This is a genomic window from Fictibacillus gelatini DSM 15865, assembly GCF_000430745.1.
Lineage (GTDB): Bacteria > Bacillota > Bacilli > Bacillales > Fictibacillaceae > Fictibacillus_A > Fictibacillus_A gelatini.
The window spans coordinates 57,194-169,799 of sequence record NZ_AUMP01000005.1 but is presented as its reverse complement, the minus strand read 5'-3'; the positions used below and the strand labels follow the sequence as shown (position 1 = coordinate 169,799).

The window sequence follows — 112,606 nt, the reverse complement described above, 5'->3', positions numbered from 1 at the left end:
GTGCCAATGACTTCTTCTTTATTGGCCGGGTTGATGGAAACGATCTTTTCGTCGGTCGTGATGCGCTCTGAACCGATCACGAGCGGAAAGTCCTGTCCTAATTGCGAGTTAACAAGCTTTAACGCTTCTTCAAAGGCTGATTTATTTTCCGAAATACTAAAATCCGTAAATGGTTCGTGCGTATATGGAACTGTCATAAGTGTATACCTCCAAATTGTTTTTTCACCAATAAAACTAATGCAAGTTTAATGCCAAAATCAAAAATAACCCGGTAGAAATAGATTTAAGGAATTGCATGCAAAATAAATTTGCACTCAATCTCTTATTTTTGCATAGCACAGGCAAAATAAATTGGCAGTTATCCTCCTAAAACGAAGGTTCGGTTACGAAAAATTATTTCAATGAAAGAAGGTTTTTTCATACATCTTCTATTGTAGGAGAAACTAAAATGGTGTATAAATGATTTATTCAAATTTAATCATGATCCAGGAGTTTGATTATGTATAGTAAAATAAAACGGCTTTTAATCGGTAAACCATTAAAGTCCAATGAATTGCACGATCAAAAACTGAATAAATTAAAGGCGCTCGCCATTCTTTCTTCGGATGCCTTATCTTCAGTGGCCTACGGTCCTGAACAAATTTTGATTGTTCTGGCTACCGTCAGTGCTATCGCATTTTGGTATTCGTTACCGATTGCCATTGGTGTTCTTATTTTATTAGCCGCGCTCATTTTATCGTATCGCCAAATTATTTACTCTTACCCTCATGGCGGCGGCGCGTATATGGTCGCTAAAGAAAATTTAGGGATGAACTTTGGCCTCATCGCCGGAGGATCACTATTAGTCGATTATATATTAACGGTTGCAGTTAGCGTTTCAGCCGGTACGGATGCGATTACGTCGGCTTTTCCAACACTTCATCCATACAGTGTGATTATTGCGGTTTGCATCGTCATTATCATTACCCTTCTTAATTTAAGAGGATTGACCGAATCAGCAACCGTCCTGGCTTATCCCGTTTACTTGTTTGTGATTGCACTTGCAATTTTAATTATTGCCGGCATTTATCAAGTAGCAACCGGACATGCCCCGGCTCATGCGCACACTGCGGTAGGAACGCCGGTTGCGGGTGTCGGTTTATTCCTTTTATTAAAGGCTTTTAGTTCAGGCTGTTCGGCATTAACCGGGGTAGAGGCGGTTTCGAACGCCATTCCAAACTTTAAAGACCCCGCTCCGAAAAATGCGGCGGCAACGCTAGTCATGATGGGTTGCATTTTAGCGTTTCTATTTTCCGGAATTGTCTTTTTAGCCTATTGGTATGGCATTGCGCCTTCCGCAAAAGAAACAGTCATGTCTCAGCTTGGCGCCTCGATCTTTGGACGAAATATTTTCTATTATTTCATCCAGGCAACGACTGCCCTGATTTTAGTGCTGGCCGCTAACACCGGCTTTTCAGCATTTCCATTGCTTTCGTTTAATCTCGCGAAAGATAAATTTATGCCAAGGCCGTTTACGGTAAGAGGCGATCGCTTAGGTTATTCGAACGGAATTATTACATTAGGTGTAGCATCCATAATTCTTATTCTCATTTTTAAAGGAAACACCGAAAATCTTATTCCTTTATATGCCGTTGGGGTGTTTATTCCGTTCTCGTTGTCTCAAACCGGGATGATTCTGAAATGGATCCGTGAAAAACCGTCTGGCTGGATGGTCAAATTAGCGGCGAATCTTTCCGGAGCCTTAATTTGTTATTTAATATTAATCATCTTTTTTGTTACAAAGTTTAGCAAAGTGTGGATCGCCCTTATTTTTATTCCGCTTGTCGTTTTCATCTTCCACAAAATTCACGAACATTATATAGCGGTTGGCGATCAATTAAGGGTCGATTTATCGAAAAAGCTAAAAGATACACCGATTAATGAAAATGTAGTGATCGTACCAGTCGCTGGCATTACAAAAGTCGTCGCACAATCATTAAACTATGCGAAATCATTATCGGATAATGTCATTGCCGTTTATGTCGGGCAAAGTCCTGAAGCGATCGAAAAAATGGAGAAAGAATGGGAACAATGGGATACAGGAGTGCGGCTTGTAACCTTGCATTCCCTTTACCGAAGCATCCTTACTCCTTTAAGCAAGTTTATTGATACGGTCCAATATAAAACCGAACAAACAGGAGTAAAAACCGCGATTACCGTTGTCATGCCGCAATTTTATACCAAACGGTGGTGGCAAAGCTTCCTCCACAATCAATCAGGACTGTTAATCCGTGCCTATTTGGTCCGCACGAAAGACATCGTCATCGCAACCGTTCCTTATCGGTTTAAAAAGTAAAAAAGCGCCGTTGTGGCGCTTTTTTATTTTTCTTTCATACATAAGATCCCTCTGGAATTATAGAAGAACAAAATGCTTCATATCTTTGTTCGAAGTTAAGTTTTCTTTAATTTTTCGCATTACTTTCGGAAACATATTAGGGCTTCAGACAATAAAGCAAAGATTTCCGACAATAAGTGAGTTCAAACGGACAATAAATTGCTTTTATCGGACAAATAAAATTAGTATTATTTGCATTTATTGTCCGAAACGTAAGGGTTATTATCCAAAAAGGAGTACTTATTATCCGAATATCATAAGTTACTGTCCAAATTAGAGCACTTACTATTTTCCAAGGACAAAATAATGTAATACATTTGGATAAATCATGGTTTGTCAGTATCGCGAATTGCTGAATCCCGTTATTCAGTGTAAAAAAACTGACAAAAGCGTTTAACTTTTGTCAGCTTTTTCGTTTCATTATAGTTTTGTCCGTAAATCCCATAGTTCAGGGAAGAAGCGGTGGTCGAGGACCTTTTTCAAATATTTCACACCGGATGATCCTCCGGTTCCCATTTTAAATCCGATAATTCGTTCGACCGTTTTCATATGACGGAAACGCCATTGCTGCAGCCAGTCTTCCAGATCGACAAGCTTCTCTGCTAATTGATACAAATCCCAGTACGTATCAACATCGCGGTAAACAGCAAGCCATGCCGCTTCAACTGAAGGGTCTCCTTCATAAGGTTCCGTCACGTCCCGGTTTAAGACATCCGGGTTAATTGGAAAACCTGCTTTCGCCAATGCCTGGATGGACACATCATAAAGGCTAGGAGCTTGAAGCGCCTCCGTTAGACGTTCATGCAACACCGGATCCTTTTTGTAAATTTCAAGGACGTGGCGCGTCTTATAGCCAAGCGCGAACTCAATCATCCGGTATTGATACGATTGGAATCCTGAAGCCTGGCCTAACTTTTCGCGGAACTCCATATATTCAGAAGGGGTCATCGTTGCCAGAACATCCCATGCTTCAATAATTTGCGACTGAATTTTCGATACGCGCGCAAGCATTTTAAACGCCGGCTGAAGTTCATCTTTTTGAATGGAAGCGATCGCCGCCCCGACCTCATGCAAGATTAATTTCATCCACAATTCGCTCACTTGATGGATGATGATGAATAACATTTCATCATGGTGCCCGGACAGTCTTTTTTGGCTGTCAAGCAGGCTGTCTAACTGCAAGTACTCCCCATATGTCATTCGATTAATAAAATCGGTATGGATTCCTTTCTCCGCAACTAAATTTTCCTTATGGTGCACGTTTTTTTCCGTCATCGATGCACTTCCTTTCTATTCATCAAACGTTTGTTTAATGTGCTTGTTCCCACCTGTAACTTGCGGCAGGCGCCTATTTTAAGGATCGTTAAGCGACTACCCCTCTTTTATTTTCAAACTTTTTATATTGCTCTTCCATCATAATTTTCTTCAATATTTGTACGGTATGCCATACATCCGCATACGTATTGTAAAGGGCGACAGGCGCAAGGCGAATGCCATTTGGCGCGCGGAAATCAGGAATTACCCCATTTTCTTTTAACGCTTTACAAATTCGCGCAGCCTCGGCATGTTCTAAATAAATATGCCCGCCCCGCCGTTCGTCGTCAAGCGGATTCCCGATCGTAAAGCCCATGCCATCGAGTTCACTCAAGATTAAATCGATCATGTAGCGTGTAATTTGGAGCGATTTTTTTCTTAAGCGCTCGATTCCTGCTTCTTGAAATATTTCAAGCGAACCGATTAGCGGCGCTACGCTTAAAATATGCGGTGTGCCCATCTGGTAAGCCCCCGCATCTTCGGCAGAAGTCAGTACGTGCTCCATGTCGAATTGTTTATCTTTCCGGGAGCTGAACCAGCCGGCAAGCCCCGGCGTGCGGTTAAAATGCTTCCGGTTTACATAAAGGCCGGCTACGCTGCCCGGGCCGGCGCTTAAATATTTGTAATTGCACCAGAACGCAAAGTCAACGTCCCATTCCTTAAAGTCGTGCGGGATCGCGCCGATTGAATGGCATAAATCAAATCCAATAAGAATGCCGCGCTTATGGGCTTCTTCCGTCAGGCGCTTCATATTTAAAATTTGTCCGCTCCGGTATAAGACACTCGGCAGGACGATAAGGGCAATATCATCCGTCATTGCATTGATTACGTCATCCTCGTCAATCGTCCGTCCATCGCGGCTTTTCACCTGAACTAACTGCTCATCCGGGTTCAGGCCTTTTAGTTGAATCTGGCTCTGTAAGGCATAAATATCGGTTGGAAACGTCAATTCATCTGCTAAAATTTTCGTCCGCTTCCCGACTGGCTCATAAAACGTCGCCACCAATTGATGGAGGTTGACTGTCGTGGAACCGGTTACAATCACTTCTTCAGGCAGAGCACCGATGAGTGGAGCCATTAAACTCCCTAATTGTTCCGACAAGTAGAACCATGGATGTTCTCCTTCCGTCCATCCATCAATGCCGAACTGCTTCCAAGAATCAAGTAGCTTAAGCAGAGAAGCTTCCGCCCGTTTTGACATTAAACCGAGTGAATTCCCATCAAGATAAATCGTTCCTTCTTTTACATAAAACTCATTTCGGAATGAAGCTAACTCGTCCTGTAGGTCTAATTGAAGCGCATGTTCATAAGACGAATCAAACGTTTTCACATCCATTGCAGTCCCTCCGTTCGAATTTTCAGTAAGGTCTAAATTCACTATACTACGGAAACTGACATCATGTCAATGACATCATATCATTGACTATGGATCATCATTTTTTTACAATAAATAAAAATAAGGGCGGAGGAATTTCAATGGAGAAAGAGCTTTCAACACGCAAGTTGCGTTCGATGCAAACGAGAGAGAATTTGTTAGAAGCCGGCCGCGACATATTTCTGGCGGAAGGATTTCAAAAAACAACGATTTCCCAGATCATTAAAAAAGCCAATACCGGTTATGGCACGGCATATGTTCATTTTAAAAATAAAGACGATATTTTCATTGAATTAATGGAAGATGTCATGAACAAGTTTTATGGAATTGCCGAACTGTCTTTCGAGCCTCAAACAGGCGAGGAAGCCTATCAATTGATCGAACATCAAGTAGGGCGTTTTTTAGAAATGGCAAATGAAGAACGGCGGATGATGCAGGTCATTGAAGAAGCGATTAGAGCATCGGATGATGTCAGACTGAGGTGGCAAACCATTCGCGAACGGTTTATCGAGCGCATTGCGCAGGACATTACCTATTCTCAAAAAATCGGGTTGGCCCGTACTGATGTTGACAGCCATTTAGCGGCCCGTGGTTGGTTTTATGCCAATGAAATGTACTTATGGGATATCGTTCGAAATGAGCACGGATATTCCGTCAAAGACATTGCCCATCACCTAACAGCGATGTACACTGGCGGGCTTTATAAGAGGTGAGGGATTCGAATAAATTAGTAAAACCCGGCAAACACCGGGTTTTTATTTTATGCCGTTGTCTTCTCTTTTTCTTTGTTCTTTTCTTTTTTGCCGCTGAACTTTCCGATAACGACAACAAGGATCGCTAAGGCAATCGGTATGACATAATGCCCGATTGGAAATACCGTTTCAATATAGTGCCCGACCGCTTTGTCGCCTAATGCCATTTCACCGGCCGTGTAACCGAGCAAAGCGGCTCCTAAAATAACAATAATCGGAAAACGGTGCATCAAGTTCATCAACAGTTGGCTCGCCCAAATAATTAACGGAATGCTAACGGCTAGCCCAATTCCGATAAGCCAGAGGTTGCCTTCTGCCGCGCCGGCGATTGCGACCACATTATCTAAACTCATAACCAGGTCGGCAATGATAATCGTTTTAACGGCAGCAGCAATCGTTGAGCCGCCTTTTAAATCTTCATCCCCTTCATCCCCTTTAAGCAGGTGAATCGCAATCCAGACGAGCAATACCCCGCCAATTAACTGAAGGAACGGTATGTTGAGCAACCATACAACGACAAATGTGAGAATGACGCGTAAAAGAATGGCGCCGAAGCTTCCCAGAAATACGGCTTTTTTCCGCTGGTTGATAGGAAGGTTTCGGCATGCGAGCGCAATGACAACTGCATTGTCGCCGCTCAATACAATATTAATTAAAATGATTTTAAGAAGGCCAACAAAAAAATCCCCATCCATAATGCAACACCCCTGAAAAAAATAGTAGAGAAAAAAATAAAAGACTTTTGCTTTTTTACACAGGAAAGATACGTCTCCTCTGTAAAAAAGCAAAAGTCTCGCATAGTAAAGTCATATGATGACGGTACTTACAAAGCCGGGAACCAGATGGTTTCCGAATTGACGACTTTGTATCAAGAACCAGACGATTCTTGCCGCTACTCCCCTTTGCATATTTAATTTGTCTTTACAAATTAGAAATTATACCATAAGAATACTCCTAAATGCCAATTTTGTCTATAATTAATTTTTAAAACACGCCTGGATGCTTATTCCTGCTTTCATAAGGGCTTGATGGATGTTTCGTGCAAATTCGAGTGCATGAACACCGTCTCCATGAATGCAAATCGTGTCCGCCTGAATTTCGACGTCAGTCCCTTGCAATGAGCGGACGCGGCCTTCTTTAATCATTCGAATTACCTGGCTCACAGCCTGTTCTTCATCGATAATAAGCGCATCTTTTTGCCTCCTCGGTGTAAGCGTTCCGTCCATTTGATATGTACGATCAGCAAACACTTCATTGGCCGTGCGAAGCCCGACCTTTTCTCCAGCGCGAACAAGCTCGCTTCCGGATAGCCCGAATAAAACCAGCTCCGGATTGACGTTGTAGACGGCCCTGGCGATTGCTTCTGCAAGTTCCGGGCTTTTCGCGGCCATATTGTATAATGCCCCGTGCGGTTTTACATGGCGCATCTTTCCGCCTTCTGCCTGAACAAAAGCATGTAAAGCCCCAATCTGGTAGACAACAAGACAATACGCTTCATCTGGGGAAATATCCATATTTCTGCGCCCAAAACCGGTCAAATCCGGAAGCCCGGGGTGTGCCCCGATCGCCACACCTTTTTCAAGCGCCATTTTCACGGTTTTTTTCATCGTGGCCGGATCTCCCGCATGAAAACCACAGGCAATATTCGCAGACGTTACAAAGTCTAATAGGTCGTGATCGTTCCCTTTTTGATAAGGACCGAAACTTTCACCCATATCGCAATTCAAATCCACTTTAAACACGCTTAAAGCCTCCCGTCTTCATTAATTTAATGCTGCATTTCAGCTGATTGATCGCTCTTTCTCTTAAGAGAAGCGCGTGCTGGGCTTCCTTTACTGTTATGTTTTGAAAACGGAGCGTATCACCCGGCTTTTTCTGGGCGAGAATCGGAAGGTCAATTGTCGCCACATAGCCGATTTTCGGATAGCCACCCGTTGTTTGCCTGTCCGCTAAAAGAATGATGGGGCTTCCTCCGGGCGGAACCTGGATCGTTCCCGCTGATACAGCTTCTGAAATTTGCTCTTTCGGCTTTTTTAATTGCAAATCCGGACCGGAAAGCCTGTATCCCATTCGGTCGGACTGGGGGGCAATTTGAAACTCATCTTCATAAAAACGTGTTTGGCTTTCTTCCGTAAAGTCTTTAAATTCCGGACCACCAATCGTTCTGACGGATCGGTTTTCATACGAAGGAATGGCATTTTCGCCAATCGACCAGCTGACTGTCGAGAAAGGGGCGTCTCCTTTTTTATCGAGGCTGAAACAATCTGCATTCGTTTTTCCTATTGGAATCCGGTCACCGGCCTTTAATGCTCGCCCTTCCAATCCTCCCAGCTTTGCCCGGACATACGTGCTCCGGCTTCCCATAACAATAGGCACATCGATTCCACCGGCAATCGCAACATATGCGCGGCACCCTTTTTGGGCATGACCGAACGCTAGCACACTTCCTGCCTTCACCCATACGGGACGCCACGATGGCACCGGCTTGCCGCTTATTTTCGGGGATAAATCACCGCCGCTGATGGCGATAAGGTGGTCTTCATGAAATAGAAGCTTCGGCCCGATAAGTGTTGCCTCAATTACTGCCGCCCCTTCTTCATTGCCGACAAGCAAATTGCCCATTCTTAAAGCAAAAGGATCCATCGCACCGCCGACAACAACGCCATGCTTTTGGTAGCCGTTTCTTCCTGAGTCTTGAATCGTTGTCGATAAGCCGGGCTGGAGTATTTCAATGCTCATCTAGTCGCCCACCTCCAAGCGTTCAAATTCTTCACGTGAAATCGGCTGAAACCGGACGACATCACCCGCACGCAATAGACTTGGCTGATCTTCTTCCGGGCGGAATAATTTTATAGGTGTTTTCCCAATGAGCTGCCAACCGCCAGGACTTTCAATCGGATAGACGCCTGTTTGTTTTCCGCCAATTCCAACACTGCCAACAGGAATAGAAACTCTCGGAGACGGACGCCTCGGGACAGCGAGACGTTCATCCATCCCCCCTAAATAAGGGAACCCGGGTGCAAATCCAATCATATAGACCATGTATTCCGTTCCGGAGTGGATTCTGACCACCTCTTCTGGCGTTAACCCGGCATGGTTTGCAACTTCTTTTAAATCCGGGCCGAACTTCCCGCCATAGCAAACCGGAATGTCAACCACTCGTGATTCGCTTTGCTTTCTGGTTGAAAGTTTAGATAGAATTTGTTTCAACGTTTTCACAACAGCTTCATAAGGAAATTCATTTATTGACTGATTGTAAATCTTGATCGGGTCATAAAAAACGGCCACCGTCGTAAAACCCGGCACATATTCGGTCATTCCGTCAAAAGGGTGTTCTTCTAGATAGGCGGATAAGGCCGTTACTTTCTCAAGCGTCTTACGGTCAATTTCTTCTCCCATATTGACGATCATGCCGGAATCCCCGAGCGGAGAAAATTCGTAGTGCTCCATTTTTTGACCCTCCTTTTTTGTTCTATATGCTTTCATCATCGCTTTGGAAAATAAAAAACGATGGTTGGAAAATAAATCAGCATGATCGGAAAGTAAATTTCAATGTTTGGAAAATAAATCATGATTTTCGGACAATAAACGGCTTCCCAGACTAAAACTTATGCTTCATTCAGGCGATTCAGAGCCAAAAATGTGTCAGCTTTTAAATTTTAACTTTATTTTCGAACAATTTCAGTGAGTTTGCCCTCCGATTTCAACAATATCACGCTCATATGTTACAGCAGCTCGAATCGCGGCCTTTAGCCCTTTTACGATCGTCTCCAGCGCCATGCTTGGCTGCCCCGGATGGTGCACTGCCTGCTCGGGCAATAGCGGGATATGGATAAAACCGCCGCGAATCGGATGTTTTGCCTTTGCGACATAATCCATTAACCCATAAAAAAGATGGTTGCAGACAAATGTGCCCGCCGTTTGAGAGACAGAAGCCGGGACGCCCTGCTTCTTCATTTCTTTGACCATTGCTTTAATTGGCAATGTGGACCAATATCCGACAGGCCCGCCTTCTACAACTGGCGTATCGATCGGCTGATTGCCTTCATTATCTGGAATCCGGGCGTCATTTACATTGATGGCCACACGTTCGACTGTAAGGTCAGGGCGGCCACCTGCCTGTCCAACACAAATGACAATATCCGGATTTGTTTCTTCAATGGATTTATACAAAACATCAAGCGATTTTACGAAAACAGTCGGTATTTCCCGCACCTCGATTTTATACTCTTCTGCGAAAGACCCTTCTAATTGTTTTACCGCTTCTAAAGCCGGATTAACCGGTTCTCCGCCAAACGGATCGAATCCTGTCACTAAAACTGTCTTCATCGTGAATGCCCCTTTCAATCCGAATCCAAATAGGTTTTCCGCCATCCGAGCCGTACAGAAACTTCTTCCGCCGCTCTTTTTACCTGGCGAACCAATTCAGGAATCCGTTCGTCGTTCAATCGGGATTCGGGGCCGGCAATGCTGAGCCCTGCAGCGAGGCGGCCCGTATGGTCAAATACGGGAGCAGCAATCGCGACGGTATCATTCTCTAATTCTGAATAGCTGATCGTATACCCTTCTTCTCTAGCATCCTGTAATACTTGCTGCAATCTTTTTTTATCCGTAATCGTCCCGGCACCGACCGGCTTTAGCTCCGTCTCGTTTAAATAGGTTTCACGCTCTTTTCTTTCAGAAAAAGCGAGGATGATTCTCGAGCACGCTCCAGCATATAAAGGCGACCTTCTTCCGATTTTCGTATAAAGGCGAACAGGGTGCGGAGTGTCTACCTTTTCAATGTACATCGCCTCGGTTCCGTCTTTGACGATTAAGTTGACCGCTTCCTGCACCTCATCACGCAATTTTTTCATGACGGGCAAGGCGATTTGCCGGATATCCAAACGATCGGCAACTAATTGGCCAAACTGTAAAAACAATAATCCAAGTGAATAGTTTCCATCTTCATCTTTTTGCAATAATCCCATGCTCTCTAGCGAACCCGCCATTCGATGAACGGACGTTTTCGGCATGCCGGACAATTCAACCATTTCATTGAGATTCAATGTTGCGTGGCGAACGAAAAGATTGAGCAGGTCCATCGATTTAACGACCGTTTTGTTTTTATTTTGCATCTTGCATTCTCCCAATAGCCTGAAATTTTATAGTGAAAATAAATACATTAAGACAATATTGACTCCTAAAATAATGAGCGCAGTCGGAGTTTGAACTTTTATCACCCGGTTTTTATCCTTTAAATCAAGCAATGCCGCCGGAACGATGTTAAAATTTGCGGCCATCGGCGTCATCAATGTCCCACAATAACCGGCAAACATCCCGATTGCGGCTACATGGTTGGCGTTAACCCCGAATTGATGGATCAAAAGAGGAATCGCAATTCCCGCTGTCATGACTGGAAAAGCCGCAAAGGCGTTGCCCATGATCATCGTAAATAGCGCCATTCCAATACAATACGCAAACACGACCCAGAAAAGGGAGTGAGTCGGAATAACGTGGCCTACTAGCTTTGAAACAACTGTGCCGACCCCGGCGCTGGCAAATATCGTTCCCAATGTCGCGAGCATTTGCGGAAGGACAGCGGCCCAACCGATTGACTCTAATAGACGTCTCGATTCTTTAATCGCAACAGCCGGCTTGCTCTTTGTCATCAGCAGACCGACGATCAGCGCCACAACCGTTGCCGCACCTAACGAAACTAATGTCAAATTCTTCTGGTCAAATAAAAAGGTTCCGTATACTTTCACCCCTTTTAATCCTGTCGTTCCCGCAACGGTTAAAATCGGAATCAACAATGCAGGGACAAACAGCCATTTCCCCAGACGTTTTTGATTTTGCTTTCTTTCCTCAAGGCTCGCTTCACCGTAACTTCCCTTGCCTAATCCTCCAAATCCGACAAGCACTACTAGAACGATGGCGAGAAGCCCCATATAAAACGATGGAATGACCTTTCCAAGTAAAAGCGATATCCCGTATAGCAAATAGAATAGCCCGGATGTGAGGCGACGCGGATTGTTCCGGTCAAAGAACGTGTAAATGCTGCCCGCTATGGCAATGATCCCTAAAAATATATAAACAAGTTCAATTGAAATAAACAACGGTTACGCCTCCTTCTTTTTCGAAACTTCAGCGTTATCAATGTTGCGAAGTTTCCGGTCTAATGAACGGTCAAGCAGGAACAAGCGTATGAAATGCACAATAAGGGCGCAAATCGCGGTAGGAATGGCCCATAATGCCATTTTCAACGGATCAGACGTAATGTGGTTTTGCGCAAAGAATCCTTGCATTAACAAAATCGCGCCAACTGCGACAAAGACATCCTCTCCGAAAAATACGCCGATATTGTCCGCAGCAGCGGCATGCGCGCGAATGGTTTCCTTCACATCTTCAGGCACTTTTTTATACTTTGCTTCCGCGGCTCCCTCTGCCATCGGAGCGATGAGCGGGCAAACCATCTGGGCATGGCCGCCGATGGAAGTAAGGCCGAATGCAGCCGCTACTTCACGAATGAAAAAATAGAGCATAAGAATGCGTCCGGCCGTTGCCGCCTTGATTTTGGAAACGACTGATTCCGCCTGTTCACGCAATCCGAATCGTTCAAGCAGCCCGATCACCGGCAGCGTGGCAATAAAGACGGCCATATAGCGGTTGACCGTAAATGCTTCACCAAACTGCGAAATGATTTCGTATAACGATTGATGAGCGACAAGCCCTGTCACAAGCCCAGCCACTGTTACAACCAATAGCGGGTTTAAGCGAATAATGAAGCCAATAATGACAATTGCAACCCCGATAAGTACCATGGTATCTTCAACTCCTCTGAAAGTTTTACCCGACGGCTTAAGAAGATGCCGTCCATTTTACAAAGGGCGAATCCGCTCAAGACCAATCCGCACCGCTTTGTTTTTTAATTGATCACACCGGACTTGAATCCGTACGTCCCTTTCCTTTACCCAATCAATAATCGCCTGATGGACGACATGGTGAGCATGCCTGCATGCATTCAATTCCTTGCCATAAACAGTTTCATCGTTCACTTCCGTCATTAAATCGGCCGTCACCCATTCGCCAAAGCGTTCAATCAAATCATGAGAATGTTTATTGACCGGGCTTCTTCGTGTATAGGCAATGCTGCCGTTTGATAATTCAACGGGAAAATGTTGTTCATCAAAATGATTTCCCCATCGTCTATACGTGCTTAACCACTGTGCATTGCCTTTAGCGACCTCATCATCTTCATCCAGCCTTTTTGTAAGGAAGGAGCGAAGAGAATGATAAGCATCGTGATGTCGGGCCGAGGCGCCCTCGAGCTCGCGCCATATCGTGTACATGCGAGCGCTTGGAATCCAATAGGAAACCGGAAACCTCGGCGGGCTATTGTATCCACTGAAAGGCTGGATCCATTCGTGCGATGGAACGCCGTGATCGTCGAGCACCACGTCGGGTCTTGCGCGCTCCCACACTTTCTCATAGACCCTCGCTTCACCAAACGGGCTATCGACCTGGAAGCGGTACTTCGCAAACTCTAAGCCGCACGCATTGTACCTTGCCGCATGAAGTTTCCAACAAGGGTGTTCGTTCGCCATTTCCGCATGTAAGGCGGCTCCATCGACATTTTCAAGCGGAACGATCACGAGGTTGAGCCGATTTAAAATGCCGTCGTTGCCAGCCACTTGATCAATTAATTGAATAGCCGCGTTCGTGCTTGAAACTTCATTGGCGTGATGCCTTTCGTTAATAAAAAATGTCGGTTTATACAGGCTATGTTTCATAAAAGAAGAGATGGCATTTCTATTTCTTCCTTGCGAATAGAGCTCAACAAGCCAAATCCATCGGCCGTTAAAAGAAAAATCAATCGGCGCCACCTGTCCGGGAATAGCCTCTTTTCGTGCTGCAAGCCACCGCTCAACGTCTTCATTGACAAAAACATCGTCGAGGGCTGATTTTTCCTCTCCTCTATCGCAAGTAATCGCTCCTCCCTCCGTTGAAACAGCCGCATCTTTTAACCACTCCGCACATTGTTCTTCGTATGGTTCCATAAAGCCATCAAATTCGAATTCAATGCGGCCGCGTTTTTTCGTCAATCCGATGATTCTTGCTTTTTGAATCGAAGGCGAAAGGGGGCGCAACCATTTTTCTTTACCGTTTTCATCTATAACCGCTACGTGATGGTCGGCTGGCATGGCATACAACGCCACGCTTGCGTTCGGTGTTCCTCCCGGTTCTTCATGCATAAATGGCAAAATGCCGCCGGGGGCGTCCCACGCAGAATCCCCTACACGTTTCCCATGTTCATGAAAAGCGTGAAGCGTGTAAAAATAAATGTCTTCATGGAGCGCTTCCAATACTGAACTGACTTCCTCCAAATGCGGCAGTTTTTCATCGGCCGCATCCATTCCGACATGGCATTCAAGCCGTGAAAACTTCGGAACCCCTTCATTTGCCCCTAGACGGGCAATAACTTCCGGCAAGACATCATGCTGATACCAGAACCAAAATCGATAAGGGTTTGTTTTGAATGATTTGCTGGCGATCTCATTATTTTCGCCCTTTTTATATATGCGGCAGCCCGCAAACGGGATCATTACATTCCCTCGCTCTGGTTGATTCGGCATATACGGAAGGCTTCGCACCCATCCTTCCCAGCTCCAGGAACCTAATTCTTTCCCTTCCTCATCTTTTATGGCAATGGAAAACATCGGAGCGGATTCGTCATCTAGTTGAAGGCAGATTCGGTCAATTGGCAATTGAAGTTCGGAAGCCAATATCGCATCAATCGGATACAGCTCTTGCAAAAACCGATGGACAAGATCAAGATGCTTTTGTGCCGGTTTAAAGGCACGCGCTTTAACATTTACAGTGCCAATCCCTTCTTTCTGCTTTAGCTCCGGCAGCACTTCATGCATTGCCCAATCGAGGCCGGACTTGTTCGCATCTCTCCGGATGAATGTTGCCTGAATTCCATATTGATCGAGAATGGCAGCTTTGAACGGTTCAGCCCACTTTTCAAACGTGGAAGGGCTTATCGTTGTCGTCACTTCAATCGTTGTCTCCATCTCTTGTTCCGCATCCATTTCAAGATTGCCCAGCGCCTCATCGATAAACGTCTCGATCTCCGCTAATTCCCCTTTATCTTCCCACTGTGCGGTCCAGATCGGTTTTTCTTCAATCATCGAATAACCGAATCGTCCTTTCGGCAGCCAGCGATTCCATAACTCAGAAGGATTGGCAAGATGCTCAGGGATGACAACTCGCTGAATTTTGCGCTGTGTTATTTCGGCAAATGCCTGCATCCCTAGCTCGGCTCTCGCACGAACATCGGGACTTGGGCTTTGCAGAGCAGAAAATCGATGCCGCCACGTGTCTTCCAATATGATATCAAGAGGAGAAAACCATTCTCTAATCAACTCTCTAACCGTTTCAATCAGATGATTTGAACCGGAACGGATGACAAGTGATGGCGATGGATCGCAAATTAGTTCATATTTCGTTTCATCATGATCCGAATGGATATCGAATGAAATTAAAAATCGGTCAGATCCGTTCGTTTCTTTCGGGCATATTGTCATCGGAAAACAAACATAGCCTGCCGATAAAGCAAGCCGTGCGGCAAGTTCAACAGCAGCAGTGGTTGTCTGTAAATTGGAATCGTTTACATGAAGAGCGGCATTTAAGGTCGGGTAAAGTTCTTTGTCGTTTGTTTCATAAAGCCCCTCCGTTGTAAAAAGATGATGCAATGAATAACCGCGGGCACTGTTGCTCGGTTCATTCTTCATTGGAGGCGGACACTCCGCTTCCTCCGGGAAAAAAATAAAGGAACGTTCCATTTTGCAGTCGAGAAAACTGTCCGTAACAAGTGCCCGTGCCGCTTTTAATGTCATCTCGCCGGAGGTTCCTGTTACAACGACGATCGTGTCATCCTCTGACTTGCTTACATAAAGAATTCCTTGCTCTTGATCTATTTCATCCAGTTGGCGAAGAAGCGGGTGCGACCTCTCTTGTAAAACTTGAGCAAGCCACTCTTGATCATGGCCGACAACGATATACACGTTAGGGTTTGCCCCTTTTTTCTCCAAAGGCTTCTGATCTAATCGATCAAAAATGAAAAGATGGTCGAATATCGGAAGAGTAAGTTCCGCCAAATGAAGGCCGATTCTTCCGGCAATCTCTACCATCGCCGCCGTCTCAAAGCATGTTCGCCTGGAAGGAACAGTGATGCGGGACTGAAGCCCGTTTGGCGCGGCTTGTCCTTCAATTGCAAAAAATAGTCCATTTGTGCTCCATAGCTGTCGAAAATCCATCTAGATCTTCCTTCCTTTATTAGTGTTCCGAAATTCGGAACACTAATTCCGAATTGTTAATTCAATGATAATATTCGAAAAACTAAAAATCAATTACATTCTTTCGGAATTTGCAGAAAAATGTTGGAAAATGAAAAAAGGCAGATTAGCTAATCCACCTTTTCAAAAAAATTTCTTTTTATAATGAACAAGCGCAAGCAACGGCCAGATGTAGTCGTAGCTATGGTAGTGAATGTAAAATGCACCCGCCATTCCCTTTCCTTTCGGATACTGCCTGATCCATTTTTCTTGTCCTTCTCCACCGGCTAAAAAATGGATTCCGCGTTCGATTTCAGGCGTCGTATCCCCTGAGGCGGCAATTAACGCATCAAGTGCCCACGCCGTATGGGTCCTCGTGCTAACTCCTAGTGGAATATATCTTTTTTCAATATCGCTCCTGCAAGATTCCCCCCATCCACCATCCGGATTTTGAGTTTTCTTTAACCATGTAACCGCTTTTTGAATCGATGGGTGATCATGTGGCACACCGACTGCCCGCATTCCCGTGACAGCCGCCCACGTACCGTACAAATAACAAATCCCCCAGCGGCCGAACCATGAACCGTCTTCCCTTTGAGAATCGAGTAGCCACTTTATTCCGCGCTTAATCATTGGATAGTGCCGATTTAAATACGTGCAATCTCCTAAAAAGCCCAGCGTCCTTCCCGTTAAATCGGGTGTTGATGGATCAATCAATATATCCTGTCCTTCTTCAATTGGCAGCAATGTAAGAAACTCTTTATCTACATTTCTCTCAAAAGCCGGCCAGCCGCCGTCACTGTTTTGCATCGAGAGCACCCAGTCCATTCCCCTCTCCCATGCCCGCCGATAAATGGCATTCTCCGGCGCTAATCGGCGAATCGCTCTTAATGCGGCGGTCGAGTCATCGACATCAGGATTGATCGTATTCATGTCGGAAAATCCCCAGCCCCCCGGCTTCGCATGAGGATTGTGTACGGCCCAGTCCCCATATTTATTCTGCTGCCGGGAAAGAATATATTGATTTGCCTTTTGAATGACCTTTGTTGAAGGAGAAAGGCCCGCTTCTTGAAGCGCATAGCTAATTAACGTTGTATTCCATACGTTTGCCGTCGTGTATTGCGCATGAAGGTTGCCACCAATTTGGCAAATCATCGATTTTAAGCCTTGAACAGCACGGCGGATAATCGGGTCTGTTTTCGCATATCCCCGGGCAAGTAAAGCAAAAATCATTAAAAACGTTGCACTAAAAAAGCATTCGAACGTTCCATCGGGCTCAATTCGTTTAAGCATGTACTCTTCGGTCCGTTTTAAAGCGGCTTCATGCGATTGATCGGGATCAACGATGCTTTGAATCCCATGTTTGATTAAATTCAAAACGGAGTGCCATTCCAAATTTTGATCGTCATTTAATCCGAAGTCCCCAAAAAAGGCCCGATTTTGCCCTATAAACAAATCAGACAAATCCGGCGATTGTTCAGACTTAATGCTGTACTTATAGTCGGCAAGAATAAGAATGGGGGCAAAGTTCGCTCTCCCAAAGACGGACAAATCATAGAAATTGACCGGAAATGAAAGTGGCAGAAGCATCACTTCAACGGGAATTGAAAAATAAGCCGGCCATTCATATTGCCCTGTGATCGCCAGCATGATTTTCGTAAATGTATGCGCCTCTTGAATGCCACCTTTTGAAAGAATAAACTGTTTCGCCCGCAGCATTTCAGGTTCATGTCTCTTTCGGTAACCGGAGAACAGAAGGGCATAATATGCTTCCACCGTCGTTGATACGTTCCCATCTCCTTCATCATAAAAAAGCTTCCACGCGCCATTAGATTCCTGTTTTTTTACTATTCGGTTGACTAATGAACGGATTAATTCTTCATCATTGATTTCCAACATCCGAAGCAAAATGATCAAATAACAATCCGAAGAAATTCCTGTCTCAAACGGATAGCCCCATGAACCATCTGGCAATTGATCTTCGTAAAACCGATTCGCAATCCGGTTGATTTCAGCCTCCACTTCTTGCCACAACAGCCAATCACACCTTCCTCAAAAAATGTTCATCTTCATACATATTCCTCTAAAACTATGATCATTCTTGCGATACATATAAACTTTTTTCGGGTGAACCTATAAGCATAATGCTAGTGCCCTTTCAGCTAAGAAAGTTCTTATTTTCAAGAATCCATTTTCGCCTGTAAAAAAATAAAAAAATAGAAGCAAACTTCTCTAGTGTGGTAGTGTGGTGCTATTTTCATGGCATTTGGACAATAAACAGTGGATTTCCGACAATAAATCGTTTCCATCGGACAATCAATGGCCTGTGTCGGACAATAAAATGAGTAGTTTTTTCGCTTATTGTCCAAAAGTAAGATGTTATTGTCTAAACCGGATGACTTATTGTCTAAATAGGAGCACTTATTGTCCGAGAACGAAATCATGTATCGATTCGTGATCGTTTTTCCTCATTTCACAGATCTAACGAGGTGTTCTTTCGATTACTGAGATCCAAACTATTTTTCTAGAAGGGGCACCAGGAACGTATCGTTTTCTACAGCAAAACTAGCCAAAACTCATTGGAAGTTTTGGCTAGTTTTCGTTTGCGTAGTTTTGCAGTTTGGCCAGGTCCTTCGGGGTATCCACATCTTCTCCCCAATACCCGTTTTCAAAATTAACCGTAATCAGCTTTTTGTGCTTTCGCGCCACAATGGAACGGCCGCCTTCATCCCCATCAATTTGGTCAAATTCAGCAAACAACTGGGAATCAAACAAAACAGGATGGCCTGCCTTCCCGTTATAACTGGGCCTTACGATCTGAATCCCCCTGCTTCGCGCTCCCTTATAGTGAGCGATTAATTGTTCGATTACTTCTACTTGAACGAGCGGCTGATCAGCCAAAACAATCACTGCCCCGTCCACCTTTCCAGCCACTTCGGCAATTCCTCGTTTTAAGGAAGACGCCATCCCGCTTGAATAGTTACGGTTGGCAATTACCTGTACCATAGGCAAATCTTTTGTAAGCCTCTTCAGCTTACCAACATTTTCTCCACCAATAAGGACAATCGGCGATAATTTTGATTGAACAACGGTTTCGACTGCATAACGAAAAAGAGGTTTGCCGCATAGATTAGCGAATAGTTTTTGCGATCCCATACGCGTAGACATACCGGCCGCCAGAATAATTGCACCTACTTTAACCATGGATTTTTACCTTGCCATGGAGTGGCGCTCCCGTGCGATTGTTTTTGAACGCCATCAATTCGGAAACGATGCTGATTGCCACCTCATCCATCGTCTCCGCGCCCAGATCAAGTCCAACGGGTGAATGGATAGGGCCACTTGTGAGATGAAAGCCAATTCTACCTAGCATCTCCTCCGTTCTTGTCATAGGACCGAGTACTCCAATGTAGCGTGGATCGCTTTGCAACGCAAGCCTGAGTGCAGATTGGTCCCGTTCCTGATGATGGTTCATGATGACCCACCAGGAACCGGCTACATATTCAGGTAGAAGATTGCCCGGCTCCTTAACGATGTGGTTAGCTCCTGGAAATCGTCTTTCATTGTTCCAATACTCCCGCGGGTCCACAATGGTGACAGAAAATCCAGTTTTCGCCGCCAACTCAGCAACCGGTTGGGCGTCTGGACCGGCACCCGCAATGATTAAACGCTCGTTTGGACGAAGCACATCAAGGACAAATCGTTGTTTTTCTGCTTCCACTACCTTCGCCCTCGTCTGTTCCCTCATCTCAAGCATTGCTCGCTTGTATACCGCTTCGGGTAAATGTTCCGTCTCTCCATAGCACTCTCCATCTTTTCCGATCAACACCCGTGTGCCCTTTGAAACCTCCATAACAAGGCAAGCGACCTGTCCCGATTGCAAGACTTGCCGGGCTGTACGCCAAAAGACATCGCCCTTTACTAGTGGAAGTATGAATATTTCCAGCGATCCTTTACATCCAATGCCCAGGCTCCAGATTTCATTCGCACTCAAATCGTATCCATGTACCATCGGCGTTTTCTCACAAATCACTTTTTGTGCCCAACCGAAAAGGTCACTTTCCAAACAACCACCACTGATCGTTCCGAACATGGATCCATCCATCGCCATCATCATTTTTGTCCCTGGCTGTCGATAAGCCGATCCGCGAACACTTGTAACCATGAGCATAGCTGTTTCCTGCCCCCGGCCCCATGCCAGCTCCATTTGATCCAAGATGTCAATAAACTCCTGCGCTCGTGACAAGTGGCTTCTCCCCTTTTTCTAAGTTGATTGATTTCCCATTCATTATTCTCTAATTCCTAATCTATGAGACTCATTCCGTTCTTTATTCACCCGCGTTTGGAGGTTCTTTATAAGCAGCCGCCCTCCTAACAAAAAAAGAGGGTATCCTAAAAAGCACGCTTTCAGGACACCCTCTTCAAACGAATGAACATTTAAACTTCCAGCTCTCCTATTATTTCTTCGACCCTTTCAATAATTTCTCCGTGCAATACTTGAGAATAAATATTTTCTATATCCGGATAGAAAAAACGATCCTCCTCTACAACAGGCACTTTGCTGCGGATCAAGTCATAAACCGCCTTCGTTACCTGGCCTGGATGCAGTGGTTTTAAAAAATCGAGCGCCTGAGTTGCACACATCAACTCTATGGCTAAAATATAATGCAATTTTTTCGTTATAAGATAAGCTTTTTTGGCAGCAAAGTAAGCAAAACTCACTGCATCTTCTTGATTGGCACATGTTGGCACATTATCAATGGATGCGGGATGCGATAATGTTTTCATCTCTCCATAAAGACCAGCGGCTGTATACTGGGGTATCATATAGCCATTGTTCAATCCAGGATTAGCAACTAAAAAGCTAGGAAGCTCACTATGATGGTGGTTTACCAATCGATCGATTCTTCGCTCTGATACTTTGGCCAAAGTTGTTATGGCAATGCACATACTATCCGCTTGAATGCCGACATACGTCCCATCAAAATTTCCCGTCATTAAGGCTACCCCATCACCATTTTTGGGATACACAATTGGATTGTCCCCACAAGATTGCATTTCGTTTACTATGTCCTCTAACGCGTTCTTTATTGCCTTTTTGGCGGCGCCATGCATTTGCGGGAGTGCCCTTAGACTAATGGCATCTTGCAATCGGTAGTCTTTATGCTTCTCAGCGATTTCACTTTCTTCAAGAATCCTTACGATATTCCGAGCAGTTCCTGCCTGTTCTTTATGTTTTTTCGCCTTATGAATCCTTGGATCAAAAGCTTTTATCGTACCCTTTAATGCCTCTAGAGACATAGCTCCAGCTATATCAGCAACCTTTACAGATGTCATTGCATCATAAACCGCCAGCACTGAAAAAGCAGTAACAGTGGACGTTCCGTTAAGCAGGGACAATCCCTCCTTGCACCCCAAAGTAATCGGATGTAAACCGGCTCTTTCAAGCGCTTCTTTCCCTGACAAAAGTTCATTTTTATGCCATGCCCTTCCTTCACCGATTAAAACAAGAGCCATATGCGCCTCGGGGGCCAAATAAGCGACCGACCCCTCTCCAGGAACATAAGGAGTTACATGATGATTTAAAAGTCCGCGAATAAGTTCTAAAATTTGCAAGCTCACTCCGGAATAACCTTGTCCAAAACTTTGCAGCATCATCAATTGAGAAGCTCTAACGACTTCTTTTTTTAGCGGCTCTCCAACAGAAACTGCATGGGAACGAACAATATTTCGTTGCAATGTTTCGGATTGTTCAGGTGAGATAATTTTTGATACATTTTCTCCAAATCCTGTTGTTACCCCGTATATCTTTCTGTTTTCAGTTAAAAATTTTTCGATTAAATTTCTTGATTGGATTACTCTATTACAATAATTCTGTGAAAACGTTACTCTTGCCCCATATCTAGCAACAGCAACAAACTCATTAATTGAGATAAATTTATCGCCAAGAATAACCTCTTTAATTTTTTTAGGGTGGCACGGAATTTCTCCATTCATTTTTTAACACCTTCCTCTTTTAAAGGAGATCCTTCCACATACAAAGGGTGGCTAGCATCATTTAAAGGGTCACTTGCTTCAGTTAACGAAAGGGACTTTGTCTCCGGTGCCCAGGCTACAGATATGATCGTGCCGATTAACAAAACAACGGTCATTCCAATCATTGATGAACCTAACCCGAAAGAGTCCATGCTGATGGGCAAGAGAAAGGTTCCTATAGCAGATCCGATTCGGCTAATCGCTGTAACCGCTCCCACTCCCGTCCCGCGAATTTCAGTTGGAAAGAGTTCAGCCGGATAAACTAATGTAAGATTTGAAGCCGCAGCCATTACAAATGTAAAGACGATAAAGGCAATCATTGCCAACATTTGCGATGAGTGATGAGTGACGCTTAATACAAGTAAAGAAATCGTGAGTATAGCAAAAGTATTGATCGTAAAACCTCTTCGTGTGAATTTCTCCATAAACCAGAGTCCAGCAGCTGTGCCAATTAACAAAAATAGGTTTAAGAATAGGTCCGCGAGAAAGTTTTCTGTAAAACCCATATCATTTAAGATAATAGGCAAAAATGTATAAATTGCGTAGTAGGGAAGAACCTGACAGGCATAGAAAAGCCCTCCAAAAGCAGTTCGTCTCCACATTTTTTTGGTGAAAAGGGCCTTAAAACCTACTGATGTTTCGGCCGAAATGGCCGGTATATTGATTTCGGCATTTGCTCCGATATATTTTTTCACAATTTGTCTCGCTTCTTCCAATCGCCCTTTGCTAATCAGCCACCCCGGCGATTCAGGTGTTCCGATGCGGAGCAGTAGAACAATAAAAGCAGGAATAGCCGAACTGACAAGCATCCACCGCCAAGATTCGGGACCTGTCTTTTCTAAGTAATATCCAACCAATGTTGAAGCAACGTAACCGACTGTCCACACCACGTTTAAAAATGCCAGCAAAAATCCTCTATATTTTCGTGGAGCAAATTCTGCTAACAACGTTGATCCTACTGCAAAGTCACCACCAAGTGCAAAACCGATCAAGAGGCGCAACATAAACAATATGGCGGGATCATTGATAAAGAATTGCAAAACCGAAGCAATGGTGATGACCAGGAAATTAGCAAGAAAGATTTTCTGTCTGCCGATCCGGTCCGATAATCCTCCAAGCACTAAACTACCAACAAAGAGTCCGATCAGTGCAGAACTCCCTATCAATCCTTCCCATAATGGACTCAGGTGCATTTGAGGGCTTAGAAGAGTAAGAGCGATTCCAATGATCCCAAGGGCATAGCCATCGGAGAAATTTGCTCCAAAGGTAAGTGCAGTAATTTTTAAATGAAATTTATTAAGCGGCGCATCGTCCATCTTAAATGTTTGTGCTTGTCCGTTCATTAAATGGTTCCCCCATTCTCCTATAATTTCATGCCTTGTCCCCTCTTTAATTGAAGCGATTTGCTTTTACAAATGGTATTGACTCAACCCACCTTGCATATGCCCGCTCCGCGTAAGCGAGAACATAGAAAGATCGTGTTTTGCCTTTCCTTTCGTTATCATTTCACTCAATGCCTCTCCTACTGCACTTGAAAATTTAAAGCCATGCCCTGAAAAACCAGATGCAACAATCACGTGAGAATATTGTGGATGCCGATCAATAATAAAATGCTCATCCGGAGTCAATGTATAAAGGCATACTTTTCCTTGTTTGAGTCGGCCGCTTGCATTAGGCAGGAATCTTTCCAAGAAACTCCTTACATCTCCCTCATCTTCAGGATAAATGCCAAACTCGCGATTTGCATGATCAGGATCAACCTTTTGTCCTCCATCATGACGTCCAACCTTCACCCCGCATCCGTTAAAGCTTGGAAATCCGTAATAATGTTCATTGCCTAAATGGAAGGTAAAAGCGGGAAAACAATTAAAATCATATAATTTCTCATCACATTCAAACCAGGCAACGGTTTTACGTATGGGCTGCAAAGGGAGTTCTATACCGGTTCTTTTAAAAAGATCCCCAGTCCAAGCTCCCGCGCTGACAATAACGGAATCAGCTTGATAGCTTTCGTTACTTGTATGGATAGTAACCCCATCCGAATGCATATCGATCTTCTGGACAGGTGTATTAGTAAGTAGGTTCATACCGTAATCCAAACCTAGTTGGCGATAAGAGCGAATACATTCTTCACTAAAAAGGACACCAGAATCCGTCTCAAGACAACCAACAAATCCTTCTGGAAGTTTTAGACCTGGCCACCGTTCATTTATTTCATCACTTGTTAATACTTCAAGCGACAAGTTAAATTGTCTGGCGCTTTCTATCACTTCTTCGGTAAACGGCGACCCGGGTGCCCCAACACAGAGGACCCCTGTTTGAGAAAATAGCTTCCTGCCTGACTCCTTTTCTAGCTCACTCCATAACTCTTGTGCCCTTAGCGCGAATGGTACATATTTCCTCCCCTCTCCATAGGCGTGCCGAATGATTCGAGTGTCTCCATGATGGCTGCCAAAACGATGGGGCGGGTCATATGCATCTATGACCAATGGTTTTTTGCCCGATTTTGCTAAAAAATATCCAGCAGCCATACCCATCGAACCTGCCCCGACGATCACCGTTTCATAATGTCTATTCATCTAGTGCCCCTCACCTTCAGCTTTCATTAATCATTTCTTGACGACTTCATTACATTTAATTTAAGCTACCAAACTTCTCTATTAATGCTTTATCAAACTAAAGTAACACAATAAAAAATATATAGGATTACCCCCACATGAAAATTCATCCCCAACTTTTTTAATTTTCTTTCTACTAAAGTGTAAAACGTTGAAAAGAAGAAATATAGATAACAAACTTTCGAATTTTTCTAAATTTTAAAGATAATTTTGAGGTATTTTAAAATTTTCTCTTTCTAATCTATATTTTTTAAAGGTTTCTGCATTTTCTTTTGATATTGACATAAAGTTACAACACAGGCAGCATAATATAGCTGTCGCCTGTGCTGTTAGTGGATAAAAACATGTTTACGTATAAACGCTCAGGCCAAGCTCTTTGTATTATAATTTTCCTGAGTTGCCGAGCGGCTGCCCGGTTTGACAAAGCTCATGGCGACCATTCCGATGACGACCGCTATTCCTGCTGCAGTAAACATCGCGTTGTAATTGTACTTTGCGACTAGTGTACCTGTTAATGTTGGCGCGATGATCGTAGCCAGGTTGGCAATAAAATGGGTCACCCCGCCAAACGTACCTGCCTGATTAGGCGCCGTGTCCAAAATGACCGTCCAATAAATCGAATTCGGCAAATAGTTAAAGGCGTTTCCGACACACATTAAAGTCAGCACTGCAGTTGGTGTTGAAACAAAAGGAATGGCCATAAAGCAAATGGCAGTAAAAAATAGCGAAACGACGGTAAACCATGACCGGGCAACTCGCAGACTTCCCGTTTTTGCACGAAGGTAATCTGAAAATCTCCCGCCAATCAATGCTGTACAAACTGCCCCAATCCAGGGAATCATGCCGATATATCCTAATGAGGCAAGATCAAAATGGAATTCGTCCTGCAAATACTTCGGCGTCCATGTGAGGAGCAAGAAGTTGACATAAAGGAATGCAAAATATCCGACTGCATTTAAGACAAGGCTTGGATTTTTGAAGAAATGGTGCCATTTTACCGGCCTATCATTCTCACTTTCCAATCCTCTTTCTCCATCAAGCAAATGTTCAGTGCTGCGGATTTCTTGCAGTTCGATTTCAGATACTTTCGGATGGTCTTCCGGACGATTTTTAAATACTTTTGACCAAATTATGGCCCATATAATTCCAAACACCCCTAGTAAAATAAAAGTCGTTCTCCAGCCGGAGACAGTAAGCAATCCAACGACGATCGGCGCTGTAATGAGAGCTCCGACCGGCGTCCCTAATAACCCGAGCGCGACCTTGAATCCTTTTTCTTTCGGGGATACCCAGTTCGCCAGCGTTTTGTTCATCGTAGATAATGTCGGCCCTTCTGACAGGCCAAATAAAATGCGGAAAATTGCGAATCCTAAAAGCGCAGAACCACCAAATAAAACGGCCCCTATATTTCCTGCAAAAGCCATGCCGATTTCAAAGACAGACCAGGCGATGCTCGCAAGGAGCCAGACAAACTTCGGCCCTTTCTTATCAGCGAGCGTCCCTCCAAAAAGTGCTCCAAAAATGTAACCGTATCCAAAATAACCTAAAATGGCACCCCAGCTAATTGGATCGAGTCCAAATTCTTTAATGATGTCCGCCTGGGCAAATGAGATCGCGCCACGGTCAACATAGTTAATGATGTTAATGACAATCATCATAAAAATGATAAAATACCGGTACTTGTGCTGCAGCATTTTTGTCTCACCTTCCATTTCCCCACTGGAATGAATATTTTTTTAAAAAGCGCGCAAGATTGCGCGCTTCCATTTCTTGTTTAATTGTGAACAGGTGCGTTGCGATAGACTACTCTTCCCTGTTCTACGACAACTTCTCCGTTTTTGATGACGCTATGCACATGGTTGACGCCAAATTTGTATTGAAGAACCATATAGTTCGGCACGTCGAAAATCGTGATGTCTGCTTTTTTGCCTTCTTCGATGCTGCCGATTTCTTTTCCTCTATTGATGGCGTGTGCAGCGTTGATTGTGGCTGCTGCCAATACTTCCGCAGGCGTCATGCCCATTTTCAAACAGCCTAAATTCATGACAAGCGGCATTGAAACGGTTGGTGATGAACCCGGGTTGCAGTCTGTTGAAAGAGCGACTGGCACGCCGGAGTCGATCATTTTCCGGCCGTTTGCCGACTCCGCCATTAAGAAGAACGCTGTGCCTGGAAGCAATACAGCGATGACCCCGTTGTCGGCGAGCGCCTGGATTCCTTTATCTGATGCTTTAAGCAAATGTTCGGCAGAAATGGCGCCAATTTCACCTGCAAGTTCCGCTCCTTCATACGGCTCGATTTCATCCGCATGGATTTTCGGGATAAGGCCATATTTTTTCCCGGCTTCTAGAATTCGTTTCGATTGCTCCGGCGTAAAGACCCCGCGTTCGCAAAAGACGTCGTTGAATTCGGCCAGGTTGCGTTTCGCCACTTCCGGTAACATTTCGTTGATGACGATATCGACAAATTGATCCGGGTTTTCTTTGTATTCTGCAGGGACGGCGTGTGCCCCCATAAATGTGCTTACGATATCAACCGGGTGAGCTTCATGAAGCTCTTTTGCCACTTCAAGTTGCTTCAATTCTACCTCGAGCGAAAGTCCGTAGCCGCTTTTTGCTTCTACGGTCGTAACGCCGTGCAATAAAAATTGATCTAGCCGTTTTTTGCTTTCTTCAAAAAGCGTTTCTTTGCTTGCTGCCCTGGTCGCCGAAGTCGTCGCATGAATGCCCCCGCCGTTATTCATAATTTCCATGTACGTTGCGCCTTGGAGCCTCATATTGAATTCATTTTCCCTTGTGCCGGCATGAACAAGGTGCGTATGAGGATCAACAAGACCCGGTGTGACGAGCTTGCCGGTCGCGTCAATAATATCTGCCTCATGCATGCGGTCTTTATAGCGCTCAGCCAGTTCTTCATCCCGTCCGACAGACTGGATGATGCCATCTTCCAACCAGACACTGCCGTTTTCAATGATTTGAAGCTTCTCCATTCCCTCTTTCGTAAGCGGGGCAACGGACGCTCCTTTAAGTGTCACCAATTGGCTTGCATTTCTGATCATTAATGGTTTTTTACCCATAATTTCTCCTTTCTCGTAAGCAAATGAACCACTTACTTTCCATATCTCTGCTGTTATTCATGATGTGAAGGGAAAACCGGAGGGTCTTATCTCCGCTCCGGTTATTTTTTAATGACTATTTCAACATCGGGATATGAACACCTTTTTCTTTCGCAGTCTTAATGGCAATCTCATAGCCGGCATCAGCGTGACGGACAACACCCATTCCCGGGTCAGTCGTGAGGACGCGCTCTAAGCGCTTCTCAGCTTCTTTCGTTCCATCTGCAACGATAACCATACCTGCATGGAGCGAGTAACCCATTCCAACACCGCCGCCATGATGAACAGATACCCAGCTTGCTCCGCCGACACTATTGATCAATGCGTTTAAGATCGGCCAGTCTGCCACAGCATCACTGCCGTCTTTCATGCTTTCCGTTTCACGGTTTGGCGATGCAACAGAACCGGAGTCTAAGTGGTCACGTCCGATGACGATCGGAGCTTTTAATTCGCCGCTTGCTACCATGTCGTTAATGATTTTTCCGAAACGCGCGCGCTCGCCATAGCCTAACCAGCAAATACGGGCAGGAAGTCCCTGGAATTGAATGCGTTCTTGCGCCATCTTAATCCAGTTGCACAAATGCTTATTGTAGCTGAATTCGCGCAAGATCACTTCGTCTGTTTTGTAAATATCTTCAGGGTCACCGGATAACGCTACCCAGCGGAATGGCCCTTTGCCTTCACAGAATTGTGGACGAATATAAGCTGGTACGAATCCAGGGAAGTTAAAGGCATTTTCTACCCCTTCATTTTTCGCTACCTGGCGGATGTTGTTGCCGTAGTCGAATGTAATTGCACCTTGTTCTTGCATTTTGAGCATTGCCCGGACGTGTTCAGCCATGCTTGCTTTTGATTTTGCTTCATACGTTTTTGGATCGCGAGCGCGAAGTTCTGCCGCTTCTTCCAGGCTCATCCCTATTGGAATGTAACCGTTGATCGGGTCGTGGGCAGATGTCTGGTCCGTTAATACATCAGGGATAAATCCTCGGTCAAGCATTTCGTTTAATACTTCTGCCGCATTGCCTAAAAGTCCGATTGAAATTCCTTTTTTATCTCGCTTTGCTTCCATCGCAAGCTTTAATGCTTCATCTAAGCTTTCTGTTTTAATATCTAAATATCTTGTGTCAAGTCGTTTTTGGATGCTTTCAGGATCAACTTCGATGTTAATGCTGACGCCTCCGTTTAAGGAAACAGCTAGAGGTTGAGCTCCGCCCATGCCGCCAAGGCCCGCCGTTACCGTAATCGTTCCTTCTAGCGTGCCGCCAAAGTGCTGGCGCGCGATTTCTGCAAACGTTTCATATGTTCCTTGCACGATCCCCTGGCTGCCGATATAAATCCAGCTTCCTGCTGTCATTTGCCCATACATCATCAAGCCTTTTTTATCAAGCTCATGGAAGTGATCCCAGTTCGCCCATGCCGGTACAAGGTTGGAGTTTGCAATTAACACTCTCGGCGCATCTGTATGCGTTTTGAAAACAGCAACCGGTTTCCCTGACTGCACTAACATCGTTTCATCATTTTCGAGATTTTTTAATGTTTCAACGATGGCATCAAAACATTCCCAGTTACGCGCTGCTTTTCCGATTCCGCCGTAAACGACGAGCTTTTCAGGGTGTTCTGCTACTTCTTTATTTAAGTTGTTGAACAACATGCGAAGGGCCGCTTCCTGGATCCAGCCTTTCGTATGAAGTTCAGTGCCTGTATAGTTTTCAATGACCCTCTTTTGTCTAGTTGTCATCTATCCTCACCTGCTTTTTGAAATTTTCTTTACATTCTTATTGTAAATAGTGAGGAAAGCAAAAAACAGATAGCAGGCTTTCGAATTTTTCTAAATTCTTTTGATTCAATTTCCGTTTTGAAAACGATTCCATCATAATTCTATAATTATTTTAGTTTTCTATACTTTTTTTCGATTTCGAAAAGATCGAGGAGTAAGTCCTGTATTTTCCTTGAAAATCTTGCTAAAATAGTTTCCGTTTGCAAATCCCGTTTTTTCCGCTACCTGTTGTATGGATAGCTTCGTGTCGAGCAAGAGACGTTTTGCCTCTTTGATGCGAATGCCCGTTAATATCTGGCGGAAGGAACTCCCTTGCGTTTTTGTCACAAGCGAACTAAAGTAAGCAGGACTCCGATCCACATAATGGGCGACTTCCTCTAATTTTAAATTCGGATCATGAAAATTTTCTTCCAAATAACGGAGCGCCTGTTCAATGACATCCGTTTTGGAGTTTTCCATTTGATTCTGCGCCTGATCGAGGACTTCGTATAGAAAAAGCAAAAACTCCTGGACAATGCGGTATAATATCGGGTTATATAAAATCGTTTCAAACACTTGATGATACTTTTTCTCTAATTCTCCCTCGTCTAAATAAAACGATTTCATATAGCGGCGGACTTGCGCCAATATGCTCGTCAGGCGGGTGCGCAAAAGGCCCGGTTCGGGGTACGGCTCTTCTTTGTTTAAAAATTCTTTGTACATCCATTTTTTCAATTGTTCTTTGTCGGCATATTCAAGCATCTCAATCCATTCTCGTTGTTCAGACGGCGTTAAAAACGGATCAATCATCACCCAGTCGATTTTCTGTTCAATAACCGACAATTGCCGGTATCCTTTGAAGAAGCGAATTTCAAGCGCCTGTTTGGCATGTAAATATTTTTCATGAAGCGAAAGCGTCCTGCCGCGGCTGTCATAAATGACAAGCGAAAGCGCTTCGGAAAACTTTTCTTCCCATTCGCGAAGAAGACGATGCCCCGTCCCGGTAAGCGAGTGCTGTTGTTCTTGTTCAAAAATACAGACGATCACATCACTGAGCGGCAAGATAACAGGCTCTTTATAAAATGGAAAATCACCTAAGAAAGAAAGAAGCATGGGCTGCCTTGAAGGATCTTCAAGCTGAAGCAGCATCAATTGATAATCCCCGACCGATGAAGCTTGTTGAACAAATAAAGATCGGTACGAAATGGAACTTTTGTTAGACTCGGCGGAAGAATCATTTGCTTCTGCCAGATGAAGCCGCTCTTTTGTGCACTCCAATAAAATGCGCCGAATATGGTCCGGGGAATGAGGCTTCACCCACAGGTCGTAGGCGTGAAGCTCAATTCCTTCGAGCGCCCGCTCAAACGTCGCTTCCGCGGTCATCACGATCACTGTTTCGCCATAACGCTTCGTTAATTGTTTAAAAGACTCCCACGAATCTTTCGGAATCATATCCAATTCTATGCAGACGACATCGGGAATCTCTGCTTCGATGAGTTGAAACACTTCTTGAATGGTCCCGGCAAGCCATACATGATCAAACGGGATGGCGTATGATTTGACAAGCCAGCTAATGCCTGTTCTTTCATTATGATCCCTGTCGGCGATTAATAACTTCATGAGATATACTCCTTAACTTATGATGTGCTTCAATTTTACATCACAAATTGCGTTAAAGGAAAAACACCGCTTCCAGCGTTGTGGAAGCGGTGTTCCTTAATGGTTTTCAGTATTTTTCACGGAATGTTTTCTTAGCAATTCATTAATTCTTTCGGCGTCGCCGATGCTCTCGTTCCTCCAGGCGCTTTTTACACCCCAGAAGTAGAAGATCAGTGAGGAGATGGCAATAATGACCATATCCCATCCGTACTTAATGATATCAAGTCCGCCAAATTTCTCGCTGCCTAAATAAGAAACTAGTGTCATAAACGCGAGATAGACGACCATCCAAATACCGGCTTTAAAATTGCGCAGAAAACCTTTCCACTGATTTTTCGCCTGGTAATAGAAGTAAATCGGAAACCCAATCAACATGATAATCATTACTTCACCCGTCAGTGGCCAGCGTGCCCAATATAATATCATCGATGAAAAGATAAAGGCTAATGGCGCAATAATGTTCATCGTTTTTAAATGGAGCGGCCGGTAAAGATCACTGGCAATCCTTCTGAGCGACATGGCCGAAATAGGGCCTGTCACATAAGAAATAACGGTAGCAACTGAAATAATTTCCGCTAACGAACCCCAGCCACGAAACATGAATAAGAAGATAAAACTGACAACTAAGTTGAAAAACATGGCCGGACGCGGAACGCCATAAATGGGATGGATTTTCCCAAACACTTTCGGAAAATAGCCATTCCCTTCCATTCCGTAGATCATTCGCGCCGTTGTTGCCGTATACGTCGTTCCTGTACCCGAAGGCGAAACAAAGGCATCAATATATAGCACAAGAACGAGCCAGTTCAATCCTAAGGCGATCGCCAGGTCCGCAAACGGCGAGGAGAAGTTAAGATGCGACCATCCTTTCGCCACATCTTTCAAACTGACGGAGCCAATGAAGGCGATTTGCAATAGTACGTAAATCACACCTGCAATTAAAATGGAGCCGATGACGGCAAACGGAACCGATTTGCTCGGGCGTTTCGCTTCACCTGCCATATTGATCGGGCTTTGAAATCCGTTAAATGCGAACACACAGCCGCTTGTCGCCACTGCCGTCAGTACAGCAGCCCAACCGTAAGGCGCAAATCCTTCGCCACCTGAGGTAAAATTGCTTGAATGAAAACCGGCAAAGAGGAGCCCGCCTACCGTTAATGCCGGAATAATAATTTTAAATACGGAAATGATGGAGTTCGCACTTGAAAACAATTTAACGGTCCAGAAGTTTAATAAAAAGTAAATGATAATCAAAACCGCTGCAAGCAACAAACCGGGCATCGTCAATTCTTCTTTATGGACGAGCCCGTGGGTCCATTTCGCCCAATCCCATGGCCATGAGCTCATATATTGAATCGATGCGACCGCTTCAACCGGGATAACCGATACAATCGCGATCCAGTTTGCCCATGCCGCAATGAAACCGACAAAGGAGCCATGGGAATATTGAGCGTATCGCACCATCCCTCCGGCTTCCGGAAACATCGTTCCAAGCTCCGCGTAAGTTAAAGCAATAAACATAATAATGACCATGCCAATAACCCATGAAAAAATAGCGGCCGGCCCTGCCGTTTTCGCCGCTTTCCAGGCACCGAACAACCAGCCTGACCCGATGATGGATCCAAGACCGGTCATCGTAAGGGCAAACATACCGATATTTCGTTTCATACTGCCCATTCTATTCCACTCCCTGCTTAACCGATTAGGAAATACCTTGCTCCGAATTAAATGAATTTGAATTAGAATTCAGACGTCAGATCTCCTTATTTACATATACCCTTTTTTTATGATTCGTTATCATCCAGCCTATTTTTTAAAAAATACTTAAATCCCATTCATGAGAAATGTGCCTGAGCAACATCCCTCCGGCCACGCTGTTTCCGAATTTATCGATGGCAGGGCCATATATGCCGATTCCACATCCGTCCTTAAACGGCGTATCTTCCTTTCGAACGCGCGGCGGAACGGTTCCCATAATGCCGCCGGACACGCCGCTTTTTGCCGGAATGCCGGTAAAAGCCGCAAACTTCCCTGATTCGTTGTACATTCCGCACGTTGTCATTAAAGCTTTTGTCAATCTCGCAATTTCTTTTGGAAAAACCCGCATTCTGCGAACCGGATCGTAGCCGTCCTGTGAAAGAATTAATCCCATATACGCGATATCCTCTGTATGGATTTCAATCGAGCATTGTTTTAAATAGACTTCTAGCGCTTCTTCCACTTCCGTCTCTAAATATCCCATTTCCTTTAAATAATGGGCAATCGCCCGGTTGCGGTGGGCTGTTTTCCACTCAGAGCAAAATACTTCTTCATTAATGGGGGGCCGCTTATTCCATATCTTTTCGAACAGCTCATATAAAACGTTTAATTTATCCTCTGGCGTCTTTCCCGGAAGCATGGAAGCGACTGTAATCGCCCCCGCGTTAATCAACGGATTAAACGGTTTGCCGGGCTTGTTGATTTCCAAACGAATCATTGAATTAAATGGATCTCCGGTCGGCTCTACATCGACTTTTTCCAATATTTCCGGCAATCCGCGGCTTAAACAAACGGCAATAAAACTAAACACTTTTGAAATGCTTTGAAGTGTAAAAGGAACGTCCCAATCACCTGATTTCTCGATGGTTCCATCGGCACCTATGATGCAAATTCCTAATTGAAACGGATCTAGTTTTCCTAATACGGGTATGTAATCAGCGCATTGACCATTTGTCGTATAAGGTCGATAATGGTCGATCCATTCATCTAAATATACTTTCGTTTGATTTGCCATTATTGAATCCGTCCTTTTAGAATTCTACTGTTTCCAAATATTTTGTGCATATTCCGCCAGGATATGCGGAAGTTAATTCCTCGTTCTTCATGAAAGTTTCGGGAAAATAAACAAATAAAAAACTGCCTGAAAATTCCTCAGGCAGCCTTGAGATGCAGGAAAGCTATTAAACGAGTATATCCGGGCGGATGCGGTAAATCTTTCCGTCCGTGGAAGCTCACCGCATTCTTCTTCGACGCCCCTTCGTTCTTCCATTTTCGTTGTCACTAATAAATTTCATTCTCCATGACAAGCATATCCGCTACTCCGAGTAGATCGGATAAGACAATATAATTGTTCCGTCCTTGTGTCAGCCATGAAAAATTGTTGCGTTTTTGAATAAGAACCCCATCATAGTCGTTCTTTCGCAAAAAGTTTTTTGCAATTTTTCAATCCGGCATCATTTCCCGTTACCCCTTAAAACCAGACGGGTGTTGGTGATGCCACTTCCACGCATGCTCTACCATCTGTTCCAATAAAGGATAGTCCGGAACCCAGCCAAGCTCATCTCTCGCTTTTTCCGAGGAAGCGATTAACACCGCAGGATCGCCCGCCCGCCGCGGTGAAGTTTCGGCAGGAATCGGGTGTCCCGTTATGTTCCGGCATGTTTCGATCACTTCTTTTACGGAGAAACCGGTTCCGTTCCCGAGATTATAGACGTTGCTCTCGTGCCCTTCTCTTAATCTCTTTAATGCGAGGTAATGGGCCTGTGCCAAATCCATGACATGGATATAATCGCGGATACATGTACCATCGGCTGTCGGATAATCATCGCCAAAAATCGCCACTTTCTCTCTTTGGCCGAGCGCCACCTGCAAGACAATCGGGATTAAATGGGTTTCCGGTGTATGATCTTCTCCAATTCTTCCATCCGGGTCAGCGCCGGCAGCATTAAAGTAGCGCAAACAAATCGATTTCAATCCGTAAGCCCCTTCGCACCATTTCAACATTCGCTCAATGGCAAGCTTCGTTTCTCCATAGGGGTTTGTCGGAATCGTCGGGTCGTTTTCATTGATGGGTAGATTCACCGGATCTCCGTATGTAGCCGCCGTCGATGAGAAAACGAGATACTGCACTTGATGTTCAGCCATTTTTTTCACAAGATGAAATGTTCCAAGCACATTATTTTCATAGTAATCCAGCGGTTTTTCCACACTTTCCCCAACTAATGAATTCGCGGCAAAATGGATGACTGCATCGATTGAATGGTTAAAGAAAATCGTATCTAAAAGCTTGCTGTCGGAAAGATTCCCCTCATAAAATTTGTCCGCAAACAGCGCCTTTTTATGTCCCTTTTGCAAATTGTCTAATACGATGACTTCTTCATTTTTCTCCTTTAAGTAAAGAACGGTATGGCTTCCGATATATCCCGCTCCACCTGTCACTAAAATCGGCATCGCTCTTACTCTCCTTTCCATTCCCGGACCCCATCTCCAATATCACTACTATAAAAAGAAGGGGTTAAACCGATCATCTGTTCATATCGTTCTGTAACAAATTTCTTGAACTTCTCGATTTCTTCTTCTTTTACAATACTGACCGTACAACCTCCAAATCCGGCACCTGTCATGCGTGAGCCGATACATCCGTCGATGCTGTTTTGAATTTCAAACAATGCGTCAAGCTCTTTCCCCGTCACTTCGTAATCATCCCTAAGTGAAACATGGGACGCGATCATCTCTCGTCCGACAGCAAGCAAGTCACCTCGTTCAAGCGCTTTCACTGTTTGAAGAACCCGGTTGTTTTCACTGACGACATGTCGGATCCGTCTGCATACTACAGAATCAAAAATGGCGGATTCAACTTTTTCAAATTCGGCTAACGTAAGATCTCCAAGAACCTCTTTATCGGGGAAAAACGATTGAATGGCTTTTAGCCCCTCTTCGCATTCCTTGCAGCGCTCATTATATTTGGAATCGGCAAGGTCCCGCCTTTTGTTCGTATTCGTAATGACAAGTTTATACCCCGGCAACTGAAGCAGAACCTGTTCAATTTCAGTCGTTTTACAGTTCATAAAAACCGCATGATCCTTTTTTCCAAATCCGACTGCCACTTGATCCATTAACCCGGAATTCACCCCGATAAAATGATTTTCCATTCGTTTGCATAAATAGGCCAGTTCCTTCATGGACAAATCGATGTCGTTCATTGAAGCCAATCCGAACGCGGTGACCATCCCAATCGAAGCAGACGAAGATAGGCCGGCACCATTTGGAAGATTTCCATAATAAAAAATATCTGCTCCCTTTATCGTTTGACTATAGCATAAAAGTTCACGAATAACGCCTTTCGGATAATTCCCCCAATCATCCTCCCTATCATAATGAAGGGATTGAAGCGAAAAATGAATATCCCCTTTAAAGTTGGCGCTCCTTAAATGAAACTCTTGATCGGCCCGTTCTCTCACCGCCATATATGTTCCGATCGTCAGTGCAGCAGGAAATACATAACCTCCGTTGTAATCGGTATGCTCACCAATTAAATTCACACGGCCCGGAGCGAAGAAAAGTCGAATGCCCTCAGCATTTCCCGGAAAATAGTGTTGAAATAAAGATGCGATTTTGTCGTTATTCATCTACTACTCTCCGTTTCTCTTGATACTTTTGAACCGAATCTCTTAAAAAATGGGCGTTATCCTCTACTTTTGTCGGATTGGCCGCCGCCCATCCCGCAGTTTCTGACGAAGCATTGTATTTCAATTTGTCTTTATTTCGTAACGGTGGGTAAAATTCGATATGAAACCGATAATAATCGTTAACATTTTCACCATTGGAAGGCCGCACATGGGCCGCCATCATATACGGAAATAACCTGCTAAACATCATATCCATACCGCCGACAATATCTTGAATCATTGTTCCTAATGCTGTTTTTTCCTCTTCTGTAAAATCTGAAAACGCTAACTTATTTTCTTTGCTTACAATAAAAACACCATATGGATAATCCGTAAAGAATGGAATGAATGCAATAAAATGCTCGTTTTCAAGTATGACACGCTTTTTGAAACGCTGTTCTTCGGCAATCATGTCATCAAATAAATTCCGTCCGCTTTGCTCGTAATATTTTCGGCAATTGTCAAGTTCTGTCCGCACTTTTAAAGGAATAAACGGATAGGCGTAAATTTGCCCATGCGGGTGCGGCATCGTCACTCCGACTTCTTCGCCTCTATTTTCAAAAACCATGACATATTGGTGATCCGGATGCTGGTCAAGTTCGATAAATGTTTCGGTCCATAGATCAACGAGCTTTCTCATATGGGATTTGCTTAAATCGGGAATGGTCGCCTGATGGTCAGGAGAATAAAGGACAACTTCACACTTTCCTATCGCTGCTCTCGTTTTATACAGTCCCCCGCCAACATGATCGGGCTCTGGAGGTGAGGCAGATAGGACCGGAAAATCGTTATGGTATAAATATACATCGTACGTATCCGGAACTTTACCTGAACCGGGGCAAAACGGACAGTCATTTTTCGGCATATGCGGCCTGTTTTGCCGATTTGCCGAGACCATCGTCCAATCATCCAACAGCGGGTTGTATCGCAATTCCGCCACTTTGCTCACTCCTCACCCTAACTTAATTAATTAATTTAATTTATAGACTAAGTGTATAACAGCCCCTCAATTCTGTAAATGCATTTTTCAGAAAATAAACAAAACTGACAATGAAAAAGAACTAATGCCCCTTCTAGAAACATAGCATTCGTTATTTTAAGAACACCTCGTTAGATCTGTGAAATGAGGAAAAACGATCACGAATCGTTACATGATTTAAAATGTTTTCGTTCTCGGACAATAAATGTTCTTATTTGGACAATAAGTCATCCGGTTGAGACAATAACATTTTACTTTTAGACAATTAGTGAAAAAACTACTCATTTTATTGTCCGACACAGGCCATTTATTGTCCGGTGAAAACGATTTATTGTCGGAAATCCACTGTTTATTGTCCAAATGCCATGAAAATAGCACCACACTACCACACTAGAGAAGTTTGCTTCTATTTTTTCATTTTTTTACAGGCGAAAATGGATTCTTGAAAATAAGAACTTTCTTAGCTGAAAGGGCACTAGTCAATATGCCGTCTTTAACAGTAGAATAGTAACAGCCACTATTTAATGCTAGAATACTAGTAACAATTACTGGCACATAAAATTTAAACTTGGAGTCTATTTGGAAAAATGGAGGAAATACATGTTGCGTGGCAGCTTTCAACTCATGAAATCGTTAAATCGTTCCATGATCTTAAATAAAATCCGGCTGGAAGGCCCTATCTCAAGGGCCCAAATTGCAAAAGATACAAAACTGACGCCGCCAACGGTCTCTAGCATCGTGAAAGAGTTGATTGAAGCGGGGTTGGTTCTGGAAAGCGCCCAGGGGGAATCCAATGGAGGCCGAAAACCGACGATGCTCGTCATTCACGCAAAAAATTTCAATATTATCGGTCTCGATGTCGGTCCAAAGCATATTCGAACGGTTTTAACCGATTTAAATGGACAAGTATTGGCGGCCAATAAAAATGCGATTAGCCTGCCAATCACAGAAGAAAAGCTTCTCTCGCTCATGAAGAAAGAAATCGAGTATATGCTTGACTCGCATGTTCCCAATTTGGATAAAATGATCGGAATCGGTGTCGGGATGCATGGTGTTGTAGATGTTCATAAAGGAATCTCCCTTTTTGCCACCAACTTGCAGCTTCGCGAAATTCCGATTAAAGAAGAGCTTGAACGCCATTTTAACATGATCGTTAAAGTGGAAAATGATGCGAGAACGATGGCCTTAGGAGAAGCATGGTTCGGCAATGGAAATGGGATTAATACTCTCGTTGCGGTTAATGTTGGCAATGGGATTGGCGCAGGCATGGTCGTCGATGGGAAACTGTACCATGGCGTTCATTCGATCGCCGGGGAAATCGGGCATATGACAATTGCTATTGGCGGCAGGCGCTGCAGCTGTGGCAATGACGGCTGCTTGCAAACGTTAGCGGCAGGCCCGGCGATCGCTGAACTAATGGAGGAAGAGCTGAAAGCCGGGAAAGAAAGCTTGTTGTCTGGTTTTGAGCAGACGAACAGAGAGATCGATGCTGAACTTGTCCATCAAGCTGCACTTCAAGGGGATGAGCTGTCCATCCGCGTGTTAGAAAAAGCCGGAACCTATTTAGGTATCGGTTTGACGAATTTAATCCATACAGCCAATCCTGAACGGATCATCATTGGCGGTGGCGTCTCAAAAGCAGGCGACTTTATCCTGAAAAGTGTAAAAGAAACCATTCAAAAACGAGCCCTAACCGATAGCGTAAAACAAACAGAAATCATGCTATCAAAGCTCGGGGATAACGCTACAGCCATTGGCGCTGCCTCCCTTCTTCTTGTTGAGCTGTTCTCTCCCGAAACATTAGACTAAAACCATCTCCGTTCCGAATATTGGGACGGGGATGGTTTCAATTTTATTTTTTTCTAAATGGGATCATTTGCCCGCGGATTTCGCCTTCAGGATTTTGTTCGGTATGGGCGTTGACGTAAGTGTTCCCGCTCTCCATCAACCGGACAAGCGACTTAATAGATCGCCCTTTGAGCGGGCCGACGATATCGTCTTTCGTGACGGTTCCTGTAATGATGCCGTTTTTTACGGAAATACCGTGCTTGCTTTTGCCGAAAAGATAAACGATAACGGGGCCGTTTTGCCCTACTTTTCCGACATGAATGTGGGCTTCCGTCAATTTGCTTATGTTTCTAACGATTAAGCGATACTGGATCTTTGTTCCGCATTCACTTGCAATAAATTCAGCCGTCCCAAATGCATCCGTGTTTTTAGGCGGAACTTCATTTGCACCGGATAGTCTGGCGAAAAATCGATTATCCATTTAATCCTCTCCTATAATCGTTATGATAAAACAGTATATTCAACGAAAATGAAAGAAGCGCTTTTACCTATAATTATTTTTCCGCAAAAAAAATAGCCCGTTTATGAAACGGACATAAAAGCAAGTCTTCTTATGTTGTAAAGCGGAGGCCGATGACGCCGATAAGGACGAGGGCTAAAAACGCATATTGTTTTCGCGAAAATTTTTCTTTGAAGAAAATGGCATCAACAAGTGTGATTCCAGTGGCCCCAACACCCGTCCAAACGGCATAGGCAACGCCTGTCGGGATAACTTGCATTGATTTTGATAATAAATAAAATGAAAGTGCAAATCCCAACACCATTACAATAATGGGGAGCTTGCGGCGGAACCCGTCTACGTACTTCATCATGACCGTGCTAATAATTTCTTCACATCCAGCTAAAATTAACATTGCCCAGACCATCATGCATCACCTTCCTTTGTTTTTTCTTTCGTTGTCATCTTTAGCCCCAAGATGCCAAATAGTAAGCAGCCTAAAAAAATCGATTGCCCTATTGAAAATTCTTCTCCTAATATAGCGCCTACGATATAAGTCCCGACCGTTCCAATTCCAACAAATACAGAATAAGCAGCGGCAACAGGGATCGTCCTATAGGCTCGGATCAGCATAATAAAACTAATCGTGATCAAACAGGCAATACCGATCCAATCGAGCAGCGAATCTGCATGTTTCAAGCCGGAAGCCCAGATCACTTCGAGTACACCCGCTACAAAAATAAGTAGCCAATTCATTTTTACCACCTCAGTAAAATTCTAAAATGAATGATATTCAGTCATTTTAGTTCTTTAAGAAATGATAATCATTCCTATTGAACAATTACCATTTACGGAAATTACTTTAAGCCTTTTTGAATAAATGAAAATAAATGTTCTTTCACTTCTTCTGCTTCTTCTTGCACGTTCGATAAATACAATTGTTCAGCTGTATGTTCAATCAATAAAACAATTGTTCTGACCGTTCTTTTCACATTGATCGTTTCAGGAATTTCACCTTGATTGATCGCCGTATGGAGCTGATCTTCAAACCATTTATAATAAGGTTCATAAATTTTTTCCCAAATTTCAAATGTATTTTCGATCGCCAAGCCGGAATAACAAAGCACAAGTACATCTTTATATGACTTTGTAACTGAAAACGAGACTTCAATGACCGTATGCAAAATGTCCCAAATAGTGTTTTGAGAAGCTGTTTTTTCTTTTATTTCAATAAGCAATGTGTCAAATAGGTCACTGGCAATTGCCGGAATTAACGCATTTTTTGATGAAAAGTATAAATAAAACGTCCCCTGGGCGACTCCTGCTTCTTTTACAATGTCTGAAATGGTTGTTTTATCAAGCCCTTTCTCCGAAATAACAGTTCTGGCCGCTTGAAGTATTTTTTGATATTTATCATTTTGCGCTTTTTTTATCGTAAACACCTCCATCACCCGTTCGGTGAATGACTGTCATTCATAATTATATGCCATGTGCTTCCATTTTGTCAAGCAGCTAATAAATAAAAGATGTTGCTTTAACTTTTGCATTAAAACAACATCTTTACTCATGGCGCTACTCTTTCACTTTTTTCGCAAGCCCGGTAATGTATGCAAAGAAACGGTCTGCATCAACGTCATATACGACATGAACAGGGCGGCCTTCTTCCGCTTCCACCGTCCGTCCCTGACTTGGCCCATCAGGGTAAACGATGCTTTTCACCATTTTCTTCTGAACTAATGAAGGATCGCCCACTGATGCGGTAGTCAGCACGTCCCATAAATAATACGTTGAGTTGGTTGCAAAATGAACAAGTGGCGGGCACATCGCATAACATTGGCCGAGGAAGTCCACCCCGAGATGTCTCCTCTCTTTTGCCCAGCGATTGCGTACATCCTGGGTCAATGGCACCTTATTCGTACTTTCGAGGGCAACCATATCGATGTCGATCCCACTCTTCCATACACGGCTGACGGCTTCCGGATCCCAGAACGCATTCCATTCTGCTGTCCCATCATGTTCAGGCTCTTCAACATTTCCGACATCAAGAAATGTTCCGCCCATCCAGAAAAGCTTTTCAATCTTTTCCTCAATATCAGGCGCTTCATCCAGAGCCTGCGCCAAATCGGTTAACGGACCTGTGAATAATAAAGTCGTTTTCTCATCCTGTTTGCGAATTTGATCGATCATATGTTGATGGGCGGGCTTTGCCGCAACGGGTGTTACTACCTTTCCCGATTCGTTTAAAATCGGCAACGCATCCACGAAGAAAGCATGCATCCGCCATTCTTTCGGAAATGGATTTTTCCCGCGCGAATTGGACTTTGCCACCTCAATCGTCCTGCCGCCTCCAAAACGATCGATGATCTTTTGGCTGGCAATCGTAGCCGGTTCAATATAACAGTCGCCATCAATGACCGATACGCCTGTTAGCTCAATTGAATCCATTTGCAGCAATAGAAAAAGCGAAACAAGATCGTCAACGCCGCCGTCATGATTAAAATAAACTTTCTTCTTCTCCATCATCATTTTTCCTTCCGCTTCTTTTTTTGTCAGACCTTAACCAATTGAACTATAACTTATTCTTTGCGCAAAAGTAAAGAAACGACATTTTTCCAGAAAATATTTATCTATATATTGTTTCTAAATATAGACAACACACTATATGTAGTGTAAAATAAAAATAATAGAATGCTAGAAGCGATAATCAGATCGTTCTGATAGGAGGAATTGAAATGATTCATCAAAATCTAGTAACCCTTGAACAAGAAATTGATAAAATTCGTGTTGCAATGTACGAAATGAGTAAAAAGGTAAAGTGTTTGACCGATCCGATTCTCGTTGAGCTTAGCCAGCAATTGGATCAAAAATTGAATGAATTGTCACGGTGTGCTTAAAAGTTGCCTTCCTATTAATTGTTGCTATGGGAGGCAACTTTTAATTTATTGTTTGTAATTTTTTAAATTGTTTTGTAATTTTTTTTATATTTGTTTAGAGCCCCCATAAATGTTTAGTATAATAACGAAAAATATTTGAAAGTGAAATCGCCAACTCTTGCCAACCGGGGATAATTATAGTAAGATTTCGCTTTTTTAAACGCTTTGCCACAGATAAAAAACTTTTTAAAAATAGTTTTTAATTTAGCAAATGAGAGGAGAATGATGATGAAAGCGACTGGTGTTGTACGAAAAGTGGATGAACTGGGACGAATTGTGTTGCCTATCGAGTTAAGAAGAATTATGGATATTAATATTAAAGACCCGATTGAAATTTTCGTAGATGATGACCAAATTATTCTTCAAAAGTTTTCGTCCAATATGGCCTGTCAAATTACAGGAGAAGTTTCCAATGACAACTTCGCGGTTGCCGGCGGGAAAATCGTACTGAGCCGGGAAGGCGCAAAAATTCTTTTAGAAGAACTTGAAGCAAAAATGGCTGCAAATAAATAAGCAAAAACCGAAGCAGGGAATACTCCCGCTTCGGTTTTTTAGTAAAAATGAGATCAATTGGGGGATCGCTAATTTAGCCTAATCTTCCTTCCTTTTCTCTTCTCTAATGAGACATTTTCTTATTCAATAGACAGCTGATGGCTCAGGTTTACAGAATAGACCCGTTCTCCGTTTTCTTTAAGAAATGTTTCTGCAAGTCCATTTCCGAGTGGCGAGCAAAAGTGTAAATTGCCTCCGTCTAACGTCAAACTGATGCATTTCGCACTGAGCTTCTCATCCACATACTCCTTTGCCTGTTGCAACCCAAACAATTGGCCCCACTTATTTGCCGCCTTTTTCGCATCATGAACGATGATTTTAACATGCTCAACTGTAATTTCGCCAAGTGGATGATCAGCAATGTTCTTTCTTCTTTTTAACTCTTCCAGCCGATCATCATCCCTTTGCTCCCAATCGATGAAAAAAGGATACGGAAGATTCTCAAAACTGCCTTGAATGAAAAGCAGCTTCCATTCAAGAAGCGTTCCGTCAGGCAGTTTCCTTGCGCCCGGCACGATTGTTGTCTTTAATCCCTTTTCAATCAAACGTTTGTTTAATTCTTTAATCGCATTCGTGCGAATCGCGATTTGCCCTGGCCCCTCCCTTTTTGGCAAATCATGAAGAAGCTGGCGGATAAGAAGGTTGTCCGTTTCTTGTTCTGCCATTTCGCGATTTTCAAGCCCTAAAAACTCGACATACGTTAATCCGAAATAACAAAGCCCGTTGTACGTCCCCCATGTTTCATGGCGGCCGCCCATTGCCGCATGGAGCCCTCTCTCCCGCATTTCTTCTATTTTCTTTTCTGCATCATTTGTAAAATAAACGATATGATCCAGTGCCAGTTTCATCGATCTCCCCCTCATTTTAAAGTCGTTCTGTTACACAGCCTCTTCGCTTTTAGTCGCTTTTTTCACGGTGAATGGACGAGTTAAGAAACTGACAAGAAAAAGCAGTACAACATTCACAATCAAAGCGACAATCCCGATGTTTAAGTCTTTCACAGCCTGCGGAAGGGTTGGGAACATCGTACCAAGCGTGTTCTCTGATATGGTCGTGTAAGCGACGACCACTACTCCTGCAATCATTCCGGCAAATGCGCCTTGCTTCGTTACAAATGGCTTTTTCGCAAGGCTAAAGAGAAGCGCCGGAAAGAGCTGCGTAACAAGGCTATACCCCATAAGAAGGAGCGTCACAATCGTATTTCCACCTTTAAAAGTGAAATAAACAGCAACCAGAGCAACGAGCGGCACGAAATACTTCGCCAAAACGGCAACTTGTTTTTCAGAAGCTGATGGAACTACTGCTTTGTACACATTTTTCGCAAGCAATGTGGAAGCCGCCATCAAAATCATCGATCCCGGCACGAGAGCCGTCAAAAGACCAGCTGCCCCAATGAGCCCGATCACCCACGGATCAAACGTGGCGACCGATAGTTTAAATAAAGAAAGGTCCGCATCTGCACCCTCAAGCCCCGGAACTTTTAAGATGGCCGCAAATCCGACAAACATAACGAGCAGGAGGACGATCGAATAAAGCGGCATGACCATCGCATTTTTCCGGAATACTCTTGCGTTTTTGGCAGAGTAAGCAGAGGCAAACGTATGCGGCCACATATAAAAGCCAAATACCGTTAACAAAACCGTTGAAATAAACCAGGAAATGCTCATTCCTTTTTCAGGCAGAGTGAGAAAACCGGGTTTTGCCGCATCAATTGCCTCAAACATCGGCTGGAACCCGCCATAATAATGGATCGGCAAATAGATGCCTAAAAACATGACGACGGCAAGAATCATAATATCTTTCAAAACGGAAGTCCATGCCGAGCCGTGGATTCCGGAAACCATCACATAGATCGTAATGGTGAGAACGCCAACCCAGACCGCCGCCACGGGTGAGATTTTGCCATAGGAAGCCTGGGATACGATGATGCCCAGGCCTTTTAATTGAAGAACAAGGTATGGAATCAAGGCAACAGCACCGACGAGCGAAACAAAAATACCTAAATTCGGACTGTCATACTTTTTTACGAAAAAATCCGGCTGTGACATTAATTGATGCTTTTTGGCATAGTGCCAAACAGGTGGAAGAAGCCAGTACGATAGGATGTAGCCGAGCGTGCTATAGGCAAGAATGTATAATGCCGGACCGCCTTTTCCATACGCCCAACCGCTTCCGCCTAAAAACGTGAACGTCGTATACAGCTCCCCTGCCATTAGCAAAAAGACGAACAGCGCGCCAAAGCCCCTGCCTCCGACCGTCCATTGTTCAAGGTTCATGTTTTTCCCTTTTTTCGCTTGAATGCCAAGATATAAGGAAACGATTAAAAAGACGGCTAATATGGCTAAAGAAACATTCATTCAGCCCCCTCCTTGTTTACAGGATCAATTTTAAAAACAATAGCCATGATCATCGACGTTAAGATGAGCCAGAGTAAAATCCAAAAGAACATAAACGGCAACCCGAGTACATACGGCGTTACCCGGTTCGCAAAAAAGATGCCGCCAAGGACGCCAATAAACGGGATGATCGATAATACATGCGTCAGTTTCATCTGTTTCTTCCCCTTTCCATCATTTCATTCGCTTGCCCATTGTCTATTTCCAGCCATTATAATCCAGACTGAATTATTTGAAAAGAAAGAATACATTTCCTTTTTAGGATTCACTGCAAAATGGTGCTTATCGCCTAATTTTTTAATCGTACATCACCCACATTAGCGGACAAAAGTACTATTGACAAAACACATTTAAATCAAGATAATGAGAATGATTATCATTATTGTTTAGGAGGGCACTTATGTTTCTTTCATTTTTAAGAACGAATCTCTATTGTTCCTATTTTTTAACCGTGGTGCGTTTGTATCTCGGATTTCAATGGCTTGAGGCCGGATGGGGGAAAATATCAGGAGGATCGTTCGACGCAGCCGGTTTTCTAAAAGGGGCATTGCAGAACACCTCCGGTGATCACCCCGCTGTTCAGCCATGGTGGGCCGAGTTTGTGGAGCATGTCGCGCTTCCGAATGTCGCCGTTTTTAACATGCTCGTGCCATGGGGCGAATTTCTCGTCGGGCTCGGGCTGATTTTGGGGACATTCACAACGTTTGCGGCACTAATGGGGGCGGTCATGAATTTAGCTTACCTCTTATCTGGGGCAATAAGCACAAATCCACAAATGATGGTCCTTGAATTTTTGATTCTAGTTGCTGGATTTAATGCTGCTAGAGTGGGCATCGACTATTGGCTCATTCCTTTCGTTCGTACAAAATTAACGGCCGGCAAAAAGAAAAGTCTGTTGCCTAAAAGCGCTTAACCCGATGAACTTGCATGGATTTCGTCCGCTCAGCAAACAATATAGCTACGTTTGTACATAAGGAGGGAATTCATCTTGAAAGAAGACAAAAAGCGGCGAGAAGAAACAACAGGTGAATTTAACGATGACGAGCTGTACGCGGAAGTCGAATTGTCCGACCAAGCAGTTATCCAGGGAATCGCCGAACACCTCGCCCATCAGGAAGACGAGAAAGGAAAATAAAGTCAGGCAGTTAGCTTAAGCGCTAACTGCCCTGCATAAAAGCTTATTGCAATATCTAGTGCTCCCTCTAAAAAAGTTTGGATTTCAGTAATCGAACATTCGTTATTTTAAGAAGACCTCGTTAGATCTATGAAATGAGGAAAAACGACCACGAATTTTTACATCATTTAAAATGATTTCGGTCTCGGACAATAGGTGCTCTTATTTGGACAATAAATCATCCGGTTTAGACAATAAAATCTTACTTTTGGACAGTAAGTGAAAAAAATACTAATTTTATTGTCCGACTGAGGCCATTTATTGTCCGATAGTATTTATTTATTATCGAAAATCAACTGTTTATTGTCCAAATGCCATGAAAATAGCACCACACTAGGAAGTTTGATCCTGTTTTTGCTTCTAATTTTTTTTACAGGCGAAAATTAATTCTTGAAAAATAAGAACTTTCTTAGCTGAAAGGGCACTAGTTACAATATTTAATATTATTTGTTAATATACGTGGTCCTATTTTTTTGGTTTTTGAATTCGAAACACGAATTTGAACTTGTACATTTTCCATTTTTGCTGTAATCAAATCAAATCTTCCAGCCCACGTTGGACTATTCTCTTCTGGTGTAGGGTAAAGTTTAAACCGCCAACTTATTTCATTCGGTTTAAATGCAAATCCTTCATAACTATCATAATTTCCATAGGATGATGGTTCCGGAAGATGAACGGCAAGAATACTCACATTAGTCCGTGAAAAAGACGGTGGGTTTAATTGTACTTTGTAAACCAGTGCTGTTCCCATTGCATTTTTTAAATTCTTATCAACTGGCTTTAAAACCATACTACAAGGCATTGTAATCGCATTTGTTTGGGACGGATATATTGCAAAAACTGTGATAAATAAACTAACCAAAACAAATTGTCTCATAAAGCACCTCTTACAGTTCTTTTGGTTAGTTTGCCCGACTTTATTTTCAACTAAACTGATCCCAAAAATGTCATACAAAACCACCTAATTTGACAATTAAAATCAAAGTATTTTGGACTCGCTATTTAAATAATGTTAGTTAGTCTCTCTTTCTATCAGTATTTGTAATCGAGTTAGTCTTAGTTCTATATACCCCAAGTCAAATTTACTCTTTTTTAAAAAAGAAGCCTTGTCCATTTTCTTGTTCCATAAATCCTGATAAAGTCGATGAGTTTTCTACTATATTTTGTTCTTCTGCTGTTATAACTGTTTTTTGGTCTTCCATTTTTGGAGACAACATACTTTCTCTATTTTCTTGTTCTTCTTTTGTTACAACTCTGGAAACATCTCCATCATTAGTGAAAAAAATTTGTCCTTCTTCCACTTTTGATTGTCCACTTTGTGCAAATACTTTTGTAGTTTGAAAGTCTTTCAACAAACCAATGGATAATCCTAAAACTCCTGCCAAACTAAGAGTTAAAACTAATTTCCCTTTCATCCAAAAACCTCCCAATAATTTCCTGACCTCAAACCTATACTACTATATATACTTAGTACAAGTAAAATAATGTTAGAAAAAGACTCCGACTTGGAACAAAATTACATATTTGCACCCGTTAATTAAAGACGGATTCGCTAAAAGATTAATTTAAAATAACTAAGAGTTGGTACTAGGTAATTAGAATGATACATACTTTCTAGCTCTGATTTTGTTACCCATTGAATATCGATCACTTCATTTTCTTGAAGTGCGGTTTCTGTAGTTTCAAAGCTTTGATTAAAAAGCCATATATCACAAAAGTCATGATAAACATCCCTGCGTTCGCTTTTAATTAACTTTCCATTAGACTTGGACAAAGTGATTCCGATTTCTTCTTTTACTTCTCGTACAGCACCATCGAGGCTATTTTCACCCGCTAAAATAGAGCCGCCAGGACATTCCCATAGATGAGGATGAGGTTTATCAGGATGTCTTTTTGTTAGAAGAATTTCACCCTTTTTTTCCTTATCCAGACATGTACAACTATATGATAATCACCACTGGCCAACGGAGCACCACGTAAATGGGTTCTATTTGTTTTCGTTCTATTTTTGTCGTAAATATCCCAAATCTCCATAAATACCTCCTCTATTCAATCCCTTAGTTCAGAAATTCATAAAAAGTTCTTCATCTCTCTTTGTGTCTCAGTTAGTACCCCTTTTTGCTTTTTCTAAAAAAACTCATCCAGCAGCTGGAAAAATGCCAGTTTCTCTTCATCAACAGCTACCTGTCCATATGCCTTAAAGAAACCCGGGACCCATTTTTCACCGAAGTTATATGTAATGCTTCTCTTGGCCAGGGCAAGATCAAGATGCCGGTCGGATACCCCTCCCCTTCCCCAATCGATATATCCATTGACGCCATTTTCAGTCAAAATGATATTCGGGACACAGTAATCCCCATGTGCAAATACATAGTCATTTTCTTTCGGTTTTGTTTCCAACAAAATGCCTAACAACTCTTCCGGGCTTTTCCCCTGGTTCTGTTCATCAAAATCATCTGCATCAACGAGGTTTTCTCTCACCCTTCTTTCCGCCTCGTCAATAAGTTCTTCCGTGTATCGATGATAAGGGCAATGTCCGATTGGCACAGAATGAATTTGCCTCAACCCTTGCGCAAGATCTCGAATGACTCGTTCTTTATTTTGAAACCGTTCATCAAACGGCATATAGCCGCTAATTTCTGACATAAGGAGCCACTCTTTGTCGCCACGATCCACATAATACAAAACGTTTGGAACAGGCAGTTTGCCATTTAACCAGTGCAATAATTCATGTTCACGTCTTAACCGCTCCGCCTTCGAATCTGTTCTCACTTTCAAAAACATGTTTTGATCTTTTCCCTCTATTCTGTAAACGTCCACACCGGAGCGGCCAATTTGATTAGGTTCCCATTTGCCGCCGTCCAGCAAGCGATCTAGATCTTCCGGGAGATTGTTTAGCATGATTTCACCTTCAAGTTCTTTTCATATAATTAATGCAATTTTACCATAAGAAACTACATTTTATTTCCAAACTTTAATTGATTTGAAGATTTTTACATCGAAAAATTAAATTGTAAACTTTTCTTACCTTTCAACGACTCAATGTCGTTTCCTCTTCTGCCATTTTTTGAATAATAATTGAACATTTGCTCACGCTATAACCATCCATTAATTTTCCATAACTTTGAATGAGAAGGAAGTGACAACTTTCCACATATTTCTTTACACGCAAAACAAAGACCAATACTTCATGACCACTCGGGTGATAAACAATGACAAAGCTCGCGTTCGGCGTGGGTAAAGAACAGGAGGAACGCAAAGATGAAACGAGTATGGAAGGGCGTATGTGTCCTTATCGCACTCTGTTTCCTGATCAGCGGCTGTAAAAACAATCAGGGAACAAAACCAGCAAAACCGACAAAACAGAGCCGTGGTTATCCATTGTTCGGTTATGACTATGGCCAAACACGTCACGTCCCTTTTAAAGAAATTACGAAAGATAACGTGAATCAAATGGGGATCGTCTGGCAAAAAGATTTGACGAAATGGGATGCTTCCGTCCCTAGCGCGCAACAGGACTTTCCTGTTGTGAAGGACGGTGTCATGTACGTTACGACAGCGAGCAACTATGTGTTCGCACTTGATGCCGGAAGCGGCGAGAAAAAGTGGCAATGGAAACCGTCGAAAGAAATCTTGGACCATATCCACAACTCGAAATGGCAATCCAATGTCGCTAGCCGCGGTGTCGCCGTCAACGGCAATGATGTCTATGTGCTGTTGACCGATGAACGGTTGGCAAAATTGGATGCGAAGACTGGGAAATTAAAGCAAATGGTCAATTTCTGGGACTACTATCCGGAATTAAAGCTCGAAAATCGCCAATATCAAACGACCGCGCCGATGTACTATAAAGGTAATGTATATGTCGGATCAAGCGGTGGTGACAACGGTGCGCGCGGCTATGTGCTCGCACTGAAAGCCGACGACTTAAAGCCGGCATGGATTTACTGGACTGTCCCGAAGCGCGGACAAGGTTGGAGCAAGGGTAAATATACTGGCGGTGGTTCGGTATGGATGCCGATGTCCTTTGATCCAGAAACCGACATGATGTATTTCTCCGTCGGCAATCCAGCACCCGACTTTTACGATAAAGACCGAAAAGGCGCCAACCCTGATACTGACTCGGTCGTTGCTTTAAATGCAAAGACTGGAAAACGAGTATGGGCCGGTGTAGAAGAGAAACACGACATTTGGGACTATGATGCAGCCGCTCCACCTATGATTTTAAAAGCGAAAGTGAAAGGTAAGCAGCGCAAAATCGTCGTTGAAGGAGGCAAGAACGGAAAATGGTACGCCTGGGATGCAAAGACTGGCGACGTTATCTATGACGGGATACCGTTCGTGAAAATTAAGCACTCCGCCGTACCATGGGATAAGAATAAGGCGATCCCACAATGGCCGGGAACTGAAGGCGGTGAAAATTACGCACCAGAAACGTACGATCCGGCAACCAACTACGTGTTGATTCCGGGTACAAACAAGCCATCGATTGCCGTTGCTGCAAAAGATAATGCGATGATCGGGAAAAAGGATAACACGTTCCCGGGCACAGACATCTTACCAAACCCGCCGAACATTAAACCATCCGGCAACGTTTCAGCGATTGATGTGAATACCGGCAAGAAAGTGTATGAAGTGAAAACAGGGCAAGAAAATCGCGGCGGGCTCACAAGTACAGCAAGCGGAATTGCCTTCTACGCTGAACTCGACGGGACGATGAATGCACTTGATATTAAAAAAGGAAAAATCCTCTGGCATATGAAGAGCGGCGGCTCACAAATCAAGATGGCGCCGACCGTATATGAACACAACGGAAAAGAATACGTCACGATCATCGCCGACGGGACGAAAGTGACAACATTCGGCCTTGGCGGCAGCAAGAAACCGCCGAAATCTGCCGGTGAGGGAAGATTCGGACGGAACGAAACCCAGAAACCAAATGCAAGCCCGGCTACGATTTACAAAAACAATTGTGCGTCTTGCCATGGTGCCAATCTGGAAGGCGGCAGCGCTCCGGACTTGCAGCATGTCGGTAAATCGATGTCGAAAGATCAAATATTGAAGCAGATTGAAAATGGCAGCGGCCGCATGCCTGGCGGACTTGTCAAAGGCGCCGATGCCGATGCACTTGCCGAATGGCTCTCGAAGAAAAAGTAAAAAAGGATGGTGATAAACATGCCGAGACAAAAGCAAGCGATCCTGACGGTGCTCGTCCTCGTCTTCGCCCTCCTCTTACAAAGTGGACACAGCGAAGCGTATGTTGGCTCCTATTCAAACAACAACATAAGATTGACGATCAACCGTGTTACACGGTTTGACAATGATCAGAAGATGAAAATCGATTACACCGTCATGGTGAACGGCCCCCAGAGTGCGCAAATGACCAGTGCCGGGGCACCGGTGAAGCATCCGCATATATGGTATGGCCATGCGGAAGTGCGTGGACAATCGGTGGCCTACAAGAAAGTGAATGACCATACGTATCGCGGAACGATCATTGCCCCTATTCACCAGTATCGACCGCAAGGCGCATGGGTCACAATGGTTACGCATTCTTTATTGAATCAACAAGGCAACTGGAAGGTCAGTTTCTTCCTCGAATAATTTGATGAAGTGATGATTGGCGAAGCCCGCTGATCATCACTTCTTTTTTCTTGCAAATGAAAAAGGACAATGGACGATTAACTTCCAATAAAAAAATAATGCCTAAACGCTTACTTTTGCTTGGACAATAAGAAAGAGAATTACGCTATTTTGTAATCCTCTTTTTATTCCTTTAAGAATTAACATCCCGCTTTTGGAAAATAGCAAATGTAATCGCGAGCATAACAATTGCATAGATGGCCAGCACGGTTAAGGAGAATGGAAGGGTTAGCCCTTCAACGAGCGTTTCTTGCTTATCGATAAATTGAGTTAAATCTAGATTCGCAAAAAGTGTGTATTTTGCCCATGGCTTATCGGCGATAAAGAGAAGAATCGTATTTCCGGCCAGCATGACGAGCATCGAAACACCGATTGCGATAGCATTGCTGTAAAAAATAGTAGAAATTAAGAAGGCAAGCACGACAAGTACCGTGAATTCAATCAAGTGCAAGCCTATATTTTCAAAAATGTAGGTTGAGATAAGCTTTTCATAGATGGCATGTCCATTATCAACGAGATATGGCTGGTCAAAACCGCCGAAACCGAACAGCACGCCGCCGATCAGCCAGCTGGCGGCAACAAAACCGATCCATAGCGCAAATGAAAAAATCAGGGTCGTCACGAGTTTCGAGAGAAGGATTTTCCACCTGCTGTATGGCCTGATAAGCAGCATCTTGATCGTCCCTCTGGCAAATTCACTTGAGACAATATCACTGGCGACGATGATGACAAACAAGCCAAGAAGCATTGAGATCCATGACATATTCTTCATAAATTTCCACGTTGTCATTTTCTCCGGCGGGACATTATGTTTTAATGCATATTCCTTTTCCTTAATGTCCCTCTCTTGCATGGCGATAATCTCTTCAGGATCATCGTTTTCCTCCGATTCCTCTAGCTGTTTTTTATCCTCCTTCACCTGCGCGGCAAGCCCTTCTCTCCAATGCTTTTGTTCGGCCGGGTCTATATGCGTTTTTGTATAAATGCCAACACCTAATAGGAGCAGAATTGGAAGAATGATAAAAATCCACGTTCTTGGGCGGTTAACGATTTTAATCCATTCGTTATGAACGAGAGACAAGAATTTCATCGCTTCTTCCTCCCTTACCTGTCATTTCTAAAAACCGTTCTTCAAGGGTTTTCGTTTTCCATTCAATGCCGTATACTGAAATGTCCGCCATCACGAGCATACGGTTCATATCCCTTACATCCTCTTTTACTGCCTTCTCGACGATAAGCTCATTTCCATCCTTTTCAATCACTAGTTCCGGATGGCTGCCTTTTATAAGCTGGAATGCTTTTTGGACATCATCTACTTGAAAATGAACCTTTACTTCTTTCTCATTATCCATAGTGATAACATCATCAATGCGAATCAGTTTTCCGCGTTGAATGATCGCAACCCGGTCACACATGAGCTGCATTTCGGACAAAAGATGGCTTGATACAACGACTGATACCCCTTTATTCGTCAATCGTCGCAAATAGGTTCTCAGGTCATAAATACCCTGCGGGTCAAGGCCGTTTGTCGGTTCATCTAAAATAAGCAAGGACGGCTGATGCAATAGAGCCTGTGCGACCCCTAACCGCTGCCTCATTCCGAGCGAATAGGTCTTCACTTTTTCATGAATCGCGTCTTCAAGCTTAACGAGTGCGACGACTTCATTTATTCGCTCTTTCGTTATATTTGGCGCCATACGGGCATATTGCATTAAATTTTTATACCCTGTTAAGTAATTGTACATTTGCGGGTTTTCGACAATCGCTCCGACATGTTCCATCGCTTTCTCATAATGCTCTTGAATGTTCAGCCCATTAATCTTGATTTCTCCGCTTGTGATGGAAATGAGCCCTACTATCATGCGAATTGTTGTCGTTTTCCCGGCGCCATTTGGCCCAAGAAGCCCAAAAATCTCGCCTTTTTTTACGCGAAAGCTTAAGCCGTCGACCACATTTTTCCCGCCAAGCTGCTTTGTCACTTGTTCCAATTCAAGGGTATATTCACTCATTCGTCTTTCGTTCCCCCTCGCCTATCCTGAGTTTCTATTACCTTACCAGATTTTAAACTCTATTTCTATTAGAAAAGTGGTTAGTGGTTTCCTTTCACTTTTTGGGCAAGTTTCCCTTTTTCGGACATATGCTTGTATGGAAACGGAGGGATACGTTCATGAATTTGTTAACAGCAGTCGTTGTCGCTCTCATTGGTGTCATTGTGTTTTGCGGATTGATCGGTTATGTGCAAACCGGTTACTATTTAAAAAAATGGCTGCGGGAACTGCGCGAGTTGGAGGCATCTGACAGCCGCACTCCCGATTCACGCTGGATTAGAGAGGTTTGCCAGGCATACCGTCATTACCATTTGTCAGGGATTGCGCAATTAAACACACAGGGCTTGATCGAAAAACATTTGTTCCAGGAGCGAATCCCGCTTCTCGGAATCTTTCGCGTTCCGGTCGGAAACATTTCAAAATTTCTGCAGCAGCTTCCTTCTTTTTCAATCATTTTAGGCGTGCTTGGAACGTTCATTGGCTTGACGCTTTCACTTCTTTCCATGCAAGATACATTATTCGGTTTAGGCCATCAGCCTGCATCATCGAACATTACGATCAATACAATCATCGCATCCTTAACAGCTCCTTTTAAAGGGATGAGTACGGCATTTATTACGAGCATTGCCGGGGTGAGCGGAGCGCTTGTCTTGACGTCCATTCAATCCGGCTTTTTATCGCGCGGGGCATCCATCGCCTATCTGCAGGGAAAAGTGATGGCGGACTGTGAAGTGTATCTTGATCATCAATTCAATAGCGCGCTGGCAAAAGAGAAGCCGCAAGATGGGATCGAGCCGTTGCTTGACCGCCTCGTGACGAAAGTGGAAGAAAGCTTTCAAAAGTCGATTGGTGATTTCGGTTCATCGATGATCCAATTTACAGCAGGGTTAAAGAAAGCCATGGAAGACGTCCAGGGGATTTTCGAGATTCAGCGTAAGCATACGGAACGCTTTGCCACTTCTGCTAAAACGCTTGATGACTTTGGCGTTCGTTTTCACGAGACGACGACTAAACTCGGCACGATACAAAAAACCGTAGATGGCAGCATCTCCGCCCTTGCCGCCAACATTTCCTCTTTTGAAAAACAAGTAAAGGCGGCCATTGACCGGCAATCGCAAAGCCAGCAAAAATTTGAACAGCTCATCATGCGCTCGGATAAGCTGCTTGAGTCCGGGCAAAGAAAGTATGAAGAATTAAACCACGTACTTCTTCGGGGCATGCAAGAACAGCTCGAGCATTACCAAACCCAACATGAAGCTTTGGAAAATCGCCTTGCCCAAAAACAGGATGAATGGTATTACCGCTATTCTGAAAAACAGGGCGAGTACGGCCGGGCAGCCGCTGATTTTGCCAGCTCGGTCGGGCAGCTCGAAAAAGGCTTTTATTCGGCGATTGAGCTCATCAAGCGTGACTTCGTTGAACAAATTCGCAATGTCCTGGAGCGTGAACGGCAATATGCGTCCAATCAAACCACTCACGGTGATGAAATGAGAGAAGTCGCCCGCGCGATGGAAAATTTGTATCACGGCCTCTCACGTGACTTAAATAGCAGCAACCGGACGCTTACTGATATGTATCATCTCCTTCAGCGGATCTACCAGACGGCCATGCAAAGCCAGGTCATTTATGAACCACGGGACCGCCATCCGGATCATGAGCTCCTGTCGGCCCAGCCCGTACAAAGAAGGTGATGCATCATGCGCGGACGGAAAAACGTATTTGCAGAAGAAGCTGAACAGGAAATTTATTGGCCGAGTTTCACCGACATGATGTCGATGATGGTCCTCATCATGCTTTTCATTGCCATTTTGGCTTATGTTCAAAGCATTTATAACGCCTATGACCAAACACAAATTAAACAAGAGCTCGGGCAAGTAGCTGATGTAAAGAAACATATTTCGGATGTCATCGAAAAGCAGCTTGAGCAAAACGTTGGCAAAGACAAAGTCGTGCGTGGGCCGAATAATACGATTGCTGTTGAAGGAAACATTTTATTCGACACAGGGAGCGCGGAAATTAGCGAGAATGGAAAAAAGGTGCTTCGCCCGCTTGCCGATGCCCTTGCCAAAATCATCGAGGAAAAAGACTTAAGCCGTTATTTGTATATTATTTTAGTAGAAGGCCATACCGATTCGGTCCCTTATGACAACTGGACATTGTCAAGTAAGCGGGCTGTGGCCGTCGTCAAATATATGATGAAGGCGAATCCGAAACTAAAGAATAAAGACTACGCCCAATATTTAGCAGCAACCGGCTACAGCGAATACAAGCCGATCGCCAGAGGCAACTCGCCGGATGCGCTGCGGAAAAACCGCCGCATTTCCTTCCAGATCATATTGGACGACAACAAATGGCAGAAGAAGCTGAAGGATATTGTGAATCAATGACCCCCTCTGAAAAGGGGGTTCTATTTTATTCTGCAAACCTGGTTTGAAGCTAATTTCATTGTACGATAATAGGAATTCCATAGCAGGGAATTAGAAGGCTATGAAGAAAAAGGTAAGAAAGGAGTGAGAAAATGATTTTACATACGAACCATTTTGGAAACGGACGCCCGCTCATATTTTTACATACCGGATTACAGACGGGGATGACAGATTTCATTGAGCAGCGCAACTATTTCCAGGATTACTTTGAGGTTATTATGCCTGATTTACGGGACCATGGAAAATCGAAAGGCAATAAAGAGCTACCAACAATTCATGCTTATTTCCGGCAAAGCATCGAGGACCTAAAAGAAACGGTTGACCATTTAAATATTGAGCAGTGCCATTTTGCTGGCTGTTCCTCAGGAGCCATCATCGCTTTCCTATTTGCCAACCACTATCCACACTATGTTCGAACATTAACATTGTCTGGCATTGTACCGGACAAACCTGAAGATTGGGATAAATTGCACGAAGAACAAGTGATGTCACAAAGAATATTGTTAGAACAAGATGAAATGAATCATTATTTTAGTAACCTTCATAAAGACTGTCCATGGCGTAAACTGATTGAATTTACCTTTGACAGTAACTGGTATCCTTTTGACGAAATGAAAAAAGTTCAAAGCCTTACCATGCCTGTCCTTTTTATCGTCGGTGAACAGCTGCAACATGAAGTGGAAGGTGTACTTACCTATAAAAAACTGCTTCCTCATGCAAATATAGCAATTCTCCCCTTTGCCGGCCATCTCGTTCACGATGAGCAACCGGATTTATACACCCATGTCCTGCATCAGTTTTTAAAGTCCGTCTAAAATTCCTTAAAAACGGCACACTAGAAAGTGAGGTGATGACCGTGAAGTTTATTGATCAATTGTATGCGCTTTATAAAAACCATTTGACCGGTGACGAGGAAGACTTGTTTGCGATTATACGGGGAGTTTTTCAAGACCATAGTCGGGAAGACTTCTTAAAGCTTGCCTGTGAACTTAGCGATGAACAGGTTGAGGAAATGGTGACGTTTTACTTCCTCGAACTCTTCCGCCGCAAAATCGAACGTGAAGGGTTAGGGCATAGCGATCTGGATGACAGCGGCGAAGGGCGCCTTCTTCATTGAGTATTGTCTTCCCCGACCCCCTCCACAAGATAAAAACTTCTCGGATGTGGTCCTATTTTTATTCTTTCGATTCAAATTAGAAACGATTGGACAATAAAATACAGATTTCCGACAATAACCAGGTGCCATCGGACAATAAATAGCCTCTGCCGGCCAATAAAAGTAGTTGTTTTTTCTACTTTTTGTCCAAGAAGTAAGGTTTATTGTCTAAAATTGAATACTTATTGTCCAAAATCTAGCACTTATTGTCCGATGGTCAGATTTTTATATGAATTGCACCGATTTATGAGTTTTCTATTTCACCGAACTGACCTCTCTTGCTTCAACCGCCAAGTTCCTACTAACGGGCACCAGGCAAAAAAAAAAGCCGCCTTCATTTGAAAGCGGGAGAAAAAGGGTTATATAAAAAGGGGGTATTTATAGTATTCCCGCATTTTCAGTTTTTACACATACTTTTCTATTATTTTTTCTCTAAATGCAGGATCACGAACACTTTTACAGAAAAAGTAGGAAAAAATGAATTCATCGTTTGGAGGGAGCAAGATGTTCAATCGCCTTTTTACTAGACTAGAAGAGATCTACCCGGAGCTGGTCCACTTCCGCCGGGATCTTCATAGGAATCCGGAGCTTTCCTTTCATGAAGTTCGTACACCTAAAAAGATTGCAGACGTTTTAACTGATTTAGGGCTTGATGTACGAACCGGCGTCGGCACAAGAGGAGTTGTAGCCGTATTAAAAGGGGGTAAACCCGGAAAAACGGTAGCCCTTCGTGCGGATTTTGATGCCCTTCCGATTCAGGATGAAAAAGAAGTAGAATACAAGTCCACGGTTCCCGGTGTGATGCATGCATGCGGTCATGACATTCATACGTCCGCTCTTCTCGGCGTTGCCAGAGTATTAAGCGAGGTAAAAGAAGAAATTACAGGAAACGTCGTCTTCATTCACCAGTTTGCCGAAGAAGTCCTCCCCGGAGGAGCGAAGGCGATGATTGAAGATGGCTGTTTAGATGGCGTAGATGTGATTTATGGGGCACATGTCGCATCTGACCAACCCGTCGGTACCATCGGCATAAAAGAAGGCTATATTATGGCCAATGCCGATAGCTTTGAAATTGAGATCTATGGTAAAGGCGGCCACGGAGCCTATCCGCATATGAGCGTTGACCCTCTTATATTAGGAAGCCAGCTTGTGATGAATCTCCAGCAAATTGTCAGCCGCCGGGTTGATCCGCTTAAATCCGCTGTTTTAACGGTCGGCACGTTTCACTCCGGGCAAGCCTTTAATGTCATTCCAGACTCGGCAACCATTAAAGGAACGGTACGTACATTTGAGGAAGATGTCCGCCATTTAATGGAAGAATCCATCAAACAAATAACGGAATCAGTCTCAAGTGGTGCCGGGGCCTCTTCTAAAGTAACCTATCATAGAGGCTATCCTGCTGTTTGGAACCATCCGGAAGAAACGAGGAGAGTGGAGAAAATTGCAACACTTCTCATCGGAGAGGAAAACGTCATCCGGTTGTCCCCTCGGATGGGGGGGGGAAGACTTTGCCTATTATTTGCAAAAAGTGCCCGGGACGTTCTTTTATGTCGGCGGCCGCAACCCGGAAATCAACGCGGTCTTCCCGCACCACCATCCAAAGTTTGATGTTGATGAACGCTCTATGCTGACGATCGGCAAACTTTTCATTTCGGCCGTTTTCAATTATCTTTCGGACGGGGCGCTACAACCGGCAAAGAACAAATTGCTTCGCCGTTTTGTTCAGAGTGAGAAATAGGGTGTTCGATTGTGTCGGAATCATTAAATAGTTTCTTAAAACAAGAAAAAGCAAAAACCTCCCAAAAATCCATTCGGGAGGCTTTTGCTTAGCCCTCTTTCTTTTCGCCAAGGGCAAATGTGATTTCAGCTTCTGCTACAACTTCACCGTTAACTGTCGCTACACCTTTCCCTTTTCCGATCGGGCCGCGAACGCGCGTCATTTCCACTTCTAAACGAAGCTGGTCGCCAGGTCTGACTTGCTTTTTAAAGCGGCAACTGTCGATACCCGCAAAAAAGGCAAGACGACCGCGGTTTTCTTCCTTTTTTAAAACGGCAACCGCACCTACCTGGGCAAGCGCCTCTACGATAAGAACGCCCGGCATTACCGGATAATCAGGAAAATGGCCGTTAAAATATTCCTCATTGGCTGATACATTTTTTATTCCAATCGCTCGTTTTCCTTCTTCTACTTCAAGAATTTGATCAACGAGCAAAAATGGATAACGGTGAGGAATAATCTCTTTAATTTCGTCAATCGTTAACATATTGTCCTCCTGGTACCCTATTTGAACATACTAAGAAACAAGATTTTCATCTTGTTTCTTAGTATATTTCTATTTATCCTTTTTCACAAGGTCGATAATATGCGTCCATGTACTCGGTTTAAACACATCCGCTTTATTCCCGTTGCCAATCACGCCATAGCCAATGATTGTCCCTACCATAAAGCAGACACAAACTAAGACTGCAATTACAAGTAATCGAAGCCAGATCGGAAATAACCTTTTCCTTTTTTTCCCCGGTTTTTCTTTTAACTGCTTTCTCTTTTCTTCGCGAGTGGCCGGCGCCTTTTTAGCCATTTGTTTTAGCTCTTGCCTTGTTCTTGCCTTACTCGGGTCATTTATACTCATCCACATCACCTGTTAACGTAATCCGTTTACAAGCCCCATCATTTGATCTGCCATAGAAATGGAGCGGGCATTGAATTGATACGAACGCTGCATATTGATCAATTCCGTCATTTCGTCCGTACTATTTACGTTTGACATTTCAAGTGCACCTTGTTTCACAATATTACCGCTGTCATTTACGTTTCGTAAAACTTGATTAAGCGGCACATTGGCCGGGCTTTGAAAATTATGTCCAATGCTCAGAAGCATCTGAGGGTGAATGGCCTCAACAAGTGCGAGTTTTCCCCTGCTCGTTTTTACCCCATTCTTTAACGTTACCGAAATATTCCCGTTTTGTCCAATGTTAATTTCTTTATAATCAGCGGGAATGGTTATTGGTCCATTTGTACCGATCACTTGATCCCCGTCAGCATTCACAAGTTCCAGTTCGTTTCGATTGGTTGGATCCGGGCTTAAATAAAAAGCACCATCTCTCGTATATTCGATAGATTCGTTTCCGTTGGCATCCATTTTCCGAATTTGGAAAAGATAAGATGGATGGAGTATGGCGATGTCCAACATTCGTTCCGTTTGTTTAATAGGACCCATATTCAAGTTTAGCAATGTTGTACCAATTCTTGCGCCGCTGCCAACACGAATTCCATTTGGCGTTAAACGGCCCACTTCATTCTTTTGATCGGTTTGATTGTTGATTTGTTCGTATAATAAATCGGAAAATTGAACATCACGGCTTTTAAAACCCGTTGTATTGCTATTTGCAATATTATTGGCGATCGTATCCAGTTTTTGTTGTAGCTGTCCCATTGATACCGCCGCTATGATCATCGATTGATTCATTGCCGATCACCTCCCCTTCGCCGACTTTCCTTTTGCGTCCCGGATCGCTTAATGACGTCTTATTTCACACGTAATTATCCGATCTTCCCAACTTCATTTACGGCCTTATCCATGCTTCGGTCATACGCCTGCAGCACTTTTTGATTCGCTTCAAATGCACGGTATGCTGTCATCATTTCGGTCATCGTCCGGTCCATATCTACATTGGAGCGCTCGATAAATCCCTGCTTCAATTGATAAGCAACATTTCGGTTGCCTATGGCGTTCGCAATCGGTCCGTTGCCCTCTAGCCTGTAAAGTCCGTTGCCTTCTTTCATAAGCTTAAACGGATCATCGATGTACGCGATGTCGATTTGTCCGGATGCCTTTCCTTGATCGATAATTGTACCGTCTGGTTCTACTTTGAAATTTTCATCCGCCACTTTTATCGGTTTGCCGTTTTTCCCCATAACTTTATAGCCTTCAGCCGTAACAAGAGTCCCTGCTGGATCAACCGTAAAATGGCCGTTTCTCGTCAATCTCAATTGCCCTTCCTCGTTCTGTACGATAAAAAACAACGCTCCCCGCTTGCCTGTTTGCCGATTAACCGGGACTGTTCCTTCTGCTAGCGCAATGTCCGTTTTTAACCCCGTTTCTTTCAAGTCTCCTTGAAGGAACTTTGGGATGGTTTCTTGAAGATATACTCCCGTCGCAAGTTCTCCAATAGGGAAACTTGTCGTTATGTTCCCATCGGGCGTTTGCGAACTGCTCATTTGCTGAAGCAACATTTTAGGAAACGTCCTGAGCGATCCCTGATCCGCCTTAAATCCGGGTGTATTTACATTTGCGATATTGTTGCTCAACATTTCTTGCCGGCGCTGCTCGGCAATCATTCCGGCGGCTGCGTTATAAAACCCTCTCAGCATGAGCGTCTCCCCTTACATATAAGATCTATTCATTATATCGGCAACATATTTTAAAAGTTGATTGAAACTTCAAACAGACGCACAGTACTTGAAAATGTGCGTCTTAGGAAGTCGTTTTATTTCAATTTTCGTTTCGGGAGCTTGTCTATATGCTCAAGCATTAGTCCGGTTCCATTGGCAACAGCTTTCATCGGATCTTCCGCTATGAGTACGGGAACCTTCAGTTCTTGCGCAAAGAGCTGGTCAATCCCATGAAGGAGTGCCCCTCCCCCTGTAATGATAATGCCGCGGTCAATGATGTCTGCCGAGAGTTCAGGCGGTGTCTTTTCGAGAACGCTTTTGGCCGCCTGGACGATTAACATGACAGGCTCCATTAACGCTTCCGTTATTTCTTCTGAATGAATGGTAATGGTACGCGGAAGGCCTGTGACCATATCACGCCCGCGAATTTCCATTTCTTCGTTACGCGCACCCGGGAATACTGTCGCGACATTCACCTTAATATTCTCTGCTGTTCGTTCGCCTATGAGAAGTTTATATTGTTTTTTGATATAATGAAGGATTTCGCTGTCTAGCTTGTCTCCAGCCATTTTAATAGAAGAGGCGGTGACAATATCGCCCATTGACAATACGGCAATATCTGTCGTTCCGCCGCCAATGTCTACAACCATGTTACCACTTGGCTGGAAGATATCCATACCGGCACCAATTGCCGCTACTTTTGGCTCTTCTTCAAGAAATACTTCCTTACCTCCGCATTTCATCGCAGCTTCCTTAATGGCCTTTTGTTCAACGGATGTAATGTTTGTTGGTGTACAAATTAAAATTCTTGGTTTTGCAAGTAAGCCTTTCACTTTAATTTTATTAATAAAATATTTTAACATTTGTTCGGTCACTTCAAAATCAGCAATCACCCCATCTTTCATCGGCCGGATAGCGACAATATTACCGGGTGTACGTCCAACCATGCGGCGCGCCTCTTCTCCTACTGCAAGCGCTTTTCCTGTATTCGTATCAATCGCTACAACTGCGGGTTCGTCTAACACGATCCCTTTTCCTTTTACATAAATTAAAACGTTGGCCGTTCCTAAATCAATTCCTACATCCCTTGAAAACATTCACTATATCCTCCCTGTTTTGTAAAACCCATTAGCAAAATCAGTAAATTTACGAAGTTGTATCCAATATACCATTTTATCATAATTTTTGTTAAAAAGGGTAAGGATATGTCGAATTTTTTCAGTTGATCTTACTGAACGACCTCTTCTGCACCTTTCTTATACTTTACACGGGTAGCTTCCCCGCCTCTTAAGTGACGGATTGATTTGTGGTACTCCAATATTTCCTTTACATTATTCGCTAAATCGGGATTGATCTCAGGTAATCGTTCCGTCAAGTCTTTATGAACGGTGCTTTTAGAGACACCAAATTCTTTTGCAATCATTCGCACTGTTTTTCTTGTCTCCACGATATACCTTCCTATCTTGATGGTTCGTTCTTTGATGTAATCGTGCACACCACTCGCCTCCCTAAATTGGATGTGAGAGATGCGATTGAGACTTCTATGTTCAAGCTACGCGACCTGTCTTAGATGCAATCTCTTGAAGTAACTATATGTGTCCCGTCCCTTTCTCCCCGCAAGCTTATCTACGTCTTCTCACCGCTCACCCTCAATGAATTGTAGGTTTTGTAACATCTTATTAAGAAAAGCGCGGTTATATGCCAAAATCTCAAGCTGGGACAAGGGAAAACGAAATAAATTGCAATGCCATTTGTTCGAGAGGCGGGAAGGGGAGATGCAATTAAGCCGGAAACCGCGAAAAACTGGTTCCATCTTAAATCATAAAAAAGAAGCGAATGTTGGTTTCGCTTCTTTTTCACACAAATTAATTATGATTTTCGTGTGTCTTCTCACCAGTTGAATCAGACGGTGACTTCGTTTCTTCACCTGAACGCTTTTCGCTGTCTTTAGAAGACTCTGATTCACTGTTTTTGTCTAAATTAGAGTTTTGATTTTGATTGGTAGCTTCTTCTTTCTTTTGATCAGATGCGCTTGCATTTTCAATTTGCTTCGCAATTTGTCCAGCCGTTTGTTCCCATGCTGATTTCGGATCGAAAGCAAATCCATCTTTGCGGATTTCAAAATGAGCATGCACTTTCGATTCTTTGTCATAAAGGTTTTGGCCGGCTTTACCGATGACTTCACCTTGCTTAATATAGTCGCCATCTTTTACGTTAATGGATTCTAGAGAAGAATAGTGAGTGACTAATCCATCAGGATGAGCAACTTCGACGACAAAACCTAAATCCGCATCTTTTTCAGCTTTAATGACATTTCCGCTCATAGCCGCCACTACATCAAACGCTTTTCCACTTCGTGTCACAAGGTCGATTCCACGATTTTGATAGTAGGTATTATGATAGAATACGAGAGCGGCTTCTTTCTTTTCAAGCGATTCGTTCGGGTTGTAAAAGTCTCTTTGAACAACGACATCATCTGGATTGGCTGCAGGCATTTTAAACACTTCTTTTGACACACTGACAGGGATGGTTTTGCCATTTTGGTCAAAAGCGCTGTTTGGCGTTTGTTCCTTCGAATTTTTGGTACCGTTTTGATACCATAAAACCGAAGCGATTACCAATGCCGCAAATGCGAGATAAATAGCTGGATAAACCCAACGCTTCTTCATCAATCTTTCCATTTTCTTTCCTTTAAGCGGAACGGGTTTCTTTTGAGATTGTTTTTCTTCATCTTTCATTTTTTCATCACCTCAGCAACATTTTGAACAGAATTCAGAAAATATATACTTCGGTGAAAAAATTTTTTAAAAATTTATTTTTCGACAAAAGCCATGAGATTATCCATTAAAAATAGAAATAGCGCAAAGTTTTTTTCTTTGCGCTTTCAAGCCTTTACTTTTTCGCCATCGCCCGGATATCGGACGGCGTATAATTGGTGATTGAAACCCCTTTATAATAATAGCTGACAATGTCTTTGTACGTCTTTCCTTCCTTTGCCATTCCATTTGCCCCATATTGACTCATTCCAACCCCATGGCCATATCCTCTCGTTGAAGCAATCACTTTATCGCCCTTTTTTATGAGCGTAAAATCAGCTGAACGTAACTGCAGCTTCTCACGAATTTCCCTGCCAGTAAATTTTTTTCCGTCAATCACGATCTTGCCTATTCGGTTCCCTTCTGTTTTCGCTTCTACCGTACCGACTACCCCATCGTTTTCTATCGTAACGCCCAGCTTTTGTTCAAACGTAGAAAGAGGTATCGCCTCTTGTTGTACATATTTAGGAGAATCAAGATCCCACGGGCTTTTTACGCTTTTTAAATACGGATACGAACTTCCCCAATAATCTTTACTGTTTTCCGTATAGCCATTGCTCGTTGAAAAAAAGCTGGCGGTAATCGGTTCACCTTTATACGTCAAAATTTCCCCTTGAGTCTCTTTCACCGCACGGGCAATCTTTTTCATTTTCCGATCGTAATCTTTCCCCCATTGCTTTTTCAGCTCAGCCTTGCTTTTATAGACTTGATCGGATATGGAGTCCGTTAAAACGGCATGATTGGGAAGGGTCGTGGACGGATGAAGCAACCGTTTTACCACAAAGGTCCGTGCAGTTAGCGCCTGTGCTTTCAATGCTTCCATTTCAAATTCTGCCGGCATTTCTGACGCTACAACGCCTTGAATATAGTCTTCCAGAGGGACTTTTTCCGTCTTCTTTTCCCCGGTTCGATAAACTGCTACAGCAAGGTCAGAGGTTGAATGTTCATGTGACGTAATGGCTTTCAACTTTACTTCTTTCCCTTTTAGTTCGTGTTTTGAAGAAAACGGCAATACGAGCAAGGTTGGAATAAGGAGGATGACAATTGCAAAGATAAGGATAATCCATACGATTGGTCTGACGTTTTTATTCATTCACCCGGCCTCCACATTTAAAGTTCTTTATAATTTATGGAGGTGGACAACCATTTAGAACAAAGTTGCAAGAAGCAACTTTGTTCGGAAGTGAGAGGTGAGATTAGTCGGAATCGGCGAAAAGCCGATTCACACTATCCACACCGTATATACGAGAACAAAATCCTAAAGAGGCTCTTCTCGTTCTAAATGGCGGGCGGGCCCTGTTAAGTAAAAAAACTCTCCGGCTGGGGCCGGAGAGTTTTTACGCAAGGTTAGACTTCAAGGATACTTTCGATGAATCGTTACCCTCACTGCTATCAAGTTCTTCATTCACACGCTCAACATCAGCGCCTAATGCTACAAGTTTTTCAGTAAAGTTCACATACCCACGGTCAATATGCTTTAGCTCAGTGACGCGTGTATAGCCTTCTGCAGCAAGTCCGGCTAACACTAAAGCCGCTCCTGCACGAAGGTCGGTTGCTGCAACTTCAGCACCTTGCAATTTAACCGGTCCATTGATGACCGCCGATCGGCCTTCGATTTTAATATCACCGTTCATACGGCGGAATTCTTCAACATGCATAAATCGGTTTTCAAATACTGTTTCTGTAATGACGCTTGTTCCATTTGCGCAAAGAAGGAGTGCCATCATTTGTGATTGAAGATCGGTCGGAAATCCAGGATGCGGCATTGTTTTAATATCGATTGGCTTCAACTCTTTCGGTCCGCGAACGCGAATGCCGCTTTCTTCTTCCACAATTTCAACGCCCATTTCTTCCATTTTTGCAATTAAAGGACGTAAATGTTCCGCAACCGCACCTTCAACTAAAACGTCTCCGCCAGTAATCGCAGCAGCTACCATATACGTACCCGCTTCAATGCGATCTGCGATGACCGTATGTTCGGCACCAGACAGTTCATCCACACCTTCGATGCGAATGGTTCCAGTACCTGCTCCGATTACTTTTCCGCCCATGGCATTAATGTAATTGGCAAGGTCAACAATTTCCGGTTCTTTTGCTACATTTTCCAAAATCGTCGTTCCTTCCGCAAGAGCGGCTGCCATCATAATATTTTCAGTCGCGCCTACACTCGGGAAGTCCAAGTATATTTTCGCTCCTTTAAGTCGATCCTTTACACGAGCCTCAATAAATCCATTTCCAATTTTAACGCTGGCTCCCATCGCTTCGAAGCCTTTCAAATGCTGGTCGATTGGACGTGAACCGATCGCACACCCTCCAGGAAGTGCAATACGAGCTAATCCAACACGCGCCAAAAGAGGCCCCATCACAAGGAAAGAAGCACGCATCTTCCGTACATATTCAAACGGCGCTTCTGTTTTTAACTCCCCAGAAGCATCAACATGAATTTTGCCGTTCTCAAATTTCACATCAACATTTAAATAACGTAAAACTTCGTTAATGGTATACACATCAGCAAGGGTTGGCACATCGTAAATCGTGCTAGTGCCTTTACCGGCTAAAATGGATGCTGCGATGACAGGCAGTACGGCATTTTTTGCTCCTTCGACTTTCACAGAGCCTTCTAACCGCCTACCACCACGGACAATGATTTTTTCCAACGATATTCCCCTCCGCGTCCAATTTCTATATTAATATTCAGACGTAATTATTGGTGTTCCTATTGTTACAGTCCTTTTCTTGCCCAAACCTTTATCTCTTAGTGCAATTTGTACATTCATTTTCCTTTTTTTAGTCATAATAACTTCATTCCAGTTTCTAGTATATGCTGAAATCGATACAAACGTTTTTTCATTTAGTTCCTCAATTGGAACCGCGGAAAATGTATGTAATAGTTTTCGGGCTTGACTCTGTAGACCAACGTTCATTTTATCATTGAACATACCGGTTACACAAGTGAAAACAGGCATAGGTTTTGAAAAAATGGTGTCCATTTGTTTGTCAAAAATCCCCTTAAATTCATTCCACTTTTTATTCTGCCAGCCTTTGCCTTTGGCCGCATAAATAAGATACGTCTCTAACTTTCCTTTATGGGGGTATTGGACTAACGTTAACCGTTCCGTCACACCTTCCACGTTGTTCCTTCGGGTTCCAGTCACTTCCCAATGAGGGCGCTTGGAGTCAAGGCTTTCCCAATTAAAACCGGGAGTTGTCCGCATTAATTGTCCGACCATTTTTTCATACCCTTTAAAATCCGAGATTAAACCTAATGTCCCTTTTGTATATAACGACCATTTCGCAACCTTAATTTGATTGGCTTCCATTGCATTTACAATATCCGTCAATTGACTGGAACCAACTTTTGATTTTGCATTTACGCCAAAACTACTTGCCAGAACAAAAATCAAGATAAAAAACAATACACATTTTTTCATATCCCCAACACGTCCTCTCTAGTTCTCATTCTTGCCAGAGAGAAACGTGCTATTCGTGGAAGTTGTAGTCAATTTCCGACATAAACAAACGCTTAAGCTTCTTATGATGCTATCTTATTTCATTCTAATAACAAAAAGGTTACAAAACGGTTACATTAAACGACAGATTTTATCATTTGAATAAATAGCGCAATTGGGTCGAATAATCCAAATACGTCAGAAAAAAGTTGCTGACAAGAGCGGAAAGCCCTATCGTCAATAAAATCATTAATATCCGTGCTTGAATCACTTTTCCTTTTTTAATAAGCGGATCGAAGCGAATCGCCTGAATCGCCCACCAGGAAACGACTAAAAATAATAAATGTACGAGCAAACGCAAAAGCGCCTGTTGCCCAACATCGTCGATCATTTATCTCCCGTTGCCAAAACCTTATAAAACTCTATAAAGCTTTGTTTGCTTCCTGCTTCTACGTGTCCGATTTTGCCAAAGCTACTTTCGTTTAGTGTAACACTCCACAGGCGTAAATTCCGATACAACGAATCGTACACATTAGCAATAACGTTTTAGTGTTAATTTGCTAATCCATAACGTGACAAATTAATAGATGCATTTAAATCTCTATCCATTTCATGACCACATTCACATCGATATATTCTGTCGGAAAGTTTCAAGTCTTTTTTTATTTGACCACAACATGAACACATTTTAGAAGATGGATACCATTTGTCAGCTTCGATGAACGCAATTCCGTATTTCTCACACTTATATTGTAATTTCACTTTGAAATCGTATAATTTTTGCTGTGCAATGGCTTTGGACAAATGACGATTCTTCATCATTCCTTTAATATTCAATGTTTCCATTACAACTCTGCAAGGTTTGGTTTTCACGATTGCAGTTGTTGCCTGGTGAATGTGATGATCACGAATGTTTGTCAAACGTCTATGTAGATGTCGTATTCGCTTTTCGAGTTTTATAATGTTGCTTGTTTTGACAAAACGGTTTCCCTCCTTGTTCATTTCATATTTTCGAGAAACTTGACGCTGCAACCTACGAAGGCGTTTCTCTCTTTGTTTTATCGTTTTTATTTTATTAATGTTCTTGAAAGTCATCCCATTAGAACATACCGCTAATTCCTTTACACCAACATCAATTCCTAATGAAACATCTGTTAATTCCGTTGGTTGTATTTCTTGTTCAATCCCAACAGACAAGTACCAATACTTCCCATCAAAACTGACTCTTGGATTCGAGTACTTTATACCCATTGGTATCTGTTCAGATGTTTTAACCCAACCAACTTTTTCAATCAAAACCTCATTTTTCTTCACTTTCAATTTCACATTGTCATTATAGAAAGACGGTTTTGATTTCTTTTTGCTTTTAAAACGTGGCTTGACCGCTTGTTTCTTAAAAAATCTTTTATACGCATCACAAGCATCTTTGATCGCTTGTTTTATGACATTGTTGGAAACTTCATATAACCAGGCGTATTCTTCTGTTTGTTTCAAACCAGTTAATTCTTTGCGCAGGATTCCATCAGATATAAATTTTCCACCTTGCTTATAATTTTCTTCTTGTTTCGCTAATGCCCAATTATAAGCCCATCGTGCTGTTCCAACAGACTTCCAAAGCTGATGTTCCTGTTCTTTAGTCGGCTTGATCCTCACTTTCTTCGCAAGTATCACTTTCCATCAACTCCTTAATCATCTTCTTGGCTCTATTTGCTCTATTCCCTTGAAGTCTACAACTAAAAACGGTAACGATTTGTTTAATCCTTTTTTACTGTAGTTAATCCCACTGTTAATATCTGAGATGATTTCAAATTGATAACCCTTAGCGAGCATATATGTTTTTACGTTATCAATTTGTCTCTCTAAGTCATCTTTTTACTTGTGCGAACTAACTCTACAATATCCTATTACCATTTTATTTAATTGCGCTTCACTTTTAATGCCTAAGAAGTGATGGAGTTGTGGTTGAGAGAATATCTATAACCACTATCTGTCACATGATGCGGCTTAAAAACTCCTTGTTTATCCCAATTTCTTAATGTTTGCGTTGTTTTCCCTATCAATTTGGCAAATTCGCCTATTGAATAGTATCTTCTCACCTCTTTGTTTTATTACAAAACAATAAGGTTTTATAAACATTTATAATCTTATCCCAACTATTACTTCACCTCCATGCATGTTGTAATGTCACTTATTTTACCACATTAGAAAAAAAGTTTTTTCCGTCGAGTCCAGATCGATCGCGACGCACAAAAAGGGCTGTCGAAATTGTTGCGACAGCCCGGGAAACACCTATGCAAGGTGCTTCTATTTCGTCGGGGTGAAAAACTGGCTTAAATCAAACTGGTTGTAAAAAAACTCGAGCGCCGTATGAGGCAATATGCCGAGCACGAGTGTGGAGATGACACAAACAGCAGTAACGGTCAGCACGCCCCCGGGAATCGACACCTTGCCCGCCTCTTCCTCGGATCTGAAAAACATTTGGCCGATGACATTAAAATAATAGAAATAGGAAACAACCGTTGTCGCAATCATAATTCCGGCGAGCCAATAGTGCGCCCCTGTGCTCAATGCACTCATAAATATGCCAAATTTCCCAATAAAGCCAGCGGTCGCCGGAAAGCCGGCAAGGGATAAAACGAATATCGTCATGCAAACCGCAATCCATGGCGATCGCCTGTAGAGACCGGCAAAACTTGAAATATCAGTTGAACCGCTTTTTGCCGTGACAAGTTGGATAATTGCAAATACGCCGATGTTCATAAATAAATAAGCTAACAAATAAAACCAGACCGCTTCAAACATTAATCCGGAAATAACAGCGAACGGAACGAGAATGTAACCCGCCTGGGCAATGGATGAATACGCAAACATCCGTTTGATGTTACGCTGCCTCAGCGCAATGAGATTCCCTATAATCATCGACGCGCCGGCAAGTATGGCAAGATAGGGCTGAACTTCTTGAAGCAACGGCTTCTCCGCGACTCCTGGCGCCGCAATAAACGTCACCAGCAAGAAACGGATCATAATGACAAACCCTGCCGCCTTAGATACAACACTTAAAAAGGCAGTGACCGGAATGGGAGCCCCATGATAAACATCAGGTGCCCACATTTGAAACGGGACGGTTGCGATTTTAAACGATAATCCGACAAACGTAATAAGAAATGCAAATACGAGCAAAAATTGATTTTGCAAAATTGTCGGGTCGCCCAGCGCATTTTGAATCGCATATAGATTGGTTTCCCCCGTTAAACCAAATATGTAACTCATCCCAAATAATGTGATTGCCGTTGAAATTCCGCCATTTACTACGTATTTAAAAGCCGCTTCATTGGACTGTCTATCCCGTTTTCGGAGGCCGGCCATAATGTATGATGAAAGTGAAAGCAATTCAAGGCCGACAAACAACGTAATCATGTCCGCGCTTGAAGCCATCATCATCGCCCCAAGCAAGGCTGTCAGCAGCAAATAATAAAATTCCCCGCGATATTCATCCCGCTCTCCCTTTCGATCGTCAAAAGCAAGAAGCAAAATTAAACCTGTTCCAATGAGGAAAAGAAGCTTAAACGCTTTTGAAAACGAATCGAATCGGTACGTATCCGCTAAAATCGAAATGACCCCGTTATCAAGCTGCATAAAGAGAGCGACAAGAGCACAAGCAACGCCAAGAAAAGCAAAAATGGCAAGGTAACGCCTGCTTGCTTTTTTCGGCATCAACAAATCAGCGAGCGACAGGATCGTTGCGGCCCCTAAAATAATCAATTCAGGTGCCATGATGCCCCAGTCATAAGAACGAATCGTTTCAAGCTCCATAGTCTCGTCACCCCCCAAATCCTGATAAAATCGAGTCAAGCGTTGATTTAATCGTCATCCCTAGCATGTCAGGATATACCCCAATTGCAATGATGAGAGCCAGCAAAACATATGCAGGTACCATTTCCCTCACATTAAGATCAACTAGTTTTCCCCTTTCGGCGGATAGAGGGCCATATGTGATCGCCATGACCGCCCGCAACATATAAACAGCCGTTAAAATGATTCCAAGTGTCCCGACCGCTGCCACAATCGGCTTCGTTTGAAAGAGGCCGAGGAAGGACATCAATTCGCTGATGAATCCGGACATCCCCGGCAAGCCTAATGAAGCAAGCCCTGCTGCGACGAGCACCCCCGACGCCAGCGGCATCGTTTTTACGAAACCGCTGTACGCCTTAAGATATGATGTTCCTGTCCGTTCATAGAGAACTCCGACAAGAAAGAAAAGAAGAGCTGAGATCAATCCGTGGGAAACAACTTGAAAAATGGCCCCCTGCACCCCTGCATCATTCAAGGCGGCAAGCCCGATTAAAACAATCCCCATATGAGAAACAGATGAATAAGCCAACACTTTTTTCACATCCGTTTGAACGATCGCAATAAATGCTCCGTATAAAAGGTTAACGACGCCAAGGATTGCTATGCTAAAAGCGATCCGCTTAAATTCAGCCGGAAAAAAGCCCATCCCAAACGTTATTAAACCGTAAGCTCCGATTTTTAATAAAATGCCGGAGTGGATCATGACAACAGGAGGCGGCGCTTCAACATGGACCCGGAGCATCCACGTATGAAGTGGAACGATAGGGAGCTTAACGCCAAACGCCAACAATAGCGCGATGAGTATCGATAAACGGAATGTTTCCCCTGGAACCGAATCGAGCAGCCCGCTTCCCCCATTAGCGAAAATATTCGCCAATTCTCCATAATTCAATGTCCCTGTCTTCATAAATAAAACGACAAAAACAATTAACAAAATAGCCGAACCGAGCCCATTGTAAATTAAAAAACTGTAGGCTGCTTTTTCCTTATTTTCATACCCCCATCTTCCAATTAAAAAGAACATCGGGATTAAGGTCATCTCGAAAAAGATAAAGAACAAAAATAAATTTTGTGAAGCGAAAACGCCGAGCATTCCGACTTCCATTAGTAAAAAGAAAATAAAATAGCTTTTCCATTGCCCTTTAATTGTAAACGAACCGATAGCAGCTAAGACGGCAACGACAGATGTCAGCAATATAAGAACGAGTGAAAGACCGTTCACCCCGAGCTCGTATTGAATCGGCATGGTGACATTGCTGTCCGTATGGGCAATAGTAAAGGAGATCCAGTTTATTTTTTCATTCAACTGAATCGCCGAACTTCCTATGTCAAACTGGCAAAAGGTGATGATTGCAAGCACAAGCGGCAACAACGTGCCAAAAAGCCCAATCCATTTAAGCGATTGTTCCTGATTCGAAGGGGTAAAAGCAAGTACCACAACAGCTAAAAGCGGGGAGAAAACCAGAATAGAAAGCAAGATTTCGTTCATGAAAAATACCCCCCTGACACTGCAAAGATTAAAAGAAGAAGAACAAGGCCGACAAATGCAACTGCTCCATACGTTTGCACCTGGCCGTTCTGGCATTTAGACCCGAGCTTAGCCAGCCAATGGACGAGCGCAACCGCACCATTTACGATGCCTTCCACGATATAGCGGTCGATGAGTGACCATCCATAACTGAAAGCTCTGACCCCCCGGACAATAACGGCATGATATACTTCATCGATATAATATTTGTTGTACACGACGCTACTTAAAGATGGGAGGTGGCGAGAGAGCCAATCTCTTGATAAGGAACCTTTTTTATAAATCAAGTACGCCATGAAAATGCCAAGTAATGATACAAGTGTCGCTACAACAGAAATCCAAATCGGCTCATGATTAGAAGCTAAAGGTGCCACTTCTCCTTTTCCTAAATAATCAGATAGGAATGTCCCGAACCATGAAGTGTTAACATATCCCGCAAGTACGGCAAGGATGCCAAGGACAATCATCGGAAACGTCATTACGCCTGGAGATTCGTGAACCTCTTTCGCTGCTCCCCGAAACTCCCCTGTAAAGACCATAAAGAACAGCCGGAACATATAGAAGGCTGTAAAAAACGCGGCGATGATGGCGAGCCAAAATAAACCGAAACGCCCGTCTTCATAGGTTGCAGCCAAAATTTGATCTTTGCTGAAAAACCCGGATAATAACGGGAAGCCCGAAATCGCAAGGGCACCGATTAAAAAGAGAGGACCGGTTCGCTTTAATTTTCGATAGAGTCCGCCCATCTTTTCAATGTCCTGTGTATGTACCGCATGAATAACACTACCTGCCGCTAAAAACAACAACGCTTTAAAAAAGGCATGGGTCGTTAAGTGAAACACGCCGGCAACATATCCGCCAGAACCAAGCGCAAGCATCATATAGCCGAGCTGGCTGACCGTAGAATAAGCGAGCACCCGTTTGATGTCCTTTTGCATCAAACCGATTGATGCGGCAAAAATGGCTGTCACTCCGCCAACGACGGCAACTGTCGTAAGCGCAGCAGTTGACGCGGCAAACAGCGGATACATGGTTGCAACAAGGTACACACCAGCAGCTACCATTGTCGCGGCATGAATAAGTGCCGAAACCGGGGTCGGCCCTTCCATTGCGTCCGGAAGCCATGTGTGAAGCGGCAATTGGCCCGATTTTCCGATCGCTCCAACGAATATAAGGATCGCCGTCAGCGTGATCATCGCATGTGTCATTTCATGGCTGGCCACCGCCTTGAAAATGTCGTCAAATTCAAAGCTGCCAACTTGCCAGAATAAGAGAATCATACCGATAAAAAGCCCGACGTCCCCAATTCTCGTCATAATAAAAGCTTTCTTCGCTGCTTGCCTGGCTTCCGGTTTGAAATAATAGTAACCAATCAACAGGAATGAACCAAGGCCGACAAGTTCCCAAAACATATAAAGTTGCAGCAAGTTGGGCGACATGACAAGCCCAAGCATGGCGAACGTAAACAGGCCAAGGTAGGCAAAAAAGACGGGAACGCGTTCGTCTCCATTCATATACCCTTTCGAATAGAGATGGACGAGAAAACTGACGAGTGAAACAATGACCAACATTAAGCTATTTAGCGGATTAATTTCAATTCCAAAAGTAATGACCGCATGCCCGATAGTAAGCCATGTGCCTTCCGCTTTATAAGATTCTCCGCCCCACTGACCAAAAAAGACAATAAACGACATAACGAGAGGAACAGCCGTCAGCCAAATGCCGACATAAGCGGAAGCTTCTTTTAGTTTCTTTCCAAGCAATAAAAGAAGGATGAAGGATAACAGCGGCATGAGCGGTATAAGCCAGGCATATTGCATCATCATATCCATCCCCCTTTAGCGCTTCAACTGATCCATTTCATTGACATTGACCGTTCGCCTGTTCCGATATAAGGCAAAAAGAATGGCAAGTCCAACTGCCGCTTCAGCCGCCGCTACCGTGATCGTAAAGAGCGAAAAAATCTGCCCGGTAATCCCCGGATTAGGACCGTATTTACTGAAAGCGACAAGGTTAATGTTAACGGCATTCAGCATCAACTCAATGGAAATAAGCACGATGACGGCATTTCGTTTCGTCAAGGCGCCGAACAGGCCTATGCAAAATAAAATTAACGCCAACACAAGAAAGACGGGTAAAGGAAGGCTACTCATGTTCGTTCATCTCCTCTGATTCGTCCTTTTTAGCAAGCACGACAGCACCGATAAGGGCGACTAATAAAAGAATAGATGTTAACTCAAACGGAATCACATACTTTGAGTAAAGCTCGATACCGATTTTTTTCACATTATGGACGTACAGCTCAACATCCTGCTGTTTAAATGAAAGCTTGTTAATGGCGAGAAACATAATGATGAAAAATGCGACAACCCCTGTTCCGACTGCTAATATTCGGCTTTTAGCGATCCTCTTTTCGCTTTTTGGATCGTGCTTTGTCAGCATGATGCCGAAAAGCATAATAATCGTGATCGCTCCTGAATAAATCAGCACCTGGACAACAGCAACAAATTCTGCGGACAGCAAAATATAAATCCCGGCAATCGACAAAAACGTGAAGATCAAGGAAACGACCATATGAACGACATTTTCTGAATGGATCATGAATACTCCGCCGCAAATCGCCACGAGCGCAAGAATGAAGAAAGCAATCATTTCACCTGTCATACTTTATTTTCCTTTCGAATGTTCGCATCATTTTCATCGAGCCAGCGCATATCTTTAAACAATTCATCCCGGCTGTATTCGGCAAGTTCAAAGTTATTCGTCATGACGATCGCCTCGGTCGGACAAACTTCCGTGCATAAATCACAAAGAATGCAAATTTCAAAATTAATGTCGTACGTATCGATGATCTTTCCTTTTTTCGCCGGATCCGGATGCTTTTTCCCTGTCAATTGAATGCATTCTGTCGGACAAATGGCAGCACACTGGTTGCAGACAATGCATTTTTCAGGGTAAAACTTTTGAATGCCGCGAAAGCGATCCGGCAGCTCAAGCGGCGCATCAGGATACTTTGTTGTCACATTTTGCTTTGTTAAGTTTTTCAACGTATATTTAAGGCCTTTCGTTAAACCGAGCATCATGCCACTCCTTTTTTGGAAGATTTGAGAGAAAGCCGTGCTTTTTACAACCTTTTATTTTAAAAAGAGTTCTTTCACGGCGGCGCTGACAAAAATGTTCAATAATGCAAGTGGCAACAGGACCTTCCAGGCAAACTCCATCAGCTGATCTGCCCGAATGCGGGGAAACGTTCCCCGAATCCAAATCATAATGAAAACGATGAGACTGAACTTAAGCGCAAACCAGATGACGCCCGGGATGAAGCCGAGAAAGGGAATCGGATTCCAGCCGCCGAGAAATAAAACAGTCATCAGCGACGCCATCGCAAACAAATAGACATATTCAGCGAGCATGAAAAATGCCCAGCGGAAACCTGAGTACTCGACATGATAGCCCGCGACAAGCTCGGATTCCGCTTCCGGGAGGTCAAACGGTGTCCGGCTTAATTCAGCCAGGGACGAAATGAAAAAGACGATAAAGCCGATCGGCGATAAAAACATGTACGCCACATGCTTCTGGCCTTCGACGATGTCCGTCAAGTTCAAGCTTCCCGTAAATAGGATGACACCAATCACGGACATGACAAGCGGGATTTCGTAGGAGATCATTTGCGCCGCCGAACGCATGCCGCCAAGAAGTGAGTATTTATTGTTCGACGCCCATCCCCCGAGCAACATTCCAATCGCGGAAATTCCCGAGACGGCAATGTAGTAAAGAAGCCCGACACCGATGTCGGCGAACTTGACGTTTTCCGAAAACGGCATGACCGCCAATACGAGAAAAGATGGGGCGAAAGCAAGAATCGGGGCCAGTATAAATAGCGGCCTATCCGCAAGTTTCGGAATGATGTCTTCCTTAATTAACAGCTTGAAAACGTCCGCCACGGTTTGCAATAGACCAAATCGGCCGCCAATCCGGTTCGGCCCGATCCTTATTTGCATAAAACCGAGCACTTTTCGTTCGGCAAGAATGGCATACGTTACAAACCCGAGCACAATGGCGAGTAAAATAGCCCCTAAACAGAAGAAAATAAGAAAGTGAATCCAACCGGGTGGCGACTGTAGCAAATGTTCGATCATCAACCATCCACCTCCCCAAGCACAATGTCGATTCCTCCTAAAATGGCGATCAAATTGGCAAGATTTTCTCCGACAAGCAGCTTCGGTAAAATTTGCAAATTGTAAAAGGACGGCCTTCTAAACTTTAAGCGATACGGCTCCTTTTTCCCTTCAGACGCGATATAGCAGCCGATCTCGCCTCTTGGTGATTCGATGCGGACGAACGCTTCGCCTTTTGGCGGCTTAATGATTCGCGGCACTTTGGCCATAATCGCTCCCTCAGCAGGAAACTGCTCTACTGCCTGCTCAACAATTTTGAGCGACTCTTCGATTTCCGCCATGCGGCACTGATAACGTGCCCATGCATCCCCGGTGTGAAAAACAGGGACATCAAAGTCAAAGCGGTCATAAATCGAATAAGGCTCATCTTTTCTCAAATCCCAGTTGACGCCTGTACAGCGCAGGTTCGCGCCGCTCAATGAATAGTCGATCGCTTCTTCCTTTGTGTAATAGCCGATCCCTTTTACACGGTTCAAGAAAATTTCATTCCCTGTCACAAGGTCGTGGTACCCTTTCAACTGCTCCCTCATATAAGGGACAAAATCGCGAACCTTCTCGATCCATCCTTCCGGAGCGTCCCATTTGACACCCCCGACACGCATATAATTAAAAGTCAGGCGAGCGCCACATAGTTCATTTAGTAGATTTATAATCGCTTCGCGTTCACGAAATGCATATAGAAATGGACTCATCGCTCCAAGGTCCAATAAATATGTTCCATACCAGACAAGGTGGCTTGCAATTCTCCCGAGTTCCATTGCGATGACCCGCAAGTATTCGGCCCGCTCCGGGATTTCAAGCCCCATCATCGTTTCAACCGCGTGGCAGATGACATAATTGTTGGTCATCGCCGATAAGTAATCCATCCTGTCGGTGTAAGGGATAATTTGCGTGTATTGCAAGTTTTCTGCTAGTTTTTCAGTACCGCGGTGTAAATAGCCGATCACGGGGGTCGCTTCAATGACGGTTTCCCCATCAATTTTTAAAATGATTCGGAACACCCCGTGTGTGCTCGGATGCTGCGGCCCGACGTTAAGAAGCATTTCTTCCGTTCTGATCAAGTCTTACACCTCCACGTCATACGGTTCATAATCTTTACGAAGAGGATGACCCACCCAATCGTCGGTCAGCATAATTCGTTTTAAGTTCGGATGGCCGACAAATGTAATGCCAAGCAAATCAAACGTTTCCCGTTCAGGCCAGTTCGCTCCCTGCCAGATTGGTGTAATCGATGCAATCTTCGCTTCTTCCCGGTCAATTTTTACCTTTAGGGCAACAGCCCGGCGGTGTTGATACGAAAATAAATGGTTATACACTTCAAAATGGGTCATAAAATCCGTTCCATGATGCTCTGACAGGTAGTCAAACCGAAGTTCGTCATGATGCTTTAAAAACTCGGCGACCTTATAATATGTATCCGGCTTCGCCACGAGGGTCGGAACATCTTTTGAGAGCCGATTAATATAGTAATCTTCCAATACGCCATCTCCGAGATGTTCTTGAATGACTTTGACATAATGATCAAGCAATGGCTGGTTGACAGAAGGCTTTTCTTCAGCTTGAGGTTCTGCTGCGGACGAGTTTGCATTAGCTGCGGCGCGGGCTTTTGCCGCAGCAAGTGCTTTTGCTTTCGCTGCTGCGGCCGCCTTTGCTTTGGCTGCTGCAAGCGCTTTCTCTTTTTCATCCGCAACATCTGCGCTTTCCCCGGCAGCCTGGCGCATGGCTTTCGCTTTTGCCGCGGCAGCTGCTTTTGCCTTTGCTGCTGCGGCTGCCTTTGCTTTCGCCGCTGCAAGCGCCTTTGCTTTTTCGTCCGATTGGTCTGCACCGTTTGCTTCTATCGCCTCGCGCATCGCTTTTGCTTTGGCTGCCGCAGCAGCCTTTGCCTTCGCGGCTGCAGCTGCTTTCGCCTTTCGGGCTGCGTCGTCGCTTGAAGTCTCATCTTGCGTTTCAAGCGCTTTTTGTTTTGCCCGTTCTAATGCCTTCGCTTTCGCTTCTGCTGCCGCGCGTTTCTTCTGTTCTTCTATACTGAGGGATGCTTCTTCGGTGTCTGGTTTTGCGGTTTGCTCTTTTTCACGGGCACGCTGCTTTGCGAGTTCCAGCGCTCTCGCTTTCGCTTCTGCGGCGGCTCGTTTCTTCTGTTCTTCTATACTGAGAGGCTCTTTTTCGGTGTCTGGTTTTGCGGTTTGCTCTTTTTCACGGGCACGCTGCTTCGCGAGTTCCAACGCTCTCGCTTTTGCTTCTGCTGCCGCGCGTTTCTTCTGTTCTTCTATACTGAGGGATGCTTCTTCGGTGTCTGGTTGGACGGCTTGCTCTTTTTCACGGGCACGCTGCTTCGCGAGTTCCAATGCTCTCGCTTTAGCTTCTGCTGCCGCGCGTTTCTTCTGTTCTTCTATACTGAGGGATGCTTCTTCGGTGTCTGGTTGGACGGCTTGCTCTTTTTCACGGGCACGCTGCTTCGCGAGTTCCAATGCTCTCGCTTTAGCTTCTGCTGCCGCGCGTTTCTTCTGTTCTTCTATACTGAGGGATGCTTCTTCGGTGTCTGGTTGGACGGCTTGCTCTTTTTCCCGGGCGCGCTGCTTCGCGAGTTCCAACGCTCTCGCTTTCGCTTCTGCCGCGGCTCGTCTTTTCTTTTCCTCGAGAGACAATTCTTCTTGACCGTTATTTTCACGATGGGATTCCGGTTTTTTACCTTCGTTTTCGCTCATTGATCAGTCACCTTCTTACCCGTCTTTGCTTCATAACGAATTTTCTCCTGCAATTTATTAATGCCATAAATGAGTGCTGCCGGGTTCGGCGGGCAGCCTGGAATGTAGACATCCACAGGGACAATTTGATCAACGCCTTTAACAACCGCATATGACTTAATATAAGGGCCCCCTGCAGTCGCGCATGAACCCATGGCAATGACCCATTTTGGCTCAGGCATTTGCTCGTATAACCGTTTAAGGACGGGTGCCATTTTCTTTGTCACTGTCCCTGATACGATCATGACATCCGATTGTCGCGGTGAGGCGCGGAACATTGTGCCAAACCGGTCAAGATCATAGTGGGCAGCTCCTGTTCCCATCATCTCAATGGCGCAGCATGCCAGACCAAATGTTACGGGCCAGAGAGAATTGCTCCTTGCCCATGCTTTGATTTGCTCAAGAGTAGTAAAAAAAATACTGCGCTCAAGCTCTGCTTTTTCTTCCGGTGAAATGTCAGACAGATTTAGTTCCATTTCAACACCTTCTTTTTCCAAGCATATACAAGTCCAAGCGTCAGCAATAAAACAAATATCGCCATTTCTATAAGGGCAAATAGTCCTAATTCATCATAGGCTACGGCCCATGGATATAAAAAAACAGTCTCGACATCAAAGATGACAAATAATAATGCAAATAAATAATAACGAACATTAAACTGAATCCAGCTTTGCTGAAACGGTTCAATCCCGCTTTCATAGGTTGTTGCTTTTTCTTTCGTCGGCCTGTTCGGACGCAAGAGACGTCCTGCCGTTAGAGCTCCGACGGGCAGTAAAATACCTAAAAGCAAAAAGACAGCTACAATGAGGTAATTATTTTGATATACATTGTATAAGTCCATTAGCAACCCCCATCATCTGAATTTTTATAAATTTTAGAATCATATATATTATAACAAATGCCAATATTTGTGTCGACAATGACCATTGGATTAAAAAAAGAGCCTGTTTATGGCCCTTTTTTTAAAAATATATGATGGAAATATTGAAATAAGACTGGCTTATAAGAAATATAAAATTACTCATATGTAAGAGTCCCTCAAAATAGCGTTTTTGATAAAAAAACGGCGAGCCAGCGTCTGCTCACCGTTTTTTCCTAACTTTCTTTTACAGGTTTCGTGCTATATTCCATTTGCCTCTCTAGCTCTTCCGCAAAATGGGCCTTCTGCTCATCCGCCCAATTGAATTGATCGGCCATTAACTTAATGACCCGCTCTTTATACCGGCGGACGAAGTCAATGTTAAAATATAACGCACCCGTTCTGCGAATGAAGTAATCGGCAGGCGTTGCCGTCATTTCCTCTTCTATGCTGTACATAACCGTAGCATAGATACTTACAGGAAGATCATAGTTTTCAGCTTCATGCCCCTTTTTCTTACAAATGTCATATAACCGTTCGACATTGGAACCGTAACGGTGAACGAGCCAGCTTGCTTCCTCCTCTGTTAATCCAATGTTCATACCGAGGGCCATCTTCTCACGGACAAACCCCGGAAATTGATCGCTTCCTCCGACATCCCCGCCGGATAATGGCAAATGTTTCGTATTACTTTTTGAAAAAAGAGTTTCCTGTTCGTTTAAAAGTTCACTTGCAACGAGATCAACGACCTTCTCCGCCATTTTCCGATACCCTGTCAACTTCCCTCCTGCAATGGTAATGAGGCCGCTCTGTGAATGAAATACTTCGTCCCTTCTCGATATTTCCGATGGGCCTTTCCCTTCTTCGTGAATGAGCGGACGAAGGCCGGACCAGGACGATTCAATGTCATCTCTTGTAATGCCCGCTTCAGGAAACATAAAGTGAATGGACTTTATTAAATAATCGAGATCACCTTCTGTAATGCGTGGATTTTTCAAATCGCCTTTATAGTCCGTATCTGTCGTCCCTACATACGTTTTCCCGTCACGCGGAATGGCAAAAACCATTCGTCCATCCGGCGTATCGAAATATACCGCCTGTTTTAATGGAAAGCGGCTCTGGTCAATGACGACGTGAACGCCTTTCGTATGATGAATTCTTTTGCCTGTGGCCGAGCCGTCCTTCTCGCGCAATTGGTCCACCCACGGACCAGCCGCGTTGACGATTTTTTTTGCAACGATTTCGTATTCTTTGTTCGATAGCGTATTCAGGACTTTAACGCCTTTCACTTTTCCGCCATCATAAATAAAATCCGTCACTTTCATATAGTTAACGGCCAATCCGCCAAGCTGGACCGCTTTTTTCATAATTTCCATCGTGAGGCGGGCATCATCTGTTTTATATTCAACATAATATCCGCCGCCAAGTAATTGCTCTTTTTTCAACAGCGGCTCTTTTCCAAGCGCTTCCTCTTTCGTAAGCATGCTCCGGCGTTCCGTTCTTTTCACACCGGCTAAAAAATCATACACTTTCAAGCCAATCGACGTTGAAAACTTTCCGAACGTTCCACCTTTATAAAACGGAAGCAGCATCCATTCCGGTTTTGTCACATGCGGGGCATTTTCGTACACAATCGCCCGTTCTTTTCCTACTTCTGCGACGAGCTTTACTTCCAATTGCTTTAAATAGCGCAACCCGCCATGCACCAATTTTGTTGAACGGCTTGACGTTCCTGCCGCAAAATCCTGCATCTCAACGAGTCCCGATTTCATCCCGCGGCTACTTGCATCGAGCAAAATGCCCGCTCCTGTTACCCCCCCGCCGATAATGAGAAGATCAAGATCGGCGTTTTGCATTTCCGTTATATAGTCATCCCGGCGCTTACTTGAAAATGTATGTTCCATTATAACCACTCCCATTTATACATATTTACCCAGATACAAATGAATGAATACCTTTTTTTCTGAGGTGAGAAGTCAGAGGTGAGATTAGTCGGAATCGGCGAAAAGCCGATTCCAATGATTCACACCCCATCGGAATTTATAGGCGTAAAAAAAGAGACCACAATTTTCCCGCCTTAAAGCGAGAAATTGTGGTCTCTCCTATTCTCCGACCGATATTAACTTGTTTTTATTATACTCCATGACCTTTTCATTTTCAATCATTTAAACACTCTTGTCGCTTCAACTGCTTTTTTCCAGCCTTTATACAGCTCTTCTCGTCTCGCTTCTTCCATTTGAACATCGAAGTCTCGTTCAACCTTCCACTTGTTTGCGATCTCCTCGCGGCTTTCCCAGAAACCGGTCGCGATTCCCGCAAGATAAGCCGCGCCGAGAGCCGTCGTTTCATTAACGACCGGCCGTTCAACCGGAACACCGAGAATATCGCTCTGGAACTGCATGAGAAAATTGTTTTTCACCGCCCCGCCATCGACACGAAGTTTCTTTAATTCGATGCCTGAATCTGCCGTCATTGCTGTTAGGACGTCTTTCGTTTGATACGCAAGCGATTCCAATGTCGCCCGGACGAAATGCTCCTTTTCTGTTCCGCGGGTAATACCAAACACTGCACCGCGGGCATCACTGTCCCAGTATGGCGTGCCGAGCCCGACAAATGCCGGTACAACATATACTCCATCCGTTGAATCCACGCGCTCAGCATATTGTTCACTATCCGCCGCATCCTTGAACATGCGGAGCCCATCTCTCAACCATTGGATCGCAGAACCGGCAACGAAAATGCTTCCTTCCAGCGCATATTCGACTTTTCCACCAATGCCCCAGGCAATCGTCGTCAATAAGCCGTGTTTCGATGGGACGGCTTTTTCACCCGTGTTCATAAGCATAAAACAGCCCGTTCCATACGTGTTTTTCGCCATTCCTTTTTCAAAACAGGCCTGGCCGAATAATGCCGCTTGCTGGTCGCCGGCGATTCCTGAAATAGGAACTTCCTGGCCGAAGAAATGGTAATCAATCGTGTTCGCATAAATTTCAGAAGAGGAGCGAACCTCAGGAAGCATTGATTTCGGAACACCAAGCATATCCAGCAGCTCTTCATCCCATTTTAAATCGTAAATGTTGTACATTAATGTCCGTGAAGCATTCGAATAGTCGGTCACATGCGCCTTGCCGCCTGAAAGTTTCCAAACGAGCCACGTATCAATCGTTCCGAACAATAAATCGCCTTTCTCCGCTTTTTCCCGCGCTCCTTCAACATTGTCAAGAATCCACTTTACTTTCGTCCCCGAAAAATAAGCATCAATTAACAACCCTGTCTTGTTTCTGACCATTTCATCATAGCCTTTATTTTTTAACTCTGAGCAGATGTCTGCTGTTTGCCGGGATTGCCAGACAATCGCGTGATAAATCGGCTTACCTGTCACCTTGTCCCATACAACCGTCGTCTCGCGTTGATTCGTAATGCCGATCGCAGCAATTTCTTTAGCCGATGTGTTGGTATTCGATAGAACTTGAGCAATGACAGCTAGAACGCTTCCCCAGATCTCCGATGCGTCATGCTCAACCCAGCCCGGCTTCGGAAAGTGCTGGGTGAATTCCTTTTGTGCGATAGAGACGACTTCCCCTTCTTTATTGAATAAAATCGCCCGTGAACTTGTTGTCCCCTGGTCAAGCGCTAATACATATTTCTTTTCCATCTTTCTTCCTCTCCTCCGTATTAATTTTTATGTGCTTCTCCATGCATAACTTCACTTGTTCTTTTATTGCTTGCAACATATGATGCGATCAGTAAGACGAGGCATACAACCGACCAGGTCCAAAAAAAGCTGGTGACTTTGCCACGGAATACAGCCTGGAAAAAGAGAGCTCCGAACATCCCGCCCGCGATTGGCCCGACAACAGGAATCCATGCATATTTCCAATTCGACGTGCCTTTGCCGGCAATCGGCAAAATAAAGTGGGCGATGCGCGGTCCGAGATCACGGGCCGGATTGATCGCATATCCCGTCGTTCCTCCGAGAGATAGTCCGATCGCCACGATTAAAAAGCCAACAATAAATGGATGAAGCCCTTCTGTAAATTTATTCGCCCCTATTGAAAGTAATCCTACCATGAGGACAGCCGTCCCGATAAATTCACTGATGATATTGGAAAACGTGTGAGCAATAGCCGGGTCGGTTGAAAATACGCCGAGTTTAGCTGCTGGATCTTTCGTCTCTTTCCAGTGCGGCAAGAAATGAAGATATACAACCGCTGCCCCAATAATAGCCCCGATCATTTGTGCGGTAATATAGCCAGGAACTTTGCTCCAGCTAAAGTCCCCGATGGCCGCGAGCCCAAGAGTAACGGCCGGGTTTAAATGAGCGCCGCTTGCCTGACCGGCAAAATAAACCCCCATGGTCACAGCCATTCCCCACCCGAGGGCAACAACAATCCATCCCCCGCCTTCCGCTTTTGATTTTTTCAAACTGACGTTGGCACAAACACCCGCCCCAAAAATAATCAAAATCATCGTACCGACAAGTTCTCCCACAAATGGTGACATGTCAAATTCCCCTTTCAATGTTTAATGAGTGTTCAAAAAGGAAGAAAACAAGAGCCGACACTGGCTAAAAGCGCCACGTCCTGTGACAACGCCAGTACTAGTTCGTCCTGTACGTCGGAAGTTCAAGGAACGACAGTCTCGAGGACCGGAATATATAAAATCAATACATGAGGACCAGAGAGACCGAGTGACGAAGAAATTCGACGGCTATTTTCCCCGGACTTTTTGAACAACTATGGCAGATATGGCAGAAAAAAAGAGAACCACAAAAAGACCCCTTTTATAAAGGTACTTTTGTGATTCTCCTTTTCTCCTACACAATTATTAACTTATCTATTATTATACTATCTATGAAAACGCTGTCAATTAGTTTAGTAAAAATACTAGCAAATTTTTTCAATTTTTTTAAAACCAGAGCTCGCTTTTCGACGTTGTTACCGCGATTGCACCGGATTGTAGTGCCATTTCGACATCGCGTTTTGAGCGAATTAATCCTCCGGCAAAGATTGGAATTCCTGTTTCTTCTTTAATTTCTTTTATAATGTGCGGCATAACGCCGGGTAACACTTCAATATAATCTGGCTGCGTTTTCTTTAAAATTTTATAGCTTGTCTCCAAAGCGATAGAATCGAGTAAAAAAAGGCGCTGTATCGCAATGACCCCCTTTTTCTTCGCTGCTAAAATAACGTTGGAGCGTGTCGATATTATTCCCGCCGGTTTTGCCTCCTGACAAATAAATTCCGTTGCATACTCATCTGCCTTCAGCCCGTGAATTAAATCGAGATGCAAAAATATCGATTTCCCATGCTGCTTCGCCAGTTGAATGATGGTTTTGATCCTGCCTACATGCGTATCCAATAAGACAATGTATTGATACTTGCTTTGAAACAATTTCTCCAAATCTTTTATCGTCCGCACTGCCGGCAAAATCGTTTGGCCACTAAAGCTCACTCTCTTATCCCCCTCTACTTTTTTATGGAATATTATTATATCTTCTTGTGAACGACTTTACCATAACTATTTAGGGCTTCCAGTTCTACGATATGAACGGTTGAAAATGGGTTTTCTATTGTCTCTCGGACAAAAATGCGGCGCGATGGCGATAATCTGTCCTTGAGCTCTTGCCTCTCGGACAAAAATAAAGCGCGAAGGCGATCATCTGTCCTTGAGCTCTTGCCTCTCGGACAAAAATGCGGCGCGAAGGCAATAATCTGTCCTTGAGAACGCAACAGCATCACTTTATATGCTCCGTCCTCATGGGCTTCACTTCAGCTGGTTTGATCATAGGTACTTTCTCCGACCGCTTAATCGTAAAACAGAAGAAAACCCTCCAGGAATTCAATTCCCGGAGGGTTTGTGCATTATCGTCTGCCTTCAGCTAGATCGATGCGGTTGATTGCGCGCTTCAATGCATATTCTGCACGTTTGGCGTCAATTTCACCTTGATTGTTGTTTAACCGGCGCTCTGCGCGTTCCTTCGCGGCACGGGCGCGTTCTACATCAATATCTTCTACTTTTTCAGCAGCTTGTGCCAGAACGGTCACTTTTTCAGGTCGAACTTCAATAAAACCACCGCTAACGGCCACGGTTTGTGTTTTGCCATCATTTTTCACACGTACTGCACTGATGGTTAAAGGGGCAACAAGCGGAACGTGACCGGCTAAAATGCCAAGTTCTCCGCTTTTTGCTTTCGCACTGACCATTTCTGCATTTCCTTCAAACACAGGACCATCAGGGGTAACTATACTTACTTCTAACGTTCTCATTTGTCCTACCCCCTTAACGGATTAAACAAGAGTCTTCGCTTTTTCAACAACTTCTTCTATGCTACCTACTAAGCGGAATGCTTCTTCTGGAAGATCGTCATACTTTCCTTCAAGAATTTCTTTAAATCCACGAACCGTTTCTTTCACAGGCACATAAGAACCTTTTTGTCCTGTAAATTGCTCCGCCACGTGGAAGTTTTGCGATAAGAAGAACTGAATGCGGCGAGCGCGGTGTACCACAAGCTTGTCATCTTCGGATAACTCGTCCATACCGAGAATCGCGATAATATCTTGCAATTCTTTATAGCGTTGCAAGATTTGCTGCACACGGCGGGCAACATTATAATGCTCTTCTCCAACAACTTCAGGCGTTAGGGCACGAGAAGTTGAAGCAAGCGGATCAACCGCAGGGTAAATACCCATTGCTGTTAGTTTACGCTCAAGGTTCGTCGTTGCATCAAGGTGGGCGAACGCTGTAGCCGGAGCCGGGTCAGTATAGTCATCGGCAGGTACATAAATCGCTTGAATCGATGTAACCGAACCTTTTTTCGTTGATGTAATCCGCTCTTGCAATTGACCCATTTCTGTAGCCAATGTCGGCTGATAACCTACCGCAGACGGCATGCGTCCAAGAAGCGCGGACACTTCAGAACCTGCTTGTGTGAAACGGAAAATGTTATCAACGAAGAAAAGCACGTCTTGTCCTTCTTCATCACGGAAATATTCCGCCATTGTAAGCCCTGTAAGAGCGATGCGGGCACGTGCTCCAGGCGGCTCGTTCATTTGTCCGAATACCATCGCCGTTTTGCTAATAACGCCGGAGTCGCTCATTTCATGATAAAGGTCGTTTCCTTCACGAGTACGTTCTCCAACACCTGCGAATACGGAAAGACCACCGTGTTCCTGGGCGATGTTGTTAATCAATTCCTGGATAAGAACTGTTTTCCCTACACCTGCACCACCGAAAAGACCGACTTTTCCACCTTTTACATATGGTGCAATAAGGTCAACGACTTTAATCCCTGTTTCTAAAATTTCTACTTTCGTTGTTAACTCCTGGAATGATGGTGCTTCGCGGTGAATCGAGTCACGGCGAACATCAGCAGGAATTTCTTCTTTAAGATCGATTGGATCACCCGTAACGTTAAATACGCGTCCTAATGTCGCATTCCCTACAGGAACAGAAATCGGTTTACCTGAATCCGTCACTTCCATGCCGCGAACAAGACCGTCTGTTGAATCCATTGCAATTGTACGAACTGTATTATCTCCAAGGTGAAGAGCGACTTCTAATGTTAAATCGCCTTTCTCACCATCAAAGCTCACTTTAAGTGCATTAAGCAGTTCCGGCAAATGGTCATCAAACTTCACGTCAACGACCGGGCCAAGAACTTGAGTAATGTAGCCTTTATTCATCGTTTTCCCTCCTAACTTCACTTGCATAAAACCTTATGGCTTCGAAACGTAAGAAACCAAATCCCTATCTATTCGAGTGCCGCTGCACCGCCGACAATTTCCGTAATCTCTTGAGTAATCGCCGCCTGGCGTTCACGGTTATAAGACAACGTAAGATTGCCGATAAGCTCATTGGCGTTATCCGTTGCATTTTTCATTGCGGTCATACGTGAAGCATGTTCTGCCGCTTTTCCGTCCAAAATTGCGCCATAAATTAAGCTTTCTGCATATTGTGGAAGAAGTTCTTCCAAAATTTCTTCTTCAGAAGGCTCATATTCATAAGCCGCGGTCGCTTTTGGACTTTCGATATCGCTAATCGGAAGCAATTTCTTTTCCGTTAAGTCGCTTTGAATGGCACTGACAAAATGATTGTAGTACATGTAAAGTTCATCAAACGTTCCGTCCGCGTACAAGCCGACAGTTTTGCTCGCAATGTTTTTAATGACGGCAAAAGACGGCTGATCTCCAATTCCTGTAATGCTATCAAGAATAGGCATGTTACGATGTTTAAAAAAGTTGACTCCAACTTTCCCAACGACGATAATTGCATACTCATTTTCTGACTTATGGCGCTCTTGAATCGTACGATAAACGTGGCGAAGAACGTTTGCGTTGTAGGCGCCTGCAAGCCCGCGGTCAGATGTAATGACGAAGTATCCAGTTTTCTTTACAGGACGGGTTTCAAGCATCGGGTGACGCGCGCTTTTGCTGCCTGTCGCAATACTTGCAACGACTTCCTGCATTTTGTCCATATACGGAACAAATGATTTCGCATTATTCTCCGCACGGTTGAGTGCAGCTGCGGAAACCATTTCCATCGCCTTCGTAATTTGCATCGTTTTCTTCGTCGCATCGATTCTTGCTTTAAGGTCTCTTAATGCCACTCCAATTCACCACCTTTTTGAGGAAGTCCAAAAAGATCTTATTCCTTTTTGAACATACACTGTATGTTAAGCTGGTTGAGAGGGGAATTCCCCTCTCTATCTATTTAAACTGCGAACGTTTTCTTAAATGCGATAATTGCTTGATCCAGACTGTCATCTTCAGGAAGTTTCTTCGTTGTAACGATCGTGTTCAGCACATCCTGGCAGTTTGCATCCATATACGCGTGCATTTCTTCTTCGAAACGTTGGATTTCTTCGACCGGAATATCATCAAGATATCCTTTTGTTAACGCATAAAGGATCGCTACTTGCTTTTCAACTTTCAATGGCTTGTGAAGGCCTTGTTTCAACACTTCTACCGTACGCGCACCACGGTTCAATTTCGCTTGTGTCGCTTTATCTAAATCAGAGCCGAACTGAGCGAATGCTTCAAGTTCGCGATAAGACGCCAGGTCAAGACGAAGGGTACCGGAAACTTTGCTCATCGCTTTAATTTGCGCAGCTCCCCCTACACGGGATACGGAAATACCTGCGTTGATCGCCGGACGAACACCGGAGAAGAACAAGTCAGATTGCAAGAAGATTTGTCCATCTGTAATGGAAATTACGTTTGTCGGAATGTAAGCAGATACGTCTCCTGCTTGTGTTTCGATAAACGGAAGCGCTGTAATGGAACCTCCGCCAAGTTCATCGTTTAATTTCGCTGCACGCTCGAGTAAGCGCGAGTGAAGATAGAATACATCCCCTGGATAGGCTTCACGGCCCGGAGGACGACGAAGAAGCAAGGAAAGTTCACGATATGCAGCCGCTTGTTTTGATAAATCATCATAGACGATTAATACGTGTTTTCCGTCCCACATGAATTCTTCCGCCATGGAAACCCCGGCATATGGCGCAAGGAAAAGAAGCGGAGCTGGTTGGGAAGCACTCGCCGATACAACGATCGTATAGTCTAACGCGCCATGTTGGCGAAGCGTTTCAACTACGCCTGCCACTGTTGATTCTTTTTGTCCGATCGCAACATAAATACAAATCATATCTTGATCTTTTTGGTTAATGATCGTGTCGATCGCTACCGCCGTTTTCCCCGTTTGGCGGTCCCCGATGATCAACTCACGCTGTCCGCGGCCGATCGGCACTAACGCATCAATCGCTTTAATCCCCGTTTGCAATGGCTCATGTACAGATTTACGCGCCATAACACCAGGAGCTTTTTGTTCAATTGGACGAGTTTTCGTTGTGTTAATTGGCCCTTTGCCATCAATTGGCTGGCCAAGCGGGTTAACAACCCGGCCAAGAAGTTCATAACCGACAGGCACTTCCATGATACGGCCAGTACGTTTTACTTCGTCACCTTCGCGAATGTCTTGATATGGTCCTAAAATGATGATACCAACGTTGTTTTCTTCTAAGTTTTGGGCCATCCCCATTACACCGTTAGAAAACTCCACAAGCTCGCCAGCCATAACATGATCTAGTCCATGGGCACGGGCAATACCGTCACCGACCTGGATAACTGTTCCAACATCGTTTACTTCGATTTCAGATTGATAATTTTCAATCTGCTTTTTTATTAAAGCACTGATTTCTTCAGCCTTAATGCTCATGAATTTCACCCCTATCTTTTACAGCCTCAATTAGGCTAATTGACGTTCGATTCGTTCTAGTTTACCGCTGATGCTTCCGTCAAAAATGCGGTTGCCAATACGGACTTTAATGCCCCCGATTAACGAAGGGTCAACAATATTTTCAATGCGCAATTTCGCCTTGCCGACACGCGCCGCAAAAGTTGCTTCAAGCTCTTCCTTTTCTTTTTCCGTCAAAGGACGAACCGAGTAGACTTTCGCTTCTGCGATATTTTCCGCTTCATTTGCCAGTACGATAAAATGGCTAACCATTTCTGTAATCATGTTGTGCCGGTTTCGGTCGATTAATAGAAAAATTGTATTCATAACTGGTGCAGAAAGAGCCGCACCAAACGTTGTTTTCACTAATTCTTTTTTATCCGCTGTTGAAATCTTTGGATGGTTCAAGATTTTTAAAAGATCCTTGTTCGAACGAAACACCTCTTTGATTAAGCGAAGCTCGTCCTCTACTTGTTCAAGGTTATTGGCACGAACAACTTCAAAAAGGGCTAACGCATACCGTTTTGCAATGACAGATTGATCTTTACTCATCGAGACTCGCCTACCTCTTTAAGGTAATCGTCGATCAGCTTTTCTTGACTTTTCTCATCCAATTCTTTCGCAATCACTTTCGAAGCGATCATGACAGAAAGGGATGCCACTTCATTTCGAAGCGCCGCAACCGCTTTATCCTTCTCACTTGCAATGTCAGCGATCGCTTCTTCTTTTAAGCGATCCGCTTCAAGGCGTGCAGCTTTAATGATCGCTTCACCTTGTACTTCACCTTGTTTTTTCGCGTTATCAATAATCGCTTTCGCTTCTTCACGCGCCTTCTTTAATTCCTCGATTTGAAGCGCGAGATTGCTTTCAGCTTCTTTGCGGGCTTTCTCCGCTGCATCTATTTCACCGTTAATATGTTCTTGACGCGCTTTCATGATGCCCATTAGCGGACCCCATGCGAATTTGCGTAATAGAGCCATTAAGATTAAAAAAGCAACTAACTGAAGTAAAATATCTCCGCTATTTACAGCAAGACCTAGAGTTAAGGTTTGCACAAGTTTTTCCTCCCTTCAATCGGTCATACATAAGGAATGGCGAAGGAAGTTCCTTGAAGAACGTGCTTCGCCATTATGAAAATCCTTGATAAACAATGTTTACGATTAAGCTTTTCCTAAAACGATGAACGCAATAACGACACCAATGATAGGAAGCGCCTCAACTAACGCAATCCCGATAAACATTGTTGTTTGAAGAGTACCGCGTAGTTCTGGTTGACGAGCAATCCCCTCAACTGTACGACCTACGATCAAACCGTTACCAATACCGGCACCTAATGCCGCTAAACCTACAGCAATTGCAGCTGCTACTAATGCTAATGCACCCATTTGTAGTTCTCCCTTCTTTTTCCCCAAAATCTGTATTTTTTGCCTCCGTAGAAGCTGGAATCATTTAAATTTAATGGTCGTGGCTCACCTTGTGGGCGAGATATACCATTGTTAACATTGTAAAGATAAATGCCTGGATAGATCCGACAAAGATTGAAAATCCTTGCCATACAATCATCGGAATTGCTCCAAAAATCCCGGCAAAAATACCGGAATGCATCAGGCTTACTAGCAATCCGAGAAGCACTTCCCCTGCATAGATGTTACCGTAAAGCCGAAGACCGAGCGTTAATGTATTCGCAAACTCTTCAATTAGCTTTATCGGGAATAGCAGTTTAAAAGGCTGGAAAAACTGGCTTCCATATTCTTTAAAGCCTCGCATTTTGATGCCGTAATAGTGAGTGAGTCCCACAATCATGACAGCAAGCGTTAATGTTATCGTTGGGTCAGCAGTTGGCGATTTCCACCATAGCTTGTGATCCACAACGACTGAAAATGGCAGTCCCAACATATTGGCTACGAAAATATACATGATGAGCGTCAATCCTAATGTAAGGAAGCGCCCTCCCGTATTCCAATCCATTGTGCTGTTAATGATTCCTTTCACAAAATCCACTACCCACTCAAGGAAGTTTTGCATCCCACCCGGTCTCATTGACAGGGATCGAGTAGCGAGCATCGCGATAATAAAAACAATGACAGAGGAAACGATTATCATTAGAACGTTTGCCAAGTTAAAGTTAAGACCCATAAACGTTACTATAGGAGCTTCATGTTCCATTTCCACTTCACCTCTCTTCCTTTTGAGTAAGATCATCATAGCCTGAAAAAAATTAGCTATGAGCGTATGGCTTGCATAAGTGAATCTATTAACATGATAATGTAGATTGCCATCAATCCCACTACCACACTTAACAAATGAAAATATTGCGGATATCGTAAGGCGATAAGCGCTGCGAGGCCTCCCATTAAAAGCCTTGACAGTGAACCTAATGTTTTCACTTTTTTCTTGTGGATGACGGCCTGTCCGAGCCGTTCCACTTTTGAATACATACTCCATAAATTAAATAAACTAAACAAGGAGCCTAAAATAAGTCCGAGAAAAATGGAGTGATAGGGGGTGAATCCGTAACCGAGGACAAAAATAGATAGCAAGAAGAACATGTACTTTATGTACTTTCGGAATGTCGCGTTGTACTCAGTCATTTCTGTTCTTCTCCTGAAAATTTCGATAAAAGTCGGATCATGCCATACACGCCGGCAAATAAACCTAGAAGCAGTCCGATAATTAAAAACAACGGACTCGTTCCGATTTTCCCATCTAACCATTTGCCAGCAAATATCCCTATTAAAATACTGCCTACAAGCTGAGAAAGAATCCCTGACATTAACGCCATTGCCCGATATGGGCGCTTCTCGATGCTCATAGTACAGACCCCTTCCACGGAAATTGATAAATCGGCTTATTATCAATAATGGAAACCTTATCATATCCCTTTGTAAGGATACAATAGCGGCTATAGTATGTCAACGCAATTTCAGTTAAAATATCCTATAAAATGTGGTAATTTTGTGACGTCGATCACAAGTATATTCTAACCAAGTTAAAAAAATTTATAAGCAGGGGAAAAAGGGGGTTCCCCCTTTTTTCCCTGCTTATTGCTTCCGGGCTTTTAACAGCGAAATAATAACGGCAACAAGGCTAAGAATTACTGCTGCGATGGATAGATAAAGCGGTATGTTTGATGGTTTCGCTTCTTCATGGTTCGTTTGCGCTGATTCCTCATTGGCTCCCGCATGGCTTGCATGATGATCATGGGCATTTCCATTGCTTTTCGCAACTTGTGTGACAGAAGCCGGATTTTCCGAGTCCTCCGCTCCCGTCCATTTCACCACACTACCATCTTTATACGTTTGATACGCCTTCCAGACGATTTTGTCCGCTTTATTGCTTACTTTTCCTTGAATGTTAAATTCACCGAATTCTGAAGCTCTAAGTCCCTTATTTTCTGCCGTCCACGTAATGCCTGTAATAAGTCCAGTTTGATCTTTTGCCAGTTCATACTTCCAGCCTGGCATCGGCTCAACACCGAAAACTTCCACTTCTTTTGGCACGTCAAGTTTCACTTTTACTGTCGGACTGTCTTTTTCAGTCGGTACACGAACCGTAAATTTTTCATACGTCCCTTGTGTCGTTTTTTGTGGGAAAACAACAACATGAGCGCTTGCTACACCTGCAAATACAAACAAACTGAACACGAATGTTGCCATCATTGCCATTCGTTTTTTCATATCACATTCACCATCCTATTGAATATCAAAAATCCTGATTTCTTTTTTACATACATGTTCATTATCATCCTGATCTAGAACTTTGACCTCAACTAACCATTTACCCGGAAACGGAAGGTACGGCCCGCTTCTCGCATAAGTATCCTCATGTTGATTCTTATCAGCTTTCGGGCTCCCCTGTTTTTTTAACGAAACTTTAATCGGTGCCATCTTGTCCGAATCAAGCGAATAGAGCCATAGTTCAACAGCTATTGGCTTTGGTTTCCCTTTCTTTGTCACAACCTCGACTGAAAATGAATTGTTTCCCGGCTTCATCGGGCTAATTTCCGTTTTTATTTGCCCGCTATTCGAATCCTTCACCCATGTCAGCGGCTCGTTAACCGGAGTCGGGCTCATATACGTTAATGCTCCAACAATAATGGTAATGGCGACCAATAAACTAAAGTCGCCCTTCAGCCATGTGGAAATCGATTCGTTGACCGTTATTTTCCGGCGTATCATTGCCCCCGCAATGAGCACCGCCAAAACGGCAACGATTTTTATAAGAAGAAGAATCCCCCATGACGTTTCAACTAAATACGAGAGTTTCGGCTGCAAAATCAGCGTATAAAGGAGACCTGAAATCATTAAAGCCACAAGTGAAATAAACGCTGTTTTTGAAAACACGGGCAAAAACATTCGCATGTGCTCTTTATCTTTTCTATGCACTAAAAACAAGTAGAATAGCCCACCGGCCCAAATTGACGCGGCAAACAAGTGAATCATATCAAGCGGAATGGAGAGATACACCCGGTCCGCCCCGGCAGCATGGCCGTTTAAGCTTTTCACAAAGAAAGTGAGAACGATCCATACTATATTTAGCCATTTCTTTCGCCCAACTATGGCTATCCCGGCAAAAGCAAGAATGAAAGAGAAGATCCAGGACAGGCCAACTGTCGTCTTTAAAAGCAATCGGCCAACTTTATCCATTTCCTCTCCGCTTAAAAGATCAAAAGCCGAAAGCACAATAAAAATGATCAAGGCGTAACCATTAAGCTTCAACAGACGTTTTTCCCATACTCGAAAAAGGGAGCTTCTCTTTTCGGAAGACAATACGGTCCCCCAATACACAAAACCTGCCGCCAGCAACATGATGAAAAAGTAAGCTGCCCGGAATCCCCATATTACCGGACTTCCTAAAATATCGTGCTGATGATTGGCTGCCTTATCTGAAGGCCCTTTGCCCGATTTACTCGTTTTTCCGACCGTAAAGACATACGAATCACTGACAGGGTGGCCATCTGCCGAAATGATATGATACGTAACCGTGTAAACCCCTTTTGGCTGTTTCGGTAATTTTAATGAAAGCACTCGCTGGTCGGTGCTCATTTTCGGTTTTTGCTTTGCGACTGCCTTGCCGTTTCTGTCATAGACTTGAAGTTCAAAAAGTTCCCGTTCTAATCGCTCATTGAAGGTTAATACAATCTCATGAGGAAACTTGTTTAACTGACTCTCCGCGGCCGGGTTTGATTGAACTAAAGTCGCATGCGCCAGCCCTTTTGCCGGGAAAATGCCAACGGAAAGAAAAACGATAAAAATGATAGAAATCAACTTTTTCATGGGAAACATCCTCGTATTTTGCACCTTTATTTTATATAATGTGAAGAGCCTTACCTATTATAGTCTTAATGAATTTCAAAAAGTATAGCTCACCCGGGCTATTTATTGTTGGAATTTTATATGATTAGATAAAATTGTTACATAGTTGTGAGAAAGGAAAGGATAAACAGATGAAGCGAAAAATGATAGTTCCTTTCATTATTTTGATGATTGTCATACTCGGTATCGTTTCTTATCTGATTTGGAAAGAGAAACACGAGTTGCCGGTTAAACAGTCGCTTCCTTCGATGACGATGAAGAAAATCGACGGAACCACTTATTCCTTTGGGAAGTCGAAAAAGGTACGCGTCCTTGAATTGATTTACACAAGTTGCCCCGATGTTTGCCCGATCACGACACAGCGCCTCGCCCAATTGCAAAACGAGTTGAAAAAGGACGGCAAATTCGGCAAAGAAGTAGAATTTGTGATGGTGACGATTGATCCGAAAGTCGATACACCTGACGTGTTGGAAGACTATGCGAAGCGAATCGGACTGGACAAAAGCGGCTGGGTTATTATCCGCGATGAGGAAAAAATGCCGGAACTGGCGAAGAAACTTGGATTTTTCGTCCAGAAAACGGGCAAAACGGTCATGCACTCCAACACCGCCTTTTTAATTGATAAAGATAATAATGTTCGCGCTTACTTGCCGATGGGAACGAAATTTAATAAAGAAGACACGCTTGATAAAATCAATTCGTTAACAAAGGGGGGCCTCTTTTGAAAAAAGTCATTTTTTTATTAACGGCGCTCAGCCTGGTGCTTTCCGCCTGCTCATCATCGAACGGACATCAGCATCACGAGGCCAATCCAACAGAAAAAAAGCCTCCTGTGCCTATTCACGTTCAATTTGCATCTGAGCCTTCTAAAGCGAAAGCCGGCAGCAAGGTGACACTTTCAGTAAAAGTGACACAAGAAAACAAAAACGTAAACGATGCTAATGAAGTGAAATTTGAAGTTTGGAAAAAAGACGAGAAAAAACATAAAATGATAAACGCCGTAAAAAAAGGCAAGGGGACATACATCGCCCAATACACCTTTCCTGAAACCGGAACGTATGAAGTGATGTACCATGTAACCGCTCGCGACCTCCATAACATGGAGCAAAAAGAAATGACGGTCCACTAAGAAGGAGGCGATCTCCTTCTTTACTTTTTAATTAAAGGTGATCCTTATGACCTATAAACAAATTAAATGGCTGATCTTGCTTATTCCAACGATCACAATCGGCATCTGGGAATTCAGCCGCCATACATTTTTCTTGCCATATATCTCAATGGAGCTCGGCAACTGGCTCTCCCCTTTGATCGTTTTTCTCGTTACGATGATTTTTCTTCTTAAATTGTTTAACCTACTTGAAAAAATGCAGGAAGAGTTAAAGCAAGAGAAAGCCTACAAAGCGGCGCTTGAAGAGCGGGAAAAAATCGCACGGGAGCTGCATGACGGGATTGCGCAATCTCTTTTTTTATTGTCAGTAAAGATGGACAGATTGAAAAAGGCGGCCCGTTTAGAAGATAACGAAGCTTATCAAAAAATCGAAAAAACGTTGCATCATGTCAATCAAGATGTCAGGCAGGCAATCACCAATCTCCGCCACGCCCCTGAACCGCACATGTTGCCGTGGGAACAGCTTTTGAATGAACTCATCCAATCCGTAAAAGAGGAAAACGATTTACACGTGATCACCTATTGGGAACTTCACGAAAATGATTTAACCGCAAAGGAAAAAATTGAATTATACGCCTGCTTAAAAGAAGCGCTGATGAACATTACGAAACATGCTCACGCAAGCCGTATTTGGATCGACGCACGGATGACTGAGACAGGCTTTATATGCCAGGTCAAAGACGACGGGATTGGCTTTTGCGAAGAAACACCCAAAGCCGCCCGCTACGGCTTGCAGATTATGAGAGATCGAACGGAAGAAATGGGCTGGGCCTTGACTTTTAACAGGAGAAATGGACAAACCATTGTTGAAATCAAAAAGGAGAATGCGTCATGATACAGCCTTACCGCATTATCATTGCCGATGACAGCGCGCATGCACGAGAAGGCATAATGGACATCCTTGAAGATATTGAAGAGTTTCAAGTTGTCGGTGAAGCGAGAAATGGAAAAGAAGCGATGGAATTGACCGAAAAGCTCATGCCTGACATGATTTTAATGGACATCCACATGCCGGGATTGGACGGACTTGAAACGACAAAAATGATTAAGAGCCAGTTTCCGTATGTAAAAATCGTCATTGTAACCGTCTCTGATGACATCACTCATCTATTCGAAGCGCTAAAAAAGGGGGCTCAAGGGTACTTGCTGAAAAACATTGACCCTTCGCGCTGGCATGAATATTTGAGGGCTTTCGCGTTAGATGAAGTTCCGATGACAAAAGAATTGGCGCTAAAAATCTTGCTGGAATTCAGCCAGCGAAACAAACCGGTCAATCAGCATAACCCATTGTCCGACCGCGAGCAACAAGTGTTGAACCTCGTCGCTAAAGGCCATTCGAACAAAGAAATATCTGACGAGCTGTTCATTTCGGAAAACACGGTAAAAAACCATCTTAAAAATATTTTAAAAAAGCTTCATTTGCAAAATCGTGTGGAATTGACGAGCTATGCCTATGAACAAGGATGGATCCAAAAACCGAACACGTTTGAATAAGTTTTTTTGAATTTTTGTTTCTATTCGTTCTCATAATTTGGCCCCTATTAGCAAAAACTTCTCTTATAGGCAAAAGCGTATAAGGAGATGCAAGCAAATGAAAAGGCGAAATATAGGTTTCTTATTGCTCGTTCTCCCGTTATTGGTAGCGGGATGCGCCACGAGAAACGCACAAAAGAATGAAGTGGGGACAAGGCAAATCGGATATTATGAAGATGTAGACCGAAAGTCGAAGGTTAATGTTGCCCCGGCGCCGGTTAGTGAAGAAGATTATGCGAAATGGGGCAAACTTGCCTTGCAAGAAACAAAGAAAAAATATCCGAACAGCAAAGTAAGCGATTATAGATATGATACGAGGAGAATTAACCCGGACGGTACGGTCATTGACTTTTTTAATTTTATCGTGACCGAAAATGCCGTAACGAAAGACGTCCGTGTTTCAGTAATGCATGACCCGGACACCGATCGACTGATTTCAATAACGTTTGAAGAAAGAGGATAAAGAGCGCTCAGCCGCTTTGATCCTCTTTCCTTTTTAATGCTGGAAATTGTTGTTTCTTTTTTTGTCCCGTTAGCAAAACGAAAAACGTCACGAGGAGGAAGAATGCTCCTGAGGCAAACGGCAGGCGGATCGATGCCCACTCTGCCAATGTTGCCGAAAACAAAGAGATAACCGGATACAAAACGGTAGGCGCGAACTGCAAGACGGCAAAAACAGGTGCGCGCAAATGCTCTTCGTTTGCCTGAATCACCGTATAAGAAGCGATCGTTAGAACCGTCACCGCAAAGCCAAATAAAGCCATTGCTATCGTTAACATAACGGAATGGATACTGCATGCCGCTAGAAGAACGGCTGTCCCGCAACAAGCACATCCCGTCATAAGAAATGTCGTATTTTCGATGTTTGTTTTCCCGACAAGATACGCTCCCGCTAATCCTCCGATGACAATTGAACTTTCCACAATGCCGAGCAGGATACTTCCCCCTTCTATATGCTCTACAAGAGGCGCGATTAACGTATTCATTGGGACTGTAAACATATTGATGAAAAACGTCGCCCAAAAGATAAGCCGTAATGAACGAGATGCTGAAATGGCCCTGTACGCCCCGTCCATATCCTTCTTAAGCTGATTGAAAAATGAAGCCACTCTTCCCTTGCTTTCTAAAGACTTGAGCACAGTGTCCCCGCCGCGAATAAACAGTAAAACCAATCCCGCAACAAAAAAAGTCAATGCATTGATCAAAAACCCTAATCCGGATGACACACTCGACAGAATCCCGCCTGCCAATAACCCGATAAGCTGAACAATGCTCCGCCCTTTGCTTAAATCTGCATTCGCCTTACGCAAGTCCTCGCTCATTTCAGGGATAAACGCCTGCATGGCGGCTTCAAATCCGCCGGTAAATAGCGCGTTCAGACCGACTAATACGTAAATGGTCAAATTCAGATCCGTTTCGGTTAGGCTCCAAAACCCGATCATGACAACCATCCGTAAAAAGTCACTGATAATGATGGTTCGCCTGCTTCCAAAGAGATTCACGAATGGAGACAGCAAAATGGCTCCAAAAGCTTTCGCTACAACCGCTGTTGAAACAGCCGCCGCAACTCCAAACGCTCCCCCTTTTTGAAGCGCAAGCCAGATCATCGTGATGGAAAAAATGTAATCCCCCAAAAACGATAACGTCCTTGCCAGCCAAAACGCCCGGTATCGATTCATTTTTGCAACTCCTCTCCTCCAAAATCAATAGGAGTATACAAAAAATTCTGAACGAAATATAGACTTATATTTTCCTATGTGTTATACTACTATTATCATAGACGTCAGGGATACGTCTGGCTTATTAAGTAATGCCAAAAACATAGAAAAGCTGAATGGACACGTAGTAACGGTGTCTTTTTTTATTGCTAAAGAGGGTGGAACAAATTGATTGTGAAAGTAATGAAAAGGCACGTTTGGGAACAGGCAAAAGCGCAGGGAGAAATTCACGAGGAATCCTTGCTGACGGAAGGCTTCATTCACTGTTCGTTTCTAGAACAGGCAACAAAAACGGCAGAAAAACATTTTGCAGGAGAAACAGATTTAGTGTTGCTGAAGATCGACCCCGACCTGGTCCAGGCTGAAATCAAATATGAACGGGCATCAAACGGCAAAGAATACCCGCATGTTTACGGACCGATTAACATCGATGCTGTAACAGCTGCCGTTTTTTTCGTTAAAAATGAAAATGGGGAATTTGTCCTTCCCATGGAGTGGCAGGCAAACTAAAGGCGTCCAACCCGTCCAAACGTTAAGTTAACGATTGGACGGGTTTTGGTCTAACCAGACGCTAATGCACGATTCATTTATTTTCAGCAAGCCATTCATGGACTTTCTTTTCAATTTGTTGATGGAGATCATCAACACTGGCGCTATCCTCTAGCGCTTCATTTGCGAATTTTCCCGGAAACATGTCCTTGATTGAACTTTCATAGTAACTTCCTTCCTCCGGCTCTTTATAACCAACAACTTTATATGATTGGTAAAAAGGTAATCCCCCGTTAAGAGATTACCTTTTTCAAATCAATTTATTTAACCGCTACATAAATATCTATTTGAGCGTCATTGGGGTCCTCGCATCTTTCATCATACCATTCAACATCGCATGTGTAGGAACGTTCCCTCTCCGATGTTTCAAAATAACTCCAAATCTCTCTCCATGTTTCCGGGACAATTTCGGACAGGCTCCCTTTTCGTGTCGTAAAGACCAAATAGGTTGACCGAGGTACGACTTTTACCTTCATTCCCGGCGGTACTTCATCTGTTTTCTTTATTTTCTTCCCGACCGAAAACATATATTCACCATGTAGATCACTTTCATAGTCGGAATACAGTCCGAGTGTCACGGCAGGTGAAGTAGGATGAGGGATATTCCGTTCCACTTTGTCTGTAAAATACTTTTCCCACAGCGTCGGAATTTCCCCTTCTGCTCCTATTTCCTTATGATTCGATGTTTGTACGGAAATGCCGGCAAAATGGAATGCTTCACTATAAAAGATCTCAGGCTTCAAGAAGGAACCCCCTTTCTCCATCTTTTTAAGGATGGCAATGTTACTCGTAAAATATCACGGGCTTCATCCTCTTCCATTCCGTCTTCCTTCATGTAAGAAACACAGAGTTCGGTCATTTCTTTCAATGTGAGATCAGATTGCTTAAATTCACCTTTTTCATAGCAATAACAGCAGTAATCCTCGCTTCTCGCACCCGATTTTTCAGTTCCGAAAAGTGATTGCTCGTTCATCGGCATCCCACCGCTCTGACAAACTACTTGAATTTTCAATGTGATCATCCTCCTTTCTGCTTATTATAAAAAAGCCAACATGACAGCTGTATGTCATATTAGCTTCTTTTTTTTAGAGCAGGGCCTATGAATACATGTTGTTGATCTTTCTGGAAAGTTCTTTTATCTTTTCTCTCATATGCAGTGGTTCAAGCACTTCCGCGTTATCCGAAAAGCTTAAAATAAAGCCGTATAGCCAATTGTCGTCAGGCATTTCGATGTCCACAATCAATCGCCCCGATTCATCAGTTGTAATGTTCTGCGCATCAAACCACTCCTCTACAGAAGTTCGCAGTTCCGGGCGAAAACCAAACTTCAGCTTAACCGTATTTTTCGGATCATACCACTCTTTTTCCCACGGAAGCTCTTCTGTTTTAAATTCTTTGCGCTCAAAGATGCATTCAGTCGACGAAAGATGTTTCATACGAGCAAGCTTAAACAGCCGAAACTGTTTTCTATCTAAGCAATAGCCGTACAAATACCACGCCCGGCCTTTCAAAATCAATAGATGAGGCTCGACCCGTCTCCTTCCTGCTTCCCCCCGGCTGTTAGAATACGTGAATTGAGCAACAGTTAACGATTCGATAGCTCTTTTCAATATCGTCAATTTTTCTTTCACAACCGGGTTTTGCCCCCATGGACTTAAATCAATAAAGACCGATTCTTGATTTCTGTCATCAGATATGCTTTTTATCTTTTCTAAAACAGCCGTAGTGTGGATATCCTCATAAGTTGTGGCCACTCCTTTTAAAGCTGTTGAAATAGCGGTCAATTCTTCTTTCGTCAACACTTGTTTGTCCAATCGATAGCCTTTGATCAACCCGATTCCGCCATTGGTTCCCTAGTACGCGATAACCGGAATTCCCGCCCGGCTTAGCGCCTCCATATCGCGATATACCGTTCTTACGGAAACGCCAAACATTTCTGCTAATTCTTGCGCACGAACTTTTCGACGATTGATCAAAATCATTGTCATTGCGAGTAGTCTATCAAGCTTCAACTCACCACCTCCGCTAATAAAAAAGTCCACATAGAGCACTATGTGAACTTTTTGCTTGTCTTATTTTGTTCCGAATAAACGGTCGCCGGCATCGCCAAGTCCGGGTACGATATAGCCGTGATCGTTCAATTTTTCGTCTAATGCCGCCAAATAAATGTCGACATCAGGGTGCTCTTCTTCAATCAATTGGACGCCTTCTGGAGCGGCAACGAGGCACATTAATTTAATATTTTTTGCGCCGCGGTTTTTGATTGACGTAATCGCAGCTGAAGCCGATCCTCCTGTCGCGAGCATCGGGTCGATGACGATGAAATCACGTTCTTCGACATCTTTCGGAAGCTTCACGTAATATTCGACCGGCTTTAACGTTTCCGGATCGCGGTACAAGCCGACATGCCCGACTTTTGCTGCCGGAATCAATTTCAAAATGCCGTCTACCATGCCAAGCCCTGCCCGAAGAATCGGAACGAGTCCCATTTTTTTGCCGGCAATAACCTTTGTTTTTGTTTCTGCAACCGGCGTTTTTACCGTCACTTCTTCAAGAGGAAGATCTCTTGTAATTTCGTATGCCATTAATGCAGCAACTTCATCGACGAGCTCACGGAATTCTTTCGTTCCCGTTTCCTCATTTCGAATGTATGTAAGCTTATGTTGAATTAACGGATGATCGAATACATGTACTTTACCCATCTTAACTCTCCTTTCCAATCAGAGCCAGCCCTTCTATGCGACAAACTCACTTCTACAAATTTTACAGAAAAAAGGGCGTCAGTTCAAGTTGGGGAAATTTAACTCTTATCACTCCAGCGAAAGAATCGAGAGGAAAGTACGATTGAGATAACGGCAATTCCGAGAAGTACAATAACGTCCGTCCCACGTTCCCATATCGGCGCAGTATTCCATGTGGCGCGGAGCAATTCAATAACATAGTAGAGCGGCAATGCTTTGGCCACATATTGCAAAAAGTCGGGCATCATTTGCAGCGGAAATGTCGCTCCTGACAAGAACATCATTAAGTTAAGGCATAACGAGCTAATCGCGGCTGACGTTTGTGTGTTTTTTCCAAGCGAAGTTAAGAACAAGGCGAGCGGAAAGAAAGAAACGATGCTGATGACCAGGGCGAGAAGTGTGCTGCCGAGGTATTTAGGCATGCCTAAATGAAATAATAAGCTGCCGAATATCGCCAGAATGACGGCGGAGATCGCAAAAATGACGGTTCCCTGCACCGTATGGGCAAATAATATTTTCCACGGTTTCAGCGGCGTCGATTGGTATCTGCGCAAGACTCCCGTTTCCCTGTAAGAGGCAAGCACTGTTCCCAATGTAAAAAATGCGGTCGTTACAATGTTCACACCGATCCATGACGGCACATACGCTTCAGCGAAAGTCAGTCCTCCAATTTTCCCATCTTTGAACATTGAGCCAAACAGCCAGATCATGAGCACAGGAAATAAAAACGTCCAGAACACTTGCATTTTATCGCGGAAAAACATTTTCGTTTCCAGGATCGTTAATTTAGCCAATGCGTTCATCTTTTTTCCCCTTTTCTAAAAAATGTACGAACAGATCATCGAGCGTCCCTTTTTCAAATTTAAAGTCAGTGAGTGAGATAGCGTGTTCTTCACAATGCTTGAACAAATAATAGGCGGTTTGCTGCATCGTTTCGGTAAAGACTTTGAAAAAGAACTCCTCGTTTTCAACTTTGACCACTCCGGGAAGTGCGGCTAATTGAAGCTCGTCAATTTCATTGCTGTAAAACGACAAATAGTTGACGGCCATCTCATCTAACAGTAGACGGGGCTCGTTTAATGCTTTAATTTCACCGTTGTAAATCATGGCTACCCTATCACACAGCTTCTCGGCTTCTTCCATGTAGTGGGTTGTTACAACGATCGTACAGCCGCGATCCCTTAATAGCTGAATAATTGACCAGAGTTCCCGCCTGGCATGCGGGTCAAGTCCCATGCTCGGTTCATCAAGAAAGACGATTTCCGGCTGATGAAGCGTGGCCAGGGCAAGCGTGACGCGCTGTTTCCAGCCCCCGGATAAATCGCCAAAAAAGTGATTCATTTTTTCTTCCAAACCTAATATCTCGATAATGTCCTTACTGTTTTCTTTACGAGAATAAAACGAAGAAAATAAATCCACCGCCTCTTTCACTTTCATCTTTTTTTGAATCGATGTTGCCTGATATTGGACACCGATTTTCTCATTTAATGCCGTCCGGTTTTTTTGCGGATCAAGGCCCAACACTTCGACAAGTCCGCCATCCCGTTTTCTTAACCCTTCCAATATTTCAATCGTTGTCGTCTTTCCGGCGCCGTTCGGACCGATAATTCCAAAAATCTCGCCTCTTTCCACATTAAAAGAAATGTCGTTCACCGCCTGAACCGTGCCATAACGCTTGGAAAGCTGTTGAACCGTAATTACCGTTGACATGAAAAACCTCCCACTGTTATTTTCTTCAATACTAAAATATTAGACATAACATCCTATTTTCCCTTTCATACCCATATGTCTTTTTTATTCGTCGAAAGACAAACTATACGCTCTTCCTTTTGTTGTTCCTGAATATGGGATATTCATTTGCATAAGAAGATGATGGGCGATAGAACGGGAAGACAGATGTAAAAATTCTCTCGCCTCTTCATTAGTGATAGCGGAATGAACTAGAAGAGAATAATCGGCTAACGCACTGATATGGGCATCTTTAGAGAAAAAAGAACAATTTGGGCAAATCCACTTTCCGCTTTTTCTATCCATTGGGATTGCTCTGCAACGGGTACACAGGACGCCTGTTAATAGATCGGATTTACTAATTTGATAACGCTCGAGAATTTCAGGATTGCTCGGGGAGTCATGCTTTTTAAGAAGTTTACATAGTTTACGGATATCTTTTTTTAACAGTATTTCTTCTTTATAAATCTCCTTTAACCTGTTTACTTTATCAAGAAGACTTGTGCTATGGATAACGGGCAACTGTGGTTTGCTGTTTCCTGAAGTTTTTATTTGCGTATGGGGATTTGAAATGACTACGAGGGAATCGACTGGCACCAAGGGGCAATGATTGCTTTTTAGCCAGTTCTGAAATTGAAACTGTTGATGCCTTACCTGCTGTATCGGATCTGGAAATACTTCTTCTACTCCATTTACCGTGCGAATAAGCTGGTGAAAGGTTTGATCGAAAGTGAGAGTTCCTGAGATGTTTTTAACTTCGAGAATGAGAAAAAAAGAGGGAGAGAGAATTAACGTGTCGAGCTGAAAGTAGTGGTTTTTTTCAAAAAGCCGGAGATCTTGAAGAATGAAATACTCGCTTTCAGGGAGGAAACTCAAATAGTAGTCTAACGATTGTTCCCCTTTATACCCCGCTGCACTTTTCGCTAAATCTTCTTCAATTACCTTTCGTTTCGGATGAGCCTGAGGCAACCGCCGCAATAAAGCTTCTAACTTTCTAATTTTCAACGGTATTTTTCGACTTTTTACAATCAAATTCATCATTCTCCTTTCTTTTCTAACTTTCTACATCAATGGCCGACTTCCTCCCTTTCATATGAAGATCATTCAACAAGTTGGCAGGATAATTCAACGAATTGGGGCATTAATTCAACGAATTTTGGACTTAATTCAACGAAAATTCGCTTAAATTCAACAAAAAGCTGCCGGGTCTTCCCGACAGCTTTCAATCTTACTCATATAACTTATATTTGTTCGCTAATGCTTCAACACGTGGAATCGCTTCTTTAATTTTTGCTTCGTCTTCAACGTTTTTCAAGACAAATGCGATGATGGAGGCAATTTCATCCATGTCTTCAAGCCCGAAGCCGCGAGTCGTTACCGCAGCCGTACCAATACGAATGCCGCTTGTGACAAATGGGCTTTGCGTTTCGAATGGAATCGTATTTTTGTTCACTGTAATGCCGATGTCATCAAGCGCTTTTTCCGCTACTTTACCTGTTGTGCCAAGCGTGCTCACGTCGATTAACACGAGGTGATTATCTGTGCCGCCGGATACAAGCGTAATTCCTTCTTTTTTCAACGAATCTGCTAAACGTTTCGCATTGTCAACGATCCGCTTCGCATAATCTTTGAAGTCATCCGTTAACGCTTCGCCGAAGGCAACAGCTTTAGCGGCAATGACATGCATGAGCGGTCCGCCCTGGATGCCAGGGAAAATGGATTTGTCAATTTTCTTCGCGAATTCTTCTTTACATAAAATCATGCCGCCGCGTGGTCCGCGAAGCGTTTTATGCGTTGTCGTTGTGACAAAATCCGCATATGGAACCGGGTTTTCATGAAGCCCTGCTGCAACTAGCCCTGCAATGTGAGCCATATCGACCATTAAGTAAGCGCCGACTTCATCCGCAATTTCACGGAACTTTTTAAAGTCAATCGCGCGAGGATATGCACTTGCGCCGGCAACGATCAGCTTCGGCTTATGCTCTTTTGCCTTTTGGCGGACATCATCGTAATCGATGCGGTGTGTTTCTTTGTCTACGCCATATTCGACAAAATTGTACAACGTCCCAGAAAAGTTAACCGGGCTGCCGTGTGTCAAATGTCCCCCGTGGGAAAGGTTCATTCCAAGCACCGTATCGCCAGGTTCAAGAATCGTGAAATAAACTCCCATGTTAGCCTGTGCCCCCGAATGAGGCTGTACGTTTGCGTGTTCTGCACCGAAAATTTCTTTAGCGCGATCACGGGCTAAATTTTCTACAACATCCACATATTCACATCCACCGTAATAACGGCGGCCAGGATATCCTTCAGCATACTTATTTGTAAGCACAGATCCTTGAGCTTCCATAACCGCTTCACTTACAAAGTTTTCTGAAGCGATAAGCTCGATTTTGCTGCGCTGGCGGCCTAATTCATCTTGAATGGCGGCAAACACTTCTTTGTCTTGTACAGCTAGCTTTTCCACGTTTTGCTTCCTCCCTAGTTACACAATTTTTCTTAACGTCATGTTCAAAAAGGAGGACAAAAAGAGCCGAGAAGATCGAGGCAGCAAAGCTTTGAGCAGCGGAACGTATGCTTTTTAATACGTGAGCAGCGCAAAAGCAAGCCAACGATGAGATTCGACAGCTATTTTTCCCGGACTTTTTGAACAACCTCTACTCGTATTTTAACATACACAATGTTATGAATGATAGCACCCTTCTTTTCAAAAGTGGTAAGGAATATATTGGAACAACCCGATTTAAACTAGATGGCATGAAGACGCTTCTGCTCAATAAACAAGGTAAATATGCCCACTGTTCAATGAGTTCAGAAAATTACTTTTTTGCGGAAGTGAAAACATGATAGAATAGAAAGCGGAGACAAGATTAACGAAAGGTGTAAAACTACTATGAAAAAAATCGTATGTATGATGCTCGGTTTATCGATGGCATTAAGTCTTGCCGCTTGCAGTGAGACAAAATCCGCCGAGCCGAAAGAACATAAAAAAGAAAAGCAGGAAACAGCAGCGGCCCTGCAAAAAGAACAAGCTGAAAGCATCAAACTATTAAAGAAAGAAGCCGTTGATGTAAATAAAGGACTTATCAGCGAGCCTGAAAAACATAAGGGCACGACGGTAAAAGCGAGCGGGAAAATTTCAGGAGATGTCAAAGCCCTTACGAAAGGCATGGGTGGCTCCTTTAATCTTATTGTAAAACTAGGAAATAAAAACGAGACGTTTAAAGTATTAAACTATACAATGAACAACGGTTTAAACAATGGAGATAAAGTAACCGTTTATGGAAGTTTTAGAGGAAAAGAGGCCAATTCCGGAAAACTATTGATCCAGGCGACGTTAATTGAAGAAAGCTAGGAACCAACTTGGTTCACAAGTTGGTTCGGAAGCAAGAGGCAAGAAACCCACTTCCGCCTATGATTGATCCGATATATAAAAAGAGGGCAACCTGCATGGTTGTCCTCTTTCATTTTAAAAACAGCGAATGTCTTCTTTGTTCGGATAGACGGCGCGTTCTCCGCCGATGAGCTTCGGCCTCGTTCTCGCTAACGTAATGTGGGCTTCGCCAATCGATTTCACCCGGCTGCGCACGGGAACGGCAACATGGCGCAAATGCATGCCAATTAATGTGTCGCCAATGTCAATTCCTGCATCGGCCTTAATGAACTCCACGATGACAGGGTTTTTTAAGTGATGGTAAGCGAAAGTCGCAAGTGCGCCGCCTGCTGAGCGGGCAGGAATGACACGAACCATTTCATAATTTCTCTTATCAGCCACTTCACGTTCGACGACCAGCGCTCGATTCAAGTGTTCACAACATTGAAAAGCAAGAGCTACACCTGTTTCTTCCTGGAAAATTTGAATTCCTTCAAACAACGCTTGAGCCGTTTCCATTGTTCCCGACGTTCCGATTTTCTCTCCAATAACCTCGCTCGTGCTTGCACCGATCACGAGCAACTGATCCGGTCCAAGGTGAGCTTCCTTTTGTAGATCGGATAAGGCTTGAAGGACCTGCTCTTTAATTTTGTCCAGCTGGCCACTCATTTTTAAATTCGTCCCCTTTTTAACTTTAAGTTAAACTGATTGATTTTCATATTGCGTTATTTTATCTACACGGCGTCCGTGGCGTCCGCCTTCATATTCCGTCGTCAGCCATACTTTTGCAATTTCGAGTGCGAGTCCGGGACCAATGACCCTTTCTCCCATCGCCAGGACGTTCGAGTCATTATGCTGACGTGTTGCTTTTGCACTGAAAAGATCATGCACTAATGCACAGCGTACACCTTTCACTTTATTCGCCGCGATGCTCATTCCGATCCCAGTTCCGCAAATGAGTATACCGCGATCGACCTCGCCCTTTGCTACTTTTTCCGCAACCGGAACCGCATAATCCGGATAATCGACTGAAGTCCCGCATTCACAGCCGATATCTATTACTTCAATTCCTAATTCCTTCATCATTTGGACAATTTCTTGACGTAGCTGAACACCTGCGTGATCAGAGCCAATTGCGACTTTCATTTTATACGTCCTCCCAGTAGTAAGTCTACGTTCTACTAGCTTACATTGTAATTCGATTTGCTTATAGATTCAACTTTCATTTTAAAATAATTTAAAGCGTTCGTTTTATCATCTCATGAATAAGCTCTTCCAATTCCTCACACGTTTTTTTATAAACATTTAACGTTCCGCCGTACGGATCTGACACATCAAAAGAGGAAATTTCGTTTTCTTCTGTTTGTTCGGAAGATGCCCATTTATAGACATACTCTTTTAACGTAAATGTTTTTTCAATGGCTTTCGGAAACTGGTTAAAAATCGTACGTTTATGATTTTCGGTCATCGTCAATATGAGATCAGCCCATTGGATCAAATCGTCCGTCAGCATAGCGGAAGAATGATCGAGTTCGACTCCTTTTTCAGAAAGTGCGGTAACGGCGTGAGCACTTGGCGCCTGCCCGTTCACAGCAAAGATTCCCGCCGACTTTACTTCAAATTCATCTTTCCCTATATGTTCAAGTAGCGCTTTAGCCATCGGGCTTCTACACGTATTCCCTGTACAAACGAACAAAACTTTTTTCACTGCCGTTCACCTCTAAGATCGTATTATTTACCATTATAAAAAAGATTGGCCCAGCTCGCCAACCTTCCTACTGCCCCTTCTAGAAAAATAGTTTGAATTTCAGTACTCGAACATTCGTTATTTTAAGAACACCTCGTTAGATCTTGGAAATGAGGAAAAACGGTCACGAATCGTTACATATTTTAAAATGATTTCGTTCTCGGACAATAAGTGCTCTTATTTAGACAATAAGTCATCCGGTTTAGACAATAACATCTTACTTTTGGACAAATAAGTGTATAAAATACTAAATTTATTGTCCGACACAGGCCATTTATTGTCCGATGGAAACGATTTATTGTCGGAAATCCACTGTTTATTGTCCAAATGCCATGAAAATAGCACCA

The 112,606-nt window shown here is 43.7% G+C and carries 112 protein-coding genes and 3 pseudogenes; 21 read left to right on the top strand and 94 right to left on the bottom strand.

Annotation, left to right across the window (positions count from 1 at the left end; translation table 11 throughout):
- Positions 1–197 (bottom strand): annotated as a pseudogene (locus H538_RS0109275) (L-glutamate gamma-semialdehyde dehydrogenase); the annotation flags it as partial.
- A 302-nt stretch (positions 198–499) separates the two neighbouring features.
- Between H538_RS0109275 and H538_RS0109270 the strand changes: the two are divergent.
- Positions 500–2,335 carry an APC family permease gene (locus tag H538_RS0109270; protein ID WP_026677379.1) on the top strand — a complete coding sequence of 612 codons (1,836 nt, stop codon included), beginning with the start codon at positions 500–502 and terminating at the stop codon, positions 2,333–2,335.
- 459 nt (positions 2,336–2,794) lie between these two features.
- Here H538_RS0109270 and kynA read toward each other — a convergent pair whose 3' ends face one another.
- Positions 2,795–3,649: a tryptophan 2,3-dioxygenase gene (gene kynA / locus H538_RS0109265; RefSeq protein ID WP_026677378.1), complete on the bottom strand. Its 855-nt coding sequence runs from the start codon at positions 3,647–3,649 to the stop codon at positions 2,795–2,797.
- 88 nt (positions 3,650–3,737) lie between these two features.
- The gene (gene kynU, locus H538_RS0109260) at positions 3,738–5,024 is read right to left on the bottom strand and encodes a kynureninase (RefSeq protein WP_026677377.1); all 1,287 of its coding nucleotides are present in this window, start codon (positions 5,022–5,024) and stop codon (positions 3,738–3,740) included.
- A gap of 140 nt (positions 5,025–5,164) precedes the next feature.
- On the opposite strand from kynU, the gene H538_RS0109255 reads away from it, so the two are divergent.
- Positions 5,165–5,776 (top strand): TetR/AcrR family transcriptional regulator, encoded by a 612-nt coding sequence (locus H538_RS0109255; protein ID WP_026677376.1) that lies wholly within the window; start codon positions 5,165–5,167, stop codon positions 5,774–5,776.
- A 47-nt stretch (positions 5,777–5,823) separates the two neighbouring features.
- On the opposite strand, the gene H538_RS0109250 is transcribed toward H538_RS0109255, so the two are convergent.
- From H538_RS0109250 to galT, 24 genes are all read right to left on the bottom strand, one after another.
- Positions 5,824–6,510: a TerC family protein gene (locus tag H538_RS0109250; RefSeq protein ID WP_026677375.1), complete on the bottom strand. Its 687-nt coding sequence runs from the start codon at positions 6,508–6,510 to the stop codon at positions 5,824–5,826.
- A 282-nt stretch (positions 6,511–6,792) separates the two neighbouring features.
- Positions 6,793–7,557 carry a 5-oxoprolinase subunit PxpA gene (gene pxpA, locus H538_RS0109245; protein WP_026677374.1) on the bottom strand — a complete coding sequence of 255 codons (765 nt, stop codon included), beginning with the start codon at positions 7,555–7,557 and terminating at the stop codon, positions 6,793–6,795.
- Entirely contained in the window at positions 7,550–8,554 is a 1,005-nt protein-coding gene (locus H538_RS0109240) for a 5-oxoprolinase subunit C family protein (RefSeq protein WP_026677373.1), read from the bottom strand. Before H538_RS0109240 ends, pxpA begins: the two co-directional genes overlap by 8 nt.
- Positions 8,555–9,265, bottom strand: a complete 711-nt coding sequence (pxpB, locus tag H538_RS0109235) for a 5-oxoprolinase subunit PxpB (RefSeq protein WP_026677372.1) — start codon at positions 9,263–9,265, stop codon at positions 8,555–8,557.
- Between the two features lie 231 nt (positions 9,266–9,496).
- Positions 9,497–10,144, bottom strand: coding sequence for a pyroglutamyl-peptidase I (pcp, locus tag H538_RS0109225; RefSeq protein WP_026677371.1), 648 nt, complete (start codon positions 10,142–10,144; stop codon positions 9,497–9,499).
- Between the two features lie 14 nt (positions 10,145–10,158).
- Complete coding sequence (locus H538_RS0109220; protein WP_026677370.1) at positions 10,159–10,932, bottom strand: IclR family transcriptional regulator; 774 nt, start codon at positions 10,930–10,932, stop codon at positions 10,159–10,161.
- 27 nt (positions 10,933–10,959) lie between these two features.
- Positions 10,960–11,913 (bottom strand): DUF979 domain-containing protein, encoded by a 954-nt coding sequence (locus H538_RS0109215; RefSeq protein ID WP_026677369.1) that lies wholly within the window; start codon positions 11,911–11,913, stop codon positions 10,960–10,962.
- Between the two features lie 3 nt (positions 11,914–11,916).
- Entirely contained in the window at positions 11,917–12,618 is a 702-nt protein-coding gene (locus tag H538_RS0109210; RefSeq protein WP_026677368.1) for a DUF969 domain-containing protein, read from the bottom strand.
- A 57-nt stretch (positions 12,619–12,675) separates the two neighbouring features.
- Positions 12,676–16,116 carry a M14 family metallopeptidase gene (locus tag H538_RS0109205; protein WP_026677367.1) on the bottom strand — a complete coding sequence of 1,147 codons (3,441 nt, stop codon included), beginning with the start codon at positions 16,114–16,116 and terminating at the stop codon, positions 12,676–12,678.
- A gap of 162 nt (positions 16,117–16,278) precedes the next feature.
- Entirely contained in the window at positions 16,279–18,168 is a 1,890-nt protein-coding gene (shc, locus tag H538_RS0109200; RefSeq protein ID WP_051291407.1) for a squalene--hopene cyclase, read from the bottom strand.
- Between the two features lie 558 nt (positions 18,169–18,726).
- A complete protein-coding gene (locus H538_RS0109195; RefSeq protein WP_026677365.1) occupies positions 18,727–19,338 on the bottom strand; it encodes a nucleotidyltransferase family protein in 612 nt (203 codons plus the stop codon).
- On the bottom strand, positions 19,331–20,380 hold the full coding sequence (locus H538_RS0109190) for an XdhC family protein (protein WP_026677364.1): 1,050 nt from the start codon (positions 20,378–20,380) through the stop codon (positions 19,331–19,333). The genes H538_RS0109195 and H538_RS0109190 overlap by 8 nt, the downstream gene beginning before the upstream one ends.
- A 191-nt stretch (positions 20,381–20,571) precedes the next feature.
- Positions 20,572–22,131 carry an HAL/PAL/TAL family ammonia-lyase gene (locus tag H538_RS0109185; RefSeq protein ID WP_035350465.1) on the bottom strand — a complete coding sequence of 520 codons (1,560 nt, stop codon included), beginning with the start codon at positions 22,129–22,131 and terminating at the stop codon, positions 20,572–20,574.
- Entirely contained in the window at positions 22,128–23,513 is a 1,386-nt protein-coding gene (locus H538_RS23470) for an MFS transporter (RefSeq protein ID WP_035350459.1), read from the bottom strand. Before H538_RS23470 ends, H538_RS0109185 begins: the two co-directional genes overlap by 4 nt.
- Before the next feature lie 66 nt (positions 23,514–23,579).
- Positions 23,580–24,749 carry an N-methyl-L-tryptophan oxidase gene (gene solA, locus H538_RS0109175; RefSeq protein ID WP_026677362.1) on the bottom strand — a complete coding sequence of 390 codons (1,170 nt, stop codon included), beginning with the start codon at positions 24,747–24,749 and terminating at the stop codon, positions 23,580–23,582.
- 401 nt (positions 24,750–25,150) lie between these two features.
- Positions 25,151–26,482, bottom strand: coding sequence for an MFS transporter (locus tag H538_RS0109170; protein ID WP_026677361.1), 1,332 nt, complete (start codon positions 26,480–26,482; stop codon positions 25,151–25,153).
- Between the two features lie 80 nt (positions 26,483–26,562).
- Positions 26,563–27,864: an imidazolonepropionase gene (hutI, locus tag H538_RS0109165; protein ID WP_026677360.1), complete on the bottom strand. Its 1,302-nt coding sequence runs from the start codon at positions 27,862–27,864 to the stop codon at positions 26,563–26,565.
- 115 nt (positions 27,865–27,979) lie between these two features.
- On the bottom strand, positions 27,980–29,641 hold the full coding sequence (hutU, locus tag H538_RS0109160) for a urocanate hydratase (RefSeq protein WP_026677359.1): 1,662 nt from the start codon (positions 29,639–29,641) through the stop codon (positions 27,980–27,982).
- A gap of 159 nt (positions 29,642–29,800) precedes the next feature.
- Positions 29,801–31,279 carry a helix-turn-helix domain-containing protein gene (locus H538_RS0109155; RefSeq protein WP_026677358.1) on the bottom strand — a complete coding sequence of 493 codons (1,479 nt, stop codon included), beginning with the start codon at positions 31,277–31,279 and terminating at the stop codon, positions 29,801–29,803.
- Positions 31,280–31,375: 96 nt separating this feature from the next.
- Complete coding sequence (aimA, locus tag H538_RS0109150; RefSeq protein ID WP_026677357.1) at positions 31,376–32,995, bottom strand: glutamate/serine transporter AimA; 1,620 nt, start codon at positions 32,993–32,995, stop codon at positions 31,376–31,378.
- Between the two features lie 136 nt (positions 32,996–33,131).
- Positions 33,132–34,091 (bottom strand): glutaminase, encoded by a 960-nt coding sequence (locus tag H538_RS0109145; RefSeq protein WP_026677356.1) that lies wholly within the window; start codon positions 34,089–34,091, stop codon positions 33,132–33,134.
- A gap of 449 nt (positions 34,092–34,540) precedes the next feature.
- Complete coding sequence (gene galE / locus H538_RS0109135) at positions 34,541–35,527, bottom strand: UDP-glucose 4-epimerase GalE (RefSeq protein ID WP_026677354.1); 987 nt, start codon at positions 35,525–35,527, stop codon at positions 34,541–34,543.
- Between the two features lie 5 nt (positions 35,528–35,532).
- Entirely contained in the window at positions 35,533–36,705 is a 1,173-nt protein-coding gene (locus H538_RS0109130) for a galactokinase (RefSeq protein WP_026677353.1), read from the bottom strand.
- Positions 36,698–37,684 (bottom strand): galactose-1-phosphate uridylyltransferase, encoded by a 987-nt coding sequence (galT, locus tag H538_RS0109125; protein WP_026677352.1) that lies wholly within the window; start codon positions 37,682–37,684, stop codon positions 36,698–36,700. The genes H538_RS0109130 and galT overlap by 8 nt, the downstream gene beginning before the upstream one ends.
- 639 nt (positions 37,685–38,323) lie before the next feature.
- Here galT and H538_RS0109120 point away from each other — a divergent pair.
- Complete coding sequence (locus H538_RS0109120) at positions 38,324–39,532, top strand: ROK family transcriptional regulator (RefSeq protein WP_026677351.1); 1,209 nt, start codon at positions 38,324–38,326, stop codon at positions 39,530–39,532.
- Positions 39,533–39,575: 43 nt separating this feature from the next.
- Here the strand turns inward: H538_RS0109120 and H538_RS0109115 are convergent, their stop codons facing one another.
- From H538_RS0109115 to H538_RS0109090, 5 genes are all read right to left on the bottom strand, one after another.
- The gene (locus tag H538_RS0109115) at positions 39,576–39,992 is read right to left on the bottom strand and encodes a CHRD domain-containing protein (protein WP_026677350.1); all 417 of its coding nucleotides are present in this window, start codon (positions 39,990–39,992) and stop codon (positions 39,576–39,578) included.
- 130 nt (positions 39,993–40,122) lie between these two features.
- Positions 40,123–40,437 (bottom strand): DMT family transporter, encoded by a 315-nt coding sequence (locus H538_RS0109110; protein WP_026677349.1) that lies wholly within the window; start codon positions 40,435–40,437, stop codon positions 40,123–40,125.
- Entirely contained in the window at positions 40,437–40,766 is a 330-nt protein-coding gene (locus H538_RS0109105; RefSeq protein WP_026677348.1) for a DMT family transporter, read from the bottom strand. The genes H538_RS0109110 and H538_RS0109105 overlap by 1 nt, the downstream gene beginning before the upstream one ends.
- 101 nt (positions 40,767–40,867) lie before the next feature.
- Positions 40,868–41,443, bottom strand: coding sequence for a TetR/AcrR family transcriptional regulator (locus H538_RS0109100; protein ID WP_026677347.1), 576 nt, complete (start codon positions 41,441–41,443; stop codon positions 40,868–40,870).
- 139 nt (positions 41,444–41,582) lie between these two features.
- Entirely contained in the window at positions 41,583–42,530 is a 948-nt protein-coding gene (locus H538_RS0109090; protein WP_407636383.1) for a nucleoside hydrolase, read from the bottom strand.
- Between the two features lie 212 nt (positions 42,531–42,742).
- Between H538_RS0109090 and H538_RS25485 the strand changes: the two genes are divergently transcribed.
- The gene (locus tag H538_RS25485; RefSeq protein ID WP_081412617.1) at positions 42,743–42,904 is read left to right on the top strand and encodes an aspartyl-phosphate phosphatase Spo0E family protein; all 162 of its coding nucleotides are present in this window, start codon (positions 42,743–42,745) and stop codon (positions 42,902–42,904) included.
- 267 nt (positions 42,905–43,171) lie between these two features.
- A complete protein-coding gene (locus H538_RS0109080) occupies positions 43,172–43,456 on the top strand; it encodes an AbrB/MazE/SpoVT family DNA-binding domain-containing protein (RefSeq protein ID WP_026677345.1) in 285 nt (94 codons plus the stop codon).
- 119 nt (positions 43,457–43,575) lie between these two features.
- On the opposite strand, the gene H538_RS23465 is transcribed toward H538_RS0109080, so the two are convergent.
- The 3 genes from H538_RS23465 to H538_RS0109065 are packed head-to-tail and all read right to left on the bottom strand — an operon-like array spanning position 43,576 to position 46,046.
- Positions 43,576–44,343, bottom strand: a complete 768-nt coding sequence (locus H538_RS23465) for a VOC family protein (protein ID WP_051291406.1) — start codon at positions 44,341–44,343, stop codon at positions 43,576–43,578.
- Between the two features lie 30 nt (positions 44,344–44,373).
- A complete protein-coding gene (locus tag H538_RS0109070; protein ID WP_026677344.1) occupies positions 44,374–45,852 on the bottom strand; it encodes a sodium:solute symporter family protein in 1,479 nt (492 codons plus the stop codon).
- Positions 45,849–46,046 (bottom strand): DUF3311 domain-containing protein, encoded by a 198-nt coding sequence (locus H538_RS0109065; RefSeq protein ID WP_026677343.1) that lies wholly within the window; start codon positions 46,044–46,046, stop codon positions 45,849–45,851. The genes H538_RS0109070 and H538_RS0109065 overlap by 4 nt, the downstream gene beginning before the upstream one ends.
- Positions 46,047–46,291: 245 nt before the next feature.
- On the opposite strand from H538_RS0109065, the gene H538_RS0109060 reads away from it, so the two are divergent.
- Positions 46,292–46,804: a DoxX family membrane protein gene (locus H538_RS0109060; protein WP_026677342.1), complete on the top strand. Its 513-nt coding sequence runs from the start codon at positions 46,292–46,294 to the stop codon at positions 46,802–46,804.
- Between the two features lie 75 nt (positions 46,805–46,879).
- Positions 46,880–47,026, top strand: a complete 147-nt coding sequence (locus tag H538_RS26065; RefSeq protein ID WP_154657937.1) for a hypothetical protein — start codon at positions 46,880–46,882, stop codon at positions 47,024–47,026.
- 463 nt (positions 47,027–47,489) lie between these two features.
- On the opposite strand, the gene H538_RS0109050 is transcribed toward H538_RS26065, so the two are convergent.
- From H538_RS0109050 to H538_RS0109035, 4 genes are all read right to left on the bottom strand, one after another.
- Positions 47,490–47,942, bottom strand: a complete 453-nt coding sequence (locus tag H538_RS0109050) for a YoqH family protein (RefSeq protein WP_026677341.1) — start codon at positions 47,940–47,942, stop codon at positions 47,490–47,492.
- 205 nt (positions 47,943–48,147) lie between these two features.
- Entirely contained in the window at positions 48,148–48,480 is a 333-nt protein-coding gene (locus H538_RS0109045) for a hypothetical protein (protein WP_026677340.1), read from the bottom strand.
- A 137-nt stretch (positions 48,481–48,617) separates the two neighbouring features.
- Positions 48,618–48,971: an NUDIX domain-containing protein gene (locus tag H538_RS23460; RefSeq protein WP_245595215.1), complete on the bottom strand. Its 354-nt coding sequence runs from the start codon at positions 48,969–48,971 to the stop codon at positions 48,618–48,620.
- Positions 48,972–49,192: 221 nt separating this feature from the next.
- The gene (locus H538_RS0109035) at positions 49,193–49,966 is read right to left on the bottom strand and encodes an APH(3') family aminoglycoside O-phosphotransferase (protein ID WP_026677339.1); all 774 of its coding nucleotides are present in this window, start codon (positions 49,964–49,966) and stop codon (positions 49,193–49,195) included.
- Between the two features lie 360 nt (positions 49,967–50,326).
- Between H538_RS0109035 and H538_RS0109030 the strand changes: the two genes are divergently transcribed.
- Positions 50,327–52,222 carry an outer membrane protein assembly factor BamB family protein gene (locus tag H538_RS0109030; RefSeq protein WP_026677338.1) on the top strand — a complete coding sequence of 632 codons (1,896 nt, stop codon included), beginning with the start codon at positions 50,327–50,329 and terminating at the stop codon, positions 52,220–52,222.
- A 48-nt stretch (positions 52,223–52,270) separates the two neighbouring features.
- Positions 52,271–52,669 (top strand): hypothetical protein, encoded by a 399-nt coding sequence (locus tag H538_RS0109025; RefSeq protein WP_154657936.1) that lies wholly within the window; start codon positions 52,271–52,273, stop codon positions 52,667–52,669.
- 172 nt (positions 52,670–52,841) lie between these two features.
- On the opposite strand, the gene H538_RS0109020 is transcribed toward H538_RS0109025, so the two are convergent.
- Positions 52,842–53,798, bottom strand: a complete 957-nt coding sequence (locus H538_RS0109020) for an ABC transporter permease (RefSeq protein WP_026677336.1) — start codon at positions 53,796–53,798, stop codon at positions 52,842–52,844.
- Positions 53,773–54,717: an ABC transporter ATP-binding protein gene (locus H538_RS0109015; protein WP_026677335.1), complete on the bottom strand. Its 945-nt coding sequence runs from the start codon at positions 54,715–54,717 to the stop codon at positions 53,773–53,775. Before H538_RS0109015 ends, H538_RS0109020 begins: the two co-directional genes overlap by 26 nt.
- A gap of 158 nt (positions 54,718–54,875) precedes the next feature.
- Here H538_RS0109015 and H538_RS0109010 point away from each other — a divergent pair, with 158 nt between their 5' ends.
- From H538_RS0109010 to H538_RS23455, 5 genes and pseudogenes are all read left to right on the top strand, one after another.
- Positions 54,876–56,447 (top strand): hypothetical protein, encoded by a 1,572-nt coding sequence (locus tag H538_RS0109010; RefSeq protein ID WP_026677334.1) that lies wholly within the window; start codon positions 54,876–54,878, stop codon positions 56,445–56,447.
- A gap of 6 nt (positions 56,448–56,453) precedes the next feature.
- Positions 56,454–57,143, top strand: a complete 690-nt coding sequence (locus H538_RS0109005; protein ID WP_026677333.1) for an OmpA/MotB family protein — start codon at positions 56,454–56,456, stop codon at positions 57,141–57,143.
- A gap of 131 nt (positions 57,144–57,274) precedes the next feature.
- Complete coding sequence (locus tag H538_RS0109000) at positions 57,275–57,997, top strand: alpha/beta fold hydrolase (RefSeq protein WP_026677332.1); 723 nt, start codon at positions 57,275–57,277, stop codon at positions 57,995–57,997.
- A 35-nt stretch (positions 57,998–58,032) separates the two neighbouring features.
- Positions 58,033–58,299 (top strand): DUF6154 family protein, encoded by a 267-nt coding sequence (locus H538_RS0108995; protein ID WP_026677331.1) that lies wholly within the window; start codon positions 58,033–58,035, stop codon positions 58,297–58,299.
- Between the two features lie 543 nt (positions 58,300–58,842).
- Positions 58,843–60,076 (top strand): annotated as a pseudogene (locus H538_RS23455) (M20 metallopeptidase family protein).
- A gap of 88 nt (positions 60,077–60,164) precedes the next feature.
- Here H538_RS23455 and fabZ read toward each other — a convergent pair.
- The 40 genes and pseudogenes from fabZ to H538_RS0108785 form a co-directional block, all read right to left on the bottom strand.
- Positions 60,165–60,602 (bottom strand): 3-hydroxyacyl-ACP dehydratase FabZ, encoded by a 438-nt coding sequence (fabZ, locus tag H538_RS0108980; RefSeq protein WP_026677330.1) that lies wholly within the window; start codon positions 60,600–60,602, stop codon positions 60,165–60,167.
- Between the two features lie 69 nt (positions 60,603–60,671).
- Complete coding sequence (locus H538_RS0108975) at positions 60,672–60,968, bottom strand: DNA-directed RNA polymerase subunit beta (RefSeq protein WP_026677329.1); 297 nt, start codon at positions 60,966–60,968, stop codon at positions 60,672–60,674.
- Between the two features lie 12 nt (positions 60,969–60,980).
- Positions 60,981–61,805 (bottom strand): flagellar hook-basal body protein, encoded by an 825-nt coding sequence (locus H538_RS0108970; RefSeq protein ID WP_026677328.1) that lies wholly within the window; start codon positions 61,803–61,805, stop codon positions 60,981–60,983.
- A 74-nt stretch (positions 61,806–61,879) separates the two neighbouring features.
- On the bottom strand, positions 61,880–62,710 hold the full coding sequence (locus H538_RS0108965; RefSeq protein ID WP_026677327.1) for a flagellar hook-basal body protein: 831 nt from the start codon (positions 62,708–62,710) through the stop codon (positions 61,880–61,882).
- Positions 62,711–62,826: 116 nt separating this feature from the next.
- The gene (gene mreB / locus H538_RS0108960) at positions 62,827–63,828 is read right to left on the bottom strand and encodes a rod shape-determining protein (protein WP_026677326.1); all 1,002 of its coding nucleotides are present in this window, start codon (positions 63,826–63,828) and stop codon (positions 62,827–62,829) included.
- A gap of 131 nt (positions 63,829–63,959) precedes the next feature.
- Positions 63,960–64,226 carry a sporulation transcriptional regulator SpoIIID gene (spoIIID, locus tag H538_RS0108955; protein WP_026677325.1) on the bottom strand — a complete coding sequence of 89 codons (267 nt, stop codon included), beginning with the start codon at positions 64,224–64,226 and terminating at the stop codon, positions 63,960–63,962.
- A 370-nt stretch (positions 64,227–64,596) separates the two neighbouring features.
- Positions 64,597–65,469: a stage II sporulation protein SpoIIQ gene (gene spoIIQ, locus H538_RS0108950; RefSeq protein ID WP_026677324.1), complete on the bottom strand. Its 873-nt coding sequence runs from the start codon at positions 65,467–65,469 to the stop codon at positions 64,597–64,599.
- Between the two features lie 154 nt (positions 65,470–65,623).
- Complete coding sequence (spoIID, locus tag H538_RS0108945) at positions 65,624–66,640, bottom strand: stage II sporulation protein D (protein ID WP_026677323.1); 1,017 nt, start codon at positions 66,638–66,640, stop codon at positions 65,624–65,626.
- 244 nt (positions 66,641–66,884) lie between these two features.
- Positions 66,885–68,204, bottom strand: a complete 1,320-nt coding sequence (murA, locus tag H538_RS0108940; protein ID WP_026677322.1) for a UDP-N-acetylglucosamine 1-carboxyvinyltransferase — start codon at positions 68,202–68,204, stop codon at positions 66,885–66,887.
- 30 nt (positions 68,205–68,234) lie between these two features.
- On the bottom strand, positions 68,235–68,978 hold the full coding sequence (locus tag H538_RS25065) for a YwmB family TATA-box binding protein (RefSeq protein WP_051291405.1): 744 nt from the start codon (positions 68,976–68,978) through the stop codon (positions 68,235–68,237).
- Between the two features lie 172 nt (positions 68,979–69,150).
- Complete coding sequence (locus tag H538_RS0108930) at positions 69,151–69,384, bottom strand: DUF1146 family protein (protein ID WP_026677321.1); 234 nt, start codon at positions 69,382–69,384, stop codon at positions 69,151–69,153.
- A 164-nt stretch (positions 69,385–69,548) separates the two neighbouring features.
- Positions 69,549–70,667, bottom strand: coding sequence for an RNA-guided endonuclease InsQ/TnpB family protein (locus H538_RS0108925; RefSeq protein WP_026677320.1), 1,119 nt, complete (start codon positions 70,665–70,667; stop codon positions 69,549–69,551).
- Positions 70,630–71,092 (bottom strand): annotated as a pseudogene (locus H538_RS25480) (MerR family DNA-binding transcriptional regulator). Before H538_RS25480 ends, H538_RS0108925 begins: the two are co-directional and overlap by 38 nt.
- 208 nt (positions 71,093–71,300) lie before the next feature.
- Positions 71,301–72,809 carry an NADH-quinone oxidoreductase subunit NuoN gene (gene nuoN, locus H538_RS0108920; RefSeq protein ID WP_026677319.1) on the bottom strand — a complete coding sequence of 503 codons (1,509 nt, stop codon included), beginning with the start codon at positions 72,807–72,809 and terminating at the stop codon, positions 71,301–71,303.
- Positions 72,810–72,816: 7 nt separating this feature from the next.
- Positions 72,817–74,337 (bottom strand): complex I subunit 4 family protein, encoded by a 1,521-nt coding sequence (locus H538_RS0108915; RefSeq protein WP_026677318.1) that lies wholly within the window; start codon positions 74,335–74,337, stop codon positions 72,817–72,819.
- Entirely contained in the window at positions 74,334–76,199 is a 1,866-nt protein-coding gene (gene nuoL / locus H538_RS0108910) for an NADH-quinone oxidoreductase subunit L (RefSeq protein ID WP_026677317.1), read from the bottom strand. The genes H538_RS0108915 and nuoL overlap by 4 nt, the downstream gene beginning before the upstream one ends.
- A gap of 15 nt (positions 76,200–76,214) precedes the next feature.
- Complete coding sequence (gene nuoK / locus H538_RS0108905) at positions 76,215–76,529, bottom strand: NADH-quinone oxidoreductase subunit NuoK (protein ID WP_026677316.1); 315 nt, start codon at positions 76,527–76,529, stop codon at positions 76,215–76,217.
- A complete protein-coding gene (locus tag H538_RS0108900) occupies positions 76,522–77,040 on the bottom strand; it encodes an NADH-quinone oxidoreductase subunit J (RefSeq protein ID WP_026677315.1) in 519 nt (172 codons plus the stop codon). The genes nuoK and H538_RS0108900 overlap by 8 nt, the downstream gene beginning before the upstream one ends.
- On the bottom strand, positions 77,037–77,456 hold the full coding sequence (gene nuoI, locus H538_RS0108895) for an NADH-quinone oxidoreductase subunit NuoI (RefSeq protein WP_026677314.1): 420 nt from the start codon (positions 77,454–77,456) through the stop codon (positions 77,037–77,039). Before nuoI ends, H538_RS0108900 begins: the two co-directional genes overlap by 4 nt.
- A gap of 54 nt (positions 77,457–77,510) precedes the next feature.
- The gene (gene nuoH / locus H538_RS0108890) at positions 77,511–78,515 is read right to left on the bottom strand and encodes an NADH-quinone oxidoreductase subunit NuoH (RefSeq protein ID WP_026677313.1); all 1,005 of its coding nucleotides are present in this window, start codon (positions 78,513–78,515) and stop codon (positions 77,511–77,513) included.
- Positions 78,515–79,615 (bottom strand): NADH-quinone oxidoreductase subunit D, encoded by a 1,101-nt coding sequence (locus tag H538_RS0108885; RefSeq protein ID WP_026677312.1) that lies wholly within the window; start codon positions 79,613–79,615, stop codon positions 78,515–78,517. The genes nuoH and H538_RS0108885 overlap by 1 nt, the downstream gene beginning before the upstream one ends.
- 3 nt (positions 79,616–79,618) lie before the next feature.
- On the bottom strand, positions 79,619–81,259 hold the full coding sequence (locus H538_RS0108880; protein ID WP_081412615.1) for an NADH-quinone oxidoreductase subunit C: 1,641 nt from the start codon (positions 81,257–81,259) through the stop codon (positions 79,619–79,621).
- Positions 81,256–81,774 carry a NuoB/complex I 20 kDa subunit family protein gene (locus H538_RS0108875; RefSeq protein ID WP_026677310.1) on the bottom strand — a complete coding sequence of 173 codons (519 nt, stop codon included), beginning with the start codon at positions 81,772–81,774 and terminating at the stop codon, positions 81,256–81,258. The genes H538_RS0108880 and H538_RS0108875 overlap by 4 nt, the downstream gene beginning before the upstream one ends.
- Entirely contained in the window at positions 81,765–82,139 is a 375-nt protein-coding gene (locus H538_RS0108870) for an NADH-quinone oxidoreductase subunit A (RefSeq protein ID WP_026677309.1), read from the bottom strand. Before H538_RS0108870 ends, H538_RS0108875 begins: the two co-directional genes overlap by 10 nt.
- Positions 82,140–82,393: 254 nt before the next feature.
- The gene (locus H538_RS0108865; RefSeq protein ID WP_026677308.1) at positions 82,394–84,064 is read right to left on the bottom strand and encodes a glycerol-3-phosphate dehydrogenase/oxidase; all 1,671 of its coding nucleotides are present in this window, start codon (positions 84,062–84,064) and stop codon (positions 82,394–82,396) included.
- Positions 84,065–84,318: 254 nt separating this feature from the next.
- Entirely contained in the window at positions 84,319–85,812 is a 1,494-nt protein-coding gene (gene glpK / locus H538_RS0108855; protein WP_026677307.1) for a glycerol kinase GlpK, read from the bottom strand.
- A 20-nt stretch (positions 85,813–85,832) separates the two neighbouring features.
- The gene (locus H538_RS0108850; RefSeq protein WP_026677306.1) at positions 85,833–86,660 is read right to left on the bottom strand and encodes an MIP/aquaporin family protein; all 828 of its coding nucleotides are present in this window, start codon (positions 86,658–86,660) and stop codon (positions 85,833–85,835) included.
- 405 nt (positions 86,661–87,065) lie between these two features.
- Complete coding sequence (locus tag H538_RS0108845; protein ID WP_026677305.1) at positions 87,066–87,611, bottom strand: glycerol-3-phosphate responsive antiterminator; 546 nt, start codon at positions 87,609–87,611, stop codon at positions 87,066–87,068.
- A 410-nt stretch (positions 87,612–88,021) separates the two neighbouring features.
- A complete protein-coding gene (locus tag H538_RS0108840; RefSeq protein ID WP_026677304.1) occupies positions 88,022–88,426 on the bottom strand; it encodes a F0F1 ATP synthase subunit epsilon in 405 nt (134 codons plus the stop codon).
- A gap of 21 nt (positions 88,427–88,447) precedes the next feature.
- Positions 88,448–89,842: a F0F1 ATP synthase subunit beta gene (gene atpD / locus H538_RS0108835; protein WP_026677303.1), complete on the bottom strand. Its 1,395-nt coding sequence runs from the start codon at positions 89,840–89,842 to the stop codon at positions 88,448–88,450.
- Between the two features lie 68 nt (positions 89,843–89,910).
- Positions 89,911–90,771 (bottom strand): ATP synthase F1 subunit gamma, encoded by an 861-nt coding sequence (gene atpG / locus H538_RS0108830; RefSeq protein ID WP_026677302.1) that lies wholly within the window; start codon positions 90,769–90,771, stop codon positions 89,911–89,913.
- A gap of 98 nt (positions 90,772–90,869) precedes the next feature.
- Positions 90,870–92,372, bottom strand: coding sequence for a F0F1 ATP synthase subunit alpha (gene atpA / locus H538_RS0108825; RefSeq protein WP_026677301.1), 1,503 nt, complete (start codon positions 92,370–92,372; stop codon positions 90,870–90,872).
- Between the two features lie 30 nt (positions 92,373–92,402).
- Positions 92,403–92,942, bottom strand: a complete 540-nt coding sequence (locus H538_RS0108820; protein ID WP_026677300.1) for a F0F1 ATP synthase subunit delta — start codon at positions 92,940–92,942, stop codon at positions 92,403–92,405.
- Complete coding sequence (gene atpF, locus H538_RS0108815; RefSeq protein ID WP_026677299.1) at positions 92,939–93,445, bottom strand: F0F1 ATP synthase subunit B; 507 nt, start codon at positions 93,443–93,445, stop codon at positions 92,939–92,941. Before atpF ends, H538_RS0108820 begins: the two co-directional genes overlap by 4 nt.
- Before the next feature lie 105 nt (positions 93,446–93,550).
- Positions 93,551–93,775, bottom strand: coding sequence for a F0F1 ATP synthase subunit C (gene atpE, locus H538_RS0108810; RefSeq protein ID WP_026677298.1), 225 nt, complete (start codon positions 93,773–93,775; stop codon positions 93,551–93,553).
- A gap of 70 nt (positions 93,776–93,845) precedes the next feature.
- Positions 93,846–94,556, bottom strand: a complete 711-nt coding sequence (gene atpB, locus H538_RS0108805) for a F0F1 ATP synthase subunit A (protein WP_026677297.1) — start codon at positions 94,554–94,556, stop codon at positions 93,846–93,848.
- Positions 94,557–94,612: 56 nt separating this feature from the next.
- Positions 94,613–94,981, bottom strand: coding sequence for an ATP synthase subunit I (locus tag H538_RS0108800; RefSeq protein ID WP_026677296.1), 369 nt, complete (start codon positions 94,979–94,981; stop codon positions 94,613–94,615).
- Positions 94,978–95,202, bottom strand: a complete 225-nt coding sequence (locus H538_RS0108795) for an AtpZ/AtpI family protein (protein ID WP_026677295.1) — start codon at positions 95,200–95,202, stop codon at positions 94,978–94,980. Before H538_RS0108795 ends, H538_RS0108800 begins: the two co-directional genes overlap by 4 nt.
- 229 nt (positions 95,203–95,431) lie before the next feature.
- Positions 95,432–96,067: a YcnI family copper-binding membrane protein gene (locus H538_RS0108790; RefSeq protein ID WP_026677294.1), complete on the bottom strand. Its 636-nt coding sequence runs from the start codon at positions 96,065–96,067 to the stop codon at positions 95,432–95,434.
- 15 nt (positions 96,068–96,082) lie between these two features.
- A complete protein-coding gene (locus H538_RS0108785; RefSeq protein WP_026677293.1) occupies positions 96,083–97,666 on the bottom strand; it encodes a copper resistance CopC/CopD family protein in 1,584 nt (527 codons plus the stop codon).
- Between the two features lie 170 nt (positions 97,667–97,836).
- Between H538_RS0108785 and H538_RS23445 the strand changes: the two genes are divergently transcribed.
- The 5 genes from H538_RS23445 to H538_RS25060 all read left to right on the top strand — a co-directional run bounded on the left by H538_RS23445 (position 97,837) and on the right by H538_RS25060 (position 100,869).
- Positions 97,837–98,430, top strand: coding sequence for an SCO family protein (locus H538_RS23445; RefSeq protein ID WP_051291404.1), 594 nt, complete (start codon positions 97,837–97,839; stop codon positions 98,428–98,430).
- Positions 98,427–98,834: a FixH family protein gene (locus H538_RS23440; protein WP_051291403.1), complete on the top strand. Its 408-nt coding sequence runs from the start codon at positions 98,427–98,429 to the stop codon at positions 98,832–98,834. The genes H538_RS23445 and H538_RS23440 overlap by 4 nt, the downstream gene beginning before the upstream one ends.
- A gap of 46 nt (positions 98,835–98,880) precedes the next feature.
- Positions 98,881–99,708, top strand: a complete 828-nt coding sequence (locus tag H538_RS0108770) for a sensor histidine kinase (protein WP_026677292.1) — start codon at positions 98,881–98,883, stop codon at positions 99,706–99,708.
- Complete coding sequence (locus tag H538_RS0108765) at positions 99,705–100,367, top strand: response regulator (protein WP_211235559.1); 663 nt, start codon at positions 99,705–99,707, stop codon at positions 100,365–100,367. Before H538_RS0108770 ends, H538_RS0108765 begins: the two co-directional genes overlap by 4 nt.
- Positions 100,368–100,464: 97 nt before the next feature.
- Entirely contained in the window at positions 100,465–100,869 is a 405-nt protein-coding gene (locus tag H538_RS25060) for a DUF3889 domain-containing protein (protein ID WP_051291402.1), read from the top strand.
- 7 nt (positions 100,870–100,876) lie between these two features.
- On the opposite strand, the gene H538_RS0108755 is transcribed toward H538_RS25060, so the two are convergent.
- On the bottom strand, positions 100,877–102,085 hold the full coding sequence (locus H538_RS0108755; RefSeq protein ID WP_026677290.1) for an MFS transporter: 1,209 nt from the start codon (positions 102,083–102,085) through the stop codon (positions 100,877–100,879).
- Between the two features lie 207 nt (positions 102,086–102,292).
- On the opposite strand from H538_RS0108755, the gene H538_RS0108750 reads away from it, so the two are divergent.
- Positions 102,293–102,634, top strand: coding sequence for a DUF952 domain-containing protein (locus H538_RS0108750; protein ID WP_026677289.1), 342 nt, complete (start codon positions 102,293–102,295; stop codon positions 102,632–102,634).
- A 299-nt stretch (positions 102,635–102,933) separates the two neighbouring features.
- Here the strand turns inward: H538_RS0108750 and H538_RS0108740 are convergent, their stop codons facing one another.
- From H538_RS0108740 to glyA, 9 genes are all read right to left on the bottom strand, one after another.
- Complete coding sequence (locus H538_RS0108740) at positions 102,934–103,416, bottom strand: GyrI-like domain-containing protein (protein ID WP_051291401.1); 483 nt, start codon at positions 103,414–103,416, stop codon at positions 102,934–102,936.
- Positions 103,413–103,685: a zinc ribbon domain-containing protein gene (locus tag H538_RS0108735; protein ID WP_245595212.1), complete on the bottom strand. Its 273-nt coding sequence runs from the start codon at positions 103,683–103,685 to the stop codon at positions 103,413–103,415. Before H538_RS0108735 ends, H538_RS0108740 begins: the two co-directional genes overlap by 4 nt.
- Positions 103,686–103,770: 85 nt before the next feature.
- Positions 103,771–104,505: a helix-turn-helix transcriptional regulator gene (locus H538_RS23430; RefSeq protein WP_245595211.1), complete on the bottom strand. Its 735-nt coding sequence runs from the start codon at positions 104,503–104,505 to the stop codon at positions 103,771–103,773.
- Between the two features lie 21 nt (positions 104,506–104,526).
- The gene (locus H538_RS26680; protein WP_245595210.1) at positions 104,527–104,685 is read right to left on the bottom strand and encodes a helix-turn-helix transcriptional regulator; all 159 of its coding nucleotides are present in this window, start codon (positions 104,683–104,685) and stop codon (positions 104,527–104,529) included.
- Between the two features lie 60 nt (positions 104,686–104,745).
- Positions 104,746–105,375: a uracil phosphoribosyltransferase gene (upp, locus tag H538_RS0108725; RefSeq protein WP_026677286.1), complete on the bottom strand. Its 630-nt coding sequence runs from the start codon at positions 105,373–105,375 to the stop codon at positions 104,746–104,748.
- Between the two features lie 98 nt (positions 105,376–105,473).
- Positions 105,474–106,217, bottom strand: coding sequence for an ABC transporter permease (locus H538_RS0108720; protein ID WP_026677285.1), 744 nt, complete (start codon positions 106,215–106,217; stop codon positions 105,474–105,476).
- On the bottom strand, positions 106,201–107,124 hold the full coding sequence (locus H538_RS0108715) for an ABC transporter ATP-binding protein (protein WP_026677284.1): 924 nt from the start codon (positions 107,122–107,124) through the stop codon (positions 106,201–106,203). The genes H538_RS0108720 and H538_RS0108715 overlap by 17 nt, the downstream gene beginning before the upstream one ends.
- Before the next feature lie 84 nt (positions 107,125–107,208).
- Positions 107,209–108,174, bottom strand: a complete 966-nt coding sequence (locus H538_RS0108710) for a nuclease-related domain-containing protein (RefSeq protein ID WP_026677283.1) — start codon at positions 108,172–108,174, stop codon at positions 107,209–107,211.
- Between the two features lie 196 nt (positions 108,175–108,370).
- Positions 108,371–109,606: a serine hydroxymethyltransferase gene (gene glyA / locus H538_RS0108700; protein WP_026677282.1), complete on the bottom strand. Its 1,236-nt coding sequence runs from the start codon at positions 109,604–109,606 to the stop codon at positions 108,371–108,373.
- Between the two features lie 426 nt (positions 109,607–110,032).
- Between glyA and H538_RS0108695 the strand changes: the two genes are divergently transcribed.
- Positions 110,033–110,494 carry an outer membrane protein assembly factor BamD gene (locus H538_RS0108695; protein ID WP_026677281.1) on the top strand — a complete coding sequence of 154 codons (462 nt, stop codon included), beginning with the start codon at positions 110,033–110,035 and terminating at the stop codon, positions 110,492–110,494.
- Positions 110,495–110,608: 114 nt separating this feature from the next.
- Here H538_RS0108695 and H538_RS0108690 read toward each other — a convergent pair whose 3' ends face one another.
- The 3 genes from H538_RS0108690 to H538_RS0108680 all read right to left on the bottom strand — a co-directional run bounded on the left by H538_RS0108690 (position 110,609) and on the right by H538_RS0108680 (position 112,220).
- Complete coding sequence (locus H538_RS0108690; RefSeq protein WP_026677280.1) at positions 110,609–111,181, bottom strand: TIGR01440 family protein; 573 nt, start codon at positions 111,179–111,181, stop codon at positions 110,609–110,611.
- Positions 111,182–111,211: 30 nt separating this feature from the next.
- Positions 111,212–111,658, bottom strand: a complete 447-nt coding sequence (gene rpiB, locus H538_RS0108685) for a ribose 5-phosphate isomerase B (RefSeq protein WP_026677279.1) — start codon at positions 111,656–111,658, stop codon at positions 111,212–111,214.
- A 91-nt stretch (positions 111,659–111,749) separates the two neighbouring features.
- Entirely contained in the window at positions 111,750–112,220 is a 471-nt protein-coding gene (locus tag H538_RS0108680) for a low molecular weight protein arginine phosphatase (RefSeq protein ID WP_026677278.1), read from the bottom strand.
- Between the last annotated feature and the right edge of the window lie 386 nt (positions 112,221–112,606).

Excerpts from the sequence above, each read along its gene's own strand:
- H538_RS0109270 (WP_026677379.1), top strand. The coding sequence starts at position 500 with ATGTATAGTAAAATAAAACGGCTTTTAATCGGTAAACCATTAAAGTCC.
- kynA (WP_026677378.1), bottom strand. The coding sequence starts at position 3,649 with ATGACGGAAAAAAACGTGCACCATAAGGAAAATTTAGTTGCGGAGAAA.
- kynU (WP_026677377.1), bottom strand. The coding sequence starts at position 5,024 with ATGGATGTGAAAACGTTTGATTCGTCTTATGAACATGCGCTTCAATTA.
- H538_RS0109255 (WP_026677376.1), top strand. The coding sequence starts at position 5,165 with ATGGAGAAAGAGCTTTCAACACGCAAGTTGCGTTCGATGCAAACGAGA.
- H538_RS0109250 (WP_026677375.1), bottom strand. The coding sequence starts at position 6,510 with ATGGATGGGGATTTTTTTGTTGGCCTTCTTAAAATCATTTTAATTAAT.
- H538_RS0109240 (WP_026677373.1), bottom strand. The coding sequence starts at position 8,554 with ATGAGCATTGAAATACTCCAGCCCGGCTTATCGACAACGATTCAAGAC.
- pxpB (WP_026677372.1), bottom strand. The coding sequence starts at position 9,265 with ATGGAGCACTACGAATTTTCTCCGCTCGGGGATTCCGGCATGATCGTC.
- pcp (WP_026677371.1), bottom strand. The coding sequence starts at position 10,144 with ATGAAGACAGTTTTAGTGACAGGATTCGATCCGTTTGGCGGAGAACCG.
- H538_RS0109220 (WP_026677370.1), bottom strand. The coding sequence starts at position 10,932 with ATGCAAAATAAAAACAAAACGGTCGTTAAATCGATGGACCTGCTCAAT.
- H538_RS0109210 (WP_026677368.1), bottom strand. The coding sequence starts at position 12,618 with ATGGTACTTATCGGGGTTGCAATTGTCATTATTGGCTTCATTATTCGC.
- H538_RS0109205 (WP_026677367.1), bottom strand. The coding sequence starts at position 16,116 with ATGGATTTTCGACAGCTATGGAGCACAAATGGACTATTTTTTGCAATT.
- H538_RS0109195 (WP_026677365.1), bottom strand. The coding sequence starts at position 19,338 with ATGGTTAAAGTAGGTGCAATTATTCTGGCGGCCGGTATGTCTACGCGT.
- H538_RS0109185 (WP_035350465.1), bottom strand. The coding sequence starts at position 22,131 with ATGAATGGAGAAATTCCGTGCCACCCTAAAAAAATTAAAGAGGTTATT.
- H538_RS23470 (WP_035350459.1), bottom strand. The coding sequence starts at position 23,513 with ATGAACGGACAAGCACAAACATTTAAGATGGACGATGCGCCGCTTAAT.
- solA (WP_026677362.1), bottom strand. The coding sequence starts at position 24,749 with ATGAATAGACATTATGAAACGGTGATCGTCGGGGCAGGTTCGATGGGT.
- H538_RS0109170 (WP_026677361.1), bottom strand. The coding sequence starts at position 26,482 with ATGCTGCAGCACAAGTACCGGTATTTTATCATTTTTATGATGATTGTC.
- hutI (WP_026677360.1), bottom strand. The coding sequence starts at position 27,864 with ATGGGTAAAAAACCATTAATGATCAGAAATGCAAGCCAATTGGTGACA.
- hutU (WP_026677359.1), bottom strand. The coding sequence starts at position 29,641 with ATGACAACTAGACAAAAGAGGGTCATTGAAAACTATACAGGCACTGAA.
- H538_RS0109155 (WP_026677358.1), bottom strand. The coding sequence starts at position 31,279 with ATGAAGTTATTAATCGCCGACAGGGATCATAATGAAAGAACAGGCATT.
- aimA (WP_026677357.1), bottom strand. The coding sequence starts at position 32,995 with ATGGGCAGTATGAAACGAAATATCGGTATGTTTGCCCTTACGATGACC.
- H538_RS0109145 (WP_026677356.1), bottom strand. The coding sequence starts at position 34,091 with ATGGCAAATCAAACGAAAGTATATTTAGATGAATGGATCGACCATTAT.
- galE (WP_026677354.1), bottom strand. The coding sequence starts at position 35,527 with ATGCCGATTTTAGTGACAGGTGGAGCGGGATATATCGGAAGCCATACC.
- H538_RS0109130 (WP_026677353.1), bottom strand. The coding sequence starts at position 36,705 with ATGAATAACGACAAAATCGCATCTTTATTTCAACACTATTTTCCGGGA.
- H538_RS0109120 (WP_026677351.1), top strand. The coding sequence starts at position 38,324 with ATGTTGCGTGGCAGCTTTCAACTCATGAAATCGTTAAATCGTTCCATG.
- H538_RS0109115 (WP_026677350.1), bottom strand. The coding sequence starts at position 39,992 with ATGGATAATCGATTTTTCGCCAGACTATCCGGTGCAAATGAAGTTCCG.
- H538_RS0109110 (WP_026677349.1), bottom strand. The coding sequence starts at position 40,437 with ATGGTCTGGGCAATGTTAATTTTAGCTGGATGTGAAGAAATTATTAGC.
- H538_RS0109105 (WP_026677348.1), bottom strand. The coding sequence starts at position 40,766 with ATGAATTGGCTACTTATTTTTGTAGCGGGTGTACTCGAAGTGATCTGG.
- H538_RS0109090 (WP_407636383.1), bottom strand. The coding sequence starts at position 42,530 with ATGGAGAAGAAGAAAGTTTATTTTAATCATGACGGCGGCGTTGACGAT.
- H538_RS25485 (WP_081412617.1), top strand. The coding sequence starts at position 42,743 with ATGATTCATCAAAATCTAGTAACCCTTGAACAAGAAATTGATAAAATT.
- H538_RS0109080 (WP_026677345.1), top strand. The coding sequence starts at position 43,172 with ATGAAAGCGACTGGTGTTGTACGAAAAGTGGATGAACTGGGACGAATT.
- H538_RS23465 (WP_051291406.1), bottom strand. The coding sequence starts at position 44,343 with ATGAAACTGGCACTGGATCATATCGTTTATTTTACAAATGATGCAGAA.
- H538_RS0109070 (WP_026677344.1), bottom strand. The coding sequence starts at position 45,852 with ATGAATGTTTCTTTAGCCATATTAGCCGTCTTTTTAATCGTTTCCTTA.
- H538_RS0109065 (WP_026677343.1), bottom strand. The coding sequence starts at position 46,046 with ATGAAACTGACGCATGTATTATCGATCATCCCGTTTATTGGCGTCCTT.
- H538_RS0109060 (WP_026677342.1), top strand. The coding sequence starts at position 46,292 with ATGTTTCTTTCATTTTTAAGAACGAATCTCTATTGTTCCTATTTTTTA.
- H538_RS0109050 (WP_026677341.1), bottom strand. The coding sequence starts at position 47,942 with ATGAGACAATTTGTTTTGGTTAGTTTATTTATCACAGTTTTTGCAATA.
- H538_RS0109045 (WP_026677340.1), bottom strand. The coding sequence starts at position 48,480 with ATGAAAGGGAAATTAGTTTTAACTCTTAGTTTGGCAGGAGTTTTAGGA.
- H538_RS0109035 (WP_026677339.1), bottom strand. The coding sequence starts at position 49,966 with ATGCTAAACAATCTCCCGGAAGATCTAGATCGCTTGCTGGACGGCGGC.
- H538_RS0109030 (WP_026677338.1), top strand. The coding sequence starts at position 50,327 with ATGAAACGAGTATGGAAGGGCGTATGTGTCCTTATCGCACTCTGTTTC.
- H538_RS0109020 (WP_026677336.1), bottom strand. The coding sequence starts at position 53,798 with ATGAAATTCTTGTCTCTCGTTCATAACGAATGGATTAAAATCGTTAAC.
- H538_RS0109015 (WP_026677335.1), bottom strand. The coding sequence starts at position 54,717 with ATGAGTGAATATACCCTTGAATTGGAACAAGTGACAAAGCAGCTTGGC.
- H538_RS0109010 (WP_026677334.1), top strand. The coding sequence starts at position 54,876 with ATGAATTTGTTAACAGCAGTCGTTGTCGCTCTCATTGGTGTCATTGTG.
- H538_RS0109005 (WP_026677333.1), top strand. The coding sequence starts at position 56,454 with ATGCGCGGACGGAAAAACGTATTTGCAGAAGAAGCTGAACAGGAAATT.
- H538_RS0109000 (WP_026677332.1), top strand. The coding sequence starts at position 57,275 with ATGATTTTACATACGAACCATTTTGGAAACGGACGCCCGCTCATATTT.
- H538_RS0108995 (WP_026677331.1), top strand. The coding sequence starts at position 58,033 with ATGACCGTGAAGTTTATTGATCAATTGTATGCGCTTTATAAAAACCAT.
- fabZ (WP_026677330.1), bottom strand. The coding sequence starts at position 60,602 with ATGTTAACGATTGACGAAATTAAAGAGATTATTCCTCACCGTTATCCA.
- H538_RS0108975 (WP_026677329.1), bottom strand. The coding sequence starts at position 60,968 with ATGAGTATAAATGACCCGAGTAAGGCAAGAACAAGGCAAGAGCTAAAA.
- H538_RS0108970 (WP_026677328.1), bottom strand. The coding sequence starts at position 61,805 with ATGAATCAATCGATGATCATAGCGGCGGTATCAATGGGACAGCTACAA.
- H538_RS0108965 (WP_026677327.1), bottom strand. The coding sequence starts at position 62,710 with ATGCTGAGAGGGTTTTATAACGCAGCCGCCGGAATGATTGCCGAGCAG.
- mreB (WP_026677326.1), bottom strand. The coding sequence starts at position 63,828 with ATGTTTTCAAGGGATGTAGGAATTGATTTAGGAACGGCCAACGTTTTA.
- spoIIQ (WP_026677324.1), bottom strand. The coding sequence starts at position 65,469 with ATGAAAGATGAAGAAAAACAATCTCAAAAGAAACCCGTTCCGCTTAAA.
- spoIID (WP_026677323.1), bottom strand. The coding sequence starts at position 66,640 with ATGAATAAAAACGTCAGACCAATCGTATGGATTATCCTTATCTTTGCA.
- H538_RS25065 (WP_051291405.1), bottom strand. The coding sequence starts at position 68,978 with ATGAAAAAATGTGTATTGTTTTTTATCTTGATTTTTGTTCTGGCAAGT.
- nuoN (WP_026677319.1), bottom strand. The coding sequence starts at position 72,809 with ATGGAGCTTGAAACGATTCGTTCTTATGACTGGGGCATCATGGCACCT.
- H538_RS0108915 (WP_026677318.1), bottom strand. The coding sequence starts at position 74,337 with ATGAACGAAATCTTGCTTTCTATTCTGGTTTTCTCCCCGCTTTTAGCT.
- nuoL (WP_026677317.1), bottom strand. The coding sequence starts at position 76,199 with ATGATGCAATATGCCTGGCTTATACCGCTCATGCCGCTGTTATCCTTC.
- nuoK (WP_026677316.1), bottom strand. The coding sequence starts at position 76,529 with ATGAGTAGCCTTCCTTTACCCGTCTTTCTTGTGTTGGCGTTAATTTTA.
- H538_RS0108900 (WP_026677315.1), bottom strand. The coding sequence starts at position 77,040 with ATGACAGGTGAAATGATTGCTTTCTTCATTCTTGCGCTCGTGGCGATT.
- nuoI (WP_026677314.1), bottom strand. The coding sequence starts at position 77,456 with ATGCTCGGTTTAACGAAAGGCCTTAAATATACGTTGAAAAACTTAACA.
- nuoH (WP_026677313.1), bottom strand. The coding sequence starts at position 78,515 with ATGATCGAACATTTGCTACAGTCGCCACCCGGTTGGATTCACTTTCTT.
- H538_RS0108880 (WP_081412615.1), bottom strand. The coding sequence starts at position 81,259 with ATGAGCGAAAACGAAGGTAAAAAACCGGAATCCCATCGTGAAAATAAC.
- H538_RS0108875 (WP_026677310.1), bottom strand. The coding sequence starts at position 81,774 with ATGGAACTAAATCTGTCTGACATTTCACCGGAAGAAAAAGCAGAGCTT.
- H538_RS0108870 (WP_026677309.1), bottom strand. The coding sequence starts at position 82,139 with ATGGACTTATACAATGTATATCAAAATAATTACCTCATTGTAGCTGTC.
- glpK (WP_026677307.1), bottom strand. The coding sequence starts at position 85,812 with ATGGAAAAGAAATATGTATTAGCGCTTGACCAGGGGACAACAAGTTCA.
- H538_RS0108850 (WP_026677306.1), bottom strand. The coding sequence starts at position 86,660 with ATGTCACCATTTGTGGGAGAACTTGTCGGTACGATGATTTTGATTATT.
- H538_RS0108840 (WP_026677304.1), bottom strand. The coding sequence starts at position 88,426 with ATGAGAACGTTAGAAGTAAGTATAGTTACCCCTGATGGTCCTGTGTTT.
- atpD (WP_026677303.1), bottom strand. The coding sequence starts at position 89,842 with ATGAATAAAGGCTACATTACTCAAGTTCTTGGCCCGGTCGTTGACGTG.
- atpA (WP_026677301.1), bottom strand. The coding sequence starts at position 92,372 with ATGAGCATTAAGGCTGAAGAAATCAGTGCTTTAATAAAAAAGCAGATT.
- H538_RS0108820 (WP_026677300.1), bottom strand. The coding sequence starts at position 92,942 with ATGAGTAAAGATCAATCTGTCATTGCAAAACGGTATGCGTTAGCCCTT.
- atpE (WP_026677298.1), bottom strand. The coding sequence starts at position 93,775 with ATGGGTGCATTAGCATTAGTAGCAGCTGCAATTGCTGTAGGTTTAGCG.
- atpB (WP_026677297.1), bottom strand. The coding sequence starts at position 94,556 with ATGGAACATGAAGCTCCTATAGTAACGTTTATGGGTCTTAACTTTAAC.
- H538_RS0108800 (WP_026677296.1), bottom strand. The coding sequence starts at position 94,981 with ATGACTGAGTACAACGCGACATTCCGAAAGTACATAAAGTACATGTTC.
- H538_RS0108795 (WP_026677295.1), bottom strand. The coding sequence starts at position 95,202 with ATGAGCATCGAGAAGCGCCCATATCGGGCAATGGCGTTAATGTCAGGG.
- H538_RS0108790 (WP_026677294.1), bottom strand. The coding sequence starts at position 96,067 with ATGAAAAAACGAATGGCAATGATGGCAACATTCGTGTTCAGTTTGTTT.
- H538_RS0108785 (WP_026677293.1), bottom strand. The coding sequence starts at position 97,666 with ATGAAAAAGTTGATTTCTATCATTTTTATCGTTTTTCTTTCCGTTGGC.
- H538_RS23445 (WP_051291404.1), top strand. The coding sequence starts at position 97,837 with ATGAAGCGAAAAATGATAGTTCCTTTCATTATTTTGATGATTGTCATA.
- H538_RS0108770 (WP_026677292.1), top strand. The coding sequence starts at position 98,881 with ATGACCTATAAACAAATTAAATGGCTGATCTTGCTTATTCCAACGATC.
- H538_RS0108765 (WP_211235559.1), top strand. The coding sequence starts at position 99,705 with ATGATACAGCCTTACCGCATTATCATTGCCGATGACAGCGCGCATGCA.
- H538_RS25060 (WP_051291402.1), top strand. The coding sequence starts at position 100,465 with ATGAAAAGGCGAAATATAGGTTTCTTATTGCTCGTTCTCCCGTTATTG.
- H538_RS0108755 (WP_026677290.1), bottom strand. The coding sequence starts at position 102,085 with ATGAATCGATACCGGGCGTTTTGGCTGGCAAGGACGTTATCGTTTTTG.
- upp (WP_026677286.1), bottom strand. The coding sequence starts at position 105,375 with ATGGGTAAAGTACATGTATTCGATCATCCGTTAATTCAACATAAGCTT.
- H538_RS0108720 (WP_026677285.1), bottom strand. The coding sequence starts at position 106,217 with ATGAACGCATTGGCTAAATTAACGATCCTGGAAACGAAAATGTTTTTC.
- H538_RS0108715 (WP_026677284.1), bottom strand. The coding sequence starts at position 107,124 with ATGTCAACGGTAATTACGGTTCAACAGCTTTCCAAGCGTTATGGCACG.
- H538_RS0108695 (WP_026677281.1), top strand. The coding sequence starts at position 110,033 with ATGAAAAAAATCGTATGTATGATGCTCGGTTTATCGATGGCATTAAGT.
- H538_RS0108690 (WP_026677280.1), bottom strand. The coding sequence starts at position 111,181 with ATGAGTGGCCAGCTGGACAAAATTAAAGAGCAGGTCCTTCAAGCCTTA.
- rpiB (WP_026677279.1), bottom strand. The coding sequence starts at position 111,658 with ATGAAAGTCGCAATTGGCTCTGATCACGCAGGTGTTCAGCTACGTCAA.